Origin of the sequence: Paenibacillus sp. BK720, assembly GCF_011761545.1 — a bacterium.
Lineage (GTDB): Bacteria > Bacillota > Bacilli > Paenibacillales > Paenibacillaceae > Pristimantibacillus.
Genome location: NZ_JAASRQ010000007.1, coordinates 230687 through 346029, shown reverse-complemented (window position 1 = coordinate 346029; position 115343 = coordinate 230687). Strand labels below are relative to the sequence as shown.

Annotated in this window: 106 protein-coding genes and 3 pseudogenes (1 of these 109 cut by a window edge); 19 read left to right on the top strand and 90 right to left on the bottom strand. The window is 49.8% G+C overall.

Features of this window, described 5'->3' with window-relative positions; all coding sequences use genetic code 11:
- On the bottom strand, nt 1–1069 hold the 5' portion of the coding sequence (locus FHT67_RS25965) for a YbfB/YjiJ family MFS transporter (protein ID WP_167201786.1). The gene continues 113 nt to the left of window position 1, outside the view; only the first 1069 of its 1182 coding nucleotides appear in the window; the start codon lies at nt 1067–1069; its stop codon lies off the left edge, out of view.
- A gap of 130 nt (nt 1070–1199) precedes the next feature.
- Here FHT67_RS25965 and FHT67_RS25960 point away from each other — a divergent pair, with 130 nt between their 5' ends.
- A complete protein-coding gene (locus FHT67_RS25960) occupies nt 1200–2069 on the top strand; it encodes a LysR family transcriptional regulator (RefSeq protein ID WP_132309558.1) in 870 nt (289 codons plus the stop codon).
- A gap of 11 nt (nt 2070–2080) precedes the next feature.
- Here FHT67_RS25960 and FHT67_RS25955 read toward each other — a convergent pair whose 3' ends face one another.
- The 12 genes from FHT67_RS25955 to FHT67_RS25900 form a co-directional block, all read right to left on the bottom strand.
- Nucleotides 2081–3157, bottom strand: coding sequence for an NAD(P)H-dependent flavin oxidoreductase (locus FHT67_RS25955; protein ID WP_167201785.1), 1077 nt, complete (start codon nt 3155–3157; stop codon nt 2081–2083).
- 261 nt (nt 3158–3418) lie between these two features.
- Nucleotides 3419–4162 carry an SDR family NAD(P)-dependent oxidoreductase gene (locus FHT67_RS25950; protein ID WP_167201784.1) on the bottom strand — a complete coding sequence of 248 codons (744 nt, stop codon included), beginning with the start codon at nt 4160–4162 and terminating at the stop codon, nt 3419–3421.
- A 58-nt stretch (nt 4163–4220) separates the two neighbouring features.
- Nucleotides 4221–4760 (bottom strand): NAD(P)H-dependent oxidoreductase, encoded by a 540-nt coding sequence (locus FHT67_RS25945; protein ID WP_132309552.1) that lies wholly within the window; start codon nt 4758–4760, stop codon nt 4221–4223.
- 22 nt (nt 4761–4782) lie between these two features.
- On the bottom strand, nt 4783–5106 hold the full coding sequence (locus tag FHT67_RS25940; RefSeq protein ID WP_243711708.1) for an NIPSNAP family protein: 324 nt from the start codon (nt 5104–5106) through the stop codon (nt 4783–4785).
- 203 nt (nt 5107–5309) lie between these two features.
- Complete coding sequence (locus FHT67_RS25935) at nt 5310–5846, bottom strand: GNAT family N-acetyltransferase (protein ID WP_132309843.1); 537 nt, start codon at nt 5844–5846, stop codon at nt 5310–5312.
- 83 nt (nt 5847–5929) lie between these two features.
- Complete coding sequence (locus FHT67_RS25930; protein WP_167201783.1) at nt 5930–6745, bottom strand: EcsC family protein; 816 nt, start codon at nt 6743–6745, stop codon at nt 5930–5932.
- Between the two features lie 195 nt (nt 6746–6940).
- On the bottom strand, nt 6941–7864 hold the full coding sequence (locus tag FHT67_RS25925) for an aminoglycoside phosphotransferase family protein (RefSeq protein ID WP_167201782.1): 924 nt from the start codon (nt 7862–7864) through the stop codon (nt 6941–6943).
- Between the two features lie 119 nt (nt 7865–7983).
- Nucleotides 7984–9204, bottom strand: a complete 1221-nt coding sequence (locus tag FHT67_RS25920) for an MFS transporter (protein ID WP_167201781.1) — start codon at nt 9202–9204, stop codon at nt 7984–7986.
- Between the two features lie 244 nt (nt 9205–9448).
- Entirely contained in the window at nt 9449–10033 is a 585-nt protein-coding gene (locus FHT67_RS25915) for a TetR/AcrR family transcriptional regulator (RefSeq protein ID WP_132309542.1), read from the bottom strand.
- Nucleotides 10034–10220: 187 nt separating this feature from the next.
- Complete coding sequence (locus FHT67_RS25910) at nt 10221–11003, bottom strand: SDR family NAD(P)-dependent oxidoreductase (protein WP_167201780.1); 783 nt, start codon at nt 11001–11003, stop codon at nt 10221–10223.
- Between the two features lie 39 nt (nt 11004–11042).
- Nucleotides 11043–11519, bottom strand: coding sequence for a DinB family protein (locus tag FHT67_RS25905; RefSeq protein WP_132309538.1), 477 nt, complete (start codon nt 11517–11519; stop codon nt 11043–11045).
- Between the two features lie 75 nt (nt 11520–11594).
- Nucleotides 11595–11966 (bottom strand): iron chaperone, encoded by a 372-nt coding sequence (locus tag FHT67_RS25900; RefSeq protein WP_167201779.1) that lies wholly within the window; start codon nt 11964–11966, stop codon nt 11595–11597.
- Nucleotides 11967–12143: 177 nt separating this feature from the next.
- Here FHT67_RS25900 and FHT67_RS25895 point away from each other — a divergent pair, with 177 nt between their 5' ends.
- From FHT67_RS25895 to FHT67_RS25885, 3 genes are read left to right on the top strand one after another with little or no spacing between them, the layout of a single operon-like run.
- Nucleotides 12144–13595, top strand: a complete 1452-nt coding sequence (locus FHT67_RS25895; protein ID WP_132309534.1) for a spore germination protein — start codon at nt 12144–12146, stop codon at nt 13593–13595.
- A complete protein-coding gene (locus FHT67_RS25890; protein ID WP_132309532.1) occupies nt 13592–14749 on the top strand; it encodes a Ger(x)C family spore germination protein in 1158 nt (385 codons plus the stop codon). The genes FHT67_RS25895 and FHT67_RS25890 overlap by 4 nt, the downstream gene beginning before the upstream one ends.
- 22 nt (nt 14750–14771) lie before the next feature.
- A complete protein-coding gene (locus tag FHT67_RS25885; protein WP_132309530.1) occupies nt 14772–15860 on the top strand; it encodes a GerAB/ArcD/ProY family transporter in 1089 nt (362 codons plus the stop codon).
- A gap of 7 nt (nt 15861–15867) precedes the next feature.
- On the opposite strand, the gene FHT67_RS25880 is transcribed toward FHT67_RS25885, so the two are convergent.
- Nucleotides 15868–16839 (bottom strand): SLAC1 family transporter, encoded by a 972-nt coding sequence (locus tag FHT67_RS25880; protein ID WP_167201778.1) that lies wholly within the window; start codon nt 16837–16839, stop codon nt 15868–15870.
- Between the two features lie 261 nt (nt 16840–17100).
- On the opposite strand from FHT67_RS25880, the gene FHT67_RS25875 reads away from it, so the two are divergent.
- Nucleotides 17101–17991, top strand: coding sequence for a LysR family transcriptional regulator (locus FHT67_RS25875; RefSeq protein ID WP_132309526.1), 891 nt, complete (start codon nt 17101–17103; stop codon nt 17989–17991).
- A 63-nt stretch (nt 17992–18054) separates the two neighbouring features.
- Here FHT67_RS25875 and FHT67_RS25870 read toward each other — a convergent pair whose 3' ends face one another.
- From FHT67_RS25870 to FHT67_RS25840, 7 genes are all read right to left on the bottom strand, one after another.
- The gene (locus FHT67_RS25870) at nt 18055–20310 is read right to left on the bottom strand and encodes an ATP-binding cassette domain-containing protein (RefSeq protein ID WP_167201777.1); all 2256 of its coding nucleotides are present in this window, start codon (nt 20308–20310) and stop codon (nt 18055–18057) included.
- A 123-nt stretch (nt 20311–20433) separates the two neighbouring features.
- Nucleotides 20434–20835, bottom strand: coding sequence for an SRPBCC family protein (locus FHT67_RS25865; RefSeq protein ID WP_132309522.1), 402 nt, complete (start codon nt 20833–20835; stop codon nt 20434–20436).
- The gene (locus FHT67_RS25860) at nt 20832–21161 is read right to left on the bottom strand and encodes an ArsR/SmtB family transcription factor (protein ID WP_132309520.1); all 330 of its coding nucleotides are present in this window, start codon (nt 21159–21161) and stop codon (nt 20832–20834) included. Before FHT67_RS25860 ends, FHT67_RS25865 begins: the two co-directional genes overlap by 4 nt.
- Nucleotides 21162–21418: 257 nt before the next feature.
- Entirely contained in the window at nt 21419–22039 is a 621-nt protein-coding gene (locus FHT67_RS25855) for a hypothetical protein (RefSeq protein WP_167201877.1), read from the bottom strand.
- Nucleotides 22032–23795, bottom strand: a complete 1764-nt coding sequence (locus tag FHT67_RS25850; RefSeq protein WP_167201776.1) for a sensor histidine kinase — start codon at nt 23793–23795, stop codon at nt 22032–22034. The genes FHT67_RS25855 and FHT67_RS25850 overlap by 8 nt, the downstream gene beginning before the upstream one ends.
- Entirely contained in the window at nt 23792–24472 is a 681-nt protein-coding gene (locus FHT67_RS25845; RefSeq protein WP_167201775.1) for a response regulator transcription factor, read from the bottom strand. The genes FHT67_RS25850 and FHT67_RS25845 overlap by 4 nt, the downstream gene beginning before the upstream one ends.
- A gap of 268 nt (nt 24473–24740) precedes the next feature.
- Entirely contained in the window at nt 24741–26750 is a 2010-nt protein-coding gene (locus FHT67_RS25840; protein WP_167201774.1) for an alpha-L-arabinofuranosidase C-terminal domain-containing protein, read from the bottom strand.
- Nucleotides 26751–26879: 129 nt separating this feature from the next.
- Here FHT67_RS25840 and FHT67_RS25835 point away from each other — a divergent pair, with 129 nt between their 5' ends.
- The gene (locus tag FHT67_RS25835; RefSeq protein WP_167201773.1) at nt 26880–27740 is read left to right on the top strand and encodes an AraC family transcriptional regulator; all 861 of its coding nucleotides are present in this window, start codon (nt 26880–26882) and stop codon (nt 27738–27740) included.
- Here the strand turns inward: FHT67_RS25835 and FHT67_RS25830 are convergent.
- On the bottom strand, nt 27737–28123 hold the full coding sequence (locus FHT67_RS25830) for a reverse transcriptase-like protein (RefSeq protein ID WP_167201772.1): 387 nt from the start codon (nt 28121–28123) through the stop codon (nt 27737–27739). The two genes, FHT67_RS25835 and FHT67_RS25830, sit on opposite strands and share 4 nt — an antisense overlap.
- 92 nt (nt 28124–28215) lie before the next feature.
- Between FHT67_RS25830 and FHT67_RS25825 the strand changes: the two genes are divergently transcribed.
- The 3 genes from FHT67_RS25825 to FHT67_RS25815 are packed head-to-tail and all read left to right on the top strand — an operon-like array spanning nt 28216 to nt 31668.
- Nucleotides 28216–29481 carry a spore germination protein gene (locus tag FHT67_RS25825; protein ID WP_208403547.1) on the top strand — a complete coding sequence of 422 codons (1266 nt, stop codon included), beginning with the start codon at nt 28216–28218 and terminating at the stop codon, nt 29479–29481.
- Nucleotides 29482–29497: 16 nt separating this feature from the next.
- Nucleotides 29498–30586 carry a hypothetical protein gene (locus FHT67_RS25820; RefSeq protein ID WP_167201770.1) on the top strand — a complete coding sequence of 363 codons (1089 nt, stop codon included), beginning with the start codon at nt 29498–29500 and terminating at the stop codon, nt 30584–30586.
- Nucleotides 30556–31668: a Ger(x)C family spore germination protein gene (locus tag FHT67_RS25815; RefSeq protein WP_165930730.1), complete on the top strand. Its 1113-nt coding sequence runs from the start codon at nt 30556–30558 to the stop codon at nt 31666–31668. The genes FHT67_RS25820 and FHT67_RS25815 overlap by 31 nt, the downstream gene beginning before the upstream one ends.
- A gap of 84 nt (nt 31669–31752) precedes the next feature.
- On the opposite strand, the gene FHT67_RS25810 is transcribed toward FHT67_RS25815, so the two are convergent.
- Together FHT67_RS25810 and FHT67_RS25805 are read right to left on the bottom strand one after the other, a co-directional pair.
- Nucleotides 31753–32226, bottom strand: a complete 474-nt coding sequence (locus FHT67_RS25810) for a DinB family protein (protein WP_167201769.1) — start codon at nt 32224–32226, stop codon at nt 31753–31755.
- A 37-nt stretch (nt 32227–32263) separates the two neighbouring features.
- A complete protein-coding gene (locus FHT67_RS25805; RefSeq protein WP_132309498.1) occupies nt 32264–33151 on the bottom strand; it encodes a LysR family transcriptional regulator in 888 nt (295 codons plus the stop codon).
- 116 nt (nt 33152–33267) lie between these two features.
- Here FHT67_RS25805 and FHT67_RS25800 point away from each other — a divergent pair, with 116 nt between their 5' ends.
- Nucleotides 33268–34659, top strand: coding sequence for an MFS transporter (locus FHT67_RS25800; RefSeq protein WP_167201768.1), 1392 nt, complete (start codon nt 33268–33270; stop codon nt 34657–34659).
- A gap of 78 nt (nt 34660–34737) precedes the next feature.
- On the opposite strand, the pseudogene FHT67_RS25795 reads toward FHT67_RS25800, so the two are convergent.
- The 14 genes and pseudogenes from FHT67_RS25795 to FHT67_RS30715 form a co-directional block, all read right to left on the bottom strand.
- Nucleotides 34738–35403, bottom strand: a pseudogene (locus tag FHT67_RS25795) (amidase family protein); the annotation flags it as partial.
- Between the two features lie 149 nt (nt 35404–35552).
- The gene (locus FHT67_RS25790) at nt 35553–36524 is read right to left on the bottom strand and encodes a phosphotransferase enzyme family protein (protein WP_167201767.1); all 972 of its coding nucleotides are present in this window, start codon (nt 36522–36524) and stop codon (nt 35553–35555) included.
- Between the two features lie 17 nt (nt 36525–36541).
- On the bottom strand, nt 36542–37018 hold the full coding sequence (locus tag FHT67_RS25785; RefSeq protein ID WP_132309490.1) for a GNAT family N-acetyltransferase: 477 nt from the start codon (nt 37016–37018) through the stop codon (nt 36542–36544).
- 240 nt (nt 37019–37258) lie between these two features.
- Nucleotides 37259–37924: pseudogene (locus tag FHT67_RS25780) on the bottom strand (phosphotransferase enzyme family protein); the annotation flags it as partial.
- 54 nt (nt 37925–37978) lie between these two features.
- Nucleotides 37979–38308 carry a hypothetical protein gene (locus tag FHT67_RS25775; protein ID WP_132309486.1) on the bottom strand — a complete coding sequence of 110 codons (330 nt, stop codon included), beginning with the start codon at nt 38306–38308 and terminating at the stop codon, nt 37979–37981.
- 2 nt (nt 38309–38310) lie between these two features.
- Entirely contained in the window at nt 38311–40473 is a 2163-nt protein-coding gene (locus FHT67_RS25770; RefSeq protein WP_243867467.1) for a PrsW family glutamic-type intramembrane protease, read from the bottom strand.
- Nucleotides 40474–40594: 121 nt separating this feature from the next.
- Nucleotides 40595–41029 carry a DUF6843 domain-containing protein gene (locus tag FHT67_RS25765; protein WP_132309484.1) on the bottom strand — a complete coding sequence of 145 codons (435 nt, stop codon included), beginning with the start codon at nt 41027–41029 and terminating at the stop codon, nt 40595–40597.
- Between the two features lie 154 nt (nt 41030–41183).
- Nucleotides 41184–43988 carry a glycoside hydrolase family 2 TIM barrel-domain containing protein gene (locus FHT67_RS25760; RefSeq protein ID WP_167201766.1) on the bottom strand — a complete coding sequence of 935 codons (2805 nt, stop codon included), beginning with the start codon at nt 43986–43988 and terminating at the stop codon, nt 41184–41186.
- Between the two features lie 165 nt (nt 43989–44153).
- Complete coding sequence (locus FHT67_RS25755; protein WP_207918166.1) at nt 44154–46082, bottom strand: PAS domain S-box protein; 1929 nt, start codon at nt 46080–46082, stop codon at nt 44154–44156.
- Nucleotides 46083–46168: 86 nt separating this feature from the next.
- Nucleotides 46169–46444, bottom strand: a complete 276-nt coding sequence (locus FHT67_RS25750; protein WP_167201765.1) for a hypothetical protein — start codon at nt 46442–46444, stop codon at nt 46169–46171.
- A complete protein-coding gene (locus FHT67_RS25745; protein WP_132309480.1) occupies nt 46441–47625 on the bottom strand; it encodes a DUF4062 domain-containing protein in 1185 nt (394 codons plus the stop codon). The genes FHT67_RS25750 and FHT67_RS25745 overlap by 4 nt, the downstream gene beginning before the upstream one ends.
- A gap of 89 nt (nt 47626–47714) precedes the next feature.
- Nucleotides 47715–49373, bottom strand: a complete 1659-nt coding sequence (locus FHT67_RS25740; protein ID WP_167201764.1) for an AraC family transcriptional regulator — start codon at nt 49371–49373, stop codon at nt 47715–47717.
- Nucleotides 49366–50346, bottom strand: coding sequence for an ABC transporter substrate-binding protein (locus FHT67_RS25735; protein WP_132309476.1), 981 nt, complete (start codon nt 50344–50346; stop codon nt 49366–49368). The genes FHT67_RS25740 and FHT67_RS25735 overlap by 8 nt, the downstream gene beginning before the upstream one ends.
- A 201-nt stretch (nt 50347–50547) precedes the next feature.
- Complete coding sequence (locus FHT67_RS30715) at nt 50548–54396, bottom strand: fibronectin type III domain-containing protein (protein ID WP_481856730.1); 3849 nt, start codon at nt 54394–54396, stop codon at nt 50548–50550.
- A gap of 343 nt (nt 54397–54739) precedes the next feature.
- Here FHT67_RS30715 and FHT67_RS25715 point away from each other — a divergent pair, with 343 nt between their 5' ends.
- Nucleotides 54740–54997, top strand: coding sequence for a hypothetical protein (locus tag FHT67_RS25715; protein ID WP_132309474.1), 258 nt, complete (start codon nt 54740–54742; stop codon nt 54995–54997).
- Between the two features lie 55 nt (nt 54998–55052).
- Here the strand turns inward: FHT67_RS25715 and FHT67_RS25710 are convergent, their stop codons facing one another.
- The 9 genes from FHT67_RS25710 to FHT67_RS25670 form a co-directional block, all read right to left on the bottom strand.
- Nucleotides 55053–55847, bottom strand: a complete 795-nt coding sequence (locus FHT67_RS25710; protein ID WP_167201763.1) for an SDR family NAD(P)-dependent oxidoreductase — start codon at nt 55845–55847, stop codon at nt 55053–55055.
- Nucleotides 55848–55936: 89 nt separating this feature from the next.
- Complete coding sequence (locus tag FHT67_RS25705) at nt 55937–56959, bottom strand: AraC family transcriptional regulator (RefSeq protein ID WP_167201762.1); 1023 nt, start codon at nt 56957–56959, stop codon at nt 55937–55939.
- A 108-nt stretch (nt 56960–57067) separates the two neighbouring features.
- Nucleotides 57068–57532: an SRPBCC family protein gene (locus FHT67_RS25700; protein ID WP_167201761.1), complete on the bottom strand. Its 465-nt coding sequence runs from the start codon at nt 57530–57532 to the stop codon at nt 57068–57070.
- Between the two features lie 16 nt (nt 57533–57548).
- On the bottom strand, nt 57549–58058 hold the full coding sequence (locus FHT67_RS25695; protein WP_167201760.1) for a GNAT family N-acetyltransferase: 510 nt from the start codon (nt 58056–58058) through the stop codon (nt 57549–57551).
- Nucleotides 58059–58184: 126 nt separating this feature from the next.
- Entirely contained in the window at nt 58185–59366 is a 1182-nt protein-coding gene (locus tag FHT67_RS25690) for a GTP-binding protein (RefSeq protein ID WP_167201759.1), read from the bottom strand.
- Between the two features lie 90 nt (nt 59367–59456).
- On the bottom strand, nt 59457–60404 hold the full coding sequence (locus FHT67_RS25685) for a metal ABC transporter substrate-binding protein (protein ID WP_167201758.1): 948 nt from the start codon (nt 60402–60404) through the stop codon (nt 59457–59459).
- A gap of 25 nt (nt 60405–60429) precedes the next feature.
- Nucleotides 60430–61293 carry a metal ABC transporter permease gene (locus FHT67_RS25680; protein WP_167201873.1) on the bottom strand — a complete coding sequence of 288 codons (864 nt, stop codon included), beginning with the start codon at nt 61291–61293 and terminating at the stop codon, nt 60430–60432.
- Complete coding sequence (locus FHT67_RS25675) at nt 61230–61949, bottom strand: metal ABC transporter ATP-binding protein (RefSeq protein WP_167201874.1); 720 nt, start codon at nt 61947–61949, stop codon at nt 61230–61232. Before FHT67_RS25675 ends, FHT67_RS25680 begins: the two co-directional genes overlap by 64 nt.
- A 179-nt stretch (nt 61950–62128) precedes the next feature.
- A complete protein-coding gene (locus tag FHT67_RS25670) occupies nt 62129–63352 on the bottom strand; it encodes an NAD(P)/FAD-dependent oxidoreductase (protein WP_167201757.1) in 1224 nt (407 codons plus the stop codon).
- A gap of 176 nt (nt 63353–63528) precedes the next feature.
- Here FHT67_RS25670 and FHT67_RS25665 point away from each other — a divergent pair, with 176 nt between their 5' ends.
- The gene (locus FHT67_RS25665; RefSeq protein WP_167201756.1) at nt 63529–64167 is read left to right on the top strand and encodes a cysteine hydrolase family protein; all 639 of its coding nucleotides are present in this window, start codon (nt 63529–63531) and stop codon (nt 64165–64167) included.
- Here FHT67_RS25665 and FHT67_RS25660 read toward each other — a convergent pair.
- From FHT67_RS25660 to FHT67_RS25635, 6 genes are all read right to left on the bottom strand, one after another.
- Nucleotides 64164–65081, bottom strand: a complete 918-nt coding sequence (locus tag FHT67_RS25660) for a tyrosine-type recombinase/integrase (protein ID WP_167201755.1) — start codon at nt 65079–65081, stop codon at nt 64164–64166. The two genes, FHT67_RS25665 and FHT67_RS25660, sit on opposite strands and share 4 nt — an antisense overlap.
- 190 nt (nt 65082–65271) lie before the next feature.
- Entirely contained in the window at nt 65272–65412 is a 141-nt protein-coding gene (locus tag FHT67_RS25655; protein ID WP_165930728.1) for a hypothetical protein, read from the bottom strand.
- A 384-nt stretch (nt 65413–65796) separates the two neighbouring features.
- Entirely contained in the window at nt 65797–67335 is a 1539-nt protein-coding gene (locus tag FHT67_RS25650) for an MDR family MFS transporter (RefSeq protein ID WP_167201754.1), read from the bottom strand.
- A gap of 442 nt (nt 67336–67777) precedes the next feature.
- Nucleotides 67778–68107 carry an antibiotic biosynthesis monooxygenase family protein gene (locus FHT67_RS25645; RefSeq protein ID WP_132309449.1) on the bottom strand — a complete coding sequence of 110 codons (330 nt, stop codon included), beginning with the start codon at nt 68105–68107 and terminating at the stop codon, nt 67778–67780.
- A gap of 51 nt (nt 68108–68158) precedes the next feature.
- Complete coding sequence (locus FHT67_RS25640; RefSeq protein ID WP_167201753.1) at nt 68159–69052, bottom strand: oxidoreductase; 894 nt, start codon at nt 69050–69052, stop codon at nt 68159–68161.
- A 313-nt stretch (nt 69053–69365) separates the two neighbouring features.
- Complete coding sequence (locus tag FHT67_RS25635) at nt 69366–69929, bottom strand: TetR/AcrR family transcriptional regulator (protein ID WP_132309445.1); 564 nt, start codon at nt 69927–69929, stop codon at nt 69366–69368.
- Between the two features lie 133 nt (nt 69930–70062).
- Here FHT67_RS25635 and FHT67_RS25630 point away from each other — a divergent pair, with 133 nt between their 5' ends.
- Genes FHT67_RS25630 through FHT67_RS25620 form a run of 3 tightly spaced genes read left to right on the top strand, consistent with a single transcriptional unit; the run spans nt 70063 to nt 73530 of the window.
- A complete protein-coding gene (locus FHT67_RS25630; protein WP_167201752.1) occupies nt 70063–71382 on the top strand; it encodes a spore germination protein in 1320 nt (439 codons plus the stop codon).
- Nucleotides 71312–72478, top strand: coding sequence for a GerAB/ArcD/ProY family transporter (locus FHT67_RS25625; protein WP_167201751.1), 1167 nt, complete (start codon nt 71312–71314; stop codon nt 72476–72478). Before FHT67_RS25630 ends, FHT67_RS25625 begins: the two co-directional genes overlap by 71 nt.
- Nucleotides 72475–73530 (top strand): Ger(x)C family spore germination protein, encoded by a 1056-nt coding sequence (locus FHT67_RS25620; RefSeq protein ID WP_132309439.1) that lies wholly within the window; start codon nt 72475–72477, stop codon nt 73528–73530. The genes FHT67_RS25625 and FHT67_RS25620 overlap by 4 nt, the downstream gene beginning before the upstream one ends.
- A gap of 41 nt (nt 73531–73571) precedes the next feature.
- On the opposite strand, the gene FHT67_RS25615 is transcribed toward FHT67_RS25620, so the two are convergent.
- The 8 genes and pseudogenes from FHT67_RS25615 to FHT67_RS25580 all read right to left on the bottom strand — a co-directional run bounded on the left by FHT67_RS25615 (nt 73572) and on the right by FHT67_RS25580 (nt 81273).
- Nucleotides 73572–74192: a hypothetical protein gene (locus tag FHT67_RS25615; protein ID WP_167201750.1), complete on the bottom strand. Its 621-nt coding sequence runs from the start codon at nt 74190–74192 to the stop codon at nt 73572–73574.
- A gap of 83 nt (nt 74193–74275) precedes the next feature.
- Nucleotides 74276–75565: a UDP-N-acetylglucosamine 1-carboxyvinyltransferase gene (murA, locus tag FHT67_RS25610; protein WP_167201749.1), complete on the bottom strand. Its 1290-nt coding sequence runs from the start codon at nt 75563–75565 to the stop codon at nt 74276–74278.
- Nucleotides 75566–75586: 21 nt separating this feature from the next.
- Entirely contained in the window at nt 75587–76285 is a 699-nt protein-coding gene (locus tag FHT67_RS25605; RefSeq protein WP_132309433.1) for an FHA domain-containing protein, read from the bottom strand.
- A 173-nt stretch (nt 76286–76458) separates the two neighbouring features.
- Nucleotides 76459–76932, bottom strand: coding sequence for a hypothetical protein (locus tag FHT67_RS25600; RefSeq protein ID WP_167201748.1), 474 nt, complete (start codon nt 76930–76932; stop codon nt 76459–76461).
- 144 nt (nt 76933–77076) lie between these two features.
- Entirely contained in the window at nt 77077–78237 is a 1161-nt protein-coding gene (locus tag FHT67_RS25595; RefSeq protein ID WP_167201747.1) for a Ger(x)C family spore germination protein, read from the bottom strand.
- On the bottom strand, nt 78234–79682 hold the full coding sequence (locus FHT67_RS25590; RefSeq protein ID WP_132309427.1) for a spore germination protein: 1449 nt from the start codon (nt 79680–79682) through the stop codon (nt 78234–78236). The genes FHT67_RS25595 and FHT67_RS25590 overlap by 4 nt, the downstream gene beginning before the upstream one ends.
- A gap of 88 nt (nt 79683–79770) precedes the next feature.
- A pseudogene (locus FHT67_RS25585) lies at nt 79771–80772 on the bottom strand (endospore germination permease); the annotation flags it as partial.
- 111 nt (nt 80773–80883) lie between these two features.
- Nucleotides 80884–81273 carry a winged helix-turn-helix transcriptional regulator gene (locus FHT67_RS25580; protein ID WP_167201745.1) on the bottom strand — a complete coding sequence of 130 codons (390 nt, stop codon included), beginning with the start codon at nt 81271–81273 and terminating at the stop codon, nt 80884–80886.
- Nucleotides 81274–81444: 171 nt separating this feature from the next.
- On the opposite strand from FHT67_RS25580, the gene FHT67_RS25575 reads away from it, so the two are divergent.
- Nucleotides 81445–81987 (top strand): NAD(P)H-dependent oxidoreductase, encoded by a 543-nt coding sequence (locus FHT67_RS25575; protein ID WP_167201744.1) that lies wholly within the window; start codon nt 81445–81447, stop codon nt 81985–81987.
- Here FHT67_RS25575 and FHT67_RS25570 read toward each other — a convergent pair whose 3' ends face one another.
- The 4 genes from FHT67_RS25570 to FHT67_RS25555 form a co-directional block, all read right to left on the bottom strand.
- Entirely contained in the window at nt 81988–83079 is a 1092-nt protein-coding gene (locus FHT67_RS25570) for a GerAB/ArcD/ProY family transporter (protein WP_132309419.1), read from the bottom strand.
- A complete protein-coding gene (locus tag FHT67_RS25565; protein WP_132309417.1) occupies nt 83076–84239 on the bottom strand; it encodes a Ger(x)C family spore germination protein in 1164 nt (387 codons plus the stop codon). Before FHT67_RS25565 ends, FHT67_RS25570 begins: the two co-directional genes overlap by 4 nt.
- On the bottom strand, nt 84236–85633 hold the full coding sequence (locus tag FHT67_RS25560; RefSeq protein WP_167201743.1) for a spore germination protein: 1398 nt from the start codon (nt 85631–85633) through the stop codon (nt 84236–84238). The genes FHT67_RS25565 and FHT67_RS25560 overlap by 4 nt, the downstream gene beginning before the upstream one ends.
- Nucleotides 85634–85759: 126 nt before the next feature.
- A complete protein-coding gene (locus tag FHT67_RS25555) occupies nt 85760–86476 on the bottom strand; it encodes an RNA polymerase sigma factor (protein ID WP_167201742.1) in 717 nt (238 codons plus the stop codon).
- Between the two features lie 173 nt (nt 86477–86649).
- Between FHT67_RS25555 and clpP the strand changes: the two genes are divergently transcribed.
- Complete coding sequence (gene clpP, locus FHT67_RS25550) at nt 86650–87234, top strand: ATP-dependent Clp endopeptidase proteolytic subunit ClpP (RefSeq protein WP_132309411.1); 585 nt, start codon at nt 86650–86652, stop codon at nt 87232–87234.
- Between the two features lie 53 nt (nt 87235–87287).
- Here the strand turns inward: clpP and FHT67_RS25545 are convergent, their stop codons facing one another.
- The 14 genes from FHT67_RS25545 to FHT67_RS25480 form a co-directional block, all read right to left on the bottom strand.
- Complete coding sequence (locus FHT67_RS25545) at nt 87288–88526, bottom strand: hypothetical protein (RefSeq protein WP_167201741.1); 1239 nt, start codon at nt 88524–88526, stop codon at nt 87288–87290.
- Between the two features lie 73 nt (nt 88527–88599).
- Entirely contained in the window at nt 88600–88968 is a 369-nt protein-coding gene (locus tag FHT67_RS25540) for a YrdB family protein (protein ID WP_167201740.1), read from the bottom strand.
- A gap of 125 nt (nt 88969–89093) precedes the next feature.
- Entirely contained in the window at nt 89094–89393 is a 300-nt protein-coding gene (locus FHT67_RS25535; RefSeq protein WP_132309405.1) for a spore coat protein, read from the bottom strand.
- A complete protein-coding gene (locus FHT67_RS25530) occupies nt 89390–89599 on the bottom strand; it encodes a hypothetical protein (protein WP_132309403.1) in 210 nt (69 codons plus the stop codon). The genes FHT67_RS25535 and FHT67_RS25530 overlap by 4 nt, the downstream gene beginning before the upstream one ends.
- Nucleotides 89600–89625: 26 nt before the next feature.
- Nucleotides 89626–90762: a zinc-dependent alcohol dehydrogenase gene (locus tag FHT67_RS25525; RefSeq protein ID WP_167201739.1), complete on the bottom strand. Its 1137-nt coding sequence runs from the start codon at nt 90760–90762 to the stop codon at nt 89626–89628.
- Nucleotides 90759–91151 carry a spore coat protein gene (locus FHT67_RS25520; RefSeq protein WP_167201738.1) on the bottom strand — a complete coding sequence of 131 codons (393 nt, stop codon included), beginning with the start codon at nt 91149–91151 and terminating at the stop codon, nt 90759–90761. Before FHT67_RS25520 ends, FHT67_RS25525 begins: the two co-directional genes overlap by 4 nt.
- A 17-nt stretch (nt 91152–91168) precedes the next feature.
- Nucleotides 91169–91417 (bottom strand): spore gernimation protein GerQ, encoded by a 249-nt coding sequence (locus FHT67_RS25515; RefSeq protein WP_132309399.1) that lies wholly within the window; start codon nt 91415–91417, stop codon nt 91169–91171.
- A 361-nt stretch (nt 91418–91778) separates the two neighbouring features.
- Entirely contained in the window at nt 91779–92588 is an 810-nt protein-coding gene (locus tag FHT67_RS25510; RefSeq protein WP_167201737.1) for an HAD family hydrolase, read from the bottom strand.
- Entirely contained in the window at nt 92581–93357 is a 777-nt protein-coding gene (locus FHT67_RS25505) for a DeoR/GlpR family DNA-binding transcription regulator (RefSeq protein ID WP_132309395.1), read from the bottom strand. Before FHT67_RS25505 ends, FHT67_RS25510 begins: the two co-directional genes overlap by 8 nt.
- Nucleotides 93358–93653: 296 nt before the next feature.
- Nucleotides 93654–94553 carry an SDR family oxidoreductase gene (locus FHT67_RS25500; protein ID WP_167201736.1) on the bottom strand — a complete coding sequence of 300 codons (900 nt, stop codon included), beginning with the start codon at nt 94551–94553 and terminating at the stop codon, nt 93654–93656.
- Nucleotides 94554–94671: 118 nt separating this feature from the next.
- Nucleotides 94672–95454, bottom strand: coding sequence for an ABC transporter ATP-binding protein (locus FHT67_RS25495; protein WP_167201735.1), 783 nt, complete (start codon nt 95452–95454; stop codon nt 94672–94674).
- Between the two features lie 68 nt (nt 95455–95522).
- Complete coding sequence (locus FHT67_RS25490; RefSeq protein WP_167201734.1) at nt 95523–96173, bottom strand: response regulator transcription factor; 651 nt, start codon at nt 96171–96173, stop codon at nt 95523–95525.
- 118 nt (nt 96174–96291) lie between these two features.
- The gene (locus FHT67_RS25485; RefSeq protein ID WP_167201733.1) at nt 96292–97272 is read right to left on the bottom strand and encodes an aldo/keto reductase; all 981 of its coding nucleotides are present in this window, start codon (nt 97270–97272) and stop codon (nt 96292–96294) included.
- Nucleotides 97273–97367: 95 nt separating this feature from the next.
- Nucleotides 97368–97850, bottom strand: a complete 483-nt coding sequence (locus FHT67_RS25480) for a tetratricopeptide repeat protein (protein WP_132309385.1) — start codon at nt 97848–97850, stop codon at nt 97368–97370.
- Nucleotides 97851–97960: 110 nt separating this feature from the next.
- Here FHT67_RS25480 and spoVB point away from each other — a divergent pair, with 110 nt between their 5' ends.
- The gene (gene spoVB, locus FHT67_RS25475; protein ID WP_167201732.1) at nt 97961–99508 is read left to right on the top strand and encodes a stage V sporulation protein B; all 1548 of its coding nucleotides are present in this window, start codon (nt 97961–97963) and stop codon (nt 99506–99508) included.
- 61 nt (nt 99509–99569) lie between these two features.
- Here spoVB and FHT67_RS25470 read toward each other — a convergent pair whose 3' ends face one another.
- From FHT67_RS25470 to FHT67_RS25420, 11 genes are all read right to left on the bottom strand, one after another.
- Nucleotides 99570–100796 (bottom strand): VWA domain-containing protein, encoded by a 1227-nt coding sequence (locus FHT67_RS25470; protein WP_167201731.1) that lies wholly within the window; start codon nt 100794–100796, stop codon nt 99570–99572.
- Between the two features lie 3 nt (nt 100797–100799).
- The gene (locus FHT67_RS25465; RefSeq protein ID WP_167201730.1) at nt 100800–103139 is read right to left on the bottom strand and encodes a DUF5682 family protein; all 2340 of its coding nucleotides are present in this window, start codon (nt 103137–103139) and stop codon (nt 100800–100802) included.
- Nucleotides 103097–104191: an ATP-binding protein gene (locus FHT67_RS25460; protein WP_132309377.1), complete on the bottom strand. Its 1095-nt coding sequence runs from the start codon at nt 104189–104191 to the stop codon at nt 103097–103099. The genes FHT67_RS25465 and FHT67_RS25460 overlap by 43 nt, the downstream gene beginning before the upstream one ends.
- Nucleotides 104167–105975 carry a hypothetical protein gene (locus FHT67_RS25455; protein ID WP_167201729.1) on the bottom strand — a complete coding sequence of 603 codons (1809 nt, stop codon included), beginning with the start codon at nt 105973–105975 and terminating at the stop codon, nt 104167–104169. Before FHT67_RS25455 ends, FHT67_RS25460 begins: the two co-directional genes overlap by 25 nt.
- A 13-nt stretch (nt 105976–105988) precedes the next feature.
- Nucleotides 105989–107437, bottom strand: coding sequence for an SWIM zinc finger family protein (locus FHT67_RS25450; RefSeq protein ID WP_167201728.1), 1449 nt, complete (start codon nt 107435–107437; stop codon nt 105989–105991).
- Nucleotides 107438–107599: 162 nt separating this feature from the next.
- Entirely contained in the window at nt 107600–108871 is a 1272-nt protein-coding gene (locus tag FHT67_RS25445; protein WP_167201727.1) for a metal-dependent hydrolase, read from the bottom strand.
- A 55-nt stretch (nt 108872–108926) separates the two neighbouring features.
- On the bottom strand, nt 108927–109679 hold the full coding sequence (locus FHT67_RS25440; RefSeq protein ID WP_243711701.1) for a uracil-DNA glycosylase family protein: 753 nt from the start codon (nt 109677–109679) through the stop codon (nt 108927–108929).
- Nucleotides 109680–109827: 148 nt separating this feature from the next.
- Nucleotides 109828–111054: an MFS transporter gene (locus FHT67_RS25435; RefSeq protein ID WP_167201872.1), complete on the bottom strand. Its 1227-nt coding sequence runs from the start codon at nt 111052–111054 to the stop codon at nt 109828–109830.
- A 33-nt stretch (nt 111055–111087) separates the two neighbouring features.
- Nucleotides 111088–112116, bottom strand: coding sequence for an ROK family protein (locus FHT67_RS25430; protein ID WP_167201726.1), 1029 nt, complete (start codon nt 112114–112116; stop codon nt 111088–111090).
- Between the two features lie 143 nt (nt 112117–112259).
- Nucleotides 112260–113237: an aromatic ring-hydroxylating dioxygenase subunit alpha gene (locus FHT67_RS25425; RefSeq protein ID WP_132309367.1), complete on the bottom strand. Its 978-nt coding sequence runs from the start codon at nt 113235–113237 to the stop codon at nt 112260–112262.
- Nucleotides 113238–113264: 27 nt separating this feature from the next.
- A complete protein-coding gene (locus FHT67_RS25420; RefSeq protein WP_167201725.1) occupies nt 113265–114371 on the bottom strand; it encodes a BMP family ABC transporter substrate-binding protein in 1107 nt (368 codons plus the stop codon).
- A gap of 334 nt (nt 114372–114705) precedes the next feature.
- Here FHT67_RS25420 and FHT67_RS25415 point away from each other — a divergent pair, with 334 nt between their 5' ends.
- Nucleotides 114706–115335 carry a LysE family transporter gene (locus FHT67_RS25415; RefSeq protein ID WP_167201724.1) on the top strand — a complete coding sequence of 210 codons (630 nt, stop codon included), beginning with the start codon at nt 114706–114708 and terminating at the stop codon, nt 115333–115335.
- Nucleotides 115336–115343: the final 8 nt, after the last annotated feature.

The window sequence follows — 115343 nt, the reverse complement described above, 5'->3', positions numbered from 1 at the left end:
AAAGATAGCTTCCGTTGCCGGAGATCAAATGACCCGCAATAAGCGGACCGATGATCTGCCCCAATCCAAAAAACGTCGTCAATAAGCCGATGATTTTCCGGTTGTTCCGAGGGAACAGATCCTTCGCATAAGCAACAAACAGCATGGTAATTCCCATAAAAGTGGCCCCGAACAAAATAGCGCCTGCAAAGATGGCTGCCTTGTTCGGAATAAGTACAGGAACGGCAATGCCTATGGCTTGCATGGCCATCGCAAGGGACAGGGTCCACTTTTTCCCCCACCGTGACGCAATCATCGACCAAAGGACGCAGGAAGGAATGGCTGCAGCGCCGACTAGCATCCAGCTGAGCGATGTCATGTTCGGGATGTTCGATACGGTCTTGGCGTAAGCGACGAGATAGGTTCCCGTCACGATATAGCCCAAGCCTTCCAATCCGTAGGCAATAGTCAAACAGACCATAATCCGCCGGGCGGAGGACGACGCTTCGTTGCTCGAAGGGCTTGCCTTAACCGTTCCCTCATTTCTTCCCCCTAATGAGTACCAGGCGGCCAATCCCAGGACCAGGCTGATCAAACCTAACCCCTTCCATATCCCAACCCACTCGCTGCTGCGTGCCAACAACGGGACGGCAATCCCGGTAAGCAGGATTCCGGCTCCCACCCCTCCGTAGAAGATCCCGGCCTGAAGGGCGGACAAACGCTCCATTACGATGCTGGTAACGATGACGAAGACCGTTGCGCTTGCCAGTCCGGACAAGAAACGCAGCACTAGCCATGCATCGAGACCGTGGAATTCTCCCATGCTCCATGTCGTTCCTATACTAACGGTGATCCCTGCGAACAATAGCAGCGAGCGGTTCTTGATCCGCATGAACGTTAAGATAAAGGCGCCGATCAAATATCCCAGATAATTGCTGGAAGCCAGATACCCGGCACCCGAAGCGGAGAACAAATGATGATCCATCATAATGGGCAGCATGGGGGTAAAAGCAAACCTTCCGATTCCCATGGCAATCATCATGGCGGCTACGCCGCCGGCGAGTACCATCCAGGTATGTCTTCTTCTCATAAATGTTCCTTCTTTCTTTGGATAGCCTGTTCATGTTGGCATAATTCTGATATCATGAAATTTAAATGATTATATATTTTGTTATCTGAATTCCAGATATCTAATGCATAATAATATAACGGAGGCCGCAATGGACATTCAATTACTCAAAGTATTCTCGACAACCGCCAAGGAAGGAAGTATCTCGAAGGCGGCTCAAAAATTGAATTTCGCCCAATCCAACGTCACTCATAAAATTCAGCAGCTGGAAGCCGATTTGCAGACGCAGCTCTTCTACCGCCATAACCGGGGAATTACCTTGACGCCCTCCGGCCAGATTCTCGTCTCCTACGCGGAAAAAATTCTGCATGTCATTCAGGAAGCCAGGTCGGCTGTTGTTGATTCCAAGGTACCGGCTGGACCTTTGTCCATTGGATCGATGGAGACAACCGCCGCCGTCCGATTACCCGTTCTTCTGGCCAAGTATCATGCCGATTATCCGGCAGTGGATTTCAATTTGGTTACGGGTCCCACGGACAGCCACATTCATGGCGTTCTGCATTATGAACTGAACGGTGCCTTTGTTGCCGGGCCCGTTGATCACCCCGAATTGGAGCAGGAAAGCGTGACCGACGAGGAGCTGGTCCTTGTCACTTCGTCCTCTCACCCGGCTATCAATAGCATTCACGAGGTCCAATCAAGGACGCTGCTTGTTTTTCAGAACGGATGCTCCTACCGGGCTAAATTCAATCAATTGCTTCAAGAGGAAGGGATTATCCCCGTCAAGCTAATGGAATTCGGATCGCTCGAGACGATTATCGGCTGCGTCAGCGCAGGTCTCGGCATTTCTTTATTGCCACGCTCAATCGTCACCGAGCAGGAGCAGCAGGGACAAATTCGGACGCATGCGATTCCGAGCAAGCATGGGCACGTGACAACCGTATTCATTCGGCGCAAGGATGCACTAATGACTCCCGCATTATCCGCGTTCCTCACGGAAATGCGGGCTCATTTTAATTAAAAAGGACTTGTTTATTTCGTTAAGGCGGCAGCTTGGCCAATGATCTCTTCCACAATCTGCCGGGCCGTTTGACCGGCAGTCAGCATCCGCGTTCCTTGTCCTGCCCATAAGGATAAGTAGTCAGCTTTCTGCTGCTTGCCCGCCGCATTCCGGATATCGCGCGTTGCGGTGTTTTGCGTTGGGAACGGCAGCGGAGCTTTACCGCTTGCCTCCCATTGCTCGATAAATCCGTTTCTAATGCCACGGGCCGGCCTCCCGGAGAAGGCATTGGTAATCACCGTACTCTCCTCGTCGCTGGCAAGAAGGGCTTTCCGGTAAGCCTCGCCGGTCCCGGCTTCGATCGATGTCAGGAAGCGGGTTCCCAGCTGCACGCCTTGCGCGCCAAGCATCAGAGCAGCAGCAAGCCCGCGGCCATCCATAATTCCGCCCGCAGCGATAACGGGAATGGCTACTCGATCCACGATCTGCGGAACAAGAGCCATCGTACCGATATTCGCTCCCATTGGATTTATAGCTGCGCCAAAGGTGCCGCGATGGCCTCCTGCTTCGCTTCCTTGCGCGACAATCGCATCACAGTCCTTCTCCTCGGCAATCAGCGCTTCCCTTACCGTGGTAACCATGGCTGCAACCTTGCTGCCGGAAGCCTTCGCTGCTTGCATCTGCGGTTCCGGCAGCACGCCAAATGCCGTGCTGATAACGGGAACCTTCTCCTCGATTAACACGTTGAACTGTTCTTCGAACCAATCGGGCGTTTGGATTGCGTTTCCTTCCGAGTCGGGAATGCCCAGCTGCTTCCGGAACTCGTTAAGCTTGTCCTGTACCTCTTGCGTTCGAGTATTATCGTCCGAAGGCTGATTCACGAACAAATTCACTCCGAAAGGTGCCGTGGTTAATTGTCTGATTCGGCGGACTGCTGACCGGATATCCTCCGGCGCCATATAAGCTGCCCCTAAAGTGCCAAGCCCGCCCGCCTCGGAGACGGCAGCCGTCAATTCGGGCGTGGAGGGCCCGCCTGCCATACCGGCCAGCAATAGCGGATAACGGATTCCGAACAATTCGCATAAAGGCGTACGAAGCATATTTAGCATCGGAACTCACTCCTTCTATAAAACGTCCAGTCTTGCTTGCTAACTTGCTTCAAGTATACAACGAAGCGGCTTTCACGAATAATACAGAAAAATGCTATCTGCTATCGTAAAATGAGATAGCAGATAGCACATCTATTTCAATCATCCTTGTTCGGAATGGATGAAAGGCGCGTTATTCATACATCATAAATTCGCAGCTCGTATATCATGAACGTCATCTCCTTCGAAATAGGGTAACGCCAAGAACACAAACTTATTCGCTTACCACTTGCCGGCGCTTTGACCGCCATCCACATGAAGGACTTCGCCCGTAACGAATTGGGCAGCTTCCAGGTACAGAATCGCTTCCACAATTTCATGAACCTCGCCCATCCGTTTCATCGGGTGCAGCTGAGCCAAGAAATCATGGGTTTCGGGAGCATGCATAGGCGTTTTGATAACGCCTGGCGCAACCGCGTTGACGCGAATGCCTTTGTCCGCATATTCAATCGCAAGGGACTTGGACACTGTCGTCAAGCCTCCTTTCGTCAGTGCGGCGAGTGCAGACGGCACGTCTTTGATCGGCTGCTCGGAGACGCCGCTTGCCGTGATATTGACAATATGCCCGGATCCCGCTTTTTGCATCTCGGTTATTGCGCGCTGGGTTATATGGAAGAAACCCGCTACATTCGTGGACAATACGGCTTCAAACTCCTCTTCGGTGTAATCCGTAAAGGGTTTCGCCAGAAAAATGCCGGCATTGTTAACCAGCGTATCCACACGGCCGAAACGCGCGATGGCTTCGCTAATCAGACGTTCTGCCACCTGCGGTTTGGAAATGTCGCCTGCGACATAGGCGATTTTCAATCCGGTTGGATCGATTTCTTTTGCAGCTTCCAGCAAGGTTTGCTCGCGTCGGCCGTTAATCACGACCTTCGCCCCTTTCTTAACGAGTTCAATGGCAACCGCCTTGCCGATCCCGCTGCTTCCGCCTGTTATAATGGCAACTTTATTTTGAAATGTCATGATATTTAATCCCCTTTTGTTTACCTATCAATAGATAGTTTATTGAGGCGCTGATTTATCAAACCTTTGCCAACGGCTTAACCGTTCTCAAATGGTTAACGTAGTCGATACTGCTTTGCGCCAGCCGCTCGTCGGTAAGATTGGATACGTCGTTTAAAGTAAAGTGAGGAAGATAAGTTGCGCTAATGAAATGAGCCGTTGCTTCAAACGGACGCAAGATTTCTTGTACGGTGAATCGGTTGAAGCCGGTTGGCTGATACGATTCCTCGGACCCGTAAGTGGAGACGGCTACGCCAAATTCCTTGCCGGTTGTTTTGTCGCCTTCCGGACCGAAAGCCCAGCCGTATTGCAGCACGGTATCAAACCATTTTTTCAATAGTGCGGGCGCGCTGTACCAGAAGAGCGGGAATTGGAAGATAATGCGGTCATGGGCTTCCACCAGCGCCTGCTCTTTCGCAACATCGATATTTTCGTCAGGGTAAGCTTTGTAAATTTCATGGATGGTGTATTCGCCTTGTTTCCTCAATTCTTCAAGCCAAGCTTTATTCACGCGCGATGCTTCCATATTAGGGTGTGCTGCGATTACTAATGTTTTCATGATCATTTGCTCCTTTAATGGTTTATTTATTGTTTGCGAAGAAGGATACGTCCTTCATAAAGATGCTTTCTTGTTTCTTCACCAATGGCCCGTCAAGCTCCGAGACCCTTTTCACTTCTATCCACTCCGGATCGTTGCGGAAACGATCGTAATTGAGGTTGCGCTGTTCCATGCCGGCATGTTCGACCACGTAATATAAGCGTTCCTTGGCCTCGTCTTCGTCTTCCCAGAATTGCGTGATCTTCATATCATGCTTCCCGAATAATTCAATGACATGATCTCTGAACCGGTCTTTTATGGCCTGCAGCTTGCCCGGTTGCATATCGTAAATTCGCAGCTCGTACAACAAACGTCTCAACTCCTTTAACTTTTCTCTTATTCAGAATTACCTATTAGTAGATAGGTATAACTTCTTAATTTGTCCGCTTGTTCATATTACTATATCTCCACTAACCCTGCATAATACCAAATCAAGATAATAAGCATCTCGAATCCAGATATCAAAAGCAGCCATTATTTTGGCTGCCGCGCAAAGTTGTTTTCCTATTTTTAATGCAATAATTTCAGTGCTTTATCGGGGTCGACCAATATGCGCCCATAATACTGTTTGGATTTAAAATTATGAATTTCCTTGCATGCCTTTTCCATGCGGCCCATGATGATCTCGTCCTCCAGTTCGACCGGCGACCAATATAACACATGCATGGGATACTGATGGCCTTCGAAGTCCTCTGGAGCATACATAATCCGATCCGCTTTTTTGAAGCCGTTCTTCTTGTAAAAAGCCAGGCGCCTCCGGGTATCCTCGTTCTCGGGATCGTTCGGCTCGGCTTCAAGCAGGATCATTTTCCCCTTTGTTTTTAACGAGTTGAGAACCCGGGAGCCAACCCCTCTGCTTCTCGAATGCGGCGTGACCAACAGATAATCGATAAAAATAAAGGTCGTGAACTCGGCATACAAAACGATGTAGCTGTCGGTTTCTTTAATGTGATAGACATCCGTCTCTTCAAGCAAGTCAACGAGCTGGTGAGGATCCTTCATTTCGTGCTCCGGAAAATAGTCATGCAGCTTCTCGTACCATTGCATATTTTCCACTAAGATTTTCTCCTTTATCCCTGTTGTCCGGTTTACTTCGTCTGCCCCCTTACAATAACCTTCTTGTCCCCGCTCTATTCACGGGCTAGACTCAATTTCTGAATAATTCTGCGCTTCCGGTACATGATTCTGCCCGTTTCGGTCACATCCTGAAGGGTGGAACGATTGAGATATGCGCCGAACAGAATACCCGCGATCGGAATCATCTGAAATAGCTTTTTCCAACCGAAATTATCCCTGTACGACAACATGACCTCACGCCATCCTTGCAGCTGAGATAATACCTGCTTGCTCTGCTCGCCTGTATGGAAAGCGGCAAGATCCTCGAGAATGGCTTTCTTGCCAACAATGTCGGAGGATGAGAACTGCAGGCATTTCACGATAAAAATTCGCTCGGACTTCTCTGATGGGTCATAACCGTAGCTGATCGCAATCTCCTGCAGCGCTTTAATGGAAATGCCAAGCAGGAGCGGAATATCGATGGCAAGGGTGAAGAGTCCGCCGATTCCCGTCGTTGCGCCTTGAACGGTCGCGGTATTGCTGCTTGATCTGCTGATGCTTTGGGCGATTTCGTCCATTCTCCCAAGCGGCAGCTGCGCGATTTGCTCAAATGCGGTATCGGCATCCGGATCTTCGACGTCAGGCAGCATCCTCCGGTACATTTGCTCCTTGCTGATTAAATACCTGCCTCCGCTTTGCACGTAGCTTCCAAGCTCGTCTAGCACGACTCCGATTTTGTCCTGGATGAACTTTGGCGTTAAGCGGTCCAGGATCACAAACGGCAACCGGCCTAGCTTTTCCCAAAAGAACAGATCCTTCTGCTCCTTCTCCCACTGCTCGATCAGCCTTAACTCCGCATTTAGGTATTGAAGATCTTCCGTATTTGTCATCTATGTCCTTGACCCCTTCGCTTCAAATATTCGCTTTAGCCTTACATACTGTAAAATGCGCGTTTTCGTTTCATAAATATCCCCGCAAAAAACAAAAAAACCTGCCGGCGCGGCAGGTCAATCGAAACCGGCGTGGCATTCATCGCTTGTCAGTGTCGCTTGATGATTGCCGCGTCGGTTCTTTCTGTTCGGTGGTCAAGCCTCCAGATTCAACAAGAAGTCTTTCGTCACCTGATAAGCTTCGTTCCATCCCATCTTCGCGTAGAAGCGGAGTCCGTCGAGCCCTTTCAAATAATAAGCGCCCATTAACCGTTCCCTGAATTGCGGATGCTCGATCGCTGTTTTCGCCCGGTATGCTTCATAAGCCGATATGACGCCGTTCCATGGCATATGCCGGTCAAGTACTGCCAGATCAATCAAAGGATCGCCATACAAGCAATTGCCGTCAATAATGCCGGTCACCCGTTGTCCGTCGGATAAAACATTCCACTGATGAAAGTCCCCATGCACAAAGCTCCTGTACGGAGCATTATAGGGCACGTAGGTCATAAGCCGGTTATAAATTTCTTCATAGACCGCTCTTTCCAAGCAAGACGTGCGATACAGCTCCTGCCAATTCTCCCAGAAGCCCGTCTGCTCCTCCGCGTTTACGGCGATGACAAAGTCCTTCCAAGTTGAATAAGCTCCGTTCCCATCCGCTTCAATCCAGCCGTATCCGTTGGTGCTCTGAACTTCTGCCTTAACCATTCCCGTTAAAATATCAAACAGTTCCGGTAATAGGCGTTTCTGCTCTTCCAAGGTGCAATCGGATAAAAGGCGTCCTTCTATTCGTTCCGTAATCGCATAGGATAATCGTTCCGTTGTTCCATAAGCCACGCATTTCGGAAAAGGAATACCTTGAGCCGTCAGCAATTCCGATACGTATCGTTCCGTCTCGTAGGCGCCTTTCAAATCGCTGAATTTCACGACATATCCTTTCCCTGCATGCATAAAAGCAAACACGCTGCTAATATTTCCTCCGGATAATTGTGCAAGCTCCGTCGCGCCCGGTCCAAGCCGATGCTGCAATACCTGTTCAATTTCGCTATTAGTGAGCAATGGTTTTTCGTAAGCCGTCATGGGACCATCTCCAAATGTAAGCAGAGTAGATAATATCACTATAAAAAACGAGAAAATACGGGTCAACGGCGAGTTTCGGTGAAATAAAAAAAGGACGCCCTCCGGGCATCCTCTCTTCATTATGGCGTGGCAGGCTCTGCTGCTATAGCTTCCTTATTTTTACTTTTCTTTATGGCGAGCAAGAATGTCGATAACGCTAGGACGGCAATAATGACCGACATCATTCCGATTGCGGTACTAAAGCCTAACGTGCTGGAAGCGACTCCGCCGCCATAGGCGCTGGTTCCTTGGAACAAGTATGCGGCAACGAGCACGGCGGATAAAAATTGAACGCGGTTATGGGCTTGAGAGTTGATTGCCGCTAATCCAATGCCCCCGGATGCGGAGAACCCGTACGCAAGGCCTCCCAGCACGGATGAGCTCATGAAGAGCAGGAACGAATGAACCTCCGCGGCACTAAAGAGCAATACAGCCGCTACTACGATGGAAGCCATGCCGATGCGAATAGATACAACCGGTTTTAACCGGCCGGCAATGGTAGCGCTGACCGAGGCAAGCAAGTATGAAACGGACAATACGGTACCGATGACAAGGATATCCTGCGTGCCAATGACGTCACGGGCGATTTGGGCGCCAAGCGACAGCAATACCGCACCGTTCGCGAAGCCCGTGCCAATCGCCAGGGCTGCCAGCAAGTAGATGCCCCATTGTCCCCTAGGAACCTTTACCCCCCGAATCTGAAGCTTGAAGGCAGGTCTTGCGTCAGACTGCGCTTTGGTTTGCTTGGGAAGAAAGAGACATAAAATGATGCTGGCAAATACGAGAACGGCCAATACCCAATAGCTGAAATGAAGCGGTGCCGGCGCGTACTTAATTAATGCCGCTCCCACGATTGTAGCAAGGAATAGCCCAACAGCCTGAGTAATCGTGTTTATGGAGCCAGGCAGCTTTTTATTTGCGGTCGGATTGAATTCCACAAGCGCAGCCGCTCCGGATCCGGCGGTTAACCCTACCCCAAGGCCTTGGAATATCCGGCCGACAAACAGCCAGAACACGTTCTGCGCTGTTGCGAATACCACTGCCCCGATAAGAAGAAAGATTAGTCCCGTAATTAACGTATTTCTGCGGCCAATGTAGTCGGACAGATTGCCAAGCAGAAACAAAACAAGAATAAGAACGATTGGATACACCGAGAAGATACCGGTTGTTACCGACTTGGAAAGATGCCACTGCAATGCATAAACCGGAAATTCAATGGACGGCGCCGTGCTGGACCATAAGCTGACCGTGAGTACCCAAGCCACAATCCAGAAGGACGCTTTCGAAGATATTGTTCGCATGTTTTGACCTCTTTTCGTTGGTTATAGGATGACCTAAATTAGAAAATCAATTAAAGAATGTTCGTTCTTTAATAATCAAAAAAAATGGCGTTTCCTTACGTCTTGCTTTCGACTTAATACGACGAGACATGCAGAATAATCCACGTTTCGGAACGACTGTTCTTTAATTATCGCGCAAACTTGATTTCCACATGTCTCAGTATATTTATTTAAGAACGATAAGTCAAGAACAATCGCAGCCAGATCAGACAAGGATTGACATCGCTACCTTCGCGGCATCCTCGAGCACTTGACGGTCCGTTGCGATTTTCGCAAGCACATAAAGCCCGTATCGCGTATTCAACAGGAATCTGGCCGCTTCTTGCACGGTATACTTTGTTTTCAGCTCGCCTTGCTGCTGGGCACGCATCAGAAATTTCTTGAAATTCGTTTCCATATCCAGCGTATACGCTTCAATCCGGAAAGAAACAACCGGATCTACCTTCCCCATCTCCATGGCGGTATTGGCAATCAGACAGCCGCGGCGGCCATTCTCTTCGCTTATCGCTACATCGATCAACCGCTGAAAGTAACGCCATAACACGTCTTTCGCAGGTCCGTTCTCTTCAAGAATGCTATAGGCATGACCGCGGTTTCCCTCACGGAACCGGTCCAGACAAGTCAGAAAAAGCTGATTCTTATCCCCAAAGGTATCGTACAAGCTGCCTCTGTGCACACCGGTACGCTCTACTAAATCTTGAATCGATGTGCGTTCGTATCCTTTTTCCCAGAATAATTCCATCGCCTTCTGCAGCACAGCATCTTGGTCGAATTCTCTTGGTCTAGCCATTGTTCATACCTCCCTTATGTCCAATCATAGCGGTTTAAGAACGAACAGTAAAGAATTTTCGCAAGCCAATTGCTGTTAGTATGCCGCAGTCCTTAAACGATTTATCCCGCGATCCTTTTTATGCGGGGAAAAATCAAAAAAAGCCGCGGTTACGCGACTTTTTTGATCAACATAAATCCTATCCCGTTTAGAGAACAGCTGCTTTGCCGCCGTCAATATTAACGGATGTACCCGTCACGTAAGAAGCGGCATCCGATACGAGAAACGCGATCACGTTCGCCGCTTCCTCCGTACGGCCGATTCGCCTCAAAGGAATGTCGTGACGAGGGTCCGCGGCGAATTCGTCCCAGGTAAGTTGCGGAGCCGTTGCCTGCCACATCCGCTCGATCTGATCGCTCCGGATCAAGCCGATGCAAACCGCATTTACGCGAATTCCGTCGGCCGCCAGATCCTTGCTCATTGCCTTCGTTAGCGCCAAGCCGGCTGCCCGGCTTACCGAGGTCGGCAGCGAAGAGCCGGAAGGCGTTTTGCCGCCGATTGCCGTTACATTAACGACCGCGCCTCCCCCACTCTGGCGCAGGAATGGCAATGCCGCCCGCGTGAAATGGATCGCTCCGAACAGCTTTAGATCCAGATCGGCCGACCAAGCCGCTGCATCGACTGCTTCGAATGGCTTTGCCGCCGAAGTGCCGGCGTTATTGACGAGTATGTCGATGCCGCCGAATCGCTCGGCTGCCGTCAATACCGCGCGCTGCACCTCAGCTTCAACGGATACGTCGGCAGAAATAATAAGCGGCTCTACGCCAGTCTTTGCAGTAATTTGTTCTGCTGCAGCTTTGAGCGGCTCTTCGCTTCTGGCTACAAGGGCAACCTGCGCGCCTTCGGCAGCAAGCAGCATCGCGGTTGCAAATCCGATGCCTTTGCTTCCGCCGGTAATGATGGCCCGTTTTCCTTTAAATCCTAATTCCATGCTATTCAAACTCCCTTGTCGCTGTATTTAGTAAGGACCTTACCCGAATAACCCTCTGCCGATCAGGTTTGCGCTAACCGGTACCTTGCCGACCTCGCGTGCCCATACCGATAATTGACCCATGTGATGGATCTCGTGGGCGATGACATGCCTCATCACTTCACCGCATTTATGGGCTTCTTCTTTCCCGTCATCCGTAATATCAATCATCACGCGGTTCTCCAGGCTGTCATTCCATCCGTAGACGAATGGCGCAACCTCCTCCCGGCAGCGGGCAGAGAAGTCAATGACTTGCCGCAGGCTCGCTACCTCGCCAAACGAAGGTATGTAGAGTTCCTTTCCTTCTATTCCGCCACAGATCCAACCATATTCGACGGCCACGATATGATAAAGCGTGGGCAGGATGAAGCCTAATCCGCCGGTACGCTTTTTCAGCAGCTCATCGGGGTCGACTTCACCGCACCAGCGGAACCAGTCCTGACGAACCTGCCAGTTATACTCGAATAATTTAATCATGCTTAGCCCTCCCGCATAGCCCGTATATCCCTATTATTCTGCTCGGGTATATAATCTCCTGCCTGCTTGATGGTCTTATTTCCTCCAGAAGGTTGTGCAGTCCGCTTTATCGGTAATGTTAAATTCAATCATCCTCTTGAGAAGGCCGTAATCGACGGGTTTCTCCCACCGAATACGCAGTAATAAGCCGGTGTGATCATAGCCGGACTTTTCTATGTCATCCGTAAACCGAATCATCCCTGCCCGTTCCGGCGCGACAGCGAGATGCTGTTTGGCTGCGCTAAACCCGATGATATAGGTATCGTGGTCTGTGAACATGGGCTGGTTCCAGCCGATCTTTGGAGCCAATGAAGGAAACGTATCCGCAACCCAAGTCAACACTTCCTCCGTCCGTTCCCGGTGCGTCAAGTTATCAATACCGGCCAAAAAATCTGCAAACACTTCCATATGGGACTCCCCCTAAACTATCATTTCGTTCTATTTTTCTTCCCTAAGGGTTTTGATATTCGTTGCCGGCGATTCAATATCCTCTCAAATCCGTATGCTGCATAGCCATTTCACCAAATGGTCATAATACCCAATACCCATGCGATGCGGCTGATTAACCAGGCGAGGTGATTATCTATGAATCTCAGCTCAAGACTTGAAGAGAATGAATCGTACCTTAGAGAACAATTCCAGAATTGCTCGGACTTCATTATCCGTTCATTTAGGCTAAAGGACGAAACCGTGCTTTTGCTCGCTTATTTAGATGGAATGATACGCATGCAAAGCGTTGAAGAGAGTATCCTAAAACCTCTTATGCATGATGAACCGCCGCTTTGCACTGGCACAAATCGTTTACAATCGCTTGCGGAAATCATCAGAAGCAATTGGCTTCCCTTAGCGAACGTGCAAACGTCCGACAGCGCGGAAAAGCTGGTGCAGCATATCCTGCAGGGCAGTATGGCGGTATTCGCGGAAGGCGAAGCATCCGCGCTTATCGCGCAGATCCGGGATTACGAAACAAGAAGCATTCAAGAGCCTAAGAAGGAATCGGCTTTGCGCGGCTCCAAGGAAGGCTTCGTCGAAAGCTTGCGTACGAATACCACGATGATCAGACGCCGGATTATTCACAAGGATCTAAAGCTGGAGTCCTTCACCGTTGGGACATACACGCAAACGGACGTGGCTCTTGTCTATGTGCAAGGTCTGGCAGAAGAAAAAATACTTGCGCAAGTGAGGGAAAAGCTCAATGCCATTGAGATAGACGGGATTATCGATTCCGCCTACATTGAGGAATGGATGGAGGGCAAATCCTTCTCTCTCTTCTCGCAAATTCAGAATACCGAACGTCCGGATATCGTCACGGCAAGCTTATTGGAAGGAAAAGTTGCAATTATAGCCAACGGGTCTCCGTTTGCCTTGATTCTTCCCATTACATTCTGGTCAGGCCTTCAGTCCGTTGACGATTATTTCGAGAGGTTTATTTTTGTATTGCTTACCCGCACGATTCGTTACATCATGACCTTTATTTCTTTCGCTTTGCCCTCCATTTATGTTGCCCTATCGACCTTCCACCCGGAGATGGTGCCCAGTTATCTGATGATGGGCATTTCCGCCGCAAGAGAAAGCTCCCCGTTTCCGACGGTGATTGAGGTATTTCTCATGCTGTTTGTGTTTGATGCCTTGCAGGAGGCCGGCGTTCACCTTCCGAACCAGCTCGGCCCGGTGGTCAGCATCCTTGGGGCGCTGGTTATTGGACAAGCCGCTGTGGAAGCGGGACTCATCTCCACGCCAATCATAATCGTGGTTTCTTTAACGGGTGTAGCGTCGTATTCCATTCCAAGATACAGCGCTAGTCTGCCCTTTCGCATCATTCGTTATCTGTTTCTCTTCATTACCGGGCTGCTTGGCTTTGTAGGCTTTGCATTCGGCATCATCTTCCTGATGATTCACATGGTCATGCTCGAATCGTTCGGAAGACCGTTTATGTATCCGATTGCTCCCTTTGACGCCAAACGGATCAAAGACATCATTATCCGCTATCCTTTCTGGATTCAGAATGGCCGCAATAAGAAAGGACAACGCAAATGATACGCTCGCTGCAAAAAACTTGTCTGTCTCTTGTTTTACTGTTCGCTTCCGCCGGCTGTACGGATTTCGTAGAGCCGAATCAATTAGCATTCGTTATTGGCACCGGGATTGATCATGCCGGAGAGAATATGCTGGAGCTCAGCCATCAGATAGCCGTTCCTTCCCAATTAAGCTCAACCAAGGGAGGGAGTAATGGAAAGTCGGAGAGTTTTATCGTCATCTCGGCGAAGGGGAAAAATGTGTTCGAGGCAAATGAAAAACTGCAAAGAAAGATGTCCAGAAGACTTATTACGAGCCATCGTACATTAATTGCAATCAGCGATCAGTATATCGAAAACAATAATACCAAAAAGCTATTCGATAAATTGAACAGAGACCCTGCGAATAACCAAAGAGACATTATCGTTGTGGTTAAAGGCAGTGCCAAGGAATTCATGAAGATCAAACATCCTTTGGAGCAGCTCTCCAGCATAGCCACAAATAAAGAGCTGCGAATCAACGGGATGAACAACTACTCGATCAGGCAATTTTTCATAGAAATGGCTCAGGAAGGAACAAGAATTCTGGTCCCTCTCCTTCAGATCGACAATCATGACCAGCCAGGCACTGAAAAAGCGCATTTCATCCAATTTGCCGGGTTTGCGGTTCTGGATAACGAGCTGAAGTTAAAAGGGATTCTTAATGATCCGGAAGGCTCAAGAGCGATTTGGATGATTGGAAAAGGAACCTTTCATGGCTTAACGATACCGTGGAAGGAAGGAAACGGTACCTTGTCCTTTCGGTTAACGCATCTGGAGCGAGAAATTCATTCGGTTGACGGCAATGATCCCAAGCACATTTTATTAACGGTAAAAGCTCAAGCCTATCTTCTTGATAATACAACGACGCTTGATATGTCTGAAGTAGACAATATGATTGCGCTTAAGAAGTACTTGGACGAACGGGTTGAGAAAGACATGCAGGCTACGCTAAATAAAGTCCAGGGATGGGGACAGGATATCTTTGGCATCGGCGAATACCTTCATCGCAAGCATCCTTATTGGTGGAAAACGCAAAAAAACAACTGGGATGATAACTTTAAGAATATCAACGTCTCCGTGAAAGCAAATATTCTGTTGCGGTCTACCGGGACAAGTGCCGGTCAAGTGAAATAATTATTGGAAAGAGGAGCAAAGCATGAAAGTTAGCAGCTATCAAATGTATTGGATCGTGACGATATCCTCTATCGTCACGACCACTTACCTTCCTATCCATCTAGCCGTGGAGCAAGCGCGTCAGGACAGCTGGATATCCATGCTGCTTGGCGGTGTTGCGATGCTCTTTTTCACCTGGATCTCCCTTCGGGTCTGCAGACAGCATGAGGATAAAACCTTGATTACGCTTATGAAGGATCTCTTGGGCACGGTAATGGGAAAAATTCTGGTACTGGCGCACTTCCTGTTATGGTTCAGACAAATGTCGATGATTGCAAAAGGCACGGTTGATTTCCAAAATCTGGTTTTGCTTCATAATACGCCAATGATATTCATTTTGATCTGCTTGCTGTTCCTTGTCGTTTATGCCGTGTACAAAGGCGGGATAACGGCTATTAGCCGCTGCGCGGAGATTATCGGCCCTATTCTGCTCTTCATGTTATTCGTTCAGTTATTTCTCAATCCGCAGGATATGAACGTAAAGAGAATCCTGCCGGTCTACGCGGATTCAGGGTGGTTGGCCATCCTCTCAGGCACATTTAACTCTTATAGCTATATCGCGGATCCTACAATTGTCCTCATGCTGTACTTTTTTGCGGAGAACAAGCGAACGGCTGCTAGGGCCGTTATCTGGGGAACGGTCACGACGGTCGTATGGGGCGTGCTCGCAACGTTTGTTCTGATGTTTGTTACCGGACCTCAGATTGCCTCTCAATTGGTTGTACCGATCTATTCGCTGACAAAGTATATCTCCATTCTTAACTTCATTCAGAATATCGATGCTTTTTATATCCCGTTGTGGCTGCTTGCCGCGTTCATCAAATTATCCGTGTGCTTGTTTATCCTTAGCTATGGGTTGTCCGAATGGATCGGCTACCGGAATTGGAAGTTGATCGCTTGCATCGTCACTTGCCTCTGGTGCGTGTTTTACATTTACAGCAACCATAATATTCGCCTGTCCTATACCTTGAAAAGCTTGTATTTAAACGGCATCTTCTACCCTATTGTATACCTTGTGCTTCCTTTGATTCTTTGGATACTCGGATCCGTCAAGCAGCGGAGAAAAGCATAAGCTTTTCTCAGGTCTTGCTGGCCGCAACCGGAGGATAATATTTCTTCGCGATAAGCAAATAGACGGCTCCGAAGGCAACGGACAGTGTGACAACGATGGATGCCGCAAGAACAATGACCGTAACTCCAGTCAAGAATGGCGTTGCGCCGTTCTTCACCATTAAGAGCGTACCTTGAGCTGCCGTAGCGACGCCAAAGGTATAAGCCCAATAGCCAGGCGCAAATGACTGCTCCCTCAACCACTTGAATGAAAAAGACAACGAAATTAAAAGGAACAACGTATAACCTGCCATTGCATACGTAACGAAATCGGAGGATTTTCCGCTTAGAACTTGATAGGCAACCAGCGCAATGGCGCTTGGAGCCATATAAATGCCCATAAAGTTACGCGCCTTCGCATCCAACCCGCCTGTTGCAAGCTGATGGAAGATAACCGAATCCAATATCATCCAGGAAATAAAGCCCACTCCGAATACCATCCAGCCGTATTCCTTGTATCCAAGCAGCCCTGCAATCAAGGCGTTCACCAGCACGCTTGCCGTGTAGGTCAGAAATAACGAGGGCGTAACCTGCGTGTGGCTTCGCGGATATCTCCACATTCCGGATAGCCGAATAGCCGCCAACATCAGGTTGGAAACGGAGCCAGCCCAGAACAAAACGCGGGCGAACGTCACATCGTACGGCAAAATGGCAGCGGACATAAGAAGAACGGATTCAGGAATAAGAGCCACAAAGGAGCCTTGCACGGGATCCATCCACTCCTGCCTTGCGGCTTGGCGATGGTTGATCCATTTGTTCACATATAACATTCCCCACCACAAGAAGGACAGAATGGCGAGACCTTCAAGCAGTTCACCCCACAGCTTTGAGCCTCCCCACGTTTCTTGCGCGAACCTGAGCGCGTTCCCCGTTTCCGCCAGCCCCAAGGTCATCGCGAAAAAGGAAGCAGGCGCAACCGGTAGTGTATTCATTCTCTTCATAGTCATCTCTCCATTCTCTCTTTTGTTCAGCTCGAAATGCAGCCTAAATGAATATGAGTTCATTGTAAGGAGAATGCTATCGATAGATCAATGCTATTGTTTCTATCGTTATGATATATAATTTAAATCGTTTTTCAGTTAAAGCATATACAATTCAATAGAAGTTTTCTATGATGATCATAGAATTCTAGGAATTGATTTAATAATACGATATCTTTATACTGGAAAGAATGCGATTTATGATTTGAAGAGGTGTTGCAAATGGAGATTAGACAGCTGGAGTATTTTCAAGCGATCTGCGATGAGCTTCATTTTACCCGTGCCGCCGATAAGCTTGGCATTACGCAGCCGACGTTGAGTTATCAAATCAAGCAGTTGGAGGATGAGCTAGGGGTGCCTTTATTTCATCGAATCGGAAAAAAAATCGCGCTTACGGAAGCCGGTTTTATTCTTCTGAACCACAGCCGCAACATCTTCCGCTCGGTCGAAGGGGCACGCGAGGAAATTTCCGAGCTTCATCATATGGAGCGCGGAGCCTTGACGATCGGAACTCTAATAGGAGAAATTAATGATCTTGTTTCCGGTCTGCTGGTCGAATTTCACGAGAAATACCCGGGGATAAGCATGAAGCTTTTGGCATTGGAGGATGTGGTAGATCCCCTTCTGCAGGACGATCTTGATTTTGCCGTAACCATCTTTCCGGTAGACGACGACAGATTCAGCAAGGTTTCTTTGTATGAAGAGGAATTTTATTTCGTTGCCCGCTCCGATTCTCCGCTATCCGCTAAGCCCAGCGTGACCATTGAGGAAGCGATGAGAGAGCCCATCATTATGTTCCCCAAAACCCACCGTTGCCGGCAGTTGATTGACACGGTGTGCAGCATGCACGGCATTGCTTGGGAGCCCGTCATTGAAACCTCGGCAATCAAGTCGATTCTTTCCCTCGTGCAGGCCGGGGCCGGAGCATCCATCCTATCCAAAACGCTGCTTGAATTGTATCCCCATCAGAATATGACCATGATCCCGATAAGCAATCCCTCCCTTCGCAGGGAAGTCGGTATTGTCTATCTGAAGGACAGGTATGTAGGCAAGGCGACCGCTGCTTTCATGAAGCAGCTGACCTCGCGCTTTGATGGGATCCAAGCTCCATAAGGCAAAAAGAAGCTGCCGATCCACTGGTTCGGCAGCTTCTTTGTTGCGTATAATCGGAATAACTTATTTCAGGAATCTTCCCGTTATCGAATGTTCCTCGTGAATGATTTGCGACGGGGTACCCTCGAACACCACCTGGCCGCCTCTGCTGCCTCCATCCGGCCCCATGTCGATAATCCAGTCCGCCTGGCTGATGACCTCGAGATTGTGTTCAATGACAATGACCGTATTGCCGGCATCCACAAGCCGGTTCATGATCTCCAGCAGATGGCCGATATCCGACATATGCAGACCGGTTGTCGGCTCGTCCATGACGTAGATGCTGCCCTTCTTGTGAAGCTCGCTTGCCAGCTTGATGCGCTGGCATTCCCCGCCGGACAACGTGCTGAGCGGCTGACCAAGCGTAATGTAATTCAAGCCGACGTCGCTCATCGCCTGCAGCTTCTTCTTCACTTCCTTCAGCTCGAAAAACTCCAATGCCTGCTCGACGGTCATCTCCAGCACTTCCGCAATATTCTTGCCGTTCAGCTTGTAATCGAGAACCTCTTCCTTGAAGCGCTTGCCTTCGCAGACCTCGCATGGCAGCTTGACGCTTTCGAAGAAGGACAGATCCGTATACACAACGCCAAGCCCCTGGCAGTTCTCGCAAGCTCCTTTGGAATTGAAGCTGAACAAGCCCTGATTCACCTTATTGGCGGAAGCAAAGGCCTTGCGCACGTCATCCATGATTCCCGTATAGGTTGCCGGATTCGAACGGGTTGACACGCCAACCGCCGATTGATCGATGACGACTGCATCCGGATGCTGGCTGAGGAATACATCGTTGATAAGCGAGCTTTTCCCCGAACCGGCCACTCCTGTTACGACGTTTAATACGCCGGTTGGGATATCCACGCTTACATTCCGAAGGTTATGCAGATTGGCATGACGGATGGGCAGCTTGCCGGAAGCCTTCCTGCAATCCTGCTTCAATGCAAGCGGTCTCTTCATATGCGTTCCGGTTAAAGTACCCGACTCCAATAAACCCTGGAAGCTGCCTTCGAACACAATATTCCCTCCGCGGCTGCCTGCATGAGGACCAACGTCAACGATATGATCGGCAACTTTAATAACGTCTGGATCATGCTCAACGACGATAACCGTATTGCCCTTATCCCGCAGCTTAACCAGCAAGTCGTTCAACCGGTGTACGTCTCGGGGATGCAGGCCAACGCTAGGCTCGTCGAAAATATAAGTGACATCGACCAGGCTGCCGCTCAGATGCTTAACCATCTTCACGCGCTGCGATTCGCCGCCGGACAACGTATCGGTCTCCCGGTCCAGCGTTAAATAATCCAGCCCGATATCCACCAGATGCTGAAGACGCTCCGTTAACGATTTGACGATTGGCGCCGCTTTGGCATCGCTGATTTCTTGAACAGCCCGAATGAGATGTCCCACCTCCATGGAAGACAGCTCTGCGATGTTCATTCCGTTAATCCGGCAGTTCAGCGCAGCCTGACTAAGTCTCGATCCGTGGCAGCTGGTGCATTTGCCCTCGGTGATAAACGGCATAACCGCTTTTTGCGTGCGTTCGGATTTCAGCTTTACGTCCTGCTTGATATATTTGTTCGTGAACTTCTCGATAACGCCTTCCACGGTAATGTTGGTCGCCTTGCCGGCAAAGTCCATTTGCACCTTCCGTGCCTTGGCATGGAGCAGCTGGTCCAGCTCTTCCGGCGAGTAATCCTGCAGCTTCTTGTCCGGATCGAAGTCCCCAGACTGCAGAAGCATATTCATTTCCCAGCCGTTTACGGTATAATCCGGAAGCATAATGGCCCCTTCATTAAGCGACTTGGACAGATCAATGGCCTTGCTCATATCCACTCCGAGCCTGCGGCCGATGCCGTTGCACTCCGGACACATGCCTTGCGGATCGTTAAAGGAAAACATATTGGCAGAGCCGACAAACGGCTGCCCCACCCGGGAGAACAAAACGCGGAGAATCGGAGAAATATCCGTAATGGTGCCCATGGTGGAGTGGGAGCCTCCGCCCAGTCTTTTCTGGTCGACAACAACGGCCATGCTTAAGTTTTCGATTCCGTCCGTATCCGGCTGTGGAAAGCTCGGCAGAAAAGTTCGAACGAACGTGCTGAAATTCTCGTTCAGAAGTCTTGTGGATTCAGCAGCGATCGTATCGAAGACGATGGATGACTTTCCTGATCCCGATACCCCCGTAAAAATCGTGATTTTCCGCTTCGGGATACGCAAAGAAACGTTTTTAAGGTTATTTTCCCTGGCATTCGTGATAACAATGTACTCCTGGCCCGTTTCGCTCATTTCTTACATCCTTTCGGGTCGTAGTTTAATATCCTTCCAATTGTACGAACCAGACATAAACCGGTTGCAACTGATTGCAACCGGTTTATGTGGTTTCGAGCCCTTGCAGGCTCGTTTATGCGATTATTGCGCCAGCAGCTTGGCAAGCTCGTTGTGCCAGTTCGTCCAGCCGTATCTTGCGCCTTCCAGCCCTTGTACGTTCGAGAAGCCGGTTTGTTCAAGGTGAAGATTAACCTTGCCCTCTCCCAACTCCTGCACCGTCCAGGTAACCGTATGCTTCTCCGGACCAACCGCCCAAGAATAGGATAACAAGCGGTTTGCTTCGTCCACGGCAAGCACTTCGCCGTCAATAACGCCGTCCCAATATTGGTTAGGCTCGGCCCGGAACTGAAACTTGTGTCCAACCTCCGGTTTGAAATCGTTCGGGAGCACCCATTTGGCAAGCATTTCGGAAGTGGTTAACGCAGCCCAAGCCTTCTCTACCGAAGTATTGTACTGAAAATCCAGCTCTAATTTCAAACTCATTCTTCTTCCTCCTCCAATAGTTGCTGCAAACGCAGCATATTAACCGTCCAGAATTTCCTGTAGTAAGAAACCCAATCCTGAATTTCCTTCAGTGGGGCGGCATTAAGCCGAAAACGCGTTTCTCTGCCGACCTTCCGGTCCGTTACCAGTCCCGCTTCTTTCAGAATCGTCAAATGCTTGGAAACGGCCGTGCGCCCCATATCGAATTGCGAGGTTAACTCGTGAAGCGGGACTTCGGCTGTCTCGGACAATAGCTGAATTAACCGGCGCCTGGTTGGATCCGCGATCGCGTCAAAGACATCCCGTGACGGATGATTATCGTTCACAACACCCCCTCCTAGAGTTCGACTTCCTAAAAAGATATTTGGCGTTTGGATCCATGGGTTGCGGCTGCTCCATTCATTTCGTTACAATAGAATGTAAGGTAACTTTTTACTTATGCCTAATGATAAGACACCAAACGGTGTCGTGTCAACTTGAATTCAACGACAGTAATGCTTTCCTTTCCGAAAATGAGATATATCTAGTATCGCAACACGAAAGCCGCGAGGAATTCTCGCGGCTTTCGTGTTGTTTTTATTGATTATTTCAACGTAATCGTCTTTTTCCAAGTAAGCTCTTTGCCGGCATCGTTTACGAAAGTGAAAGTGACATCGCCTTTCTGGCCCTTCAAGTCGTCCGGGTAGAAGAAGCCCATAAATTGTCCGTTTCCGCTGATATAGAATCCGTCTTCGCCATTGCCGCCATGCTCAATCGCTTCTTGCGTCGTGTTGACGATGCTGGTTTTGCCCGATTTCCATTCCATTTTGGACAGCATGTAGCCTTCCGGGCGTTTGTTGACCGAAAAATCAAAGCTGTTGCCTTCGATCGGTTTTTCGGTCTGATCGATGATAATCAAGATCTCTTCATTCGCGTTTTCGCCGGCTGCGTTAGACGACTTCGTAGCGTCCGGAGCTGCATTCTCGGGTGTCGAGCTCTCAGGCGCGGTGGATTCCCCGGCAGGCTCAGACGATGCGGTATTGCCAGGCGCCATGGATTCTTCCGCATTTCCGGCATTGTCGTCAGGCGAATTGGATGGCGCTTCCGTTACGGTCCCTTCGTTTGTCGTATTCGCATTTCCCGTGTCCGCTTTGTTGCCGCATGCGCTCATAACGACCAGAATGGCTAACGATGCTGCCAGTAAGCCTACGGATTTTTTATTCATCATGAATCTCTCCTTTGTTTTCTTGTAAAGTGAATGAAAAAGCTGCGCCGTTTCCGGTATTAACCGCATCGTATTGACTGCCGTGCAGCTCCAAAATATGTTTGACAATAGCAAGCCCTAAGCCGGTTCCGCCGGATTTGCGATCACGGGAACGTTCTACTCTGTAGAACTGATCCCAAATTCGGCTCAAGTCTTCCTCTGCAATAGAAGGACCGATATTCTCCACGACGGTTTTTATCGCTTCTCCTTCTGCCCTTTCCATTTCAATAACGATCGCGCTGTCCTCTACGGCGTGCCGAATCGCATTGCTGAGCAGATTGAGCAGCACCTGCTCGATACGTCTACGGTCCGCATTAACGAACAGCTCCCGTTCTCCGTCCTGCCGAACTCTTAACCGCAGCTGCTTGCTCTCCAGCTGCTGGGTGAAGGAGCTTGCAACCTCTCTAACCAGATTGGTCAGGGAGAACCGGTCGATATTCAGCTTGACGGCCTTCACCTCGAATTTGGACAGCTCCAGCATATCCATAATAAGAGCGTTCATCCGGTCCGTCTCGTTCACGATCAAGGCGAGGTAACGTTCTCTTTTGTCATCAGCAACCCCGTCTTGCAGCCCCTCCGCAAACCCTTTTACAATGCCAAGCGGAGTTTTGAGCTCGTGCGATATATTCGCCACCAGTTCTTTGCGCAGCTGCTCGGATCTCTGCTTCTCTCTCATGTCCTCCTGCAGCTGCTCGTTGGCAAGCTTGAGCTCACTAAGCGCCGAGTCCAGGTTTTGGGATAAAGCGTTCAAATTCCTCGACAACTCCCCGAATTCGTCCTTGGAACGGATCTCCGGATGTTCGGCGAAATCAAGCTTGGCTAAGCGCGCGGCCGAGCGATTCAGAGTCAGCAGCGGACGCGATACAATTCTCGAATAGATTAGCGATAAAGCAAGGACGAGAGCAAGAATAACCGGCGCCAAATAAATGACGTATTTTTTCAAAATACCAACCGCTTCTCCTACCGGCTGGAGCGAAGCCATGACGAACATATAATGCTCATCCTCTTCGTCACCGGTAAGGGATCTCACCAGTACGGCGTACTCGACTCCGCTCCATGGATCCTTCCATTCGCTCCGTACCGTCTGTCCCGCGTGCAAGCGGGACAAGCGCGACTCCGCCGATGCCGTCCAATCCTGCAAGGCTTCGTCAACAAGGGCATCCTGGTAAAGCGGGTTGAACGACCGCTGCTCCGGCAGCAGAAATTCGGTAACCTTTCCCTCGACCCGTACCAACCCTTCGTCCAGCGGTGCGGCATTATCGGACCAGAAGTTAATCGGGTGAAGCACCGTATCCTTCTCGTCCATAAAAATGCCGTCCACAATCATGTTATTTCCTAGCGATACTCCTCGCGGGATGGTATTGATCGTTGCACCCGCCGTTGGGATCGGAACGGTAATCATCTTATTGCCTGACTGAAGCTTTACGTAATACGGATTGAGGTTAGCCTTGTTAAAGCTCTTATTCAGTATGGCGGAGCTGGTATCATTCCGGTTCATGAACGTCCCGAGCAGGCTGGAAAGCTCCCGTTCATTCCCCTTTACCTCGTTATACTGTTTGCTAAACCCGTTAATGGACGATTCCAGCTGATGAATCCGGGACATCCGGTAAAACCGTTCAAAGAACAACCCTTCGGCCAACATCACCAGCGTAAAAATAAACAAGATCAAAGCAGACGTGATGACGAACAGCTTGAGTACGACGCCATGTCTTCTCATGCTTCCGATTCAAACCTGTAACCGGATCGTATCACGGTCGCGATCAGCTTGCCGGCGTCCCCGAGCTTGGCTCTTAATTTCTTGACGTGAGTATCCACGGTCCGCAAATCGCCAAGGTACTCGTATCCCCATACGGCATTCAGAATATATTCGCGGGACAATACCTTGCCGTCGTGCTTGATCAGGAACAGCAGCAGATCGTATTCCTTGGGCGACAAGTTAATGAGCTGACCCGCCAACGTAACCGTATGGGCCTCCCGGTTCACAGACAATTCCCCGTACTGAAGAAGCTCTGCCTCCCGCCCCACCGTTCTTTCCGTTCTCTTCATTAAGGCGTTTGCCCGGGCAACCAGCACCCTTGGGCTTAGCGGCTTCGTTACGTATTCGTCGGCTCCCAGCTCGAACCCCATCAATTGATCTTCGTCCTCGGCCCTTGCCGTGATCATAATTATAGGTACATCCGATTTCTCGCGGATCCGTCTGCATACGGACCAGCCATCCATCTCCGGCATCATAATATCCAGCACAACCAGGTCGACGGAGACTCGCTCGAACAACTCAAGCGCAACCCTTCCGTTCTCCGCCTCGTGGACATCCCATCGCTCTTTTTTGAAATAATCCGTTATAAACTCCCGCATAAGCGTATCGTCTTCCACTAATAAAATGCTACGTTTCATTTAGATCCCGCCTCTTTCCGGCATAGGTTCCATTCTCGTACGGAACCGCAATCGTATTTCCTATGCTATCACAGGTTTACCCGAAATTCGGCATTCTTATCATTCTTTTGCACCTCCGTTTGTTCTACAAGTTGAAGTATAGGAGGTTCTTGTGTCCAACGTGTGTATTTGAAATGGATGCCTAGAGAAATCTATACATAAACGCTGGGGTTCCTCTCTAAAACGAAGAACCCCCGGCTTACCGGAGGTTCTTCCCTTTAATCGTTATTTATCTGCGTACTTCTAAGACGTACACCGAATGAGGCTTCAAAGTCATCAGCGGCTTGCCATCATGGAACTTTAGAAGGAACTCCACTGCGGTTACCGCATCCGGCTGAAAGACATCGTTGATTAACTCGTAATCGTCTCCGGACAGCTCCCATACCGCCGCTACTCCCGAGTGCGCAAAGGAACCGATAGCCAGCTCCGCCTCAACCTCTGCAAGTCCGCGGTTAACGACGAACAAGGTCAATACATGTCCTGATTCGTCAAGCGCGGCCGTTGCGTCAAGCGCCGGCAAAGCTCCCGGCTCGAGACCAAACCGCTTTGAGCCCGATAGCCAATCAAAGCTAGGACTGTCTGTTTCCGTTGGCAGTATGCGGGAAATATCGCGATTCGCGTAAGCCTTCATCACATGGAACGTTGGAGTGCCGTACACTACTCCGCTGCGGCCGCTCCAGCCCGTTTCTTTCCCCCTGTACTGATCCGCGTAACCATCCCCAACCCGAATGCATCCGCCAAGCCAACCGTTGACCAGGTCGGAGTAGCTGCCAATTTCGATCAGATGGGATTGACGGATAAATTCGTTGAGGTTTGCGGCATTGGCTACCGCAGCCTCCAACGTATGCTCCATCGGGCGCCCTTCGCGGATCGTATTGGGATAATACATCGTGTTGTACTCCGTGATCGCGAGCTTCACATGCGAGTAAGCCGGATTGCCCGAAATGATCTCTTCAGCCTTGCGGATTGCGGCACGGCTTACCTCAGGAAACGACATGACTGCCGGGTACCGTTCTTCTTTCGGCGTATCAGGGGTAATTCCCACCGTGCCGAAGCCGTGATAAATATGCAGCGTCAACATGTCCATTTTGCCCGCCGAGATACCAAGCAACGTGCGGTTCCATTCGGGATCGCAATCGCCGCATGCGAGAAGCACGATATCCGGATCCACCGCTTTCATCGCATCCGCAAAACGGTTATACCGGTGCGCGAATTGCTCCGCCGTGCAATGGCCATGCTGCCATGGTCCGTAAATTTCGTTCCCGATTTCCCAATACTTGACGCCATAAGGCTTCGGATGGCCATTACGGGCCCGCAAAGCGCCGTATTCCGAATCCACGCTGCCGTTGCAATATTCCAGCCATGCGGCTGCCTCTTCCGGCGAACCCGTTCCCGCATTAACGCAAATTAAAGGCTCCGTCTCGGTATCCCGGCAGAACGCCAGAAATTCATCGGTGCCGAAATATTTGTTCGTCCAGCCGCCCCAGGCCTCATTAACCATGTTGGGCCGCTCCAGCACGGGACCAATCGCGTCCTCAAAATGGTACGCGCTGATGTAATTACCCGCCAGACGCATCATCCTCGGCTTCAGCTGCTTGGTCAGCTCTACTACTTCCCGTTTCACGTAGCCCATGCTGTCGGAAGGAAGCATCGACACATGGTCAAGCCACAGCATGCCCGATCCCATTCCGTCACGCCAGGTTTCTTGCTCCGAAGAAAGCAGAATCCGGAATTCCGCGTTCTCGCAGGAACGTTCAGGCGTCAGCTCAATCTGATATTCGTTCCACTTATGTCCCCGCAGCTCAACTTCAGTATGGCTCAGCACCTCGCCGGACGCTCGGTCGGCAATCTCGCAAACAGCAGCCCGGAGATCCATAGCGGCACGCGCTATGATACTCACGCGATAAGCAAGACCGCCCTCGACACTGATCTGTTGTCCAATTCCGCCGTAGCAGCGGTCCGCGCTGTAAATCCGAATACGCTGGCTATGGCCGGAATGCCTCGGTGCCGCAGGCTCCAGCGCATATTCCGTATTTTTGCCGTTGGTTACGGCATACCAGCCGGAGGATACGCCACGCGTGTCGGCTTCGTCTTCAAAATCCATGTCTCTTAGCGTAAAGGCTAGCATGGCATCCATATGATCGCGGATGTCCTCAACGAAATGGCCGAAAATATAAGGATTCAAGCGGTGCTTGGAAGGTGCTTCGGTGTTAACGGTAATGCTTGCCTTCTGGTTCATGCGATTCTCTCCCTCGTCTGTCAAACTTCCGCCTCATCTTCCATGGCAGAGATGGACTAGATTTCATATCCATGATAGTGTTTTCGTAAGCGAAAGAACATAGAGGAAAAGGAAGGATACGTGAGGAAAATGGACATCACTAAAGAGGATGGGAACCGGGCGCAGCATAAGCAGGGCCAGATTCATGCGCTGCCTTATTCTCCCGAGCTGTCGGTATATGTTCCAATGATCGGAGTGAATATTTGCGCGCCAACCTACAAGAATATCCGTCAAAAAGCAGATATCACTGTACTTGGATATGTGATAAACGGACATGGCGAAATCCAGGTTAACGCGGAAAAGCACCGCCTCGGCAGAGGCGATGCCTTTATTTTAAGGAAAGACGGCAGGCATGAAGTAACGGCGTTGTCGGATTCAAGCGATCCATGGACGTATTACTGGTTCAATCTTCACGGCAATAGCCTGCCGCTCCTCGAAGCCTTCCATTTACTTCATACCCCGTATATTCCAAGCGTTGACATCGAAGCTTTGTTCTTGAAAGGCTTTTCTGCTGCAAAGACTAAAACCGATAATGGCACTGACGCGCAAACGGCGGTGATTCTTAGCTGTACGGAAATATTAATTGCTCTGCAGAAAGCCGTAAAGCATAAGGCCGAAATAACCTCGCCCATTCTTGGACGAATGAAGCTTTATCTGGATCGGCTTGTCGGCGAAACCTTCCAATCGGGGGAATTTGCCCGTCAAATGGGATTATCCTTCAAGCAGCTGAACCGTATCTTTAAACAGCATACCGGCAGCACCGTTTACCAATACGTACTCACACGCAAGCTGGACATTGCGAGAATGATGCTTCATGACACGGAGCTGCCCGTTCACGAAATCGCCGTTTACCTTGGTTACGACGACCCGCAGTATTTCTCGAATCTTTTCAAGCAAAAGACGGGCATGGCCCCTACGTTATACCGGCAAAACGCCAAGGCGGCTGATTAGTTGCCGCGAATAGCGGCCCGCGACAGCTGGTCGGCCGATTTGTTCTCGGAGCTGGGAATCCACATCATAAAAAACAGCTCGAATTGCTTCGTCAGCTGAAGCGCTTCTTGAAGCAGCGGCGCGAATTTCTTGTTTTTCACAAACTCGATCTCGACAGCCCGGTTCACGAATTGGGAATCCGTCCGGAAGGACACGGTTTTATATTTCTTGCGGATGCATAACTCCAGTGCGAGGATAAAGGTCCGGAACTCCGCTTCGTGATTGTCCATTACCCCTAACGGAATGGAGTAGCGCTCCACTTCCCCGTTATGCTTGATAAAAATACCGGCGCCGCTTGGTCCCGGATTTCCCGCGCTTGCACCATCCATATAGACTTCAACCATGGTATTCCTGCCCTTCTCTAAAACTGAGAATGAAACAACGCAAAAAAGGAAAATATATCCCACAGAGGTGATCCCCTGTGCGGTTTGATGGCTTGAACAAAAACGAAGATTTCGCGCGACGCGATTTTGAGAATAGAAATTTTGCCATACGTTTTTATTACCTGACCTCGGTCTGCAGCGAGGATGATATATTTGACAAACTGATTACTCCTTTCTACCAGACTGACACCTCCGATGACTTCGCCAGGTATCTTCAATCCTTTCCGGATTGGTCGCGGCCAAGCGGCGAGGCTGAAGCAACGGAGCGGATGTTGGACGGTTATGTGTTGATCCTTCTAAACGGAACAATGCTATCCGTCTGCATGAAGAGCTTTCAATCCCGCACCGTCAGCGAGTCAACCGAAGAAAATATATTGCAAGGCCCCAAAGACAGTCTTAACGAGAACATCAAGATCTCGATAAATATGATACGCAGCCGCTACAAAAGCGAATCCCTTCGCATGGAAAGCCACCTGGCTGGGAGTAAATCCAAAATAAAGCTGATGCTGTTATTCGATGAGCAGCTTACGGACAACGGCACGCTTGCCGAGCTTAAAGACAGGCTTGCCAAGGTACAAGCGGATCTTGTGCAATCGGCAGGACAATTACAGAAATGCCTCATTCATAACCGGTTCAACCTTTTCCCTCTCTTTATGACTACCGAGCGTCCGGACCGCGTAGTGAAAAACCTTTCGGAAGGCAAGATCGTCATCTTGATCGAGGGTTCTTCATGGGCATTAATCGGACCCGCTACATTCTTCGATTTCTTCAAATCGATGGATGACCCTGTCCATCTGCCGATAATCAGCAAGTTTATGGTGTGTATCCGTTATGTGGCGCTTTTGATTACGCTAGTGCTGCCAGCATTATATATTTCGATTATTTCATATTCTCCCGATCTATTGAAGGTTCAATTTGCCTTGCTTGTTGCGGGAAGCCGGATGTCGGTTCCGTTTCCTTCCTACGTGGAGATTATGTTTATGCTGATTATGACTGAGTTTCTGATTGAAGCGAGTATCCGCCTGCCCAAAACCATCAGTCCTACGGCAACAACCGTGGGAGGGTTAATATTGGGACAAGCCGCAACGGAGGCGGGGCTCGTAGCCGAAGTGATGATTATCGTCATATCGGCCGTTGCCATCTCCAACTTTGTTATTCCCGTTAATTCCATGCATCAAGCAATCCGGGTAATCCGGTATCCATTGGTCATTCTTGCCAGCTTTCTTGGCACGGTTGGCGTTGTTATTGGAATATTGGCCCTTATGGCCTATCTATGCAATTTGAGAAGCTTAGGCAAGCCGTATATGAAACTTCTTTAATTACACAGGAAAACAGGTGATTCGTATGCTACAAATCCGTTATTACTACTTTCTCCTCTATCTGAATTTTATCGTTTGCATGATTGAGTTCACTCCAAAGCTGATCTATTCGGGACGGTATACCAGCAGTCTATGCAGTCTGCTGGTTGCATTGCTGCTTACCGGATTAATGATCGTCTTTTTTGAAAAGCTGATGAGCCGGTTCTCCGGGCAATCCATTGCCCAGATCATGAGCGGATCGATAGCCCGGCTGGTTCAGAAGAGCCTCTTCTTCTGTTATTTTGTCCTTTCGTACGGGTCCGGTCTAATTTTTCTGATCTCGTACACGCAAATCATTCATAAGTTTATATGCCCGGATATCTCTTCCGGACTGCTATTTAGCGTCTTTCTCGTTCTCCTTGTCTTTGCCTCTCTTATCGAGTCCAGGAGTGTCTTGTACATGCTCGAGATTGCGGTATTATTTCAGATTCCTTTTATTATCATTATGATTCTGCTTTTCCTGCTGGACTCTAATATTCATTTCGATTTCTTGCTCGAAGCCGCAACCTATATTCGGCATTGGCCAAGCTACGAGATGATTGCGGCAGGCGCTTTTCTCTTCAACGGTTATATGAGCCGCCTGGTGTTTAATGAACATTTGGTGAACAGCAAGCCTATGAAGCCATTTATCATCCTCTTTACTGCGGGTCTGCTTCTGCTTCTTTCCTATTATTTCATTCCCATCGGCTATTTGGGTCTAAAAGGAATTGACAGCGATATGGATGTCTGGTTCACGACAACAAACAGCATGCGGCTTCCGTATTTCTTTATTGAACGGTTTCTGGTCATTTTTCTAATGGTGCAGCTTGGCATTTCGCTTATGTTTGTCATGGTCTGCTGGCATTCCTCGCTCCAATTTCTTAGACAAGCGAACCTTTTCAAGGGGGGGAAACAAAAATGGATATGGGTCTCGCTCTTGCTTGCTGCATCTTGTGCGCTGCGGCCTTATATGGATGTTTCTACGGTTCGGAACAGCTTTGGCTGGCTTCTAAACGTCAAGCTAATTTTCGATATCGTGATGATAGCGGCCATCGCATGGTGCGCACGAAAAAGAAAAGCACTCTAAACGTTAGCTGCGCATGGTTTTTATTGGTGGTAACTTTGTCGGGCTGCGCCTTCGAAGATATCGACAGACGCGCTTTCGTAACGTCAATCGGTCTGGATCCGTCCGAAGACAAGGACAAGAAGTATACGGTTATTCTGAAAGTCTCGATGTCCAAAGGGGATCCAAAGAACATCGGCAGCGAATTTTTGCTGCTTAAGGTGAATTGTAACTCGATATCGGAGGGGCTTGAACGTCTTCGGTCCATGAGCGACAAAAAGCTGGAATACGGCCATGTCAAAGTCCTGCTGTTTGGGGAAGAGGTGGCGAGAAAGGACATCTCTCTTGCAGTGGATTATTTTATGAGGAGGCCTGATATTCAAAAAATCGCCTATTTAAGCGTAGGCAAGCCAAATTCCTATGAGCTGCTGAAATATAAGCCGAAGGAAGAAGCCGTAGCCGGCAGCTACTTCTTTTATACATTCGAACGAAGCCGTAAACAATCTCCGTTTGTTTATGCCGTCCCCTTATACGACGCGAGCCGCAGAATCACCACGTCAGGACTGGATCTGACAATGCCGGTTGTGACGTACGAGCATGATGCTCTACAGATTAACCGGATTGCCCTGTTCGACAAGAAACAAATGAAGGAAGAGCTCACATCTGAGGAATCTCGGCTCTTGAAGCTTCTTATATCCGGCGTACACAATGATACGTTAACCTTGAAGACTCCAAATGGAGACTATTCCGTAACAAGCGAAGAAGGGTCTGCTGGCTTCAAGCTAATTGCCGGACAAGGGCATGGAAAGCCCATGGCCGTCTTTTCGATTCGAATGCGCGGGGCATTAATAGAAAAGCTGGATGATTCCGCTGTTATCTCGGATGACGTAAAACTCGCATTGGCGAAGCAAGCCGAGGAACAAATCAAATCCAAAGCGCAGCAGCTGCTGGTTAAGCTAAGAGATGAACGCCTCGATCCGCTGGGACTTGGTCTTCGTTACCGCGCAAGGCATTTTGACCATTCAAACGATCTTCGGACTTGGTCCACTCTCTATCCGGAGCTCGAGTTCCAGGTGAATGTGAAGTATAAGTTTAAAGAAGATTGAAAGACAGCCCATTGAAAATCATGGACTGTCTTACTTATCGTTTATAAGAGGCATAATCTCGACATCGAGATTTTACGCTGCTTGTCAGCCGAACAAACCCCGGCGAATAAAATTAGCGGTTACAGGAGCCTTCCCTAACTCTCTCGACCATATGGACAATTGGCCGATATGATGGATTTCGTGGGCAAGGACATGCCGCATGATTTCCCCGTATTTGAAATTCATGGGCTCGCCATTCGGATATACATCAGACAATACCTTCATTTCCATCTCATCGGTCCATGACGCTACGAATGACCGAACTTCTTCGTGGAGTTTATCCGATAACTCCATGACCTGCTCGAGGCTGGCATAAGACTCGAACGGTTCCGTGAAATCAGGCTTCCCTTGCAGACCGCAGATCCAGCTGTATTCCACGTCCGCAACATGAAACAAGGTATGTAGAATCCCTCCTATCCCCCCCGTCCGCTTCTTCAGCAGCTCTTCCCGGGAAACGTCCCGGCACCATTCGAACCAGTCTTGCCTTACTTGCCAGTTGTATTCAAATAACTTCAGCATTAGCAGTACTCCTTAAAGTCATTAATTGTTAGTTGTATTAAATATCCGGTTTTGAAAGCATTGCGAAGTAATCAACGACAACCTCGCGAAAGGACAAAGCAGCCCGCGACATATATCGGCTCTTATGCCATAATAATGCGATTTCCCGCACGAGATCGTTTTTTTCCACCTCTAGATATGCAATCTGTCCGTTTGAATTTCTGGCTGTGCCCGGAATAAACGCAATGCCGATCCCGGCCTCCACCAGCGCATTAATTCGGGCGGGTTCATCTCCCTCATACACAAACTTCGGCTCAAATCCGGCCTTGTTGCATATGGAATCTACCAGGTCGCGTGTTCCGTACCCCTTCTTCACCCCAACGAACCATTCGTCTTTCAGTTCGGACAACGATACGCTGCTTCGACCCGCAAGACGATGCGTCCTCGGAACCGCCACAAGGACAGGGTCTCTGTACATAATCTGACATTCGATATCTTCTCCTTCAAGCGGAGGCGAAGACAGGCAGAAATCAATATCTCCCCGATGAAGATGCGCCACCATTTCCTGTGTCGTAAGCATTTGCACGTGGAACTGTATATTCGGCTTTTTCTTCCGGAACTCTCGCAGGATACTAGGCAGCATGCTGGCCGTATTCACGGCAAGTTCGATCGTCCCTTGTTCCGAGCCGGACGGATCGTTAAGCTCCTGCTTGCCTTGCTCCAGTTCGAACAAGGCCCGCTCTGCGCGTTGCAGAAATCGGCTTCCCGACTCGTTAAGACGCAGCTTTCTGCCTACCCGGTCGAATAAAGGCACGCCTAAATCTTCCTCCAAACGTTGAATCGTCTTGCTAAGCGATGACTGCGTGACATGCAGATGCCGCGCCGCTTCAGTCACATGCTCCAGACGGGCTACCGTCAAGAAATATTGCAATTGCAAAAGCTCCATGTAATTCACCATCCGCATATTCCTTCAAGTCTATGAAATTATAACATGAAATGCGTTGGAATAAATGACGAACTTCCCGTACGATAAGCTCATGACAAATCGAGGAGTGACTTTAATTGAATACTCGCAACAGATGGCTGATGATTGCCGTCGGCTTGGGAATCCTGCTCAACCCTTTAAATTCGTCCATGATATCGGTGGCAATCGCAAGACTCCAGTCCGATTACAGGCTTGATTACACCGGCGTTTCGTGGATTATATTTTCATTTTATATTGCGAGCGCCGTTGCCCAGCCCGTGATGGGCAGAGCAAGCGATCTATTCGGACGGAGAAAAATTTTTCTGTACGGTCTAGTCGTAGCCTTTCTTGCATCGCTAATAGCGCCGTTGTCGCCTAGCTTCGGCTGGCTGATCGCGTTCCGCGTTATCCAATCGATAGGCACCAGCATGATGGTTGCCGTAGGCATGGCTATAGTGCGAATCTATATCACGGATAAGCAGGCGGCCGCACTGTCGGTCTTGTCTATCTTCCTATCCGGTGCGGCGGCTATCGGTCCCTTTGTTGGCGGCGTGCTCATCCACTGGTGGGATTGGCCGGCGATCTTCTTCGTCAATATTCCGTTTGCCATAGCGAGCTTTTTGCTGGCGTGGAGAACCATTCCCATGGATAAGCCGGAGACCTCTCCCGCCCGCGGCCTTACCTTCCGCAGATGGCTTGACCTGATCGATGCGCCAGGAATCCTGTTATTTACAGCAGGGCTGGTTGCCCTGCTTGTAGGAGTATTGTCGGCGAAATCTTCGGGGCAGCTCTCAATCGGATACGTCGTTATCGGTCTGATTGGACTATTGTCGCTTGGAGCCTTCGTCAGGCATGAGCTGAAAGCAAAATCTCCTTTTATCCCGCTGCGGACAATAGCCCAATACCCGGCGATGACTTGGGTCAATGTCCAATTTATCCTTGTAAACATTTTGTTCTACTCGTTATTCTTTGGACTTCCGTCATACTTGCAGATCGTACGGCATGTCAGCGAGTTTCATACCGGCTTGCTGATGCTTAGCTTAGGCTTGTGTTCGCTTGCCGCATCCCCGCTTGCGGGCAAATGGATCGATAAATCCGGTCCGCGGCCCGCTTTGTTGGTGTCGGCCGTTCTAATGGTGTTTGGTTCTGTCTGGATCGTGACGTTAAATGAGGCTTCGCCCGTTATCAGCGTCTGCATTGCCTTGGCTGCCTTCGGAATCAGCAACGGACTGAACAGCGTGGGCATGCAGACGGCTTTGTTCGACAGCTCGCCCAAAGAGATCATTGGGGTCGCTTCCGGCTTGTTTAATACCTCCCGCTATCTCGGTACCATCATTTCTTCCTTATTGACCGGCATTGTTATGGGAGGAGAATTCAGCTTTACCGGGTTCCGCATACTGGCGATTATCCTAACGGTAATTGCCTTGATTCTAGTCCTGATGAGCTGGCGGCGAGCTCGCTCCGCGCGCTTAAAGGAATCAAAGGCCTAACAGTTATGCCGGATCGACGGGTGCGAGGCGGCACTTGCTTGCCTGTTCGTAAGCATAGGCTAACTTGAAAAGCACCGGCTCGCTGTGAGTGATGGGGATGATCCCTCTTCGGCTGACAAGACCTACGGTTGGCTTCATGCCCACAATGCCATTTTGCGAGGACGGACTGATAATGGAGCCCGATGTTTCCGTTCCGATTGCGGCCGCACACAAATTAGCAGCTACCGCGGAACCGGACCCGGAGCTTGAACCTCCCACGAACAGCTCGCCGGGTCCATAAGGGTTCAAAGTGAGTCCGCCTCTGGAGCTGTATCCCGCCCACATCGAGCCGGACATAAAGTTCGCCCATTCCGTCATATTGGCTTTCCCGAGAATGACGGCTCCCGCTGCCCGAAGCTGGGCGGCCACTGCCGAATCCGCAGGGGCGAAATGCTCCTCGAGAGCTATGGATCCCGCGCTCGTATGCATTCGATCTCCCGTATCGATATTATCTTTAAGCAGAATCGGAATGCCGTGTAGAGGTCCTCGCGCACCAAGCTCCACCCGCTCCTTATCCAGTTCCCGCGCAATGGATATGGCGTCGGGATTCACTTCAAGTACGGCTCTTAATGTCGGATTTATCCGTTCAATCCGCTCCAAATACCAGCGAACGCAAGCCTCGGACGTCAGCTCGCCCGTATCCATCGCCGCTTGCAGCGATAAAATATCAGCTTCGTATAATTTTTCGTCAATGATTTTATTCATATAGATCCGCTCCTAGGTTTGCATTCTCCATAATAGTCTACCATTTATAGCCAAATGCTGGTTGGTAAAAATCATCTATAGTTGTTATCCCTCAATAATTTAAGCTGTCGAATTGGGCTTCGACAGCTTTGCGCAGCAGTAATCTTCATTTAAATCGTGTAGAACACTCTTTTGCTGTTGAGCAACGGAAGACAAATATGGTCAATCAGACCGGAAATATGCTCTTCAATCCAACTTAACTTATCTGGCTGGCTCAATACGAAGGTGTAATAGCCAACGATCGCGAGAAACATAAACGCTTCAAGCTGAGCTAATTCCATTCTTCTAGCCATGCAGCTGCTATAGCCGGCGAGCAGAGCATCCCGATGTTTGCAATCGACTAGCAAAGCGCTCATCGCAACATCCATCGCATAATACCCGTAGCCCGACATGCCAAAATCAATGATTGATATTCCTTTGGGAGAACGTATCAAGTTGCTGTAGTTCATATCCCCATGAATGAAGCCCCAGGTTTCAGGAGTTGCTTCCCATAAAGTCATCCACTCCAGCATCATCCGCATCGTTTTCTCGAGAATTTGAAAATCTTTGCTAGCGAGGATGCCATACTCTACTCCTCTCCGCAATTTAATGATCATGGAATGAATCCATTCCATTCCATATTCCGGACGGATGCGGGCGTGTCCCGTCTCGTAGTTTCGCGAGAAGTGATGAAGCTTCGCGATACGAGTGCCCAGGATATGGGCTGCCTCCTCGCTATCCATCTCTTGCTTAGACAAAACATCGCCATCAATCCATTGCAAGACCGTACAGGGGACCTCTTCTTGGCCGATTCGAATCATCGTGACCAACTCGCTTTTCCGATTGGCAACCGGAGTCTGTACAGGCATATCAGCATGAGCCGACCAAGCGAGCAAAAAAGCTAGTTCAGAGCGGATTGCTCCCGGTGTGGTTTGAATACCTTCCATATTGCTTGCAATCGGCTTATGAATTCGCAGCAAATAACAGGATTGCTTATCCGTTATTTTGTAAGTCATATTCTCGTTATGACGGATGAATTCAAATACGGGGTCCGCAAAAGAATAGCATCGTAAAGCCACTTCCATGAACATCTTGTGGTCCATGATAGACTCCTCCTCATTTAGAGCTGCAAAACGGTAATATCCTCCCCATGGAGGACTTCTTGGCTGTCGCGAAAGCCAAAGCTTTCATACAGCTTCCTGGCTGGCGTATTTTCCTTCTTATACGGAATCCAGCAATATCGAGCGGGGCCTGCCGGACAGGTACGGATAAACGCCAATATTTTCGCCATGGCTTCCCGTCCATAGCCCTTGTTTTGATGCTTCGCATCGATCATCAGACGCAAGATGCAATAGCCGTCTTCAGCAAACGATGGAAGATCGTAGCTGGTTATTTTATACGTAATCATGACAAATCCGACAGGCTGCTCATCGGCATAAATAGCAAACGGAAACGGAGCTCCCCCATTGGTCGCCAGAACATAGCACGAAGCTACGCTTGAGAGATTTGATGCCACGTAACGTTTCTGATCTTCGGACACCTCCAAATTAAAGATGTCGCGACGGTTATCCAACGTAATTTTTCGAAGCGTAATCATATCAGCCTTCCTCCTTTTCGGTTATTGCGGCCGCTTTCCTACCATACAATTAATTCCAAAAAAGGAATAGACTTATGTTGAAAAATGATGTATTGTATTATGTATCCATGGCATTTTTTGGGTGACTCTATAAACCATAAAAAAGAGACAGTCAGCATCTGCCGACTGTCTTTCTTGTCCTTCTAATAGCTCTTACAGCATCAAGGTCCAACTACCCGTTGGCGGGTTGTACTCGCCTTCTCAAAACCCGTCAATCAATGATTTCCCGTTCGTAATCCGCGCCCAGCTATCCTGCAGAAAATCCCGTGTCCAATCGTCGGGTTGACTTAGATCCCAGCTTCTATGCATGCCTACAAGGACGATAATGTCCCGAAGTCTTAAGAAAATCCCGAGCTGATCCTTCAAATGGCGTGGCAGTTGGCGGCCGCCATCCGTATAACCCCGTTCAAAATGCTTCATAAACAGCTCGTATTGCGTCTTTCTTTCCGCCCTTGAATCTTCTCCAAAGACATAGAGTAAGTAATAAAGCTGGATAGCAATATCCTCTGTATACCAGCTATACTGGCATTCATCGAAGTCAAACAGCGTCATTTCACCTGACTCGTCTAGCGTAAAATTGCCAACATTGATGTCTCCGTGGATAAGTCCGAAATGCTCCGGAGTTACGGGCAATCCGGCAAGCTCTGATTTGAGTTCATTAAGTGCCAGAAGAATCGGCTGATGGCCTTGCGGCAAATAGCGCTCGGCCCGCAGCAAATATTCATTCCGCTCCCATGTATGTCTTCTGCCTGCCTCGGTTGGCTTGAACGATCTCGACAGATCATGAAGACGGCTCGTAAAACGCCCGCATTGCTCATACAGATAAGGATTGCCCAAACATTCAGGGTATCCGATCTTACGGCCTGGCGCATAAGTAAACGAATAGCTTTTATCCTCGGGTCCATGCTTTCTCCCCTCGTCTTAACCGATATGCACAACCGTGTCTCCACGCCGGAAAGCACTCGGCAATCCCGTTTCCAGCAGCTTCAGCCTGCGCAGCATATGCTCCCGTGCTTCTCCGTCCATTTTGGCGATTACCCATTCCTTCAGCTTGTCGAGCTCCTCCAAGATGGCGGGAACATCTTCATGCTCGACATCCGTTCCGCCCTGGAATAAGGCCGTCCATTGGAGCCCCAGCTCCTCCGTCGCCGGCTCCCAGTACTGCTTATAAAATGCTTCCGTCGCAACCGGCAGCATAAATGCGCGTTCGAATTCGTCTTCGGGATCGAGTATAAATGCGCTGATCGACATGTCTATTTCACTCCAAATCTGATTGAGAATGTGTAGTCCGGGAATTCCTGACGCAACCGGTTCAAGCTGTTCTCCGCGGCGGCGCGCAGCTCCGGCGAGTCTCCGTCAAGCTGGAACTGGAAGCGCCGAATGCTTTTAATATCTTCCAAGCTCGGGATCTCGGATGTTCCGTCAGGCGTCGTACGCGTGCCTACCGCTTTTTCCATCAAATTATTAATTCGGGTTTTTGTTTTCTGGTAAAGCTGTTTATCCGTGAACTGCTGAGGCGTCTGCTGAGGCTTGCCGGTTTTGGGATGAATGCGGTTCAAGCCTTCGGCGGATTTGGCTTCGTAGAAAATACCGTTCTCAACGTCGATGCCGTCGAATTCGCCCAATGCTCCGTTGCGGCTGTCGTATAACTCCACGCCTTTGTATTTGGCTTTGCTCCAGTGCACGTAATCTTCATCTTCCGGATTCTTGGAAGGCTCCTTCTCCTCCGGTTTGCCGGGTTCGCCTTTCTCTTCCCGCCCGTCAACCGGCTTATGAGGAATATCCGGCTCAGGCCTACTCTTACGCTTTAACAGCTTCTCCAGCCATTTCCGAAGCCGCTCGCCGCCTTTCTTGACCAATCGCCCAAACGGCACGCGGCTGAGAGCCAGCGCAAGCAGAGCGGCTGCGGCATTCTCGGGAGTAAGCAGCCGCTTCGGATCTCGAATATCCTTCGCGATTTCGTGACCGCTGGCAGGAATGCTAATCGCAGTAAAGGCAAAGCCTAGCGCCGGCCAGAAGCCAACAAACAGCAGCGCGAGAGAAAAAGCTCCTAACAGAATCGCTCCTTTTTCCCTAAAGCTGAGACGATCCCACCAATTCTGCAGCGAGTCGAACATACAGGAGAAGCAGGCGGATGCATGAAGCTGAACCTGTCCTTGCCAATAAGCGGCAAAGCCTGCGAGAATGACCACGCCTATCAGCAGCAAGGCGAGTCCCGCCGCCACCCGGTAATGGTGCTGCATCCTTGCGCGCAGCTCTTCTTGAACGGATACCGCTTCGGGATTTCCATACAGCAAGGAAAAGCCCAGCTCCCGCCGTTCCCGAGCCAAAGCCATAACGCTGGAGAAGCTTTCCCTCCTCAGGATAAAAGCTCTCCACATAAGCACGATTTCGCTAAGAGGATCAAGGAATCGTTCCGCTGCCGTCATTGGGAGCTGGCTTCTTACGCGGTTCAGCGCGAAGTAATCCAGAACAAGGCCCAATAGCAGCATCAGCAGAAAAGTATCTTTCGTATGATAGCCGCTCCCGGTCCAATCGCTTATCGTCATGAACCACTCCGGCAATGAGTTTTGCCCGTTATAGGCGGCATGATCAAGAATGGACCAGGCTAGCAGCAGCGCAGGCAGAGTAAACACCCAATTGCTCAGCCGTTTGCGGTATCGTACCGCAAGTCCCAATCCTAATGCAACCATTGCCGTATGTACGGGATGACTAACGGTCATGATGGTCGGGAAAATGCTTTCCTCGAACCGGCCGGGGAACAACGTCCAGAAATCCCAGTGGATGGTCTCCCCGCCCAGCATCGTTGTGCTGTAGCCGTAGGTCCGTCCGATAATCCCGGAATTCAGCCATCTTCGGCTTAACTCCTCCATCAGCTGAAAGCCTATTCCGGATGCCGCTCCAGCCAGCGCGTAATCGCTTAGACTCATGGCAGACGCCCGCCGCGAGAACAATAAATACAAGCCGAGCGGAAGCAGCTTCCATATCTCCTCCGCAATGGGAGTAATAACCGCTTGAGACCATGTGTCCGATGTCCGGCCTCCGACGAGCCCGTGTACGCCCATCAATGTCCAGGCCGTAACCGGGATTACGAGCAAGATTCCCAGCAGCATAAACAGGGCCGTCTTCCTCCAGGTAAAGGTTTTGCTGCGGCATAGCAGCCAGGACTGCAGCATCACGTAAAATGACCATAAATACTGAACCAGCATCGTACGCGAATCGCGATACAGGAATAAACCCGCGATAAACAGAAGCAGCGATATCCAGCACCAGACCGCATAGAACGTTGTCAGCAAAGGATATCGTTTAGGTATTTCCCGGACGAATCGGTACACCGCTTCCGCGTAATCTCTAATCCCGCTACGGATCCGCCACATCGTTTCCGTATCCATCCCTCCCTTACCCGTCTTCCCCATGAAAGCAGGAGGATGATTCCCTTTCCAAATCATACTCGATAATCTGGTCCACGAATCATAAATAAGAGGAAATTAACTAAAACTGGACTTTGTTCCCAATTTCAAGGCAACAGGGCCGGGATTACTCCCCCCGCGCCATGAAATCCTCTCCGCATTTCGTACGGGTAACGGTTAGATCCGTATGTCTAATAATCGTTGAACCGATTCCGGAGGACCCATTGCCTTTGACGCACACGCATCGCTTATCAATAGGAGTACGTTCTCCTGCTGCGTTCACATAGAAATAGAGATCCGTTACTATCCCATATTCCATTTCGGGCTTGGAGGTGTTATAGATTCCGTCTTCCCCAACCGGGATAACGTCATATTTCCCCTCTTTTAGAAGTGCCGGTGCGCCTTGCACATTGTAATTCACTCTTACATCGCCCTCATACCCTTCAGGAATCAAGTAGATATCGTTGGTTGAAGTAGGCGAATAAGGGTGGATCGCAATGAAACCTATCGTCCATAACAAGGCAACAAGCCCAAACAAGGCTGTGATCACATTTCTGCTCATCGTCTGCTCATCCCTTTCTCCAGCATCTGAACAAAATGATAATCCTTCCGTCATTCCGCCATAAGTTCTAACTTTCATAGAACCCTTTCTCGACAGCACAAATACGCCTGCCTCGGCATAAACGATAACAGGCGTATTTCCATTTGATATTCTTTTAACGCAACAGCTCACGCAGTTTGGACAACTCGAGGCTTGCTTGCGGCTTAAAGTCATCGGAACCAGCATACTGGTACAAGCTGTGCAGGAACTGTCGTCCCTCCAGCGTTTGTCCCGCTTGCCCGGCATCCACGGCGCAGACTAACAGGCTTCCCGCTCCGACCTTGCATTCGAACACCATTCCAAGCTTATGGTTGCGCTCGAAGTTATCGATGGTTTGCACGATGGGCTGCAGAGCCCGGTCCGTTCCATCCAAAATAATGGAGCGGGAGCTTTCCGCAATCTGGCGCCACGGCTCCGTGGAATGCATTTCAGTTGGAAACAGCTTAAACAAGGGATGCTCCTTCTCGATCAGCAGTCCCATCGTACCAACCGGCACCGGCTTGTTCATGCTCTCCGAGATCGACCGGAACATCGGGTAACACCAGAAGTCCACGCAATAGGTTCCGTCAATGGCATTTTCCAGCTGCTTCGGATTTGGCATAATGACAACGCGTTCCCCCTTCTCAAGCAGCGCGGCAGCTTCGTCTGTCAGCCCGTTGAACAGGTTCAATCCGCTCTTGTCAGCTTCCATTCCGTCCGGGTAAATCCAGAGATCATAGGACTTCCGGATATCGGTACCGGCGATACGCAGCTGGAGAGACACCTTCGTCATCGTCTGTACTTCCGGCATGCTGAAGGAAATCTGGCCAATATCCACATAGTCCCCTGAAGCATTCGCCGTAGCGATTGCTTCCCCGCTGGCCAATTGAACTTCCCGAGCTGCCAGTTTCCATTCCAGCTTGAAACCGGCAAGCGGTTCCGGTCTCAGGTAACGAAGCTGAATCGAAGCTTCAAAGGATTCCTTCGCTTTGTAATTGTACTTCGCGAACCGTGCCAGAAGCACGGCATCCGAACAGAAGGTCCGCCATTCCTCGGGAGATACGAGACCTTTGGATTCCATAAACGCATCCAGCACGCCAACAAGCGCGGTCCCTTGCCCGCTGAAATCCTGAAGGTCCAGCAGCTGGAAGCCTGCCAGTTGCCTGGTCCGGAATGCGGCTTCCAGCTCTTCCTTGTAGCTGTCGACCGCAAGCCGGCCGGAGGCAGCATGGTATTTTTCCGCGAGATGGTCCAATCCCTTCTCTTCAAGCCGCTGCTTGAAGACTTCAAAGTTACGAGCCTTTAAAGGACCTGTATATTTGGCAATCTCGTTAAAGTCGGGATACGTCTGGTACTGCCCGATTTCATGGGAGACGACCGGAATATGCGGTACCCATTCGCCTTCGACTGCATCCGCTTTAACGGTTTTCGCTTCCGTTCCGTATTGAATCTGAATGGTCCCATCGTGCCCGGAGGCTTTCTCCATAGTCCCCTTGTCTTCTTGCGGCCAAATCGCTTCATCATAGTCGGTCAACGTGCCTTGCGGTCCAAGCTGCACATGCCCTTGCGGAGCATCGCACATCGCGTACGAACCCCGGATTAGACGGTCGCGCGAGAAGCGGACGCCGCAATAGAAATCCTCATGCTCCAGGATGACGGGAACAAACTGAAAATTATTCGAGCCTTGCGTATATAACGGACGGCTGTCGAATGCCTTGTAATTTTTCAAGATTTCGTCAATGCGTTCCTTGCTCCCCCACAGTTCATTGCCAAGCGACATCATCACAAAGGAAGGGTGATTGCCGAACGCCTTCAGCATCCGGTAGCCTTCTTCGATCAGATAGAGCTGTTCCTCCGCATTGTGATTATCGTACGTTTCGTCCGTTACGGTTCCCCAGAACGGCAGCTCCGGTTCCATGTAGATACCCAGCATATCGGCGGCTTCGAAGGCAGCGTCAGGCGGACACGCGGTATGGAACCGATAATGGTTAATCCCATAGGACTTGGCCGTCTCAAGCACCTTCAGCCATTCTTCCACTTCCGTTGGAGCAAAGCCGGTCAGAGGAAAAATCAAGCCGTCATGCTTGCCCCGCAAAAAGGTTTTCGCACCGTTAATCGTAAACGAGCTTCCTTCTGCTCGGAATGCCCGTAAACCAAAAATCGACTCATAGAGGTCTGTCATACCGTCATTTTGCGAAAATTCTAGCTTCAGGTGATACAAATTCGGGGACCATTCGCTCCAGAAGAGAGCGTCTTCCCCAAGCGGATAACGAAACTCGAATTCCCCGCCGGAAATTCCGTATGTTTTGGCTTCCGCTTCATGACGGATAACACCGTTTGCGCTTACCGCCGAGACGCTGACGGTTCCTGCCGATGCGCCAACCAGCCTTCCCTTAACGGTTACCGACCGATCCTCGACATTCGGGTATGTCCGGACCTCCTCTAGGAATGCCGCACCGTAAAACTGCAGCTCCATTCGTCCCGTTATCCCGTTCCAGTTGGTCTGCGTGTCCCTGGACGTCATATGCCCGCCCTTTGTTGGATAGCTTGTATTATCCACCCGGACGATAATCGTATGGCTGCCCTCCGCAAGCGGCTTCTTTAATTCATACAGATGCGGCGCGCATAAGCTGTTCTGCGTTCCCAGCTCTTCCCCGTCGATCCAGACCGTCGTTACTCGAGTCCGCTCAAGGTACAGCTTAACGCCGGCATGAGCCAGCCCTGCCGGAATAAAGAATTTGCGGGAGTACCAAGCCCAGCCCTCAAAGGCATACTCGTCGGTGAGGCAATCCACATTGACGCTTTGATTGCGCTTTCCCTTTCTTGCATGCGAAGTTGTACCGGGTAAAGCAATGGTATCGTTCAATGGCTTCCGCAAGCCAACTTTTTCTTCGTCCAGTTGTAGCTCCCACATGCCTTGCAGGTTGATTCTTGCGATCATTGTTACACATCCTCCATACAAACGGTTTGATTGCGACAACTATAGCACAATCGCGATGACCAAAATACCGCAACAATTAGTAACGTTTTCATAGCAAATTTACACCGCCACCCTAAATAGCAGCAAAAAAACCGCGCTCCCGCGCGGTTTTTCTTAGCTGTGCAGTTAACTCGTTACTTTCCTTCGTTTCCCCTCCAGGCATTTCTGGATCACGGTAAGAACAGACGAGCTGTGCAGAGGCTTGCTGATATATTCGTTCATCCCCGCGGTCATGTACCGCTCCCGGTCCCCAATCAGCGCGTTTGCCGTGACGGCAACGATGTAAGGAAGGTCACCCGGTTTAAGCTTCTGACGCAATATTCTCGAGGCTTCGATTCCGTTCATCACCGGCATCTGTATATCCATAAATACGATATCATATTTCTTCTTGAGTACCTCATCCACGACTTCGGCACCGTTCGACACCGCCTTGGGACGATAGCCCAGCTTCTCTACCATGCGGATCAGCACAAGCCGGTTCACTTCATTGTCTTCCGCAATCAGGATGGAAAGCTCGTCCTCCGGCTGCGGTGCTTTTTCCATAATGCAATCATGCACGGCAATAGACGGCAGCGACTCGGCTTTAATCAGAATATGGAAGCGGAATATCGTTCCGCCGCCAGGGTTAGGCTCGCAATATATCTGGCCGTCCATCAGCTGTACGAGCTTTCGCGTAATCGCCAGCCCGAGCCCGGTGCCACCCGCCTGCCTTACCATAAAATGATCCGCTTGATAAAAAGGTTCAAACAGATAAGGCACCTTGTCCTCCGGAACCCCGATCCCCGTGTCCTTTACGGCAAAATGAAGTCTTACGCTCTTGCCTTCGACCTCGGCTTTGTCCACGGAAACGCCGATCGATCCCTTAGGCGTAAACTTGATGGCGTTGCCGATCAGGTTCAGCATAATCTGACGGATCTTAAGCGAATCGCCAATCACGTTATGCGGAATTCCAGGGCTGATGCTTACTTTGAACTCCAGGTTTTTCTCCATCGCCTTGGGCATTAAGGTATCAAAGGTCTCCGCAATAGCCTCGTTTAAATTAAACGGCTCCTCCGTCAATTCCGTATTGCCCGATTCCACTTTAGAAAAATCGAGAATATCGTTAATGATGCCAAGCAGCGTGTCCCCGCTCTTGCGAATAATGGATACGTACTCCCTCTGCTCCTCGTCCAGCGGCGTATCGAGAAGCAGATCGGTCATACCGATTACCCCGTTCATCGGAGTGCGGATTTCATGGCTCATCATCGCCATAAATTCGCTTTTCACCTCGTTGGTCCGTACGGCCGTTTCTTTCTCGATCAGCAGCTTTTTCTGTTCCGTAATGTCTTTAATCAGCAAATAGAAGCCGATACTTCGGTTATTTACGATTATAGGCGCAATCGTAACCAATACCTCCACGTAAGACCCGTCGACATGCAGGACATGGTTAATGGAGCCTTCAATCTCGGTATACGGTTCATTGTCGGCCAGAATGCGAGCCAGCTTGTCCTCTCCGATCACGCTGGCAATACTTGTGCCGATCAAATCCGAAACCTTCCGGCCGGTCATTTTCTCCGCCATCATGTTGCCGCCGATAATCTTGCCTTGCAGATCGAAGGAGATAATGGTGTCGTGATTGTATTTCTTAAGCGACGTATATCTCTCTACCGATTCCTGCAGCTTTTGCTCGGTCAGCTTGGTTGCGGTAATATCAACGATCTGGGCGATATAATACCAGGGCGCTCCGTCCGAACCATTCCTGACAAGCGAGATATGCAAGGACACCCATACGATAGCTTCGTTATTCAACAGGTATTTCTTTTCCAGATTTAAGGTCGAGATTTTCCCTTCAAGAAGATCCTTAAACTTTTGGCACAGATTCTCTGTGCCGGAGGAGAAAATGAGTTCGGCGGGGTCAAGCGTCATCAGCTCCGCCCTTTTATATCCGAGAATCTGGCAAGCAGCCGGATTGACGTCAATCCATCTGCGATCCAGTGAGATCAATGCGATGCCGATTGGAGCATAATTAAAAACATGCGCAAACATGTTCTGTTGGTTAAAGGTTACTTCTTCCACGATTAGCCGCCTCCGAGTTCAGAATGATATGACCCGATATTTACGCAAAGGACCCGCAAGCTGCGGGTCCCTGGTTAAATGTTCGATTAAGCCTCCGATACGAGGATTGAGCTCTTTAAGGACTGGTTAAGTTCTTTCATCCGCTGCAGCTTGTTGCGGGATGTATAGGTGTCTGTGCGGTTCGTATCGACAAACAAAACGGAATCCTTGGGCAGCTCGGGCAATTTGCTTCCCGTTAGACCAATCGTAATTCCCTTGTTCACAATAACGACCTTGGTTGCAGGGGCAAAATCAGGATGGATTGCGTATTTGGAATGGTATGTGTTCTGAAGCCGCCGCATCTTAATTTTGTTCAAGCTCATTTTTGCAACCCCCTTAATGCCGAATGGATGAAATCAAAAATCATCACGTTGGAATGTGCCATCAGTATACCATTTTTTATATCGTCCGTGTAGTCCACGTACATATTTTGGTTCCATTTCGTTTCTTCGGGAAAATGATAAGAGATCACGTACTCTCCCAGCTTATAAAGCAGGTAAAACATACGCTTGGCCTCCGTGTAGAACAGTACGGGCTCTCCTTCATCCCTGGTATTGTACGTAAAAGATACGTATGAGTTAGGGTCATTGACATGAAACGAATAACCCCCGGCCGTGTCCCCTGCCGCTTCGATGCAGGACAATACGTCATTGTTATGCTGAAACAGACAAATCGCCGCACAGCTCCTAAGCCTGCCAAGCGTAAGGTCATGAATGCGCAGCTGCTTGATCTCCGCTCCCTTGATAATGCCTTGAAGACGCGCCAATAACAACCTTAGCTGTGACAGCTCCCGGATCTTCAGATGGTCCTTAACCATCTTCTGAACAAATTCCGAGAATTCCACTAACGCCGCAAGGGTATCGATACTTTCCATGTACTCCGCTTTTTTGGGAAAGTATGAAGCCCCTTCTCTCAGAATATCGCTAAGCACGGGCTTCCAGTCAATCCCTACTCCAATCGGCATGTCCAGCAGATACTTGCCATGCCTGTCGATAATGTCATAGAGCATAACCCAAATATACGGGTCGATTTCGTATTTGCTCGGAATTTCGGAGGGCTGCGCCTCCGCGGTCAGCTCGAGATAATCCGTAAGCTCGCGGTTGGATGGCTCCCTGCGGTGACTCTGCTTGTAACGCTCGATGTAGTTGTACATCAATCGGCGAATGGACGTGAAATATCTCTTCGTAATGGTAGGCTCTGCGTAGAGAAACAACGTTTTTCCTGCATTAAGAGCCGTCAAAAATTCCCGATGGGTGACGGAGTAGCCGGTGTCGGTCATGCTGCCGCCTTTATTGTAGAGGAACAGGCAAAAAATATCGCATTCCCTGACCTTGTTCAAGCAGTGCTCCACCCCGCTTACATCCATCGGCCAGGGTCCGAAAGTTCGTTCGTACATCTCCGGCTGATGGCCCAGCGCGGTAAACTCTTCAAATGTCCGGTTTCTTAGCGGTGTCAGCGCATCCTGAGCAACGGAGCTGATAAATAGCTTTGTAAGAGTAGGCATCGGATCATAGGCTCCTCGTTAAGATAGGAATGATCTCCCTATTATACCATACGGGCTATGGTTATCTAATAGAGTCCACGTACCTGTTCCTAATCTTTTGCAAGGCCAAACAACTCCGGGATATCGTTCAGCAATCGTCCGATAGGTTCGGCTGCATGCTCATTCCAGGGTCCCTCAAAGCATCCGTAACCGAAAACGACGTGAATAGCTTCGGCTTGCACAGCCGGAAGCGATTGCCATTCCTGGCTTCCGGAAAGCATTGCCCATCTCTCCTCCGCCGCTTTGGTCCGCCCGACATGCACGAGTATACGGTCTGCCCGGTACTCCGATAGCTCGGCAGCCGTTACCTGTTCCAGCCATTTCATATCCCGCACGGCCTCCGGCATGCCAATCTCCAGATCGTCGTAGAGCACCGTACCGGCCAAATGCCCCCATACCGATACTTGGCTGTTGCTTATGGCAAGCACAAGAACCGTCTTACCGCCAAGGAGCGGAGCTATTTTGCTTTTGACGGCGCTAACATCCCGTTCATACCTTCTCAGCCAGATCTCGGCCTCATCCTCGCGTTCCATGAACCGGGCTAACTTCCTTAAATGGGTGCGCCAATCCTCTCTCCAGCTTAGAAACAAAACCGGAGCCAGCTCTCTCAGCTTGTCTTGTTCTTCCGGAGGAATAAACTCCTCAATTGCCACGATGCGGTCGGGATTGGCTTGGCGAAGGGCATGGAGATTAAATTCATAATGATGGCTCAGCGGTGCAATCACTTCGAAATCGTATCTGTTCCTGTACCGGTCAGTCCAATAGTGATCAAGCGGCGCTGCAATCGGAATCAGCTGCAGCGCCAATAGCTGCCCCAGATTAATCCAGCTATACGCCGCGATCCGCTGCTGCCTGTTGCGTTGGTAGACAGCCGGCGCGAACCCCGTATGCTTCTTGAACAAGCTGCTGAAATAACTTTCGTTCTTGTAGCCGATCCGCTCGACGATTTCGGCAAGCGTCAAATTCTGTTCGTTCATGAGGCGCTTGGCTTCCCGAATTCGAAGCTCCGTTCTGTACTCGGCTACTCCTTTGCCGTAGCGCTCCTTAAACAGCCTCATGAAATGAAAACGACTGTGTCCGGCAATGCGCGCAAGCGAATCAATGGCCATTTCACTCGTATAATGACGTTCAAGCTCCAGCCGCGCCATCTCTAGCGCCATTTCCGTCTGCCGCTCCCGATGGGACAACACGAGACTGAGCAGCTCGAGCAGTCCCGCCTCTATGCGCAGCCAGGCTGACGCCGTACCCTGTTTCCGGCTATCCCGGATTGTGTTGTACAGCTGACCGGTCGCTACCGCCGGAGAAAGTATAGGCTCGCTCAGGAACGGGAACAGCGCCTTAGTGCCGGATTCCCGGTTAAAGGCATGGGGCTCCTGAAGCTCCCGGGATGATGACGGCCGTTCAAAAGCATGGAATGCAAGCATTAGCAGCTCCAAGGGCTGACCGACATAATTGGTCCATTCAATTAATTGACCAGGCGCGCAGACGAACATCCAGCCTGGCTTCAGAAGGTGCAGCCGACCGTCAATAATAAGTCGCCCTTCGCTTGAATTTGACAGAAGAAGCACTTGGGAATTCGTTTCGATAAAAGAACGGTCGGAAACAGGCGCTTGCGGATCATCCCGCAGCACCTGTACATCAAGCAGCCCATAACAAAGCCTGGCCGCAATCGTAGATTGCTGGCCAGGACCGATTCGAACATTATTCATGGACATCCTTCAAGACATCGTCGATCATGAGTCCGTTCGCGATGATATTGGCATTAAACCAATGGCCGGAATCCGCTTCGAATACCTGATTGTTCCGGACCGCTTGCAAAGACTTCCACAAGGAATTATCTACTGGAGGCTTGCCGCGTCCGGGGCCCGAGATGACGAAAATATAATCAACGTCCTTCAAGTCCGCAAGCTTTTCAATCGAGAACGTATCGTAATCGCCTGTTACGATGGAAGGCTGCTTGAAACCAAGCGTTTTGTAAAGCGTCTCGCCGCCGTAGAAGTTTGGCCCGAACAGCTTAAAGCCCTTCTCACCGTCCGCTTGCAGCAGAACGGCTGTTTTCTCGGCGGGAATAGTGCCTAGCTTTGCCTTCGCTTCCTGTACCTTCTTGTCGAAGTTGCCAAGCGCCGCCTTCACGGCGTCTTCTTCATTCAGAAGCGTTCCCAGCTTCTGCAGATTTCCGCGCCAATCCGCTTCGTTATCGGACAGGACATAGGTAGGAGCGATTTTGGCAAATTGCTCATAGCTGCCGTCAGCCAGATAAGTCGGGGCCAGGAAGATGATGAGATCAGGGCTGTAGGACAATGCCTCCTCCGGCTTCATCCCTCCTTCCATGTTCAAGACGGGAACGTCTTTAAGTTCGTCCTGCAAATATTGCTGCGGCACGCCGGCAGCGCCCCATTGTGCTATGGGCTTCAAGCCTAATGCGGTAAGCGGGTCTTCCAGAAACGGTGCAAGCACCTTTTTCGGATGAGCGGGCACTTGCACGTCATGACCCATAGCATCTTTCATTGTGCGTACTGCGTTATCGTCAGCAGGCGACTGTCCGGTAGAATTCGCCGATGATGCGACGGCCGAAGGCGGATTCGGCTCTGCATTTCCGTTATTGTTGCCGCCGCATGCGGCCAGTAGAGCAATCAGCATGAGGATGATTGCCAGCTGAGTAAAGCGTGTCATTGTTTTCATGGTTCACTTACTCCTATAAATGAAATTGATTATCATTATCTAGGAATAAGTATAGTACCTTCTACACGGCTTGTGAATCATGATTTGTGCGGTTTTTTTTGAAAACACCGCATTTTGTCTGTTAGACGGTCTATTTATAATCCCAATCGCGCTAAAAAAAGCGGCCCCGCAACGGAGCCGCCTTAACTAGTGCTTAATTGCTTAATTGCTTGTAAGCGAATAATCGTCGAAGAAGAACGTACCGCGCATATCTTTGAAGTACGTATAAATGCGGACTTTGGCTGTATTGGCAGGAGCGGTATACGAGCCGTGTACGTTAGCCCAGCCGGATGTCGTTGTGCCGCTGTAGGTCGTGATCGTATTGTCGGCAAGCATCGAACCCGAGGCGTCGAGGAACTGCAATTTGAATTGAAGAGTGCTGCCATTGTTGGCGGTAATATTCACGTAGCCGTCAAAGGTATAGGATTTACCCGCAGTTGCGGATACGTCCTGATACCAGCCAAACCATGGACCGGTATCGCCGTTAATGCGGATGGATGAGGAACCCGAGCGGTAGGTGGACGTATTGCGGGATACGTAATAATCCTGCTCATAGGTCCAGGAAGCCGGCCGATTGCTGCCGTTATCCGTCTCGAAGCCGGCGTTTGCCAGCAGGTTGCCGCTGCCGCCCGCTGCCGCGTCCGTCGTTACGTTAAGCGTGGAGCTAGCCGCTGAGACATTCCCTGCCGCATCCTTCGCTTTTACAGTGAAGCTATACGACGTGCCTGCGGTCAACCCGGTTGCCTGATAGGTTGTCGCTCCTGTTGTTGACCCGATCAACGCTGCGCCTCGATAAATATCGTAGCCCGTAACGCCAACGTTGTCGGTCGATGCCGTCCAGGACAGGTTGACGGTGGTTTGGGTCTTCGAAGGCGAAGTTAAGCCGGTTGGCGCGGTAGGGGCCGTCGTATCGGCAGCAGCGTTTGTTGTCACATTAAGCGCGCTGCTGGCCGCCGAAACATTGCCTGCCGCATCCTTCGCTTTTACCGTGAAGGTGTACGACGTGCCTGCGGTCAACCCGGTTGCCTGATAAGCTGTCGCTCCTGTTGTTGAGCCAATCAGCGCCGCGCCTTGATAAACATCATAGCCGGCAACGCCAACATTGTCGGTTGAGGCCGTCCAGGATAAATCAACGGTTGTTGCGGTTTTCGCCGGCGATGTCAGATTGGTCGGAGACGTTGGCTCGGTTGTATCCGCAGGTCCAGTCCCTCCGCTCCCGTCAGTCAAGGAGAAATCGTCGAAATAAAGCGCGCCTCGCAGGTCCTTCATGTAAATGTAAACGCGGGCTTTAGCTGTGTTCGCAGGAGCGGTGCGGGTGCCGTTAATATTGACGAAGCCGGTGTTGGTTCCCGTATGCGTGTAAAGCAGGTTATCCTGCAAAACGGTATTCGAAGCATCCAGAAATCTGAGCCTGAATTCAATCGTGGTTCCGTTGTTCGCGGCTGCGTTGTAGTAGCCGTCGAAGGTATAAGCAGACCCTGCTGCCGCGGCGACGTCCTGATAGAAAGCAAGCCATGGACCGCTGTCGCCAGTCATCTTCATGGAAGCGGTGCCGCTGCGTTTGACTGCCGTATCGCGGTAGCAGAAGTAATCATTCTCGCAAATCCATTGATCCGGTTTGTTATTGCTGTTGCTCGTGTCAAAGCCCGGATTCTGCAGCTTGTTCACCGGAATCGGCGTTAGCGTCGTTACGCTGATCGTACCGCTTGCCGCGGACGTATTGTTTCTCGCGTCTCTTGCTTTCACGTAATAGGAATACGCGGTTGAAGGAGTCAAGCCCGTATCCGTGAAGGTTGTTGCGGTGCCGCTCACCGTTCCCGCAAGACTTCCGTTCCGGTAAATGTCATAGGCCGTCACTCCGACATTGTCTGTTGACGCTGACCACGATAAAGTAACCGAAATATCCAGCTTTGAAGGCGATGCCAGATTGGAAGGAGCCGAAGGAGCCGTTGTATCCGGCGGGTTTGTCGTTACGTTAAGCGCGCTGCTGGCCGCGGACTCGTTCCCCGCGTTATCCTTGGCTTTAACGGTGAAGGAGTAAGCGGTGTTTGCCGTCAGTCCTGTTGCCGTATACGTTGTTGCTCCTCCCGTCGAACCGAGCTTTGCCGAACCGCGATAGACATCGTAATCCGTCACGCGGACATTATCCGTCGACGGCGACCAAGAAAGCGTTACCGTTGTATCGGTTTTCGAAGGGGAAGTCAGGTTTGTTGGCGCTGCAGGGGCCGTTGTATCCGGCGCGTTGCAGCCTTCGCATTCGATTTTCACCGCGATATCGCGGCTGAAGGCCGGCACGTTATTCAAGACCAGATTGCCGCCGGCAGCCTGGACGCTGCTAGTAGTTCCGTAGGTTCCGGTGTACGTATTGTAGTAAGTGACGTTATAGTAGTTGTTCGGCATCGGAATGGTAAAGCTCATGCCGCTTACTGTTCTTGGACTCGATACGGTATGATTGGCTTGCGTATCATTAATCCACAGGTAAGCACGTGAATTGTCCTTGAAGCCGCCGATCTTCGTATTGTTGGACTGCAAGCCGTAATCGACAAACGGCATGTTGATCAGATGGTCCTCTTCCGGTTGAATGAAGTTCGCCAGCTGCGTGTAGATGGCTTTGAAATTCGCCGGCAGCGCAAAGCCGGTCTCAAACGTCCACCACAAGCTGCCTCCAGCCGCTCCCGCGCGGAATATCGGTCCCCACAGCGCATTATGCATATATTCGTCTATTGTGGAATCCGTCGTCTGGTCGGTATCCGCCTTCCCTACTTCCCCGATGAAAGCAGGTTTGCCGGGTGCAAGGGCGTGCAGATTGTCAATTTGCTGCTCCCATGCGTCCACGACGTTTGCGCTGGAATCGTATCGGTGTACATTCGTAGCGCTAAGCGTCGTTAAGGTCTCCCAAGATTGCTGGCCGGAACCGGCGTGGTCCTTCCAGGCAAAGCTTGTTGTTGTTGGATGGTGGTAGAAGTCCAGGCTCTTCCAGTAGTTATCCATCGTTGCATGCCAGCTTGCGCGGTTCGCTGCAGACGTATCCACGCGATTGTCGGACTCGTTCCAATACTCCAGCATGCCAAGCGCTCTGCTGTAACCGAAGCGGGCAAACATATACCGAAGCAGCTTCTTCTGATACGAGATGGCCGTCGGATTCGTCCAGAAGTCCGTATTGTTCTCCGAATACGTGGAAGGACCGCCATTCGCCTGGTTGTATGCGTTTACATTCCATTGGTAGTACATATCCCCGAAGCTGTTCATCGTCAGCATAATGTAAACGCCGTTAGCAGCCGCGGTGTCCAGCATTTGATCCATGCGGGCCTGATTATCCAGCTGGTACTTGCCAATGCCGGCGTAATTGATCGTCAGACCGGCTTCGTTAGCCGTAATGGGTCCCCATTCCGGAGCGAAGCTGCTCCACCAGCAGGAATACCAGACGCGCAGGAAGTTCATCTTGGCCGGCAGCAGATTCGGAATCTCTGTAGTAACCGCAGTCGAGTCCGATGTGTTGTTCCAGGCAAAGTTGGTGCCGAGCAGCGTCAGTTGGGAACCAAAGCTGTCAACGAACCGGTCGCCTTGCGCGGTCATGAACCCCCGGTTGCTGCCTGGTCCACCCGCCGTAAACGTATACGTCGACGAGGTTCCCGTTCCGTTGGCATCCGTGACGCTCAGCGTAACGCTATGTACGCCCGACTGCCGCGGGGAATAACGGATAGCCCAGTTCGGAGAGGAATTGGATTTATAGAAGCCCGGTACGGACTCCACGGTTCCCGAAGGAGTAGTAATCGTCGCGTTTACGCTCACTTCATCCGGGTTAAACGGATTAGTATACGTAGAGCTTAAATTAAAAGTCATTTCGTACTTGTCGTACATCGCTGGATTTGCGGTGTTCATCGTCACATTGCTGATAGTCGTTGCCGCGGCTGATGCCGGACGATTCGCAAGGGGCATGCTCCCAAGCACCAGCAGAAAGCTCATAAAGAGAATAAAAAATTGCTTGTTCCTTACTCCCATCGTGCGCATAAAGGTTCACTTCTCCTTCTCGAATAGGTTTGCTCATGAAGTGATTCTCGGTTGCTTATCATTAACCTCCCTTCAACGTTTGTGGTTCCCATTCTCAGCGATTGGGAGTGGAATCACAACCTAGCAAAACACAGATTTTCACCCCTTAAACAAGTGAAGCTAGGAAAATGAATCCACTATATGGGAGTAAAGGTTTGCAGCAGGAAAATGGAGCGGCAGAAAAGAATAACTTTTTTCGATCCGGCAGGAATGTTCCGGTCTAGAACGGGACATGCTAGTACTCAATGTCTTGTCTTGATAGCGAAAGAATGCTTTTGAAGAAAACATACTAGGAGGTTCTTTTATGATCGAAACCCCTCACATTACAGCCGCAAACGAGCTAAAAACGGATGAGGATATCCGGAAAGTGATGGCTTCCAAAGAGCCTGTTATCGTCTATCAGGACCGGATGCGCTTAAGACCGCCCCTTCCGATCATTGCCTACAACGACGATATGGTCAAAATAGAAGACGGGACGACCTTTCTCCGCAGCGTGACGCATTTCTATACATTAAGCGATGAAGAGAAAGTAAAGTATAAGATTAACGAACCAAAAGCATAAGAAAACAGCTGCCCAAGTAAGTTCTTGAGGCAGCTGTTTTTTATTGTTACCGGTTTTAGAAAATAGTCGGCACCATCCCTCCATCCATCCGGATAGGCGAACCCTTAAAGGCAGAAGCATCCGGGCTGCATACAAAAGCAGCCAGTCTGCCAATCTCGCTTGGCCTGATGAATCTCTGAATTTCCGATTGGGGAAGATTGGCGGCCATAAATCTCTTCTCTTTCTCCGCAAAAGGAATTGCTTCATCCGAATAGAGCTGGTCGATGATCCGATAAACGTTTTCGGAGAGCGTTGGCCCCGGTAAGATGGAGTTAACCGTCACTTCCGTTCCTGCGGTTAATTTGGACAAGCTTTTGGTTAACGATAACAGCATTGATTTGGTCATCGCATATTGCGGCATTTGGCCTGAGGGCATAAGCGCTTCTTCGCTTGCGATAAAGAGAATGCGGCCGTAGCCGTTGCTCAGCATTTTGGGCAAATAATATTTACATAGATCATTGGCTGCAAGCACATTCGTACGGAAATACCGCTCCCAGACTTCATGACCGACGTCTTCGTAAGCCATGATTTCGTAAATGCCCGCATTATTCACCACGATATCCACTTGGGGGAGCCTCTCGAATAGAGCTTCAAGCTGCTGCTTATTCGTTAGATCGGCTGCTGCACCTTGCGGAGAGGTCGCCGGGAATCGTGCTTTAATCTCCTCAACGATTCGATTGGTCTCTGCTTCGTCGCGGCCGTTAATCCACACATCGACGCCTTCCCTTGCCAGTTCTATAGCTATGGCTTTACCAATGCCTTTCGTTGATCCGGTCACTAACGCCGTTTTGTTCGATAATCGCATATCCATATTCTCTATCTCCTTTGTTGCTTGGGATAGAGATTATACTATCTTGTACGGAGCCGTTGGTAACTAGCTCTCCCCGCCAATTTTCTTGCTTAACGCGCCAATGGAACAGACTGGCTGTTTTGCTTGATCCGCCAATTCGCCGGCGTCTCCCCTTCCCATGACCGAAACGCCCGATAGAACGAATTCTGATCTTCATAACCCGTTAGAAAGGCCACCTCATGAATCTCGAGAGAAGGATCCTTTAAATAAGTCAAAGCCATTTCATGTCTGACATGCGACAAAATTTTCTTAAAGCTTGTCCCTTCTTCCGCAAGCCTGCGCTGAAGCGTACGTTCGCTCATGCCAAGATCCCTGGCGACGATCAGCATATCCGGACGACTGCCTGCCAGCCCGTGTTTTATTATTCTTTCGACGGTTAGTACGAAGGAATCGTTGCTTTGCCGTTCGTTCAACGTATGCTCGAGAGCGGGAGTCAAAATCTCGAGCATTTCTTCATTATACGAAAGAAAAGGAAGGTTCAAATCGCTTCTTTTTAACGTCAATCTGTTCGTATCCGCGCCAAATCGGACGGGGCAGCCGAAATAAGTCTCGAGCGTACCGGTATCCATTAAAGGAAATGAAAATTCAACAAGCTTAGCATGAATAAGCCGGCCTGTACCTCTGCGGCCAAGCTCCAGCAGAGTCGCTAGCGTAATCGCCGCCAGCATCGGCGGTCCGGGCTGCTGCGGGTCTGACCAGCTTAGTTGAATGCGGCAATCATCCCCCTCCTCCTTAATTTGAAGACTCTCGGGAGGACAAAGCTTTTTATATTTTCCCATGCGGTTTAAGGCATCGCGATAGTCGCGGGCATGGAATGTGGCTAACATAGAAGGCGGATATTGCGTAGTGTCAAATGCGGTTGAAAGCTTAACAACCGCTTCGGAAATATCGCCAACAAGCTCGGAATACGCCTGCCATATCGCAAAATACTCCGTGATCGTTACTCCTTCCGGCCTCTCGATTTGAGCTGGCATAAGTTGCGCCTTAGCCGTAATCTCCTGCATGGAAAAGCCTATTTCGCGCAATCCGTTCCAGAATCCCGGCGGGATTTTAATCCGGTCATGAGAGATCATGTTGTTTAACTCCTTCTTTCGGGATTCCATGTATTCATGATAAGTTTACATAATATATTTTCTGTAACTTATATTATCTCTAGATCCTTAAACATTCCCGTAAAATGATCAGATCCTATAATTTTCGGTTTCGGCTTGCAGCTTGATACACTCATTTCGTTGCATAAGAAATCGTTCCATATAAGAACGCAAAAAAAGGACGTCGGCTAAACTGCCAAGCGGCCCCAGCGGTGAAGTATAGTCGAATATATCCGTCATCAGCGTTCCGCCGTCACGGGATTCAAAACGATGCTCATGCTTGAACCGTTTAAAGGCGCCTTCGACCATTTCATCCACAAACCGGTATGGCCGCTCGTATTCCGAAATAACGGCCGTAAGCCGCTGGCGAACTCCGAAATGAACGGCTTCCCAGGTGACGGTCTCCCCGAGTTCGATTAACCCGCTTGTCCGGCCTTTCACCGCTCTTTCTTTCGTTTGAGAAGTGGACGACATGTGAAGCTCTATGCTGCGGGAAAGATCGAAGCAAACGTCGATTGGCGCTTCGATAAAAAGGGTTTGTACGATAACGGGCACAGGAGAACCTCCGATCTTACGCGAATGCCAATTTCTTTTCCATAATAAAGTCGTCCATCACATAGCCATTGCCAATGTCCGCAACTTGCTCCCTCACGCTGATGAAGCCTTTTTTCTCATAAACCGCGATACTGGATGCATTATCCCGGTTAACCGTCAGCCAAATATGGCTTAATCCGCGTTCTATGCACAGCTGCTCGATAAACTGCATCGCTTGACTGGCATAGCCTTGGCCGCGATGCTCCTTGGATACGTAAAATTTGCTTAAGAACAGCTTCCCGTTGTCTGCTCGAAAAGACAAATAACCAGCGGCAGTGCCGTCTTGTTGCTGCAGCAGGCAATATTCATAGCCCTGATTCTCAATCTGGCCGGTTATCGCGGACACGGATTGAAATTTCTCAATCATATAATCAATCTGCTCGATTGTAATGATGGATACGTAGTGCTCGCGCCAGATTTGCTCCGCCAAGCGGGCAACCTCGGCGATTTGTTCCGCTGTATGGACCTTCCTAATATCTATCTTCATCCGGGGTACCTCCCTATTCCGATTTATAGTTCCATTTTACCTTATCCCTTCTTTAAATTCATGCGTTCTCGTTCGCGAACAATAAAAAAGCCAGCCATTATCGAAAATGGCTGGCTTCCCGCCAATCTAACGGATATCCGGCAGCGTATCCTTGAATCGGGACCAGTCTTCCAGCATCTCGGCTTCGGTTAAGAGACATGCGTCCAGTGTTTCGTTTATGGATTCCCGGTCCATCTTTATGCCGATAAATACGACTTTATTGATACGGTCGCCATACTCAGGAGACCAGCCGTCACGTACCTCCGGATACTCCCGAAGGTACATGTCCTGTTCCGCTTGCGGCAGCGCGGCGATCCAATAACCGGACGGACCAAATTGAATAGAAGGACCGGCTTGGCTAATCGTTTGGCCGATATTGTTTCTCGAAGCGACCCACATGACTCCTTTGGCCCGCACGACATCTTCCGGCCAGTTTTTCAGCCATTTCTTCAACCTTCCGGGATGAAAAGGTTTAACGCGCTCGTAGACGAAGGAAGAGATACCGTACTCCTCCGTTTCCGGCGTATGCTCCGGCTTTGACAGCTCCTTCACCCAGCCCGCAGACTGACTGGCTTCATCGAAGTCGAATAAGCCTGTATTTAATATCTCCGCCGGATTCACTTGCCCGTTAACGGTTCGGATCAGCTTGGCGCGTGGCTGGAGCTTTCTTAACACGCCTTCCAATTCAACCCGTTCATCCTCTTCGATCATGTCGCATTTGTTAAGCAGCAATACATCGCAGAATTCAATCTGGTCGATAAGCAGGTCAACGACTTCGCGCGTATCCTCGTCTCCCACAGCCTGACTCCGGGCGAGCAGCGACTCCCCTGAGGAAAAATCATGCCAGAACCGGTTCGCATCCACAACCGTTACCATACAATCAAGCTGACAGAAACGGGATAAATCGATTCCTTGTTCTTCATCGATATAGGTAAAGGTTTGAGCCACGGGGACAGGCTCGCCTACGCCGGTAGACTCGATTAATATGTAGTCGAATCGCCCATCCAAAGCCAATCGTTCCACTTCGAGAAGCAAATCCTCCCGAAGCGTGCAGCAGATACAGCCGTTCGACATTTCCACCAGCTTCTCATCGGCACGGGAAAGGCCGCCTCCTTCTTTAATAAGTCTCGCATCTATATTTACTTCGCTTAAATCGTTTACTATAACGGCAACCTTCATGCCTTGCCGGTTATTCAGAACAAGATTGAGAACCGTCGTTTTGCCGGCGCCTAAATAGCCGCTTAGAACGGTTACGGGTATTTTTCTCATAACGTCATCTCCATTTACGTAATTATTACGATTTATTGCGGTAGAAAAAGCCGGGCTTCATCCCAGCGTATCTACCCTTGCATCGTCGAATTATTTGTTGAGCGCTGCCTTTAATGCCTCAAGATTATGGGTCATGATGCCGATGTAGTCCAGGTTATTCCGGATGTCTTCCGCGGTCAGCCCTTCAAGCGGGTTAAGCACAGCCGTTTCCGCGCCTATCTCGTCTGCCACAACTTGAGCGACTTTCGGATCAACCAGCGTTTCGAAGAAAATCGTCCGAACCTGATGCTCCTTCGCGAACTCAACAACCTCCGCCATCTCATCCGGGGAAGGCTCCTGCTCCGGCGATAATCCGGAAATCGGAACTTGGGTGAGTCCGTATTGCTTTGCCAGATAACCAAATGCCGCATGTTGGGTAACAAATTCTTTATGCTTGGCGTTTGATAAGGCTTCCTTGAAAGCATGATCCAGCTCTTGCAGCTTCGCGATATATTGATCCGCGTTCTTCTCGTAATCCTCTTTATTGCCGGGATCCGCCTGTTCCAACGCAGCCTGGATTGCTCTTACCTCTTGCTGCGCAAGTACCGGATCCAGCCAAACATGGGGATCCAGGTGCGACTCTTCCTCATGAGAATGCTCTTCCTTTTCCCCATGCTCATGCTCTTCTCCCTCCATCAAAGAGATGCCTTTGCTCGCCTCAACGACTACACGCTGCTCGCTCGCCGCGCTGGATAACGCGCTATCGACCCAGCCTTCCACGATGCCGTTATAGACGAATACATCCGCGTCTTTAATGGCAGCCATGTCTTTAGCGCTTGGTTCCCAGTCGTGCGGCTCGGCTCCGGAAGGAATCAAGGCAACAACCTCCGCATGGTCGCCCGCAACCTGCTTGCTGAATTCATACATGGGGTAAAAGGTTGTGACCACCTTCAGCATGCTTTCCGTACTTGCTGCCTCTTTTGCTTGATTGCCGCAACCGGTCAGGATGAAAGACAATCCTGCTCCCAGCACGATCGATTTTTTCAACCAGGATTTCATAATATAAAGAACCTCCAAATTTGATTTATAATTGACCGCGGGATACGGGCAATTCCGGACTCGCAACCTTGCTGGATCTCTTGGATCCAAGCGCAAGCAGCTTTTTCAAGCTCAAACCTGCCACTAAAAAGATTAAAAGAACAAAAGCAATGGTGCCTCCGGGAGGCGTACTTAACTCGTAGGAAGCGGTTAATCCCGTAAACGTCCCGGTTAAGCCGATTCCCATCGATACAAGTATCGCCGTGGTGAAGCTTGACGAGATTCGCACCGACAGAGCTGCCGGCAATATAATAAGTGCGGACACGAGCAGTACGCCTACAATCGGCATGGCTGCGGCTACGATCATGCCCGTAACTATGCTGAATCCAAGGGAAATCCACTGAACGGGTATTCCGCTCGTTCTGGCGGATTCTTCATCGAAGGAAACTATATAGAGCGGTCTTCGCAGCAGGAAGAAAAACAAAGCGCCAATAAGCGCGGCTGCGAGCATAATCATCAGCTCCATCCGGTTGACGGCAACTACGGAACCAAACAAATAAGAGGAGAAGCTTTTGTTAACCGTCTTATTTATGGTCATCAGGATGACGGACAAAGAGAGACCTCCAACCATAATAATGGCTACGGAAAGCTCGCTATACGTTTTGTAGGATTTACGGACGTATTCCACCGCAATTGCGCCGATAACGGCTACGATAAAACCCGACAGGGACGGATTGATCCCAAGGTATGTACCTGCAGCAACCCCCGCGAGCGATACATGCGAAAGCATATCGGCCATTAAGGCCTGCCTTCTCAGGAGCAAATATACGCCTAGCACCGAAGCCATTAACGCAATGATTCCGCCGGCGAAAAATGCCCGCTGCATGAAGTCGTAGTGCAGCATTTCCAGCCCCCCTCCTCCCTTCTCTCGAGCGATATGATCCGGTCCAGCATGCCGTCCAGCTCGGTCAGGTTATGGGTCACCATAACGACCGTCTTGCCATATTGATCGATCTGCTCCCGCATTAGCCGGTAGAAATCTTTCCGGCTTTCTTTGTCCATGCCGGTTGTCGGCTCATCGAGAACAAACAAATCAGGAGACATAGCCAGCGCCCTGGCGATGCAAATTCGCTGCTTCTGCCCGCCGGACAGCTCTCCGATCCGGCGGTTGCGCAGTTCCCATATGCCCATGCTCCGCATCGCTTCATCCGCGGCTTGTTTAGCCTTAGGACTTAAGCCTCTAAGCCAATTCCGGCTTTGCGAGTAAAGGCCGGAGCGTACAAATTCGGTCACTTGACTAGGGAACCCGCTGTTAAAGGCAGCTATTTGCTGCGGGACGTAAGCCACAACAAGCTTGTCGCCGTTAGCATTCGTCGAGGATAGATTCACCTCCCCCTGCCAAGGATAAAGCAGCTGCAGAGCAAGCTTTAGCAAGGTGGATTTGGAAGCACCGTTCTGACCGGTAACCGCAATGAATTCTCCCGAGTGAACCTCGATGTTCGCCTTTTCGAGACAAGGTACATCCCCGTACCCAAAGGTCACATCTTGGAGTGAGGCAAGCAGCAACATAATCATCCTTTCGTTTATATAATTGCAAAGTCGCATTTCGTAATGATTACGATTAATAGCTAAATAAAAAGTCCAACAGCTTGTGTTGAACGTAATCATTACGTATAAGCAACAATAACAGAACTTTTCTTAATCGTCAATATTACGATTAAGAAAAGTCCTGTCGCATAGCCTGCTTAGGTTGTCAAAAGCGGTCGATCTTGCAAATAGCGCTCCATATAAGGGCTATATCCTTCGGTAATCTCCTGAATAATGATTTTCGACAGGAGCTGACTGTATACGGTCCCGTTATCGCCGTAAGCAAGCAGGAAATAGCTATTCGGGTATTCCTCGTACTTCCCTATAATCGGGAGACCGTCCACCATCCCGCCGTAAAAGGCCGCACACGAATAAGCAGACTCAACGGGAATGTCAGGAAATCTGAGGTTAAACTCCTGAAGCAGCAAAGACGTTTTATGAATCAGTTTACTGTTCCTATCGTCGGGATAGATCGTGTTTTCATCGAGACCGCCTATAATTACGCGATCGTCTGCCGTCGTGCGGATATAGATATAAGGACGCGCCGTCTCCCATAGCAGCGTCCGATTATGCCAAGTTGAGAAATCGGTTACTGGCTGCGTAGTTACTGTATAGGTACTAACGAAGGAAGCCTGCTTTTCTTTGCGAATGTCCATATTGTCGTATCCCGCCGCAAAAATGACATAGCGCGCTTGTACGTTATATCCGTTTTTAGTGGAAATCATCATCCGTTGAAGCCCTCTGTCATAGTGATGTCCGTTCATTTCGGATTGCTCATACACCATGACTCCCCGATTCGCGGCATATTGGAATAACGCATGAGTGAATTTATACGGATTCAATTCTCCGTCCCGGTAGGAGTAGATAGCCGCTTCCCTGCTAAAAGGATAATGGGCCTCAATTTTGTCCTTTAACCAGAAGTCCACTTCCGCTCCATGCCGCTTAATGAACTCGTATTCGCTCCGCAATCGATCGACATCCTCGGGACAGCTGGCTGAATATAGCGTGTCGCGACGTCGGAATTCACAATCCGTTTCCACTAGCAAGGAGGCTGCTTCGATGTCGTCAATGGCTTGTTTCAGCAGCTTGATATGGTCAGCGATATATGATTCTCCGAACGTATGGGCAAGCGAGGTAAACATCTTTTCCCCGGAATATTGAATGATGGCCGTATTGGTGCTTGTGCTGCCCCCGCCAATCCTCCCCTTTTCCAGCACAACCGTCTTTAATCCCTGCTCAGCCAAATAATAAGCGCATTGTGCCGCCGAGCTTCCTCCCCCAATAATCGCAACATCGCATTCCGTGTCTGCTTGAAGCGAAGGGTATGCCGGGGCATCCGGCAAGGTTGTTGGCCAATAATATGTACCAGACTGTAAATTCATCACGTTCCCCCTGTATCGGCTAGAATGGAAATTATTATGCCCGGAAATTCCGTTCTTAACAGATAAAGAGCCACAAATGAGCGGCTCCTTATTGATGGAATCCATATGCGTATGGATAGGAATGATTCTTTTCCGGAAAACTAATTTATCCAAAAAACGATAAGCAGGTGTAACCAATGGATAAGTTAAACCAAAGACTTGATCAGAAAAATGCCGCCGTTATCGTCGTTGACGTCCAGAATGATTATTGCCATCCCAAAGGCGCCATCGCCAAAACCGGGATTGACGTAAGCGCCGCGGGCGAGATGATACCCGATTTGCAAGCACTGCTGGACGCTGCCCGGGAGCATGGCATCCCTGTCATCTTCCTGCAAACCAATCACGAGAAGGCGACGGATTCCGAGGTTTGGGTATCTCGCTTCGAGGATGGCGTTAATCCGATTTGCCATACCGGCAGCTGGGGTGCCGATTTTTTTGTTGTCTCACCCAAAGAGACGGACATCATTGTTAAAAAGCACCGTTACAGCGGCTTTATCCATACCCGCCTGGAAACGGTTCTGCAGACCTTAAAAATTGAAACTCTTATTATGACGGGAGTAAGCACTAATCTTTGCGTCGAATCGACCGCAAGGGACGGCTTTATGAGGGACTATCATATCATCCTCATGAAAGATGCATGCGCAGCCTTTTCTCAGGAAGAGCATGATATGACGGTTAAGACGGTTGATGCTTATTTCGGCATGGCCGCGAGTACAAACGACGTGATTGATTACTGGAAACAGCACGCCGGCCGCATACCCCAACTGCAAACTTAAAGATTCACGGGCAATCGGATGGTCGCCATGGCGTCCTTCTTCTGTTCGTCGTTCACGTGGGTGTAGATCATCGTTGTTTCGATTGAGGCATGTCCAAGCAGCTCCTTGACTACACGGATATCTACCCCATTCTTCAGCAAGATGGTGGCAAACGTATGGCGCAGCTTATGGCAGGAGAGCTTTTTATTCGCCGCATTGGGATTTACGCTTTTGAATGCCTCAAAGGTTTGACCGGCAATCTTCTGAATTTGCCGGATCGACAGTCTTCTCCCCTTTTGCGAGACGAAGAAAGCATCCTCCTGCTCCTTGTATGGCGTTAGGCGGTCCTGCGCGACTTCGGCAAGGATGGCTGCCAGCTCTTCCGGCACCGGAATTTCATTCCACTTCCGTCCCTTGCCAAATACCTCGATGGTCCCTCTCACCGGGTTAAAATCGCTCCGGTTCAACCGGTGAACCTCGCCAACCCGGAGGCCGCAATAGCTCATCAGCAGAAATATGGCCAAATTGCGCGCACGGTATCTCCCTTCAATGCAGGACAAGCTGGCTGCCAGCTCGTCTTCTTCCAGATAAACCGGCTTCTTGTTCTTCTCGGTCTTCGATTTCTTCACTTCCATTGCGGGATTGCGTACGGCCAACTCGAAATCGATTAACGCCGTATAGAAAGATCGGATTGCCGATAAGGTCCGGTTCCTCGCACGGTCCCCCGCCCCGCGCTGCTTCGATACAAGAAACGAAATGACATGCATCTTCCCGGCTTGCTCGGCGGCTGCCCCTTCGAGAGATTCCAAATAGGCATAGGCCTCCCTCATATATTCTTTTTGCGTGGTATCCGTGTATCCGGCTTGCTTCATCCAGATGCGAAAGGCCTGCGTCAGCTTCCCGTACAAATCTTCCAATTCATGCTGCCTTTTCAACGCGCATTCCCCTATCTTGTGTATAAAAAAATGGCTCTCAAGCGAAAGTACGCAAAACTCTGATTTTGCGCACTTTATTATAGCACATATCTGGCTTAAAATTGCCGCAGCAGGACCGAAAAGCATGAAAAAAGCAGCCCCTGGCACCCAGGGACTGCTCTAACGATTATATTGTCTTCCTTATTGTCACTTATTCGCCATCCATATATAACGAAGACTCGTAGATCATCTCGCCAAGCGTTTGGGGCTGAGCCGATTGATCCTTCAAGGGTTGGTTAAGCTTCATGGTCAATTTATCCAAGATATAAACAAACAGCTCTTTTATTCTCATTAATAATACCTCCCATTCATTCGGTTCATATTCCCCATCTGTCGGTCTGGAGCCATATTCGTAATAAAAATCCAGAGATGCAGCGTTCGGAAGGTCGGATAGTCCAAGGACATTACGATCCGGGCAACGGTTAGTAAGATCTGCTCTCAATGACTATCGCCTCCTTGGTTTCTTGTATCATGGCCTCAGTATAACAAGAATATCATCGGATCAAATCTGTAAAAAGTCATGAACGGCTGGTTATAGAATCATGTCATTTAATCGGGGGTCATGAACGAAGTCATGTTCCCCCTGCCAAAAGTCATTTAGTTAACATAATATATATTATGTTATGATGGATGCCAAAAAAAGCAGCCGCAATAAATGCGACTGCTCTATGTTTAGCTAGTGCCCGCCAAAGCTTTGTTGTTCCATCTCCGCATTCGGATCAAGCTTGCTGCGGCCCATGAAGAACGAAACAATCAAAGCGAGCACGGCCGGAATAATTGCCCATGCGAACGTACCCACGATTGAATCGGCCAAGGAGTGGACGATTTTGTCCAGTACTTCAGGCGGAATCTGATCGCGCGCTTCCGGTGCAAGAATTTCGCGAGGATCCTTGAATTGCATGCCGCCTTCCGGAGCGGCTTGGCCTCCAGCCGCAAACGTATCGGTCATTTTGCTTGTAAACAGATTGCTTTGCACAATCCCGTAGATCGTGATGCCGATTGTCATACCAAGCGAACGAATAAAGTTAAGCGTCGAGCTTGCTGTCCCCCGCTGTCTGGCAGGCAAGCCATGGATGGCCGTATTTCCGAGTACCGAGAAGGAAGCGCCGATGCCAAGACCAATCAGAATCATGTAGATTGTCACAATCAACCGGGAAGAATCGGCCGTAAGGGTGGTAGTCAGAATCGAGCCGACAACCAGGATAATAAACGTGGCCACCATAATATTGCGGTACGGCATCTTGGTCATCAGGAAACCGCCTGATGTAGCGGTAACTACCGTGCCAAGCATCATCGGCAGCAGCACGAGTCCGGAGTTGGTTGCCGAACCGCCGAGTACCCCTTGTATAAAGATCGGGATAAATACGGAAGCGACGATAAACGCTGCCCCGCTGAATAAGGCGCTTAATATACTGGTGGAATACAGCCGGTTTTTAAAGAGCGCGTACGAGATGATCGGCTCTTTAACCTTTGTCTCAACGAACAGAAAAGTAACCAGCAGTATGGCGAATCCGGCAAACATGCCAAGAATCTGAACGGAATCCCATGCATAGGTTTTGCCGCCAAGCTCCAAAGCGAACATCAGGCACACAATAGCGCCGATAAGAGTTGCCGCACCGTACCAGTCGATTGGCTGCTTCGAATGCTCCATCGATTCTTTGTAGAAGAAGCCAATCATGCACAGCGCGATAATGCCTAGCGGGAGGTTGATGTAAAATACCCATTCCCAGGCAAAGTTGTCGGTAATATAAGCGCCGATCAAAGGGCCGAAGATAGAGGACATTCCGAACACGGCGCCGAACATGCCGCCCATTTTGCCCCGGCTTTCCAAGGGCACCGCGTCAAACATAATCGTGAAGGCAACAGGCATCATAGCCCCTGCCCCAATCCCTTGAACCGCGCGGAATAGAGCGAGCTCGGTAATCGAACCGGCGGTTCCGCACAATACGGAGCCGGCCATAAACATGATGATGCCGAAAAGGAAGAACCTCTTCCTGCCATACATGTCGGACAGCTTGCCGAAGATCGGCATCCCTGCCATTTCCGCCACCATATAAGCGGATGTCACCCATACGAACTTGTCGAGTCCGCCTAGTTCGGCAACGATATTCCCCATCGCCGTAGCGACGATCGTATTGTCCATCGACGCCATTAGAATACTAAGCAACAGACCAGCGATAACAAGCCCAACGTTGCTTTTTTTGTTTGCTGCCAATTTACACGCAACCTTTCTTTCGTAACATTAGTCCTTTTCAGCGGTTTAAAACAATGTTCTGCTAAACCTGAATTCCGACAAAAAATAATGGCCTGCATCTTCAAATACGTTAGCTCTCCGCCCCTAAATCAACGGTTCGTCCGCAATTTCCAGGATGATATAGGGTTTGGCGCACTGTTTCCTACGTATGACATCGTAACATAACATTGTTTCGTTGCATAGTCCAGAATTTTGGATTCCGGATTCTAATGATTCCCTCCTTGCCAATCGAATCACGCTTTCTTCAAGGAAATGGAAAATCGTACATTCATATATTAAAGAACGGGTGTTCCCCTGTCAATTCTTATTTTATTCGTCCGTCAAATTTATTGTTAATTACATAACTTATATTATGTTAACTAAAAATGCCCCAAGGAGATTTCCTCCCTGGGGCAAAAGTCTGTTACGCTTTGACCGGCTCAAACGTTTTGACAACCTCGTACATTCCCGGCTCGAATGTTGCTATCTTTAATGCTTCCTGCAAATACGGAAGCGGCTTTGGATCATCCCGCATTGCCTGGTAGTCCTCCAGGCTTCTCCATTGCGCATACATCGTTACTTTCTTGCCGTCCGTGCTCCTGTGCAAGCTGGACGAAATGAATCCGTCCGCATACCGGACAGAAACGTCCGTTGCGCTTGTAAGAAGCTCGACCAGACGATCCTGATTCTCGGGTTCAACGGTAAATACGTTGATAAAAGTTAAAACCGGATGATCGGCGGAAATATGAGTCATGCTGCACACTCCTTTTATTTTCTTCAATAATATTTGCGAATCCCCTCACGTTCATTCAACGTCTTGCTTCTGTTCAAACTCGTCATACATGCGAGTAACCTGCGGATTCAGCTCTTTTGCTTCAAAGTCGGTAGATACGCTCAGCTTCTCCCATCGTTTGGTTTCAGCCAGCTTGCCGGCATCCACTGCGTTTGCAATGGCGACAGCATCGCTGCCGAGCAAGAGACGAAGCGGCGGATTTTCTTCATTTGCAATGGCTAGGATGGCTTGCGCGGCTTTGTCCGGGTCTCCGTTCTCCTTCCCGGTTACATCGCGCAGATGCTTCAGCAGACCGCCTACCGTTTCTTGGTATTCGCCGCGCGGTTCGATATGCTGCATGGAGGATCCCGCCCAATCGGTACGGAAGCCGCCCGGTTCGATCAACGTAACTTTGAGCCCAAGAGGAGCAACCTCTTTCGCCAATACCTCGGAAAAGCCTTCAACTGCCCATTTTGACATCTGGTAAGGTCCAAGGCCAGGCGCGCCGGAGCGTCCTCCGATAGACGAGAACTGAACGATATGCCCGTGCCCCTGTTCCCGCAATAACGGAAGCGCGGCTTTCGTAACGTTCACGACCCCCCAGAGATTGGTTTCCGTTTGTGCCCGGAAATCCTCCATCGGCGTTTCTTCAATGGAGGAGACATTGCCGTATCCTGCGTTATTCACAAGAACATCCAATCGTCCGAACGCTTCGAACGCCTCTTGAACAGCTGCCTCCGCCTGCTCGTAGTTCGTAACGTCCAGGGGAACAAGTCGAACCTGGCTGCCGTAACGCTCTTTCAGATCGGCCAATTGCTCCGTTCTGCGCGCGGTTGCGATCAGCCGATCTCCGTTTGCCAATACGGCTTCCGCCAGACTGCGGCCGAAACCGCGGGAGCTTCCTGTAATGAACCATACTTTAGACATATAAAAGTACCTCCTGATTGTTTTAGATTTAACTTGGAACATTCATTCCACCGTTAGTATAGTCCCGTTGATGTTTAAATGCAATAGTTTTCGGAATGTTTATTCCAACCATATTTATACATATGCCAAAATCCCTTAAATCACAACGTACTTCGGCTATTTAAGAGGCCTTTCCCTTTATCCATTCCTCCTCTGGCTTTTATTAACCTAAGAACAAAACAAACAAACTTCTTAAACGTTTTCGGAATACATATTCCAATATGAACAAAAATAAAAACAGCCCTTGGATTCAAATCGATCCGCAAGGCTGCCGCTAGACTAAAATGGCTTTCCATGACGCTTCCAAAATCTGTTGAACCTGAACATCGTCCAAAGGATATTTATCTATGTAATAACCTTTAAGTATGGACGAAATGATTCCGTGAATAAGCTGGTGGCACAGATGCGAGTCCATCTCCTTGATAATCCCCTGCTTCTGCCCCTCCACGATCAAGGAAAGAACGATCTCGCTGGACTGACGGGCATCCTCCATGTTGCGCAGCTCGGGCGAAATATAGGGGGAAAACGAAAAACTGTCGATAAACAAAAATTCCTTCGGATAACGGATCCCGAATTTTAATCGGTTCAACTGCAAGCACTTAAACCGCTCGTATAAGCTTGCTTCCGGATTATAGTCTTGAAGCAGGTATTCTCCCATAAGAAGGCGTGCTTCTCTATACACCGCATTAACTAACTCTTCTTTGTTTGCGAAATAATTATAGATCGTTCCCGCTCCGACGTTTGCGCGCTTGAATAGCTTGGCGAACGTGACGGACTGAAGTCCCTCTTCATGGATCAAGTCGAGAGTAGCCTCCATAATATCCTGCTTTTTGCTCATGTGTCCCACCTCTTGCAATAACATTAGTATGTTTCCGAGTATGGTGTCAAGGATACGGCTTCATCCAAGAGTAACAATGGAAAATTAGGGCATAATATTTTTTGACCTTATACCTTAGAGGAGCATGGCTAATATGGATGCAATAGATGAAGTAAGAGCCCACTTTTCAACCTACCCGGATTACGTAAACCAGCAGTTGCAAATTGCGTCTGATACCTTTACCATTACCGGCTTAAAATCATTGATAAACTTCCCGCAAACGGTATATATGGTTCGAGATTCGCTGCTTACGGCATCCCTTAAACGTCTGGAGCTAGTCGATGTATTTGCTGGGCTTGGCCAGATCATGCCGGCCGAATCTAATCGATTAATTTCAGAAATTACGGACGGTATGCTTGTTGCCGTACATCATGTCTCCGGCCAGTATGTCAGTATATACCCTATTCCGCAACCGAACAGCAGATCAATCGCGATGCCGATTATGGAAAACAACGTAGGCGGCTCCAACAGCGCGTTTAATGAGAACCTGGAATCCAACATTACTCTGCTTCGTTCCCATTTGAATACGAAGGACCTCCAATTAAGGACCTATACATTCGGCATTCATGTGAAGACAAGGGTGATTTTATGTTATTTGGAATCCTGTACCGATACGGAGCTGCTAAATTCGCTCACAGAGAAGCTTGAATCCGGACAAGCTAAGGATGTTTCCAACATTCAAGACCTTTCCTCGATTTTAGGATTTTCGAAGTTTTCAATGATTACCCGTTACATGACCTATGAGCTGCCTCAAAACGCTGCAAAAGCATTAAAAGACGGCAAAGCTGTTTTATTTCAGGAGAGGCTTCCGTTTTCCATTGTATTACCCAATTTGATTACGGATTTATTTATTACGGAAGACGACAGGAACCATCCGCCGGTTTATACTTGGCTGCTTCGAGTCCTCCGTCTAATTGGAATATTAACGACATTAATTGTGCCTGGATTATACGTAGCGCTCGTATCGGTGAACCCCGATGTATTACGATTTGAGCTAGCCCATTCCATTGCGCGAAGCCGGCTTGACGTCCCCTACCCCGCCATTGTTGAGGCTCTGCTTCTATTAATCATAATGGAATTGATTATGGAGGCTATTATTAGACTCCCTTCCAGCATAGGACCCACGGTGACGATGGTTGGTGGCATTGTTCTTGGACAAGCAGCGGTTGATGCCAAGTTGGTAAGCAATCTGCTTATCATCGTAATTGCGGCCGCAACCATTGCGAATGCTGCCGTAGTGGGATTTCGGAATTCCTATTCGATTCGCGTATTTAAATATTTGCTGCTGTTCTTGTCAGCGTTCCTCGGAGTTCTTGGTTTATTATCGGGGCTTGTCATTTTATGTGCTTACTTCGCTGGCATTCGTACACTTGATGTTCCCTATTTACAATTTAGACGCTCAAAAGGAGAATGACATGTCAAAAAGTCTGCAAGTTTCCTCGACCTATATCATCATGCATATGGGGCTGATTTTTTTCTTGTATCCTTTGGATGTGATTGAATGCGCGAATGAAGCACATTGGATACCGGTACTTGCCGGTTATTTGTTTCATATTCTAATGATTTATATCTACCTCAAGGGTTTAAGTTATTTCAAAGGCGAGAGTATTGTAAATATACTGATGAAAAAGAATAGATGGTTGGCTTGGTTAGCATTACTGCCTATGCTGATCTATTTGATGTGGATTATCGTATTATGCATTCGGTCATTGGCTGAGGTTATTTCAATCGCCTTTTTATCCAACACGCCTCTATGGATTCTTATGCTTCTCATGCTTGCCATTTCCGGTTATATGACCATTCACGGGAAAATTGGAGGCCTGTTAAGATTATCGGTTCTATTTATCGTACTGTTTATCGGACCGATGTTTTTTGTTCTAGTCTCTTCTTTCCAGAATGTCGATTGGCATTATTTATTTCCGATATGGCCAGCGACCAACGCGTTGACTTTTCTCAGTCATCCTTCTTTCTACAAAAGCTTGTTTGCTTACACGGGCGGCTTCCTAATGCTTGGATTTCTGCCTCCTAAAGCGGCTTTCACACCAAAGTCCATATTTTGGTCAAGCCTCTTGCTCCTGCCCATTTATCTCGTTTCCGTCTACATTCCTGTACTTAAGCTGGGCGAAGAAACGGCTCGTCGGCTGCAGTTTCCATATATTTTTGCGGTAGACACGGTTGAAATAAACTGGCTGATGTTTGAGAGGATCAATGTCTTCTTATTGCTTTCGATTGTTGCTTTCTGCATGTTGTTTGTAGCAGTTACAATCTGGCAAGTTATTTGCATCTTCCAACAGAGCATAAAGAACATCAGCTCCAATATCCTGATTCCAACCATTATCTTCATCACGTTTATCACCTGCCTAACGATTCCGGATTGGAAAGAAGTCGACAGCTTCTTCCAATGGAATACGGGCTTGCGGCTGTACGTTGCCATTACAACGCCAAGCCTTCTTCTATGCCTCGGTTTGTTGCATGCGAGGAAGATGAGGTTAAGGTTGAAGAGCTCATGAAGGTTCGGATAATGATTAGTCTTATTGTCATTGGATTACTCGGCGGATGTTGGGATAATAAGGATATTAACCACCGGGCACTACCGATCGCGATGGGAATCTCCTATGAACAAGGCAGTTATGAGATCTATCTGGACATCCCTAAGGTCAGCGAGAGCGACCAGGGCATTCAAGTAATTAAGGCCAAGGGCTCTTCCATAAGCTCGGCGTTTGATCAGATCTCCATGAACATGGAAAGTCAGGTCGATTTGCTCCATCTGAAGGTCATTCTTGTCAATAAAGCATTCGCAATTCACGGATTAAATGAAGTAACAGCCAGTTTCATCCGATCCCGTCACGTTTCTCCGAAAACCGTCATTTCCATTTGCGATGAACCGCTTGATCAATTTTTCAAAAAGATTAACCTGCTTAATAACGGTGACGGAAAGGAAATCTACGACTTTTTCCAGAAAAACGCCGGTTGGAATCCTGAAATTGCCTATACGCCGCTGTGGAAAGTATTCAGAAGCATCCACTCGTATACCAATGACGTTGTTCTGCCAATTATCGAATCGGGCGAGACAACCGCTATCCAAAGCAAGGGAGCGGGAATTATTAAGAACGGAAGAATGGTAGGCCGGTTGAATAATGATCAAACCCTGTTGTACAACGTCTTTGACGGGAATAGTCTGGATGGAAAGATTGAAGTTATGGGCAAAGCTACCGTTCAAATAGCAAGCACCCGGATCCATCATGAAAGTAAGTTTGTCGACAATCAGCCTGTATTAAACAGCCGGCTTATACTGAGGGTCATTATCCTGGACGTCATTGGTGAGCCTTCGATGGAAGTTATCAAGACGGAACTGCAAAGTCTACTGCAACGCATATTGAATCAAATTTTCAAAAAAATTCAAAGCGTAAACGCGGATATCTTTGGTATCGGCCAGCATTTCCGGGATGATCTGCCCCGAACGGAATTGGCGAAGTGGCGCACCAAATATCTGCCCGAGGCCAAAATCAATCTCGAAGTGAAAACAACCATCAGAAATACGGGCAATCTTAAACTGCACTAAGTTTTACGGTTTGAATTCCGTAAGGCTTTCTGCCAACTGGTTTATCGTCGCATCCGTATAGTAGTATCGAGAACTTTGAGCGTTTCCTCAATGGATAAACGGATATATTCCAGGATCGTGTCGAGGCTATAGATTTCCAGATCGTCCGGGGAAAAGGGCTCTTCGATATGGAAGTCGCCGATAAGCTGGTTCGCAATATCCGGTATGTACTCCGGATATAAGCCGTCGATCAGGACGTTGTCAATGACGGGGACTTCCATGGGAGGAGATAATGGATATTCTCGTAACAATAATTTGTTTAATCTTCTAAAATCACGGTAGCCTTTGTCTATCGCGGCTTGCCTCTCCTCTTCCGGAAGAGACTTGATCAAATTCAGGTACATCGTTTCGTACCAGATGTGATCGGCTACTAGATGGCTTAAATAACCGACATAAAAGGAATCGTCAAAGTTGTCCTTGTATTTCTGGGCGAAAAACTCGTAATCCGTCCTCTTCTTGCCCTCCTTATCGATACGAACAAAATGAGTGACCGATTTAGGCGCGTAAACGGGATGGGTTAAGTCGGGAGCGAGACCTCCCAGATGAATTCGGGCTTCTGGCGAACTATAAATCCTTTTATTGACTTCTGATGTAATACAATAATGCATCATGCGGGATCCCATTTGCATCCACTCCTCTTTATCCATGATTGGTATTAAAAAAGCCTCTAACACGAAATGGTTAGAGGCTTCTGTGATGTCGTATATTAACTCAGGATTTTGTCTCCGGTGATCAACGTATCCGCCCGTTCGTGAATGGACAGCTTAGCCCCGATTGCGCGAAAGCTGCCAATCACGTCTTCATAGCCGCGTTCGATATGCTCAACGCCCGTAATGTTGGTGCTTCCCTCCGCGGCGAGGCCCGCCAGCAGCAGGCATGTACCGGCGCGCACATCCGTTGCGTGCACCCAACCGCCTTGCAGCGGGATTCCGCCTCTGATAAACGCGCTTTCCTTCCGCAGCTCAATCTCTGCGCCAAGCCGCCTTAACTGCGGGACGTGAGCGAACCGCATCGGGTAGACGCGCTCCGTGATGATGCTCTTGCCTTTCGCCTGCAGCAGAAGAGCCGTCATGGGCTGCTGCAGGTCCGTCGCGAAGCCGGGATACATGCCTGTCCGAATGCGCGTCGCTCTTAACGAACCGGAGCTATACGCCGTAATATGGTTCTCGCCGCATTCGATTTCCAGCCCTATTTCTTGCAGCTTGGACAGACAGGACCCCAGATGTTCGGGGATCACATCCTCCACGGTAACCTGTCCGCCGTTCATTCCGGCAGCCATCAGAAAAGCTCCGGCAATCAAACGATCGGGAATAACCGTATGTCTTCCCCCATTCAAATAAGACACGCCTTCAATGCGGATCCGGTTCGTTCCCGCACCGTAGATTTTCGCGCCAAGCCGATTCAGGAAAGCCGCCGTATCCACAACCTCCGGATCTACGGCCGCGTTATGAAGAATCGTGCGGCCTTTCGCCCGGGAAGCTGCGAGTATCGCGTTAATCGTTGCGCCGGATGTGACCATATCGAAGTAGATGTCCGCGCCTTTGAGCTCCGCGCCTTCCACAACGTAATAATCCTGGAACATGTGAACCTGGGCGCCAAGCGCTTGGAACACCTTAATATGCTGATCAATCGGCCTGGAGACGAAATTATCGCCTCCGGGGAATCCGATCGTTACTCGTCCAAATTTAGCCAGCAGGGCACCCGCAAAATAATACGATGCCCGGTAGCTCGAGGACTTGCCCGGATCGATCACGGCACTGTGAATCCAGCGCGGGTCAAGGATCATTAGCCCTCCCTCTTGCTTCAGCTCCATGCCGATATCCTGGCTTATTCCTTCAATCATTCTTATATCGTCGATGAGGGGAATACCCTCGAGCATGACAATATCATCCGCCAAACATGCTGCGGCAAGCAGCGCCAGAGAACTGTTTTTCGCTCCAGGAATATGTACTTTTCCGTTAAGGGGTCCTGAATACTCTGTCTGTATATATTTCATGAAGGAATTCTCCTACTTTCGTCAGGAAGATACAATCTCCGATTCGAGTACGTAGCCGCTGCCGCGCACTGCGCTTATCAGGAAGGTGTCTTTGCCGTATTTTTTGCGCACCCGGTAAATCAGGGCATTTAATTCATCGAGCGTAACATCCGGGATGCCTTCTTCTCCCGCTAGCCGTTCAGGCCATACCGTAGCCTTAATGACTTCAAGCGGTACAAGCCGATTCGCATTCTCGTGCAGAAGGCGGATCAGCAAATATTCCTTTTCCGACATCGGAATACGCTGCCCTTCCACTATGCATTCTCTCTTCTCCCAATGAATGGTCAGCGGCATTCCCGGGATTTCAAGCTGTCTGGTAATGCTAAGCGGTTCAAGCTCCAGCGTCTGGTCGGCGAACACGTAGGAGAAGTGAAGGACACTCATGCCGTTGGCCAGCTTGATGATGTCGAAATTGTTCAAAGGATAAGGTCGGTGAGGCTTCACGCGTTCCCCGTTGATCTCCGTTCCGTGCAGGCTTCCTTTATCGTACAGCACGGCTTTGTCCAGTTCTTTCCGTATGACGATATGCTGACGTGAAATAAACGGATTGGTAAAGGCGATATCCGGAGTCAACTGATTGGATAACCGGCCAACCGTCGTTTCATTCTCATCCAAATTCACGATGGTTCCCGACTTGTAGGGCTCACCGCGAATGATATATAAGCATGCAAAGTTTTCCACTTGTGTTCCTCCGTATGGGATGGCGGACTGCCATCGGTAGTGACTCCATTAGATATCGTAACTCAAACCGGGCATGATTAAAACCTCCGCACACTGACGCCCCGCTTATTTTTCAGTAACGCTGCGGGAGTCAGTGAAGCAAAAAAAGAGCCGCTGCCCGAGCGACTCTACCCTTACAACCAAGACATGAAATCTTTATCGACCATCTTTACGTTGTTAGCTGCGGCCCACTCTTTCAGATCCATTATACCCTGATCTTCATTCGCAGCGAAACTGAAGCATAACCGAAGGGGGACGATTTTCTTTCCTTTTGGCTTTATGCCGATAACCGGATTGAAATAGCCCATTTTCATAATGACTTTAATCTCTTGCGCAGAAAGGGTGTGGCCGTTCACCAGAATCGCGTTTTCATGCATAGATAGCCCAGTAGGTTTTCTTAAAGCTCTGATTACGGTTAATATTAAGAGAACAATATAAACCAGGAATATGAAAGAGTTCGAATCTAAGATAAGCAACTCCGTCTCGCCTCTACTTGAATAGTCCCTCCAGCGATGGATAATGATAAACAACCAAATCAGACTTGCGACTGAAAAAACGATCATATTTTTTAACCTGGTTGGGTTTTTCACGGAATACGTAACGTTCAAGTCAGTTCCCCCTTTATGCTGCCTATCTTTTTCTCGCCTTTAATCCCATCCAATTAATTCCACGCAACTTGCCTAATATCCTGCATTAAAGGCAACGCAAAAAAATCCGCGGGCTACGCGGATTTCCACTAAACTTATTACAACTTACGGATCCATATCATACATGCCGGAGTGAGAGATGTTAACCTTTACTTTTACGTCCTTTAATGAATTTTCATTCAAAAACGATCCGTGTTCCGTGCTGCCCGCAGCAGCCGTCAAAGACTTCCATGTTTTCGGATCCCTTCTGTACAAATACTGCTCCAGTCCGTAAATATCCGTAGCATTCGCGATCCCGGCGTTATAAGTTTGAACCACTTGTTCTCTAATTTCTTTCTCCGCGATGACTTGAAATTCCTTAGCTCCGGAGCCCGTAAGCACCTCTTCGATTACTCCTTTGAATTCCAGCTCCAAACGTATAAACGGTTTGCCGCCCTCGATTGCGAAATCTACTTTTTTGTCCGGCTTTAAGATCGACATCATCCCTATTCGCCTGCCGTCTTTATTAATCGGCAGAACGGACCGCCTCGTCTTGGGAGTGACCCATCGCACGCCGTCCAATTGTTTTTCCGAATAAAAATGCTCCGCTCTTCCGTCATCCAAAGCAAAAGCCCCATTCATTTCAAGAACCGTTTGATCCCTTTCCGTGTCTTCCCACTTCTTCTTGACGAGAATCAGGTTCGGAATCAGATCGGTTTCCCCTTTCTCCTCTTTATTGGCCAATACGGTGTTGAGCCGAATCGGCGGAACGTAGGACAGTTGGTTGTGAAGGACCCTAGGGTTATGCAAAAGATTCGAAATAGGCGAAAGATTGAAAAAGGTGGAGTATTTGAACAACTCGCTAATAGGCTCGCGTGTGCTAAAAACCCAGGTATTATACCGAATTTGCGGAAACCGCGGAATCGAATCAAAAAAAGTGTTGATATCGTTTTTTATGGCGTTTTCGCTAAACACAATGGCCATCAGATGATCCCAATACAAATTTTGCTGCGAGGTTTTGTAAAGCTTGTTAATCGCCTCATACAGGGACTCCCCTTCGCTTCTGCCAATCCATACATTTGATCGGTCTCCAGGAGGACTCTGGTCATGCGTACCCATGTCGCCGAAATCCATAAGTTGAACATAAATGGTATACTTGCCCTCTTTGTGATCAATACCCATCGCGGTAACAAAATTGTAGTCGGATACAGTCTTTACATCCCAGCATCCCGTTAACACAAGGCATATACCGAGCAATATGAAGGCGACTCCGACTCTTTTTCTCATTTCCCGCTCTCCTTTCGTTCGATATCCTGCGGTTTGTAAATGAACGGCCTTCTCTTTACCCTGGATCTCGGTTTGGTCAGCAAAGCCATAATCATATCCTTAAATACCGGAGGCGAGAATGGCGCCAGATAAGGCACTCCGAACGATTGCATTCTTGTTAAGTAAATAAGCAGCGCGAACATGCCCCAGAAGAAACCATACATGCCAAGAAACGCAGAGCATGCCAATATAAACAAACGCAATATCGTTACCAATCCGCTTAACGATTGATTAACCAGCGTGTAGGTTGAGACCATGGACAAAGCGGTTACTACGAGCATGGCCGATGAGGTTAAACCTGCGTCAATTGCAGCTTGACCAATGAATAAGCCCCCTACCACAGTAACAGTCTGCCCAACCCCTTTTGGAAGCCGGATGCCTGCTTCACGGAACAATTCAAAAGTAAATTGCATGAGAAAGGCCTCCAAGGGTGCGGGTATTGGCAGCCCTTTGCTGACGTTAATGACGGTCGCTAACGTTGTAATTGGAATTTGGTCCAGATGATACGACGTAAGGGCAACATAGAAACCCGGAATAAAAATACCGATAAACAAGCCCAGATACCTTAGAAGGGACTCGCAAGCAACAAATAAATAGTTGGCATGAATGTCTTCGGGTGTTTTCAGTAAAGAAGACAAGGTGGCCGGTGCAATAAGCACCATTGGCGTCCCATCCACGATAATAACGAAACGCCCCCTGAGGATCGCCTCAACCGCATAGTCAGGTCGTCCGATATAATCTATGGAAGGAAATATACGGAATGGCCAATCCGAGATGAATTCCTCTAATTCTTCGCTGCTGACTAAAGCATCCACATCGATTTTCTGAATCCGCTTGCGGGCTGTCTCAAGAATTTTCGGGTGGATAATATCGCTGTCATACAAAAGCGCAACCTTGGTTCTGCTCCTGCGGCCAACCACAAAGCTTTCGCAGCAAAGAGTTGTATTACGCAACCGTTTGCGCACAAGCGCGATATTGGTAGAGATATTCTCCGTAAAGCCGTCACGCGGTCCTTTAACCGATACTTCCGTATTGGATTCCTCGGTATTTCGCTGTGGAGGGTTGGAAATATCAACAGCATAGATCCTTTTGTTTTGGTCGAAAAGGAGCAGGAGCTTTCCGGAAAAAACGGCATCCACAATACTTTGCTGCTCGCGTTCCACTGGCAAGAAAGACAAATTTCCCAGGGTACCTGTCATCATTTCTTCGGCTGTCAATTTTTCCAACTGGGGAATTATGGTTTGGTCGATAAGCTTCCTGTCCGTTAAACCCTCGCAATAAACAAAGAGCACCCCCCACCTGCTCTCCTCGTTTATAAGATGAACGGGCTGGAAAACGACATCGGAGCATTTATGGAACCATTGCCGCAAGACCGATTCAATGGGATGGATCTCTTTTGACTGCATGGCTTTGACCTCCCCTTTCTCTCATGCGGACAATAAATGCGAACAGAAGCAGCAGACACAAAATACCCATGAGTAAAATCAAGGCAATCGGGTAAAACCATTCCCTCAGAAACCAGACGAACGCGGGATCGCTTATAGGAAAAAGCGGCATGATCAACATGAACGCCGTAAGAGCCAAAAGGGTAATATTTCTCGATAAGGCATGCTTGAATTGAAACAGCTCGACAATCAAAAACATGCAAAGCGCCAAGCGGATAAAAGCCCCGCTTAACCATTCGTAGATTGACAAAAAATCAAGATGGGCTACGTTTTTCCCTATGGTGACAAGGCCCCATTGCTCAAAGGTTGGATACCGCTGCAGCCCGACTTCGCCGGGGGAGAAGTTGGTTATAATATCAACCAGCGTACCTAACACAAGACCGATATGAACAGCAACCAACAGGAATATGAAGCCAGGACGGACCTTCGATTGAATATGATGCTGGATAAATAAAAGAATGATTATTTCTAGCACCGTATGGGAAGAAAAAATCATTCCGTGCAGTACCGGCGGCATACCGTTCTCCAAAACCGGCATGACATATTGATAGTTTTTATATTGAAGGTTTACGAATAGCAAAAATATTTCGAGCAGGATAAAAAACGGAAGCAATACTCCAGCGCATAGTGTAATGGACCAAAAGCCCGCTTGCGCTGCCATGTAGCATAACAGCGTCAATGAAGCAGCGATTACAAACCGCGGGGTTTCCTGAAGAAAGGTTGCGTCTACCCAATTAGTCGTATCTTTTAGCGTTATCAGACTATCGGATAATAAATAAAGCATAAACGGAATCGCGATCATCCAGCTGGAAAATACACCGAAATGACGTTTTACCCAAGGAATAATGGACTCGTTCTTGGTTGAATTCATGATAAATTGGAGGATTAATAGCAGAAAAACGCCCGGCACGATTGCAAGTACAACGCTAATCCAGGAGTCTCTTCCCGATACTTTCAAAATAAGCGGTATAATGGTGGACTGGTTGGTAACTGCAGATGTAATTACAAGCAATAAAAAGGCTTGTACCAGAGAGATCTTGAGCGAATTCATTCTTACACACCTTCATCAATAGAGATTTGTTGTAGTATTTTCCATGTCCGATGAAATTATCCAAGAAAGCGCAATCCTGCACGGCACAGCGCAACAAAAAAACGAATACCGTCAGGTATCCGCTTGAGACATATAAGGGGCAGGTTCCTTCCGCTCTTCCCCATGCTGTTTCATAAAGTTCAAATGCTTGAAGCGCCATCCGCACATATCGGTCAAAACGGAACCAAGAGACCCGCCATGGTCGGATAATTGGTACTCCACTTTGGGAGGCACCTCCTGATATACCTTCCGCACGATTAGTCCGTCCCTCTCCATTTCCCGAAGCTGGCTGGTCAGCATCCCTTGCGTGACGTTCGGCAGCATCCGCCGCAGTTCTCCGAACCTCTTCGTACCTTCGTATAACAAAATAAACAAGATTAACGGCTTCCACTTCCCGCCTATAACCTGAAGGGTCGCAAGGATTCCTTCCGTGGAGGCAGGCCTTTGGCTGTCCTTGCTCATCGTTCTCCTCCGTCCCTCGTAGCTCTCAGATCGATGTATTTATTATAGCAGAGCCCTCAGCAGCGGCAAGATAGTACGGTAAACCGTACTAAGTACGGAAAAAGAGCGTACTTTTCAGTTCAGTCATATTGCTTAATAATGGGGATACTTCAACTCGAAAGGAAGATTCCCATGAAAATTTTGGTTATCGCAGCCCATCCCGACCTGAACAACTCCCGGGCCAACAAAGCTTTATTGCAGGGGCTGAATAAGAATAATGATGCCATCCATATTCGCAAGCTATATGAGCTGTATCCGGATTGGAACGTGGATACGGAGAAGGAGCAAGCGCTCCTGCTGCAGTATGACCGGATTGTGCTGCAATTCCCCTTCTACTGGTACAGCTGCCCGCCACTATTGAAAAAGTGGTTCGACGACGTAATGAAGCCGGGATGGGCATATGGTCCGGGAGGGAACCGGCTGGTTGGCAAAGAGTTTCTTATCGCCACGACAACGGGCGGTTCCGATAAGTCCTATCGCTCAGGCGGAGACAATCAATTCACAATCAGCGAGCTACTGCGTCCCATGGAGCGCACCGTAACCAAGTGCAAGGGTACCTATCTCCCTGCGTTCGTATGTTATAATGCGAATGCGTTAACGCATGAAGGGCTCGAACGGGAAGCGAATCGTTACGCGGAGCATATTCGAACCCTTATGCCCGTGCTTGCCCATTAATCAGGAGGCTGCAACCATTCGTTTACGGATCATGCCGGCAAGCAGGAATAGGATTGGAAAGCCCACGACAAAGATCGGGAAGATATACTTGATCCAAACGAAGTTCGCGTAATCGAGCAATCCGAATACATTGGCCGGGATCAAGGTTGCCGCGAAAATGACGGGAGCCGTAAACGCGATCAGCTTCCGCCATTTTTTTACGCCTAATATTTGAGCTGTGCCGTAACTATTGATGAACAGATAGATGGACAGCTTAACGAATACGCTGAAGATCCAAATAAACACGATCCACACATCCATATTTTGAATGAAATCCAGGTAATTTATAAACCGCACCATGCTGAAATACGGGAAATATAAGGTTGATCCGATTTGAACGCCAAAGGTGGAAACAACCATGATGGCCGTAATAATCGCCAAGACAGACGGGATGCAGATCGCCAATAACACAGGCCTCTGAATGTTTTTCGGATTAGCGACAAAAGGGATCAGCATCATAATCATCATGGACTCCCCCAGGAACGACGCATTCACGAAGGATCCCTTCAAGATGGACATCGCTCCCGTATCCGTAAATACAGGAAGCATAAGCGATAAATGCAGATTGGGGATATTGAATACGAAAGTAATCAATATCCCCAGCAGAAGCAGCGGGCCCGCCATCTCGCTGAAACGGGCGATTGCCTCAACGCTTCCCGCCCAGGTGATATAGATCATTGCCGTCATCATCAGGGCGGAAATCATCCATATCGGGGTATCATGGAACAGAACCTGCTTGATGAACAAGGAGAAGATTCGCAGGATATCCGCGCAGACCGAATACCACATCAGAATGTACAATAGGCCGATCAGCTTTCCGATCCATTTGCCGAATAGAGTCTGTGCGAATTCCACCAAGGTCTGGTCGGCATGCCGCTGACTAACTCGTATTAAGATCCAAGTCAATGCGATCCCTATAATTCCCGCTAAGGCAAACGAGATCCATGCGTCCTGTCCGGCAATCTCTATGGTAGGAGATACCGTAAGCCATATACTCATGGATATCTCCAGCGTTGTGAGGATCCAAAACAATTGCCAAGATGAAATCTTCACTCTCTTGCTCCTATTCTAGGGATGCGCTTGCGAATATCCCCCGTGCTCTGAATTTTAATGCCGACATCGACGGCTACTTCCACGGTCGGGAAAATGTTGTCCCATTGGTCTTTCAGCTTTTTCCATTTCTTCGGATGTTCCCGGTGAAACTCTTCGCCAAAGCCGAATACGTCTTGACCGTAAGTCGTTTGTATTTTCCTGATTGTATCCTCGATTTGCTTTGCCTTGATCTCATTAAACTTCCGTTCCGTATGAATACGCTGGGCGGATACGGAAAGATCGATAGGCGTATTGTTTTCCACAACCCTGGCATTCCCTTTCAATTTCACGTAGACCTTAAGCTTATCCCCTTCGATTGCGGTGCGGAACGTTCTTCTTAGATTGGATACATACAAGGAGATGCTGCCTTCCCCGGTATCTTCCGATACATACTGGTTTTTGAGCACGCCTTTTACCCAAAACAGCTCGAGAGACTCCCTGTCCCGGACTTTCCCGACCATTTTCAAATCCTTGTTGAAGATCGCGACGGCCCTTACTTCAAAGATTTTGTTTTCCTCCAGCTTGTTCATTGGAGCGATATCGATCATCGGTATCGAAGGGCGGATGCCGTCTCTTCCCGCATCCAACAGCAAATCCCGCAAGGACGTATCTCCGAGCCGGCAATAACGGTCTTGATGCACCGCAACGATCGCCGAGAACTGGTTAAAGGGACTGTTAATCGTTAAGGCATCCTTGCCCTTTCCATCGTTGACCACGAAAATATCGGTTCTCATGCGGGTGTCGGGATTCCGGGTAAACTGATCCATGATATCGACCAGCCCTTTATGGGCCAGCTTTTCCCCGATGAATATCGACCTGCGGTGTCCAAGGAAAATGCGCCGGGGCAGCTTTTCCTGGATTTGTTGAATCAAATCGACAATGGATGTGCCCGTTGCCGATATGACGATATTGGCCCTCTCCCCTTTCCCCCCGCTGCCCTTCATCGTTTTGAACTCGGCGGGAATCGCGATTTGAGCGCTTTTCTCCAGCTTCCCCGAGTCCGTCAAATCCAGAGCGGTACCGATCCAAAAGGCGTATTCGTTAATTTCGTTCCTGTCCCAGCAGCCCGTGAGCAGCAGCGAGCAAAGTGAACAAACGATAAAACACCGTATTTTTTTCATTTTCTGCGTGGCGCCGGAACGAAACGTTTGTTCATGCGTACCAGCGTATCCTTCCAAAAAGTGGGCCAGATTGGAGCCGTGGGTTTTAAGTAAGGGGTTCCGAAGGACTTCAGCGTAACAAGATGTATCGCAATAAACATGATTCCGATGGCAACGCCGTACAATCCGAGAAACCCGCCTAGGATCAATAACGGAAACCGGAGAATCCGGAAAGGCAAAGCGAGGCTATAGCTCGGGAAGGCGAACGAGGCAATTCCCGTGCCCGCTACAATCATGACGATGGGGGCCGAAATAAAGCCTGCCTGCACCGCAGCCTCCCCAATGACCAGCGCGCCTACGATACTGACGGCCGAGCCGATTGCCTTGGGTAACCGAAGCCCGGCTTCCCTAAGGCCCTCAAACATAATTTCCATGAGCAGGGTTTCAATCACCGTTGGAAACGGAATTCCTTCCCTGGCTGCCGAGATGCTAAGCATGAGATTAAGCGGAATCATTTGCGGATGAAAGGTGGTAAGGGCCACGTACAAGGATGGAAGCAGACATGACATGACGGCTAGCAGCATCCGCAGCATTCGGACCGCCGACACGTACAGGAAACGCTCGTAATGATCCTCTGCCGCTTGGAAGCCCGACCAAAACGTCATGGGAAGAATAAGCGCATTCGGAGAACCGTCTACAATAATCGAGACTTTCCCTTCCAGCAGGCTGGAGGACACGGTATCCGGACGCTCCGTGTTTCGAATTTGGGGAAACAAGGATAACGATTTATCCTCGATATACTCCTCGATATAACTGGAGTCCAGCAATTGGTTCGTGCGGAAGGAAGCTAGTCTCCTTCTCACCTCCTGCAGCAGCTCCGGCTTTGCGCAATCCTCGATGTAAGCAACAACAAACTCCGTATTGGACAGCTCTCCGGCTTGATAGCTTTCGAATTTCAGTTTCGAATGACTGATTTTTCTCCGGATCATGCTTAGATTCGTTTTTAAATCCTCCGTGAACCCTTCCCTCGGACCGCGAATGGAAGCTTCATTGGAGGGCTCATCGATGGAACGCTGCTTAAAGGAGGTCAAATCAGCGATATACGCAATAGGCAACCCGTTCATAAAAATGGCCGTACAGCCTTTAAGCACTTTGGCGACTATCTGCGAATAGCTGTTCACGCTCGTATATTGCGTCAGTCGGCTAAAGTCGTCGTTCATCATGCAGGTAGAGATAATCTGCTCTAATTTGGCCGTATCCGTCAATTCGTCGATATATACAAGAAGAATGCCCGGACGGCCAGGAAGATTCAAAGGCCGAAACACGATATCCGCGCAGTGATGGAAGATGTTACGAAGCACGTTCTCGTTGTCTTTTAGGCTCGCGCTCACATTCACCGGCTTAAACGGCTCCATAACAATTGCCACTCCCTTCCTTTTGTCGTGGATATTTTTTACGGATTCGGATTGCCTTATTCGTAACAAAAAAAGAAGCACGGCCATAACGGCCGTGCTTCTTCATGCTTACCTATTTCAATTTCGTTAAGCTGCGAGCTGCATGGACGGTACGGAGCGGCCGCGGGGAGCTTGGTTCGAGGCTGCCCGGACTCTCCTGCTTTGCAGGACCGCAAGCGCAGGGGCAGGCTCCAGATCCCCTTGCTGCACAAGGGTCAGCATCGCGTCAATATCGCCGCCTTCATAAGCGATGGCAAGCGTTCGCAAGACCTCCCGCAGTCCTTCGTCCTTCGGAGCTGGCAGCGTGCCTGCCTCGACAGCCTGCCTGATCGGCGGCAATGCGGCGCGGGCCCGGTGCAAAGCCGCTTTGACCGCACCAGTTGTTAGACCTAAGCGCAATGCCGTCTCCTGAGCCGAATACCCGATGACGTCCCGCAGCAGGAAGACCGTTCGTTGAAGCGGAGACAGAAAAGTCAGAAGAGCCTGCATAATCAGCTCCGTTCCGATCCGACTTTCCTGCGTCATGGCTTGATGCTCTGCCAAGCTTCGGATTGAATCCATCATCCGCGAATGGGTCGATTGCCTTCTTACCCGGTCAATCCAAGTATTGCGGGCAATTCGGAGCAAATAAGCTTCAGGATTGGCATGCTCCGGCAGCTGCGCCGAATCCATAGCCTTAACCCACGTGTCCTGAGACAAATCTTCCGCTTCCGCCCGAGATTTGGTTAAAGACAGGCAATAGCGGCTAAGCACTCCCTGCAGCCGTTCCAGCTCTATATTTTCCTTTTCCATCGTTGCTTCCATCGTATCGGACACCTCCGCTCTTACCTATTATACGCATCCTTAATTCAGTAAACGAGCGAAGACTCGAAAAAGATACGGTCAAATCAAATTAATTTTGTTACGTATCTTTTCGCCTTCTCTTTTCGTTTGCCGAATGCAAGACATCAAACAAACAAAGGAAAGAGGGATTAACGATGAGCAGCTTTATCCCCTATGTTGTTGAACAATCCAATCGCGGAGAACGTTCCTACGATATTTATTCCCGGCTACTGAAGGACCGGATTATCTTCCTTGGTTCAGCGATTGACGACCAGGTAGCGAACAGTATCGTCGCACAGCTCTTATTTCTGGCCGCCGAGGATCCGGATAAGGAAATCAGCTTGTACATTAACTCTCCCGGCGGCTCTACAACGGCAGGCTTTGCGATCTATGACACCATGCAGTATATAAAACCCGAGGTTCATACGATTTGCGTTGGAATGGCAGCCTCCTTTGCGGCTATTCTGCTTCTAAGCGGAGCCAAGGGCAAGCGATTTGCTCTGCCCAGCAGCGAGATCATGATCCACCAGCCTCATGGCGGCGCACAAGGCCAAGCCAGCGATATCGCGATCAGCGCGAAACGAATCCTCGATACGAGAGCCCGGTTGAATCGGATCGCCGCCGACCGTACGGGCCAACCGCTTGAGAAAATCGAGAAGGACATGGACCGCGATTATTTCCTCTCCGCCCAGGAAGCTCTTGACTACGGGATAATCGACCAGGTTGTCCATTCGGTTTAGGACAAAAATAAGAAGGCTGCTTTATGTGGCAGCCTTCTTATTTTCGACTTGGTTCACCATTCTTCCTTTGCATTCATGCGAGTTAATTCGTCTTGAAGCCCTAGCTTCACCATTACGGATACGACTGCTTCTTTTACCTCATCATCATAGAATCCTATAGCATTGAAATCGCGTATTAAGGCCATTTTACCTGCAACCGAAGCATGCACTAAATAATCCTCAAGCTCTTCGATACCAAGATCTTCATCTACGTTTAAGCGCTTATGTTCTTTATCCTCGAAGGGCGATAAAGAATTAATTATACCTAGGCTGTCATGCGTTGAAACCAATACGCGCTCTTGTCTCTCCTGCCTGACCCTTTTTAAATAGGTATACGGATTTTCAATTTCAGGTAGTTTTAAAAATTTAACCATGCTTGCCATGACTTCTCGGTTTCTGACCTTATCTTCTTCTGTAGGCAGCCATTCCGGATTGCTTGCTTTAAGCTCGGCCTCTTCTTTCAATACATAATTCTCATATTCATCTGTATTGTCAAACTCAATATAGACCAGCGTACTATCAATCGCTTTTATTCTCAGAAACTCTCTTATATTATGGGCAATGTACTCTACGGCTTCGTCTCCTCCCATGGGGGATACTCGTACGATAGGAGCGTTCTCCAAATCTTCCACCGTACCGAAATCAGTCAAAAAACCATAATGTTCTCCATCTCCGCCCGTATGGCCAAAAACGATAACATCGTAAGGCGTTTGGCTGTAAGGGCTATGCTCATTGCTTATGTAAAAACCAACCTCATCCAAAAATACACGGCCTGTTTGGTCCAATTGGAGGCTAAAAGCATTCAATTCGTTCAAGATTGGAGGAGTAGCATATTTACCGTAATTGATTTTCGCGCTTTCTTCCGGGCTAAATTCCTCTGGTTCATATTCATCATTAGCCTGTTCGTTAGTAATAAAGCCGCTCTCCTCTGCATCCATTTCATCAGTAATTGTTATTGTTGCATTGCGGTTACTAATTACGATTTCTGTATTTGTTACATCGCTTAACCGATTGGAACAAATAAAAATTACTCCATCAATCTTTCGAAGAGAATCCTCCCATTCATCATGCAGCCATGCAATTCGTTTACGCTTAGGTAAGTCCGGACAAATTGCCAGAGCGCCATCCTCTTCTATCCAATAAGTTCTGCCCAATGCGGACAGGATTGAATCGAGATGGAGGAATGATCTTCTTCCGTCATTGAAAGGCGGAAAATCCGTTTTTAGCTCAGAACCATTTACGATTATTCTCAACTGATTTCCTGCTCTCCTATTAATTCTGGGAATCTCTTACTTTATCGTCACATTTGACTGAATAATGAAGATTCTATTCCTTAGCGGCATCTGCTTTATGCAATTTCAATAGAAATACAGCTGCGATGATAACGATCGCAGCGATTAGAAAAGCAAGCCCGAGCTTTTCATGCCCCGTTGTAAACAAAGCGGCCGATGCAGCCAGGAAAACAACCAGCTTCAGGGCCGTTCTTACGGGGTAGGTGAAGATTGCCACGGATGCTTTTGGCGAAAGAAACATCCCCCACAGAACCGCGAGAACAAGAGGAGTCGCTACTGCCAGTAGAATACTTATCATTTTTACGGACTGCAGCTGATAACCCCAATAACCAAACACGACAAACGCGGCAAGCTCAAGCAGAAAAAAAGCCGCAAGCAAAATGCCCGTTCCCAATCCCTTCATTTACAGCTCCACCCTTCGCGAAAAACGGCTTCCTTGTATTTCCATTCGCTATTGCCATTCTAACACCTATACGTAAAATGGAAACAAAAAAAACCGCAATATGCGGTTTTTCATCCTCATTAAGCTTATAGAGTTGGCGCTTTTAAGGATAGATCAATATTCTGAAGATCCAGCTGGAACTGCCCTTTAATATCCCAAGGCTGATACCATTGCTTCTCAAGCATAAAGGCCAAGATCCGATCATGCGTATCTATAGCCTCCTCCAGCTGTCTTAATAAGACTTCCTTAACCTCTGGCGTTCCGGCTTCCGTTATCGCAAAGGCATAGTTTCTTACGCCGCTTTTCGCGGAGTTCAGAAAATCCATGGCAATCACCTGATCCGTGAGCGTGTTCATGCCGGTCAGAAACTCCATGATTGGATTCATGCCTCTACCCCCTTCTCCACCGCGCTGGACAGAATACGTCCTAACTCCTCAAGCTGGCGGCTGGAGGTGATGACATCCTGCATCAGAATCTCTTTCAGAACAGGATCCGAGACTAATCCTTTCATCGTCTTGGACTTGGTCAAGCTGACGGCCTTGAATCCGGCAATCTCGTGGATTTCCAACGTTTCGTGCAAACCGTATCCCATCTGTCTGCTACCCCTTTCAAGCCTTGCTATGGCTTCAATACGACTTTGATGCAATTATCCTGACGCGTGTCGAACAGCTCGTAGCCTTTCTTAGCTTCGCTAAGCGGCATCACATGCGTAACCACGTCGCCGGGATCCACCTCTCCCGTATCGATTAGCTCATACATATAAGGCATATAATGAATAACCGGTGCTTGCCCCGTGCGGAGATTCACGTTTCTTTGAAAAATATCCCCTAGCGGGAACCCATTATATCGGCCTCCGTATACGCCGGTTACTTGAATCGTTCCGCCTTTGCGCACGGCTTGCGAAGCGATAACCAATCCGCCCATTGCTCCGCCTTGCAGCTTTATTCCAGATGCCAGGGCTTCAAGCGGCGACATCTTGCCGCTCATTCCGGTGCAATCGATAACGACGTCGGCTCCTCCCTTGGTCATCTCCTTCAGGTTATTGCCAATATTCAAATCCGATTCGGCATTTACGATTTCGACTTTATTGGTCCGTTTGGCATGCTGAAGCCGGTAATCCAGATAATCCACGGCAATGACGCGGGAAGCGCCTTTGAACCAGGCAAACTTCTGAGCTATTAATCCCACCGGTCCGCAGCCGATCACGATAACGGTGTCCCCTTTTTTCACTCCCGCATTATCTACGCTCCAGTATGCCGTTGTCATCGCATCCGCGATCAGACAGAGCTTCTCGTCTGGCTGCTCGCAGTTTTCAGGAATTTTGAAATGCGTAAAGTTAGCAAAAGGAACCCTTAAGTATTCGGCTTGCCCGCCCGGATAGCCGCCGGTAGTACCCGAGTATCCGAAATAGGAGCCCATATCGCCATGCTCGTTCGCGTTGTCGCATTGGCTTTCAAGCTGGTTTTTGCAGTAAAAGCATTCCCCGCAGGCAATCGTAAACGGGATGATGACGCGATCGCCTTTTTTCAAGTTGGCAACACCGGGTCCCACTTCTTCAACGATCCCCATCGGTTCATGGCCGATAACGTAATCTTCCCCGAGATTCGGAATCATTCCGTGAAACAGATGCAAATCCGATCCGCAAATAGCGGTAGTCGTCAGCCGTATAATCGCATCGTCAGCCTTCTGAATTTTAGGGTCCGGCACTTCTTTGACATGGACGTTTTTGATGCCCTGGTAAGTGACTGCCTTCATGCGAAATGCCCCCCGATATGCTCGTCCGGCGTCCGGTCAAACATGCCTTTGCGAGTGTGATCATCCGGAAACAGCTTCTGTTCCGCAATCTCCATGGTATTCTTGGCCGACAGCTGATCCAGCTTGTATTGCTCGGACAGTTCGTAGGGATGAAACCATTTTTTGCGGATCATGAGTTCCGTCAATTCCTGATGCATGGCAATGCCCTGCAAAAGCTGTGCCCGAAGTAAAGACCGCACATCCGGCGAGACCGTTTCCGTAATGGCGACTGCCGTATTGCGGACTCCTTCCTTGACTCGAATCAGAAAATCAACCGCAAACGTCATGTCCGCCATTTCCGGCATATTTAGCGACTTTGCGGGATCCAAATAATCCGTCTTGTGATCCATCAATCGTCATCCCCCCTTCAATTTAAAATGGGTGTCGGCCTTACATCCGGTACGAGAGCGCGAAAAGGAGCTCTTGCGTATACCGCTTGCAAATCGGCTATAGCCTGCATTGTCTGCTGGACATCCTTTTCCATCAAATCCCTGAGCTCTTGGTCGAATACTAAACCTTGCATAAGCTTCGATTTTGCCAGAGCCAAAGTTTTTAAGTTAAGTGCTTCGTGAATTTCCAGCGATTCATGTGCTGCTAATCGTTGTTGTTTATCCATTCATCCACCTATTCCAAAAAATTAATGACAAGCCAATTTTATGTTGCTTCCGGGTATATGTTCTTATTCAACGCGCCCCTTCTGATCTACAACCGGCATGGCAATTTAACCGGAGAAGAGTCTCCCGATTATCATGGAGATCCAAAATAAAATAACGGCCAGGCTTGCGTTAGAGGCAGGAATGGAAAATGGTTTGGAGAGGAGCGACGGCGGGAAATTGATAAGGCTTATTTCCAGACCTATGCAGAGGAATACGAAGCCGATAAAATAAATGAGCGTAACTAAGGGAAACGGAGATCCAGGCGGCTCATCGTGATCGCAGCTTGATCGTTAATCTCCGGCAAATAAGTGCCTAAGGCCGTTAGTTCGCGACTGACATGGTATTATAGGCAAGGATTTGATCGATAGCTTCAGCAACGGAATGTACAATCGTGCTCGCCTGCCCGCGGATTTCATCATGGCTTTCGGCCATGGCAAAGCTATGCGGCGTTAAGGCAAACATCGAAAGGTCGTTAAACGAGTCTCCGATACATGCGATTTCATCCGGCGCAATGCCCAATTCCCGAATGAGGAGCGATATCCCCGTGCCTTTGGAGACGTGAAGCGGCATAATGTCCAAACAATCCTTATCGCTGATAAAAGTCTCAATCTGCCCGGGAAATTGGCGGTTTAACCGTGCTTCCAACCTGCTCAGCTCGCCTGACTCCCCGAAGCAAGCGAGCTTGCTGCAACGAAATTCATCATTCGCCAGAGCATCCTCCAGGCTGTTATGAACGGAGCTCTCGGACATAATACGCTTCTCATAGGAACGGGAAACTTCATTATGCACCCGCGCATAATAAGAGTCATCCGTACAATGAACGAAGCTGATGAATTCCTCGCGAGGGACGGCTTGAAGCAATTGCAGGGATAAATCGGGAGCAAAATCCTTCGCGCCAAGCAGACGCCGGTTATTTAGCCGGACGGTTGCTCCGTTCTGACCAACCGCATGATATTTATTCGGGAAAGGCCGCATAATGATAGTAATCTCGGCATTCATCCGGCCGGATGCGATGCATAAATCAAGACCGCTATCAAAGGCTTTTTTTACCGCGCGGCGGTCCCGCTCGTTAATCTGCTTGCCTTGATCAAGCAGCGTGCCGTCCAAATCGCTGACAATAAGTTTAATCATCCAAATCCTCCTCCGTTACGACGCGAAGTTCCACACGATGCTCCGCAAGCTTCTCCATCATGTCCCGGTCAGGATGCTGATCCGTAATCAGGAGATCAATGGCGTCCAAACCTCCGATTTTATAAAACATCTGTTCGCCGAATTTCGTATGGTCTGCCAACAAAATAACTTGGTTCGCTTTCTTGATCATCTCGCGTTTGACTGCCCCATCCTCCACATCGGGATAGGATAAACCGTTTGCCGTAATTCCGCATGCGCCAAGGAATAATTTATCCACTTGGTAATTGGCCAGGTTATCGATCGTCGCTTGACCGAACAGGAAGCGATGTTTGATATTTAACTCGCCGCCCAGCAAATACGTCCTTACGGCATTTTTCCGCGATAAGGCATCTGCAATGTCAATGGAATTCGTAACGGCAACCACTCTTTCAGCCGTAATGTGCTCGGCGGTGAACTGTACGGTCGTTGAAGCGTCCATCATAATATAGTCACCGTCTTTTACGATCGATGCGGCAAGGCGTCCGATATCGCGCTTGACGTCGGACTCCTTGACAAGCCGGTCTTTGTACTCGAATACTTCCATAGACTTCTTAGGCAAAACCGCTCCCCCATGCGTTCGGAGAATAAGACCAAGCTCCTCCATCCTGAGCAGATCCCGGCGTGCCGTATCGCGGGATACGTCGAATTTTTGGCACATGTCCTTTATATCGATCCGCTTATGCTCATTGAGATGCTCCATTATGGCGTTGATTCGTTCTTCCTGAAACATAACCTCTTTACCACCTCTTCCGGATTTTCTCAAACAATTAAGTCGTTGTGCAACATTATATAAGCCATTGTATGCCTCTATCATCATTAATGCAACAAATTAATGCATTTAAACGAAAATGACTTAAATATGCGCAAAAAAAAAGACAACAGCCGATGGTTCGGCGGTTGCCTTTCTCCATTATGTAAGCTTCAACTCATCGAAATCTAGACATTAATGATCTTCCTGTGTATTAAACTTATGACGCTTATCAAGCATAGGAGGATATTTTTTCCTATTCACTCGGCTTTGTCACGTTAGGTCACAATCGAACCGCCATTAACGAAGTATACTTGTCCCGATATGTAGGATGAATCGTCGGATGCCAGCAGCACGTAAGTTGGCGCTAGCTCGAACGGCTGCCCCGGACGTCTTAAGGGAACGTCCGTAGCGAAGGTCGTGATCTCCTCTGCCGTAAATGCCGAAGGGATTAACGGTGTCCAGGTTGGACCCGGCGCAACGGCGTTTACCCGTATTCCCTTCTCTGCCAGCTGCAGCGATAAGGAGCGCGTAAACGAGACGATAGCCCCTTTGGTAGCGGTATAATCGACCATATTCGCCATTCCCGAAAATGCCGTATCCGACGTTGTATTAATAATCGTGCTTCCCGCGCGTAGATGGGGCAAGGCTGCTTTGGTCATATCGAAAAAAGAGATAATATTCGTCTGGAAGGTATTCATCAGCTGTTCCCGCGTAATTTCCAGGATGCTTTTCTTATGAAACTGGACGCCATGATTGTTTACCAGAATATTTAATTTTCCGAATGTCTTTATCGCAGTATCTACAACCTTCTTGCAATTCTCTTCAATCCGTAAATCGATAGGCATCATTACGCAGCTGCGTCCAAGCCCCGTGATCATCTGTTTGGTTTCTTCCGCATCCCGATGCTCATCCAAATAAGGAATAACCAGATCCGCCCCTTCCTTGGCAAAAGCGATAGCGACGGCCCTGCCAATTCCGCTGTCTCCACCGGATATGATGGCCACCTTATCCTGGAGCTTCCCGCTACCTTTATAATACGGGTTATCCGACAAGGGGCGCGGGGTCATCGGATATTCAAATCCCGGATGGCGGTTCTGGTGCTGCGGCGGAAAGACGAGCGGCACATTGGCGCACTGCTGCTTCCAGCCGATATAGGGATAATAGAGATAAGACATGATTTCACCTCTCCGAAATAAACTTCCTGTCTCCATCTTATTCTTCAGCATCAAATAGATGCCGGACGGTATCCTGTAGCCAATGCGAAAAGCCGCACTTCCTGTGCGGCTTTCATGATTATTCCGTTAACTTTATGGCATTCTCATCCGCTAGGTCGTCCTTCATGAAATCACAGGGCTTCAAATAGACAATCTCATCGGCCAGACCCGCAATATATTTCTCATCGCTCACGGGGATGATCACTGAAGCACCGGAGTCTCTAAGGATGCCAAGCAGCTTTCTCCCAAGCTGCCCAAGGATATAGAAGAGTCCATGGGGTTCGATCCAAGGGACGCAATAGAGCTGTTTTTGAAAAGCATAGCCAATCGCCAGGGAAGCTCTCCATCGTTCGCCGCTGTTGAATGCAAGAGGGCGATGAATTTTGCCTTGATAGCGCTTTGGTTTATCCAAGCCGGTTAATTCGAACATCCCGGCGATTTGCCCCAAGGTCAGCGGATTCCCGCTCCGCTTGATTCCCTCTGCAATCTGGTCGGCAACCGACCGTACTTTTTTTAATTTCCATGTAAGAGGACCGGGATAGGTTTTGAAGCTGCGATACGGAAACTCGGCGACCCCTTCGCCTACATAACAAGAAATACGCTTTAAGACTTCATTATTAACGGGATCGTCATCCAAGGTTACGATCGAGTGGGACATATCCAGACATTCCGACAACAGTTCTTCTTTTCCGGCCAAAAAATAACTGAGAAGCCAGCCTCCGCTGCCCATGGATCCAACTAAACCATAAATTTTGCCGGGTTCAATGGTAAGATTGAAATCCCGAATGGAGTCGATCATCGAATACTGATGGAAAAGCGTTGGCGTCGAGGTGCTGTTTAAGTTCCGGATCTGGATCTTCATAGTTATCCCCACCACCTTTTACCCGAGTGTTATATATTATGCGGTAACCCTCGACGAAAGGACCGAGCTTACTCATCCGGATGCTCCTCCAGACTATACCCTAAGCCCCGGAACGTCTTGATCCGGGTCTCCCCGATCTTCTCCCGCAGACTGCGGATATGGGTATCCACCGTCCGGTCATCCCCGTAGTAGTCGAATCCCCATACTAGATCCAGCAGCATTTTCCTTGGGACGATCTGACCCTTGTTCTGGATGAGATACTTCATGATCTGGAATTCCTTCGAGGTTGCCTGCACATCGTTGCCGTCACGGTATATTTTCTGAGCTTCCATATCCACCACCAGATCGTCTGACCGCAGCTGAGAAGCCCCATTCAACAATTTGCAAGCACGGGCAAGCAGCACTCTCGGATCAAAAGGCTTGGGCACGTAGTCATCCGCACCGGCATTTAGAGCATAAAGCTCCTCTTCCGGTTCGCCTTTCGCCGTCAGGAGCAATACTTTGGTCCGGCTGACCCTTTTGATCTCCTTGCATACCTCTACCCCGTTCACCTTCGGCATCATCCAGTCCAATACGGCAAGATCCACCCGATGCTCGTAAAACAATTCCAGCGCTTCTTCGCCATCCCCGGCTGTCAGCACGTTAAAGCCCTCTTTCATAAAATAGCTTTGTAAAATTTGCAGCATCATCGGCTCGTCATCGGCCAGCAGCAAGTACATACGTCACCCACTCTCCAACTATCAGTCTTGCCCATTCCTCGGCATTGTTTTCCACTATTACCGAATAAAATAGTCACAAAAAAAGCTGGCTCCGATAAGGAACCAGCTTTTTCCCGGCTTACAACGCACCAACAACGCGGTGAGGAACATACGGTTCCTCCAGATATTTGATCTCTTCCGGCGTTAACGCAAGCTCGATCGATCCGATTGTCTCTTCGAACTGAGCCATGCTTGTTACGCCGATGATCGGCGCCGTTACCTGTTCTTTTTGCAGCAGCCATGCCAGGGCAACCTGAACGCGTGGAACGCCGCGCCGCTTCGCAATTTCCGCAACACGTTCGGCAATAACGCGGTCCTGCTCGGCGAATGCGTCATATTTCATCTTCTGAGCCTGATCGGTTTCGGAGCGGTGCGTAACGGTACCCCAGTCGCGAACCAATCTTCCGGAGGCAAGAGGACTGTACGGAATGGCGCCAATCTTCTCCTCCTTGAGCAGCGGCATCATCTCGCGTTCTTCCTCCCTGTACATGAGGTTGAGATGATTCTGCATCGCGACGAACCGGGTCCAGCCATTCTGCTCCGCGACATGCAGCGCTTTCTGGAACTGCCAGGCGTACATGGCGGAGGCCCCTATGTATCTTGCTTTGCCTGCTTTCACGACGTCATGCAAAGCCTCCATTGTCTCTTCAATTGGGGTATCGTAGTCCCAGCGGTGAATCTGATACAAATCTACATAGTCTGTTCCCAGTCTCTTCAGGCTGTTATCGATTTCGTTCATAATCGCTTTACGGGAAAGACCCGCGCCGTTCGGGCCCGGCTGCATGCGGAAGAATACCTTCGTTGCAATAACGACCTCATCACGGTTAGCGTAATCCTTCAAGGCGCGGCCGACGATTTCTTCGCTTGCTCCGGTAGAGTAAATATTAGCGGTATCAAAAAAATTGATGCCGAGATCCAGTGCTTTCTTAATAATCGGGCGGCTGTTCTCTTCATCCAGAATCCACGGATGATTCCAACGCTCCACTTCACCAAAGCTCATGCAGCCAAGACAAAGGCGGGAAACATCCAAACCCGTATTTCCTAATTTCACGTATTCCATCCATATCCCCTGCTTTCCTTTTCGTCCAACCTATTATCGCACTTGGAGTTAACTCCAAGTCAAGACTGGTCTGGCAAAAATCCCAAATTGCATGCCTAGTCCCATCTCTGGTCTAATTTATCCGCATAGAAGAGCAAAGCTTTGCGATAGGATTGAATCCCTTCGTCTTGGCTCGTCTCCGCCAGCTGCTTCAGCAGGATCTCCATTGCGGCTCCATGCTCCCGAAGATTATAAAGCACCATTGCGTAGAACACCTGAAACTCCCGGTTATCCGGATATTCGCTTATCGCTTCCCGGAATACGGATTGCGCCTCAGCGTACATTCCCAATGTGCGGCAAGTGCTCCCCCATCCCAAATAAGCGCCTTGCCGATCCTCGCCGCTAAGGCCAAGCTCTATGGATTTTTGATAATAAGGGACGGCTTCCCTCTCCAGTCCCATCGTATCATGCACCCATGCGCATTGATAACAGACGGACGGATTAGCGGGATATCGTTCAACCAACGCCAGCAGCATCAATCTGGATTCCTCTAGTTGTCCCGATTCTCTTAATTGTACGGCGATCTCCAATTCATTCAAGGTTACAGCTCCTTCCAAAAAAGCCTCCCGCCATGCAAGCAGCTTGTTCGCATGCTTTTCCAATCGGTGAATACACTTAAGTATTCAAGCGTTTTTTTCGGGAGGAAAGTATGGCACATCCTAAATCATCGTTCGTAAAAGGTACGTTAGTCTTGTCGGCCGCCGCTTTCATCAACCGGATCCTCGGTTTTATCAGCGGCATGTACATCGCCCGCGCGTTAGGCGCGGAAGGCATTGGCCTTCTTATGATGGCGCATCCTCTTGTTCCGCTGGTCATAACGATTACGGAGCTGGGACTTCCGGTTGCCATCTCCAAGCTGGTCGCCGAAGCCAACGAACAGGGCGACCGCGCCAAGATCAGGCGGATTCTGAATGTCTCACTTGCGATCACATCCGTACTCAGCATTTCGCTGACGACGTTCTCGCTTATTTTTTCGGAATGGATTTCATCGATTCTGTTAAGCGACCAGAGAGCTTATCTAGCCATGCTGGCGATTACGCCGATTGCTCCGATTGTAGCAATCTCCGCCGTCTTGAAGGGCTATTTCCGCGGCATGCAGCAGATGAAGGCAATTGCCGCATCCGATGTCCTTGAGCATACGGTGCAAATTGCCTGCGTTTTGGCGCTTGTCCATTTGCTGCTGCCCTATGGCGTTGCTTATGCGGCCGCGGGCGCCATGGCCGCTTCCGTCATTAGCGAGATGATCAGCCTTCTCTTCCTGGCAGCCAGCTACAAGCTATACGGCGAGCGGAAGGCGGCGGGAGAAACGTGGAAAAACCATCTCAAGCACGGAAGAAGCACGCTTAACGAGCTGCTTAATCTGGGACTGCCAACGGCGGGCCAAGGCGTTATACATTCGTTATACAGCGCCTTTCAGCCTCTGCTGATTACGACTAGTCTTGCGATGGCCGGCATCGGCACGGCTATGGCGACCAAGCAGTTTGGTTTGCTGGCCGGCTACACATTCCCGCTGCTTTTTATGCCCAGCTTCATAACCAATTCTCTATCAACTGCACTAGTTCCTGCCATCAGCGAAGCGGCGGTCAGCAAGAACACGCTGCTCATTCACGAACGAATGAATCAGGCGATGATTGTAGGTCTCCTAATTGGGGCACCGGCAACCGTTATTTTATTTCAGTGGGCAACGCCGCTAACCTCCGTAATATACGGGGCTCCCGATGCGGGAATGCTGCTTCAGATCCTGGCTCCGATGTTTTTCTTTCATTATTTTGACGCGCCGCTGCATGCCATTCTTCTGGGGCTTGGCCGGACGAACGCCGCATTGTGGAACTTTATCATCTCCACCGCCTTCAAAGCCGTCTCCATCTTTGTGTTTGGCAGCCAATTCGGCATTGTTGGGGTTGCGTTTGGCATCGGGATTGGCATGGTTCTGCAGATGATGCTTAATTTCTTCTCGATCTCCAGCTCGATCGGCTTCTATTGGCCGGCAGAGCCCTACATTAAGGTAGGCTTGTGCATGGTGCTCATGGCTCTCTTCGGACGCTGGTCCATGGCATTCTTCACCTACGAAGGATGGCCGATGTTATGGAGCATGGTTGCCTCCATTGCCCTTTCCACTCTCTTCTATTTCATAACCCTTATGTTAACCAACACCATTAATTGGAAAAGCTTTCGACGCGCGTTACCGCTGCCGTAATCGATTTGGTTAAGCACAAAAAAAAGCCTGCAGTCCGTCTGCAGGCTTTTTTACTATACGTTTAATTCCCTTTCGCGGATTGCCCCATCCGGTCGGCAAGCTTCTGCAGGTCCATTCCTCTCAAAGCGCCCTCGATCAGCTCCGCCAATTTATCCGGCGTGCAGCCAAAGCAAGGAATGCCGTATTGCGCCAGCTTCTTCGCGACCGATTCGTCATAGGACGGCACGCCGTCATCCGACAGCGCGAGCAGACAGACGGTTTTTACGCCGGACTCATGCATCTCCTTCAACCGCCGGATCATCTCGGTCCGGTTGCCGCCTTCATACAGGTCGGAGACAAGAATAAAGATCGATTTCTTCGGCTCGGTTATAAACGGCTCGCAGTATTGGAGCGATTTATTGATGTCGGTTCCGCCTCCAAGCTGAATGCCGAACAGCATATCCACCGGGTCGTGGGCGCATTGCTCGCTTAGATCCACCACCTCGGTATCAAAGGCCACCACCTTTGTCTCCAAAGACGGCATGCTCGCAAAGATGGACCCAACAAGCGACGCGTAAATAACGGAGCTTGCCATCGAGCCGCTTTGGTCGATATCGAGAATAACGGTCCATTCCTTGCTTTTCCGAGCGCGGTCGAAGAAATAGACCTTCTCGGGGATAAGCAGCCGGCGCTCCTGATCGTAATGCTTCAGGTTTTTGCGGATCGTGGCCCCCCAGTCGAGACCGCTTAAAGAAGGCAGCGGAGAATGCTGCCTCCGGTTCAAAGAGCCGGTAACCGCACGGGTAAGATCCTGCTCGAGGCGTTTCATGATATCGTCCACCACTTCCCGAACGAGTGCCCGCGCGGTCTCTTTCGTACGCTCCGGAATTTGGCCGCGAAGCGACATTAAGGTGGCGACCATTCCGATATCGGGCTTAACCTGGGACAGCAGCTCGGGTTCGAATAACAGCTGGGTGAGCCCCTTGCGTTCTACGGCATCGGCTTGAATGACGGAAACCACATCCGGCGGAAAAAAATGCCGCACATCGCCAAGCCATTTAGCCAGCTTGGGAGAAGAGGCACCAAGACCGGCAGAGCGGGATCTGGATGCATGGCCGTTACCCTGGCCGCTAAGCCCGGCTCCTCCTTCCCCTTCGTAAATTGCCGCTAGGGCTTCATCCATCAGCAGATCCTCATCGCTTAAAAGAGGCCTTCCTTGCAGACCTCCCGCTCCCTGCAGCTTTTGTTCGGCAGAAGCTCCCAATATAAGCCTCCAGCGTCTGACTTGTTCCGGATCCATTGTCGTCATAGGCTATATATCTCCAAAGTCAAAGTCGTTAAGTTCATCCAGCTGCTCCTTTTCATCGTCGTTAAGCGGACGTTGAAGGGCCTCGCCGGTTGGTTCCGCGCCGCTTCCCCACAAATCGCCCAGCAGCTCGGCAATTGCCGCTTTTTCCCTAGGTTCGAAGCCGCCGAACGCGCGCCGCAAAAACACAAGCGAGCGCTTAAACGGCTCTTCCTCGAGCGAATTCACGTATTCATCCAGCTGTCGCCATAAATAATCCCTCGACAACAACGCGTAACGGTTGCGCATCGACATGCCTTCGAACCAGCCGGAACCGATGTCCGCCGGAATACCGGGCGACAGACGGCGCGATACCTCCCTCGCGCATTCCTCTTCGCCCGCTTCATTCTTCTCTAGCACGATCGCAAAGGCAAACCCGGACAGCTTTGCGTTGCGGTCATCCCGGGCCGCAAGCTCCTTGAGCCTATTCATCCAAAGCGCCCCGTCCACGAGCTGGTAATGCTCTTCCGCCGCCGCATTCATCGCTTGAATAGCGGTCACCATCCCTGCTGCCGCATCGTCATTGCAGCCTGCCGCATCCTGCAGCATAAGGGTACCGCGCAGAAATAGCTGCTGCATAAGGGGCTCCAAGGTCTCCGTCTCGATCCGGCGAATGGAGCCGTACTGCAGCAGAACGGACAGCTCTTGAACCGTTTCGGCAATTTGCTCGAAGCTTCCGGCGTCAACGGCCAGCCGCTGCAAAACGCCGGTCGCCTGCCCCATCACCTGCGGCAGCCCGCATTCGCAGGATTTGCGGATCAGCTTCGCTGCCTCGGCGATGTTCGCGCAGGCCAGCAGCTCTTCATGAATAACATAAGCGGCTGCAAGCTCTACCGTTTCGCCTTTCAGGGTGGATTCCACAGTCTCGATCTCGGCTTCCGGCGACCATTGAAGCACCCAATGCTCCGCCCAAGTCGCATCCGTCTGACTGACCCGCTGCTTGCGGGCGAATCGGATTCCCAGCACGGCCAGCCGGTGCAGGAAAATAGAACGATTCAAATCAAGGAATGCGGATTCCTCGGATTTCACCCGCCTGTTTTCCCGCAGATCCAGCTCCAGACCGGAGGCAACAAGCGTCTTGTATTTGTCCAGCTTCAGCCGCTTGAGCTCGCGGTTCAAATCATCCTGCACGGGAGTCTGGCTGACGCCTTCCGGCAAGCTGCCGATCACCGTTCCGATATCGACTCTCGCAAGCGCTTCTGCGACAGACGAGAATTCCCCAAAGCCAAAAAGCACGGTGGCCGCGTCCCGCAGATCCTTCCAGGTCGGCAGCACGCCATCATGCATAAACGCCAGCGCATCTGCCATTCTCACTGCCTCGATGACCGAAGCCGTCGAACGCCATGTTCCTTGCTCCCGCATTTGCTTGGCAACGGAGGACAGATATAAGGCCGGCAATTCCTTCATTTTTCCTTGCTTCATGCATTGCCACAGCAGCGAATAATAAGCAGGCGCCTGATTGCCTGCCCCATAGCCGGAATGGGAGGATAATTTATAGAAGGAATAAGGCATTAAGGTCATCTTGGATGGTACCCGTGGCAGCTTTTTAACCTCGGCATCCGTCATCGCCGGCAGCTTTGAGTTCAGCGCCGAGGTATGATGGGCGCCGCTGACCACAACGATTTTATCCGGCTTGTGTCCGGCTGTAATGGTATCTTGAATTTTACGCCGCATGAAGGCTTCCCGAATCTCGTTATAGGCGTAGCCTCGCGGTGTCAGCTTCTGCTCCTCCTGATCCGTCAGCTCGCGCATCTCATGCGCATACGCACGGATTGCGCTGCGGTAAGCGCCCGGCTGTAAACGATGCTCGAAATGCCGCTCCCAATACGCCTCGTAATCCGGTTCGCCGGACAGCTCGGCTATCCTGCTATAAAGATCCGCAGGAGGGGCGGCTTCCGTCAAGCTGCCATCCGACAGATCCGGTACCGCATCCCTTCTCGCGTCGGCAAGGGCAAGAGATACCTCCGTCGGCAAATCGATAAACTCCGAATGACAATTATGGTTTCTGGCCCATAACAAGGCCTGATATTCCGGGGAATAGTCGGCAAACGGATACAGCAGCGTACGCACGGGCAGCCGGTCCGTATAAGCCAGCATGGCCACCGGCGGGACTACGCCGCGGGCGGTCAGCTGCTCGGCAAGAATACCCGCGTCGCTTGGACCCTCGATTAATACCGCAGTCGGCTTTACCTCCCCGAGCAGGGCGAGGAGATGATAGGAGCCTGCCGGCGATAAGTGCCTGATGCCGAAATAATGCGGTCCGCTCAACCGTTCATCTCCGCGCACGCGTTGTACAGGCTTCGCCATGACGCCCCCCGTTTTTTCATCACGTTATCGAGATATTCCTTCCACACCTGCTGATCCTTCGTATCATCCTTCACGATGGCCCCTTGCAGCCCGGCTGCGATATCCTCGTCAGTCAGTTCGCCGGTGCCGAAGCTTCCGGCAAGCGCCATGCTGCCCGTAAGCAGTGAGATCGCTTCGGCCGTCGAAATTACGCCGCTTGGCGACTTTACCTTCTCTTTGCCGTCAAGCGTCAGGCCGCTGCGAAGCTCGCGGAAAATCGTAACGACCTTGCGGATCGCCTCGTCATCCGGCTGCGATGCGCGCAGCTCGTAGTTCGTCGATATTTCGCTTACCCGGCGGCGCACGATATCGATCTCGGTATCCAGACTTGAAGGTGCCGGCAGCACCAGAATATTAAAGCGGCGCTTCAAAGCAGCCGACATCTCGTTAACGCCGCGGTCCCTTGTATTAGCCGTAGCAATAATGGAGAAGCCGCGTTCGGCGGGAACTTCTCTGCCAAGCTCGGGAATGGCTATCGTCTTCTCCGACAGGATGGAAATCAAAGCGTCCTGCACTTCGGAAGCGCAGCGGGAAATCTCCTCAAAGCGGGCGATTCCTCCGCCTTCCATGGCACGAAGAATCGGGCTTCGGATGAGCGCTTGGTCCGACGGGCCTTGCGCAAGCAGAAGCGCATAGTTCCAGGAGTAACGGACATGCTCCTCGCTCGTGCCTGCCGTGCCCTGCACAACCTTGGAAGAGTCGCCGTGGATCGCGGCGGTCAGATTTTCCGACAGCCATGATTTTGCCGTTCCCGGCTCGCCGATCAAGAGCAGCGCCCGGTCTGTCAAAAGAGTTGCTATAGCCATTTCGACGAGCCGTTTATTGCCGATATATTTCGGAGTAATCGTGGTCTCGCCCGCCTGGCCGCCGGTAATAAAGGTTAGCACTGCTTTAGGCGACAGCTGCCAGCCCGCCGGCTTCTCGTTATTCTTATCGGCGGCTTTCAGCGCTTCAAGCTCATGCGCATACAGCTGCTCCGCCGGTAATCTCAATACATTTTGTTTTTGATCCATGCCCATACTCCCTTTCCACTCTCCCCTGCCATATCGTCTGGCATGGCTTCCAATGCCTCGACAATCTCCAGCAATTCATTTTTAACCGATTCGTAAGCAAGAGCTTCCGCAAACGCGCGCAGACGTGGCGCGTAAGCCTTCGGCATCGAGGCGAACAGCTGCTTCATCCGCCAGTCTATGTAATAGAAGCTGCGGGAGGTTTTGTTCTCAAGCATCCCCATGAACAGCTCGGGAGCTTCCTTGAACCCAACGCGAAATAACGTCAGCAGCACATTTTGCGTCCGGTAATCGTTAACTCTTGAGCCGTCCTTCAGCTTCGATACTAAGTAAGACGTAACGTCCCGGTCATTCTCATGCGTAAATGCGCAGACCAGATCCGTCAAATCCTGACCGGCCAGCGCCTTCACCCAGCGCCGGTCCCAAGCCTCTTGCGGAACGGCATCGGCACATTCATCGCTGCTCGCCAGCTGGTCGTGAACGATTTGCTGAATCGCTTGCTGCAGCAGCTTTGCGGGCGCCGAACGTCCCTTGATGGCATCCGCATACCGGTCGTAGAGCTCTGCCGGAGACAATTGCCTAAAGGCAGCGCGGAAGCTGTATCCGATAAATTTGCCTTTATAGGCGGAATGAAGGCCAATCGCAAACCGATCGGCCGCTTCCGATTCCATCGCCAGCAGAAGCTCTGCCGCCGCGTCCTGCACGCCCCCCGCGTCTGCAGTCATGAATTCATCGGTTGCCATCAGTTTGCCAAGCATCGGGAAGGCTGCCTCGGCGAGCTCATGCGCATGCCCGCTCAAACAGCGCAGATCGTTATACAGCTGCTGCAGTGCAGCTTCTTTCGCCTTGCCTTCGCTGGCCGCATAACGGTCCAGCTGTTCATCCGCGTGTCCGATGATTCGCTTATGAAGCGCAATCGCCGAACATTTGCGAATCGGGTAAATAACAAGCTCTGCATCCTTCGAAGCGACGGCTTCAAACAAGCGGTCTTGGCAAGGAATGGTTGCAAGCCGCGCAAGGGCATTATAGGCCGCTTCGCGGACTTCCTTCCTTTTTTCCCGGCTCTGCTCAAGCAGGAAGCCCTCTTGACCTTCGTAGCCGCTGAGCAGCTCGATAGCCGCAATCTTTAATTCAGGAGCACCCGATGCGCCGGCTTCCGCTACGAGCTCCAGCGCGGATTCCCCTTGCAGGAGATGAAGCAGCTGAAGTCGTCTTGCGTCCCCTTTGCCGCCCTGCAGATTCAGCTGGTTCCGAAGTAAGGGAACAGCCGCTTGGCCAAACTCCGGCAGCATTTTCTGCTGAATGAATTCCGGGATTTCGGAATAAACATCGTCTAGCGCGCTGCATAAAGCGGGCAATGCCCGAAGATCCAGGAAGCACCTGTCTTCGCAAGCCTGACGGATCTGCTCCAGCCTGCCCGAGCCCTTTGTCGTTAAGGCTTCAAGCAGCGGATGCAATCTCCGGAAGGTTACCTCCGTAGGAAGCGACAGTCCTGCGCTATTGACGGGCTGCGTCTCTCCCGCCACATCGGTTTTGCCCTGCGTGTGCAGGACGGCGCTGAGCAGCGTGGCCAGCTCCAGCAGCTTCGAAGCGCTTTCGGCGCGCGGGGCTTGGATAAGATCCTCCGTTGTATCTGCCAACCGTTTAAAGACAGGCGCCGCCTCCCCGGCTTTTTGCAAGGAAGGGAGCAGCTTCGATAACCGGATATCCCCTTCGGACAGGCTGCTGCCGGCAATAAATAATCTTCGAACCTCAACCTGAAGGTCAAGCAACAGATCTACGCTCATGGTAGTCACTCCTCTAATACAACAGCCGAATAATCCGGCTATCCGTAATGATGCTCATCGGCTGCGCCGACAGACGTCCGCTGTCCATGTCATGCCGGAACATGACTAATGCTGCCTGATCCCGCAGCTCTTCTTCCTGCATTAACGGCACAACCGTCTCGAATCGCGCAGGCGTAGCGATCATGTCCGATGTAACCGGAATCGGCTTGCCTTGCTTATCCCGGAACAGGTAGCCCTCTCCGGACCTCTCGATCGTATGGTAGGCGATAAGCACCACCGGATTGCGGCCCGACAGCGGATTTTTAATGATGTTTTTCACTTGTTTGATCACATCCGGGAAGGAGCCGTTTGCTGCTCCCTTTACCGCCTTGTAATCCTGCACGGCAGCCTCGCGGAATGTTCCCTTTTCCCACCTTACGCGGGCATTGATCTCGCCTGGATATTGGTACAACTCATCCGTTTGCACAACGGCGTATACGGTATCCTCTTCCTTTAACTGCTTGGCTGCCCGGAACGGACGGAGATTACGCGTGGCATGAACCATTCCGTCCTGCAGATCGGCCCACCATCCGGCATCCACGTATTCTCCTCTTGCCAGATCGGTATACGACAAGAAGGAAAGCTGCAGCAGCTCGGATGCTTGCCGCGTGCGGCCATATTCTTTCAGTTCGGCTAACTGCCACGCATGACCAAGCTGTTCCTCAATCGTTGAATTCGTTTCTAACGGCATTTCCGGTTCCGCTAAGCGCCGCTCCAAATACGCTTTCCCCTTCTTAACCAGCGAATGGATACGGATCAGCTGCTCGATAGCCTTCGAATAAACCGCTTCTCGGTTCCCTTCATCGCCAAATAACAGGATAAGCTCCCTTAACTCGGCCTGCACGCCGGGAACATAGTAATTGCCCAATTCCTTCGCTTGTTCTTCGAGAAGCTGAATATTTTTCTTGCTCAAGCTGCCGAGTCCGCCTTGAACGGTTTGCAGCACCATTTTTTCCAATAGGTGCAGGCCTTCAAGCTGGGCATTGATCTTCTTAGCCAGCGCCGACTTGTTAACCTTGCGTCTGGCAGGAGCCGTACCGCCTGACTCAGCGGCTTCGGTTTCCTTCTTCTTCTCTTCCCGCTTCTCCGCTTTGCCCCGTTTCTCGGCGATATCCGGCGGAAGCTCCGCCAGCTCGAACGGCTTGCCGAGCGCGTAAGCATACATTAATCCAAGCGTATGCTTGCAGGGGAACTGCCGGCTTGGACAAGAGCAGCGCGACACCGGACTATCCGGCTGAACAAAATCAACCGAGCAACGGTACGGTTCCTTTCCGCTTCCTTTGCATTCGCCAAACAGCAAGGTTCCGTCTTCCGTTCTTCGAAGCACCGGGAAGCTGTTCTTCTTCACCAGATCCCGGCCGTTCTTCATCGCTCCCGCATTGGGAGCCAAGCTATCAATGTAAGCTTCCGTTAGTGACGTCATAATCTACCTCTCAGCCTTTAAGGAATTCTATTAACTTCGACAAATTGGTGTAACTTCCTGTTTCAGGAAACCATCAACTAATGTATGAGCCTATGATTTCAATTATGATAGAGGGTCGCAGGCCCCATGAAAAAAGAAGGCATCTTCATGCCTTCCATTCTCTCATTGTTTCATGAATTTTTTTCCATCCCAAGCAAATGTACTTTTCATGTGTTGGCCCGTGGAATTATCGTAGTAATCGGTTTGGAACGATGAATCGTTTAGTTTGTTCAGACCGGTGGAGTACGTGGAGTCCACCGCGCTTATAAAGAGCCCCTCGCTTCCTCCCGCTTCCAGCTCCTGAAACTCGTTGCTGCCGGTCAGAGTAAATAGCTTGTAGTAATTCCCGTTGCTTGTTCCGTACTGCCCTATGGTAAAATCCGGGTCACCGTCTCCGTTATAATCATCAAACGAAAGCTCAAACGTAGAGTTGAACAGCAAAGGATCCTGGTAAAAATCATTCAAAGCTACCCGGCTGAGCTCATTGCCGAGGTCATCCCTCAACACGAGATGAAATTCTCCGCTCCAATTCGGCCCCATGAACGGTCCCGGCGCCCAGTCTTCGGAGTAAATTCCGTTAACCAGCTCAATATCGATAAAATAAGGCTTATTCATAATCGCAAACATATCGTTTCTGGATAATGTCATCGTCCCGGCTACGGTTATCGGCGAGGCGTCAGCCTCTGCTTTTTCCATGCGTTGAGTACTGAAGCTGCTTTCATTGTCGATTTCAATCCGGTTCCCCAAGAGGGATGCGCGGCCAAACACGGCGGCAGTCTCCGTCCGCAGCATAAACCTCCAATGCCTGCCAGAAGGATCCGGATAAGTCAGCAAAGACTCAACATGGTCCTGTTTGTACCTTTCCATCAAGCTATGCTCCAGGTCTGCCTTGGAATAGGCCAGAGCTCCGATATATACGCAGGTGGTTAGGACGCCGGCTAGAACCAAATACCTGCCCTTCCGAATCCACAACCCGATACTCAAGGATAGCAGCAGCGGCAATAGGACAAAGATATCGTCCCGATCGATAACGCTGAATTCGTATTCACGGTCAATAAGCGGATAAAACAAAGCTGCTCCGTTGCCTATATAATCAATCAGCAAATGAGTGCCTGCACTTATCATGAACGTCAGCCACATCCGCTTGAACGAGACTTCCTGTTGGACCTTGGAATAACTATAAGCGAGTACCCATCCCATGAGCGGAACAAAAAAGACGGAGTGAAAAAGCAAATCGCCAAAAAACTTCGTAAAATCCGGCGCCAGCCCGGCAATTGCTCCGAAGAGAAGCAAAAGGGAACGCTTCCCTAGTGAATCCGCGTATGCTCTGCCGAACAAATAAGCGGTGCCGGCGCCGGCCGCAACGTGAATTAACGTATGTATGATTAGATCCAATAGGCTCCCCCATTATCCGTTTCATTTCCTTAATATGTAAACGAATAAAATGGAATTATTGTTGCAGCAGCACAAAGTTTCTAATCCCCTTCTCCATCTCGTCTCTGTATTGCTGGAACTGCCGCAGCCGATTCCCGTTTGCGCCGGAGGGATGAGGGAATCCCCATACGACTTGCTTTTCGTTGATCTTTTTTTCGCTAAGCAATCGCTTGAATACCAATTCCACCGATTTCCCTAACGGAATAATAAGCGGAGTATGGTTCAATGCTTCAAGCTCACTCATCATCAACTGATAGGCATAGGTGTACAATAAGACGTTTTTCGAAAGCTCGGGGCTATGACCGCTGTAATTTTTCTTATTCGTAAAGACGGGATAGCGAAGCAAGGAAGTGGTATGAAGGAGCGTAGATTCATCTTCGAATAACGCCTTGCAATCGGCAAGTCCGTAATACGAATGCAAGTTCAATTCGTTCAGCATCTGGATGAGATTGCTCCGCATAGATCCGGCAAATCTCGCAGCCATCTTGGCTTCTTTACATATTTCTTGGGCGGATTTATGCTTGAGCATAGCCAGCTTCGCAGTCCGGATCGCGATCTCCATTTGATTCCAGCCTGGCGTGATGCCGACAATCATGATTCTGGCTAGAGGATTGCCGTAATCATTGTGCGGCGCATAATACATCTCGATCGGCCCTTCCCGCATCATGCATAATTCGGGAACGAGCAAGTCGTTAGGCGAGTAACGGGACTTGAGCGGCAGTTCGCGAATAAAAGCCTCGTACTTTTCAAGATTCGAATTTATGAGCATGCTTCGATGTCCCTTCCTCTGTTTTTGGTGCAGCCCCCGCGTATCATGATCATGTGTGGAAGATCGGATTTTATTCGAACGGTAAGCGTCCATTCATGAAATAACGCCAATCTCCTGCCCATAGGGCGTGAATATTGGCGCTTCTTCATTAAATGATTTCTTTTCTCTTATACAAATAAATATACAGTATAATGCCGGTTATTGCGCATAAGGCCGCGCATAAGCCAATAAAGCCGTAGCCGGCTTGCAGGCCGCGGAGCAAGCTGGTTGGCGAATTCTCGCCCACCAGATGCTTGACGAGCTCAGTCACTCCCCCGATCAGATAGTTGCCGATTACGCTGCCTAACCCCATCATGGTGACCGTAAAGGTAATCGCCGTATCGCTGCCTTTCGGATATCGCCTTGCGATAAAAGCCATTACCGTCGGATAAATCATCGCAATACCGACGCCGGAAGCGGCAAACAGGAACGCAACGCTCTCGCCGCCGGCAATTGCGGCAAAGGTGCATAATGCCGAGAAGCCTGAGAAAATAATGAGCGATAATACGAAGCCGATCCGATCCGTCAACGGACCAAGCAGCAGCCGCGCCAACGCGAAGCATAAGAAGAAAATAGACAACATGCCGGAAGCATTAACGGTATCCCAGTTATAGGCTTTTTCCAGGAAATTAACGAGCCAGCCGCCAACGGCCAGTTCGGACACAACGCCAAACGTCAGCACAAGCACCATTAACCATAGTACCCGGTCTTTAAGCAAGGTCTTTAGCGGAACGCGGTCTTCATGCGAGATGCCATCCCCCGGGAACGTACTGAACAACGCGATGACAATCGGAATCACGGACAACAGCAGCATCAAGAGGTACATTCCGCGCCAATCCAGCGTATGGCCGGCAATCGTCACTTTCATCAGGCCTGTTGCGATAAGCGGCGCAACCGTGGAGCTTAAGCCGTAGAAGCCATGCGTCATATTCATCATGGTACCGGTATTTTTCACGAAAATCCGGGCGCTTAGTATAGCAAGGCCAATCTCCAGCATTCCGTTGCCGATATACATGAGGAAATACGAAGCCGAGAACAACGAGTAATGATGGGAGAAGAAGATAAGAATGCCGGATAAAGCCATAGAGGCGAATGCGGCAGCGGTTACCCATTTGATCCCCCATATTTTCGTCAAATATGCCGTAAATGAACAGGCTATCAAATACCCCAAAGCGTTTAAGGATAACAAGGTGCCCAGCTGGGACTCATTCAGCATAAAGTCGAATTGAATGCGCGGTATAGCCGGACCTTTAATATTTTCCGAAAAGCCGAAAATAATGAATCCGATAAAAATGGTCGCCAGCTGCATGGCGTAAATCTTATTGAACTTGCCCATACTTTTTTCCACTCTTCGCGTGCTCCTAATTTGTTATCTTTTCTCCGTAACCTGCAGCCGGTAAGTCAGGCTTTCCAGCGTCGCTGCAACAAGGCCCGTCATGTACTCCCGATGCGTATTGTTCTGTATGATAAGCTGCGGCATATGCTCCTCGGGAATATCCTTCAGACATCCCTCGCGCAGATCCTTAAGCTGCGACTCTCTCGGAAGCTCGCCCGTTATCGCGATAGCCACCGGGTTAATGATAGCGATGATCGAGGCTAATGTCATAACCCCCAGCCGGATAAAGCCTTCCTCCGTATGCAGCTGACGCAGCTGCTCCTCGCGTGTAACGCCGAACGGAAGGAACGATACCTCGCCGCCAAATGTCGTGTTGCCCGACAAAATCCGGCCGTCCACGATAAAACCGGCCCCGGGAAAATGATTCTTCGGAAACGTCACTACCGCAAACGTTTTATCCTCTTCAAAATTTTGAAGGTGGTAGAAGCCGTACACCGTCATGTTCATGTCATTCTCGATCGTAACCGGGACCCCGTACTTCTCCTCCAGGTAAGCTCCTAACGGCATTCCGGCCAGATCCGGCACATCGCATACGCCAATCACTCCGCGGTGAACGACGCCCGGAATCCCGATCCCGATGGCTTGAACATTCTCCTTGTCGTTGATTATGCCTTCAATGATGTGATCAATAACCTCCCTGTCGATGCGAGGCAGCTCCACGGTAGTCTCGCTGACGGTCTCGCCTAACAGATTCACAATGCTGCAGCCGATGGAATGAATGCCGCCTTCCGTCCTGACAAGCAGGCAAATAACGCAGCCAAACTCAGCATTGTACTTATACTGTTTGGCTGGCCTCCCGCCATTTGCCCCATCCGGCTCGAGTTCAATGATCTCGCGGGCGGCCAGAAGCTCGTTCAGAATCGTCCCGCAAGTAGCCACGCTTAGCTTGGTCAACCCGGCAATCGATGCTTTTGTAGCGATCCCCTGAGCCTTTAAAGCATTTTTGACCAGCTCGACATTCATCTTTTTTACATGAATCGTATTATGCGTGTGAGAAGACATGTTCTCGCCCCTTTTAGCAAACACTTTTTAAAACACTTTTAATAAATGGAGTATAAAGTCCCCTAGGCCATAAGTCAATAAGGAATAGGAATAGACGAAAATAAAAGAAACCGCGATAAACGCGGCTTCTTCATGTTCGAATCTTATTCGGTTCCAATCGTTACCCCTAGCTCCTTCAATTTACGCCGGTAAGCGATGGCAACGCGGTCGCATTTGAGATGCAGCTCTGCCTGCAGGTCCAGAGGCAGCAGCTCCGGCTTCTGCTCCTCGACAATGCGTTTGTCCTGCTCAAGCAGCGTATTCTGAAAATCGATAAACACCTGATCCGGAACCTCGGGCGCATAGTTGCGGAGCTGCAGCATAAACGCCGTGCAGGTCGTCTCCGTCTCCGGGAGTACGATCAGGAACAAATGAAAGATTTCGTCCGAGCCCTCGCTTCGCTTCGCCAGCTTGACGCAGCACGGCGTATAGATCTCATAGATATACCGGTTATCGACGCCGATTCCGCGTCCGTCAGGGTCCGGCTGGTAAACGACGATCTCGTCCGTAACTAGCGCTCCGTCTATATGATGTACGTTGTAGTCGTTGATCTCGGCGAATTCACTGTCGCCAAGCAGCCCTTCATGCACAAACATCAGATGCGAGACATCCAGGAAATTCTCGATAACGCGCGGGGCGGATGCCTTAACCGGGTATGGCCCCATCCGGATCGGCAGAAGCCCCTCGTCAACTCTCCCTTCAAGCGGCGGGGCATCCTCCCTTGGCTCTCCCAGGCAAACCCAGACAAATCCGTGCCGTTCCCGGCACAAATAAGTTTGCGTTCTCGCTTTAAGCGGGATCGCCTGCGATTTGGGCATTGCAGGTATGCATACGCAGCGCCCGTCACCGTCATAACGCCAGCCATGGTACGCGCAGACAAGCTCGTCATTGTCCACGCGCCCAAGCGACAGCGGGACTCCGCGATGAATGCAAAGGTCCTTCATGGCTTTTACCCCTTGCTTCGTGCGGAATAGGACGACCTTCTCTCCCAATACGACGACCTGCTTGGGAGTGTCGGTAATATCCGAGGCTATCGCTACCGGATGCCATTCATGCTCGAGTGCGGGATCTTTTCTAATCATGCCAGCCACTTCCCTTTCTGTCTTGATCTATTGCGGTATGGTTCCTTCAATGCCTTTGACGAACCAATTCATGCTCAATATTTCGTCTACGGTCATCCGTTTGCCTTGCGGCACTTTCTCCGTACCGCTCTGATCGGCGATAGGTCCGTTAAACACATCGAAGCTTCCGCTTAAAATTTCCTTCTTCTTCGCTTCGACGAGGTCTTTGACAGCCTGCGGAACGTTCTTGCCAAACGGAGCAATATCGGTGATGCCTTCCTTCATCGAGCCGAAATAGCTTTCGGACTTCCAGGTGCCGTCCATAATGGCTTTAACCGTCTGCACGTAATAGGGACCCCAATTCCATTTCGGATTGGAAATGTAATAATCCGGTGCGTATTTGCTCATATCCGAGTCGTTGCCGATTCCCCATACTCCGCGTTCGGCAGCGGCTTGAATGCTTGCCGGCGAATCCTGATATGCGGCCAAGACGTCTACGCCTTTGTCGAGCAGGCTTGTTGCCGCCTGACGCTCGGCCGTTGGATCGAACCACGTATTGCTCCATACGACGTCAACTTTCGCTGCCGGATTAACGCTTTGTACGCCTAGAGCAAACGCGTTGATGGTATAGATCACCTCCGGAATCGGGTAAGCGCCGACATAGCCGAGGTGATTGTTTTTCGTCATTTTGCCTGCCGCCATCCCTACAAGATAAGCGCTTTGGTATTCCTTGCCCAAGTATGTGCCGAGATTGTCCGATGTTTTATAGCCGCTTGCGTGAAGGAACTTCACATCGGGATGCTTCTTGGCTACGGCGACCATCGCATCCATGTAGCCAAAGCTTGTGCCAAAGATAATATCATTCTTCTCGGCAAGCTCCTCGAATACGCGCTCCGCGTCCGCGCCTTCCGGTACGTTCTCGACCGTAGTTGCCGTAAGGCCAAGCTCTTTCTCCATCATCTTCCGGCCTTGATCATGCTCGTAAGTCCAGCCTCCGTCCCCCGGAACGCCGAGGTAGACAAAAGCAACTCTTGGCTTTGTCTGATCACCGCTTGCGGATGCGCCCGTTTCCGTTGAATTCGTTTTTGTTTCCTTCGAGCATGCCGCCGTAAAGACAAGCAAAGCAGCCGCTGCAACCATAATGAGCTTCTTCATGCCAAGACCCTCCCCCGATTTGCCGAACAAATGAGATTCTTCTTACAGAAAGCTTAGAGGTAATATAGGTCATTGTTATATTGGCGTCAATATCACTCACACGAAATATGGCTGTAACACTAAAAACATACGGTTGTTGTGTGCCTCATGCACACTTACCTCACGTTTATGTAAGGTTATCTTTCGTGAAAATAACTTCCAGAAAATGACTTTCAGCTTCTCTTGGTATTAACCGGAAAATAAAATAGATCCCTCTCAAGCATGTAGGGTTGTACGACCGTGCGTCGCAGAATAGATTAGTACGAGCTTATTAAATCATGGAGGTTATCGGAGCATGACATTTTTTCTCGAATATATTTTGCTTGGTCTTTCTTTGGCAGCCCCAATCGGTCCGATTAATGCGGCACAAATGGCACGAGGTATTCGGGGCGGATTTTGGAATGCATGGCTGCTTGGCTTGGGGTCGATGACTGCGGACATCCTCTATTTGCTGGTTGTCTATTTGGGAACCGTCCACTTTTTGCAAACGCCGTTTTTGAAAACTTTACTATGGTCTTTTGGTTGCTTTGTCCTGCTCTATACCGGCTTCGAAAGCCTTTATAATACGAATAAAACGGCAGCCATGCACAGAAACAGTCTTAAAGAGCCGGTCTTGAAATCGTTTGGAACCGGCTTCTTTTTATCTCTGCTTAACCCGTTATCCATCATGTTCTGGATTGGTATCTACGGCTCCGTTCTCGCGGAAGCGGCACAAAAGTTTGAGCCAACGCAGCTCATTATTTACACGTCCGGCATTTTGTTGGGGATTTTTTTGTGGGATCTATCCATGGCCGTCGCTTCCAGTCATTTCCACCGCGTTTTGAACAACCGAGCGCTTGGCTTTATTTCCGTTTTGTCAGGCCTGTCTTTAATAGGCTTTGGGTTATATTTTGGCATAGAAGCGCTTAAACAATTGTTTCTATAAAAGGGTAT

Coding starts and splice junctions, on each gene's coding strand:
- FHT67_RS25525 (WP_167201739.1), bottom strand. CDS start 90,762: ATGAAGGCAGTCACTTACCAGGGCATCAAAAACGTCCATGTCAAAGAA.
- FHT67_RS25960 (WP_132309558.1), top strand. CDS start 1,200: ATGGACATTCAATTACTCAAAGTATTCTCGACAACCGCCAAGGAAGGA.
- FHT67_RS25790 (WP_167201767.1), bottom strand. CDS start 36,524: ATGGACCACAAGATGTTCATGGAAGTGGCTTTACGATGCTATTCTTTT.
- FHT67_RS25740 (WP_167201764.1), bottom strand. CDS start 49,373: ATGAATAATGTTCGAATCGGTCCTGGCCAGCAATCTACGATTGCGGCC.
- FHT67_RS25635 (WP_132309445.1), bottom strand. CDS start 69,929: ATGAGCAAAAAGCAGGATATTATGGAGGCTACTCTCGACTTGATCCAT.
- FHT67_RS25630 (WP_167201752.1), top strand. CDS start 70,063: ATGGATGCAATAGATGAAGTAAGAGCCCACTTTTCAACCTACCCGGAT.
- FHT67_RS25535 (WP_132309405.1), bottom strand. CDS start 89,393: ATGAATCCAATCATGGAGTTTCTGACCGGCATGAACACGCTCACGGAT.
- FHT67_RS25510 (WP_167201737.1), bottom strand. CDS start 92,588: ATGATTAAACTTATTGTCAGCGATTTGGACGGCACGCTGCTTGATCAA.
- FHT67_RS25870 (WP_167201777.1), bottom strand. CDS start 20,310: ATGAGCGAAACGGGCCAGGAGTACATTGTTATCACGAATGCCAGGGAA.
- FHT67_RS25945 (WP_132309552.1), bottom strand. CDS start 4,760: ATGAAAACATTAGTAATCGCAGCACACCCTAATATGGAAGCATCGCGC.
- FHT67_RS25695 (WP_167201760.1), bottom strand. CDS start 58,058: ATGAAGATAGATATTAGGAAGGTCCATACAGCGGAACAAATCGCCGAG.
- FHT67_RS25500 (WP_167201736.1), bottom strand. CDS start 94,553: ATGTCTTATCTCTATTATCCCTATATCGGCTGGAAGCAGCAGTGCGCC.
- FHT67_RS25710 (WP_167201763.1), bottom strand. CDS start 55,847: ATGGATATGCGATTATCGAACAAAACGGCGTTAGTGACCGGATCAACG.
- FHT67_RS25705 (WP_167201762.1), bottom strand. CDS start 56,959: ATGATCTCTCATGACCGGATTAAAATCCCGCCGGGATTCTGGAACGGA.
- FHT67_RS25735 (WP_132309476.1), bottom strand. CDS start 50,346: ATGAAAACAATGACACGCTTTACTCAGCTGGCAATCATCCTCATGCTG.
- FHT67_RS25615 (WP_167201750.1), bottom strand. CDS start 74,192: ATGGGATCCCGCATGATGCATTATTGTATTACATCAGAAGTCAATAAA.
- FHT67_RS25890 (WP_132309532.1), top strand. CDS start 13,592: ATGATACGCTCGCTGCAAAAAACTTGTCTGTCTCTTGTTTTACTGTTC.
- FHT67_RS25850 (WP_167201776.1), bottom strand. CDS start 23,795: ATGAGAAGACATGGCGTCGTACTCAAGCTGTTCGTCATCACGTCTGCT.
- FHT67_RS25760 (WP_167201766.1), bottom strand. CDS start 43,988: ATGATCGCAAGAATCAACCTGCAAGGCATGTGGGAGCTACAACTGGAC.
- FHT67_RS25620 (WP_132309439.1), top strand. CDS start 72,475: ATGAAGGTTCGGATAATGATTAGTCTTATTGTCATTGGATTACTCGGC.
- FHT67_RS25900 (WP_167201779.1), bottom strand. CDS start 11,966: ATGGAAGTGTTTGCAGATTTTTTGGCCGGTATTGATAACTTGACGCAC.
- FHT67_RS25520 (WP_167201738.1), bottom strand. CDS start 91,151: ATGGATCACAAGACGGATTATTTGGATCCCGCAAAGTCGCTAAATATG.
- FHT67_RS25540 (WP_167201740.1), bottom strand. CDS start 88,968: ATGAAGGGATTGGGAACGGGCATTTTGCTTGCGGCTTTTTTTCTGCTT.
- FHT67_RS25555 (WP_167201742.1), bottom strand. CDS start 86,476: ATGGAAGCAACGATGGAAAAGGAAAATATAGAGCTGGAACGGCTGCAG.
- FHT67_RS25880 (WP_167201778.1), bottom strand. CDS start 16,839: ATGAAGAGAATGAATACACTACCGGTTGCGCCTGCTTCCTTTTTCGCG.
- FHT67_RS25775 (WP_132309486.1), bottom strand. CDS start 38,308: ATGTCGATCAGCGCATTTATACTCGATCCCGAAGACGAATTCGAACGC.
- FHT67_RS30715 (WP_481856730.1), bottom strand. CDS start 54,396: ATGCGCACGATGGGAGTAAGGAACAAGCAATTTTTTATTCTCTTTATG.
- FHT67_RS25955 (WP_167201785.1), bottom strand. CDS start 3,157: ATGCTAAATATGCTTCGTACGCCTTTATGCGAATTGTTCGGAATCCGT.
- FHT67_RS25835 (WP_167201773.1), top strand. CDS start 26,880: ATGGACATCACTAAAGAGGATGGGAACCGGGCGCAGCATAAGCAGGGC.
- FHT67_RS25460 (WP_132309377.1), bottom strand. CDS start 104,191: ATGGATCAAAAACAAAATGTATTGAGATTACCGGCGGAGCAGCTGTAT.
- FHT67_RS25640 (WP_167201753.1), bottom strand. CDS start 69,052: ATGTCTAAAGTATGGTTCATTACAGGAAGCTCCCGCGGTTTCGGCCGC.
- FHT67_RS25580 (WP_167201745.1), bottom strand. CDS start 81,273: ATGAGCAAGGACAGCCAAAGGCCTGCCTCCACGGAAGGAATCCTTGCG.
- FHT67_RS25560 (WP_167201743.1), bottom strand. CDS start 85,633: ATGGAGCCGTTTAAGCCGGTGAATGTGAGCGCGAGCCTAAAAGACAAC.
- FHT67_RS25785 (WP_132309490.1), bottom strand. CDS start 37,018: ATGATTACGCTTCGAAAAATTACGTTGGATAACCGTCGCGACATCTTT.
- FHT67_RS25685 (WP_167201758.1), bottom strand. CDS start 60,404: ATGAAATCCTGGTTGAAAAAATCGATCGTGCTGGGAGCAGGATTGTCT.
- FHT67_RS25690 (WP_167201759.1), bottom strand. CDS start 59,366: ATGAGAAAAATACCCGTAACCGTTCTAAGCGGCTATTTAGGCGCCGGC.
- FHT67_RS25895 (WP_132309534.1), top strand. CDS start 12,144: ATGAATCTCAGCTCAAGACTTGAAGAGAATGAATCGTACCTTAGAGAA.
- FHT67_RS25810 (WP_167201769.1), bottom strand. CDS start 32,226: ATGCTGAAGTTATTTGAATACAACTGGCAAGTAAGGCAAGACTGGTTC.
- FHT67_RS25745 (WP_132309480.1), bottom strand. CDS start 47,625: ATGCCTACTCTTACAAAGCTATTTATCAGCTCCGTTGCTCAGGATGCG.
- FHT67_RS25920 (WP_167201781.1), bottom strand. CDS start 9,204: ATGCGAACAATATCTTCGAAAGCGTCCTTCTGGATTGTGGCTTGGGTA.
- FHT67_RS25770 (WP_243867467.1), bottom strand. CDS start 40,473: ATGGGGAAGACGGGTAAGGGAGGGATGGATACGGAAACGATGTGGCGG.
- FHT67_RS25590 (WP_132309427.1), bottom strand. CDS start 79,682: ATGCAGTCAAAAGAGATCCATCCCATTGAATCGGTCTTGCGGCAATGG.
- FHT67_RS25815 (WP_165930730.1), top strand. CDS start 30,556: ATGGTGCGCACGAAAAAGAAAAGCACTCTAAACGTTAGCTGCGCATGG.
- FHT67_RS25905 (WP_132309538.1), bottom strand. CDS start 11,519: ATGATTAAATTATTCGAGTATAACTGGCAGGTTCGTCAGGACTGGTTC.
- FHT67_RS25855 (WP_167201877.1), bottom strand. CDS start 22,039: ATGAATAAAAAATCCGTAGGCTTACTGGCAGCATCGTTAGCCATTCTG.
- FHT67_RS25645 (WP_132309449.1), bottom strand. CDS start 68,107: ATGACTCATATTTCCGCCGATCATCCGGTTTTAACTTTTATCAACGTA.
- FHT67_RS25455 (WP_167201729.1), bottom strand. CDS start 105,975: ATGAGCGTAGATCTGTTGCTTGACCTTCAGGTTGAGGTTCGAAGATTA.
- FHT67_RS25485 (WP_167201733.1), bottom strand. CDS start 97,272: ATGGAATACGTGAAATTAGGAAATACGGGTTTGGATGTTTCCCGCCTT.
- FHT67_RS25565 (WP_132309417.1), bottom strand. CDS start 84,239: ATGAAAAAAATACGGTGTTTTATCGTTTGTTCACTTTGCTCGCTGCTG.
- FHT67_RS25665 (WP_167201756.1), top strand. CDS start 63,529: ATGGATAAGTTAAACCAAAGACTTGATCAGAAAAATGCCGCCGTTATC.
- FHT67_RS25845 (WP_167201775.1), bottom strand. CDS start 24,472: ATGAAACGTAGCATTTTATTAGTGGAAGACGATACGCTTATGCGGGAG.
- FHT67_RS25875 (WP_132309526.1), top strand. CDS start 17,101: ATGGAGATTAGACAGCTGGAGTATTTTCAAGCGATCTGCGATGAGCTT.
- FHT67_RS25435 (WP_167201872.1), bottom strand. CDS start 111,054: ATGGGCAAGTTCAATAAGATTTACGCCATGCAGCTGGCGACCATTTTT.
- clpP (WP_132309411.1), top strand. CDS start 86,650: ATGAGCAGCTTTATCCCCTATGTTGTTGAACAATCCAATCGCGGAGAA.
- FHT67_RS25885 (WP_132309530.1), top strand. CDS start 14,772: ATGAAAGTTAGCAGCTATCAAATGTATTGGATCGTGACGATATCCTCT.
- FHT67_RS25425 (WP_132309367.1), bottom strand. CDS start 113,237: ATGATTAGAAAAGATCCCGCACTCGAGCATGAATGGCATCCGGTAGCG.
- FHT67_RS25430 (WP_167201726.1), bottom strand. CDS start 112,116: ATGTCTTCTCACACGCATAATACGATTCATGTAAAAAAGATGAATGTC.
- FHT67_RS25715 (WP_132309474.1), top strand. CDS start 54,740: ATGATCGAAACCCCTCACATTACAGCCGCAAACGAGCTAAAAACGGAT.
- FHT67_RS25490 (WP_167201734.1), bottom strand. CDS start 96,173: ATGTACTTGCTGCTGGCCGATGACGAGCCGATGATGCTGCAAATTTTA.
- FHT67_RS25505 (WP_132309395.1), bottom strand. CDS start 93,357: ATGTTTCAGGAAGAACGAATCAACGCCATAATGGAGCATCTCAATGAG.
- FHT67_RS25925 (WP_167201782.1), bottom strand. CDS start 7,864: ATGACGGCTTACGAAAAACCATTGCTCACTAATAGCGAAATTGAACAG.
- FHT67_RS25420 (WP_167201725.1), bottom strand. CDS start 114,371: ATGAAGAAGCTCATTATGGTTGCAGCGGCTGCTTTGCTTGTCTTTACG.
- FHT67_RS25840 (WP_167201774.1), bottom strand. CDS start 26,750: ATGAACCAGAAGGCAAGCATTACCGTTAACACCGAAGCACCTTCCAAG.
- murA (WP_167201749.1), bottom strand. CDS start 75,565: ATGAAATATATACAGACAGAGTATTCAGGACCCCTTAACGGAAAAGTA.
- FHT67_RS25830 (WP_167201772.1), bottom strand. CDS start 28,123: ATGGTTGAAGTCTATATGGATGGTGCAAGCGCGGGAAATCCGGGACCA.
- FHT67_RS25750 (WP_167201765.1), bottom strand. CDS start 46,444: ATGAGCTTGAACAAAATTAAGATGCGGCGGCTTCAGAACACATACCAT.
- FHT67_RS25865 (WP_132309522.1), bottom strand. CDS start 20,835: ATGAGTTTGAAATTAGAGCTGGATTTTCAGTACAATACTTCGGTAGAG.
- FHT67_RS25805 (WP_132309498.1), bottom strand. CDS start 33,151: ATGGAGCTTTTGCAATTGCAATATTTCTTGACGGTAGCCCGTCTGGAG.
- FHT67_RS25930 (WP_167201783.1), bottom strand. CDS start 6,745: ATGACAAATACGGAAGATCTTCAATACCTAAATGCGGAGTTAAGGCTG.
- FHT67_RS25595 (WP_167201747.1), bottom strand. CDS start 78,237: ATGAGAAAAAGAGTCGGAGTCGCCTTCATATTGCTCGGTATATGCCTT.
- FHT67_RS25670 (WP_167201757.1), bottom strand. CDS start 63,352: ATGAATTTACAGTCTGGTACATATTATTGGCCAACAACCTTGCCGGAT.
- FHT67_RS25575 (WP_167201744.1), top strand. CDS start 81,445: ATGAAAATTTTGGTTATCGCAGCCCATCCCGACCTGAACAACTCCCGG.
- FHT67_RS25450 (WP_167201728.1), bottom strand. CDS start 107,437: ATGACGTCACTAACGGAAGCTTACATTGATAGCTTGGCTCCCAATGCG.
- FHT67_RS25440 (WP_243711701.1), bottom strand. CDS start 109,679: ATGCTCATAAATTCGAATCTTGAAAAGTACGAGGCTTTTATTCGCGAA.
- FHT67_RS25530 (WP_132309403.1), bottom strand. CDS start 89,599: ATGGGATACGGTTTGCACGAAACGTTGGAAATCCACGAGATTGCCGGA.
- FHT67_RS25465 (WP_167201730.1), bottom strand. CDS start 103,139: ATGGCGAAGCCTGTACAACGCGTGCGCGGAGATGAACGGTTGAGCGGA.
- FHT67_RS25915 (WP_132309542.1), bottom strand. CDS start 10,033: ATGGCTAGACCAAGAGAATTCGACCAAGATGCTGTGCTGCAGAAGGCG.
- FHT67_RS25655 (WP_165930728.1), bottom strand. CDS start 65,412: ATGAGAATAAAAGAGCTGTTTGTTTATATCTTGGATAAATTGACCATG.
- FHT67_RS25515 (WP_132309399.1), bottom strand. CDS start 91,417: ATGGATAAACAACAACGATTAGCAGCACATGAATCGCTGGAAATTCAC.
- FHT67_RS25910 (WP_167201780.1), bottom strand. CDS start 11,003: ATGGAATTAGGATTTAAAGGAAAACGGGCCATCATTACCGGCGGAAGC.
- spoVB (WP_167201732.1), top strand. CDS start 97,961: ATGGCACATCCTAAATCATCGTTCGTAAAAGGTACGTTAGTCTTGTCG.
- FHT67_RS25935 (WP_132309843.1), bottom strand. CDS start 5,846: ATGCAATGGTACGAGAAGCTGCATGACTATTTTCCGGAGCACGAAATG.
- FHT67_RS25415 (WP_167201724.1), top strand. CDS start 114,706: ATGACATTTTTTCTCGAATATATTTTGCTTGGTCTTTCTTTGGCAGCC.
- FHT67_RS25495 (WP_167201735.1), bottom strand. CDS start 95,454: ATGAAGATCCAGATCCGGAACTTAAACAGCACCTCGACGCCAACGCTT.
- FHT67_RS25470 (WP_167201731.1), bottom strand. CDS start 100,796: ATGACGACAATGGATCCGGAACAAGTCAGACGCTGGAGGCTTATATTG.
- FHT67_RS25765 (WP_132309484.1), bottom strand. CDS start 41,029: ATGAGCAGAAATGTGATCACAGCCTTGTTTGGGCTTGTTGCCTTGTTA.
- FHT67_RS25950 (WP_167201784.1), bottom strand. CDS start 4,162: ATGACATTTCAAAATAAAGTTGCCATTATAACAGGCGGAAGCAGCGGG.